This is a genomic window from Actinocorallia longicatena, from assembly GCF_039534125.1.
In the GTDB taxonomy this organism is placed as follows: Bacteria; Actinomycetota; Actinomycetes; order Streptosporangiales; family Streptosporangiaceae; genus Actinocorallia; species Actinocorallia longicatena.
In genome coordinates, this window is the sequence record NZ_BAAAUV010000013.1 from 54,701 (window position 1) to 160,322 (window position 105,622).

General features: G+C 70.2%; 140 protein-coding genes and 1 tRNA gene (1 of these 141 only partly in view). 91 read left to right on the forward strand and 50 right to left on the reverse strand.

Features of this window, described 5'->3' with window-relative positions:
* Window positions 1–52: 52 nt before the first annotated feature.
* Both ABD785_RS24360 and ABD785_RS24365 read right to left on the reverse strand, forming a co-directional pair.
* Window positions 53–724: a response regulator gene (locus tag ABD785_RS24360; protein WP_486303551.1), complete on the reverse strand. Its 672-nt coding sequence runs from the start codon at window positions 722–724 to the stop codon at window positions 53–55.
* A 5-nt stretch (window positions 725–729) separates the two neighbouring features.
* Window positions 730–1,902, reverse strand: coding sequence for a sensor histidine kinase (locus ABD785_RS24365; RefSeq protein ID WP_344832371.1), 1,173 nt, complete (start codon window positions 1,900–1,902; stop codon window positions 730–732).
* A 184-nt stretch (window positions 1,903–2,086) separates the two neighbouring features.
* Between ABD785_RS24365 and phoU the strand changes: the two genes are divergently transcribed.
* Complete coding sequence (gene phoU / locus ABD785_RS24370) at window positions 2,087–2,752, forward strand: phosphate signaling complex protein PhoU (protein ID WP_344832372.1); 666 nt, start codon at window positions 2,087–2,089, stop codon at window positions 2,750–2,752.
* A gap of 63 nt (window positions 2,753–2,815) precedes the next feature.
* Entirely contained in the window at window positions 2,816–3,316 is a 501-nt protein-coding gene (locus ABD785_RS24375; protein WP_344832375.1) for a DinB family protein, read from the forward strand.
* Window positions 3,317–3,458: 142 nt separating this feature from the next.
* On the opposite strand, the gene ABD785_RS24380 is transcribed toward ABD785_RS24375, so the two are convergent.
* The 4 genes from ABD785_RS24380 to mshA form a co-directional block, all read right to left on the reverse strand.
* A complete protein-coding gene (locus ABD785_RS24380) occupies window positions 3,459–3,944 on the reverse strand; it encodes a hypothetical protein (protein WP_344832378.1) in 486 nt (161 codons plus the stop codon).
* Window positions 3,945–4,131: 187 nt separating this feature from the next.
* Window positions 4,132–4,878 carry a phosphoglyceromutase gene (locus tag ABD785_RS24385; protein WP_344832381.1) on the reverse strand — a complete coding sequence of 249 codons (747 nt, stop codon included), beginning with the start codon at window positions 4,876–4,878 and terminating at the stop codon, window positions 4,132–4,134.
* A gap of 29 nt (window positions 4,879–4,907) precedes the next feature.
* Window positions 4,908–5,396, reverse strand: coding sequence for a type III secretion system chaperone family protein (locus ABD785_RS24390; protein ID WP_344832384.1), 489 nt, complete (start codon window positions 5,394–5,396; stop codon window positions 4,908–4,910).
* The gene (gene mshA / locus ABD785_RS24395; protein ID WP_344832387.1) at window positions 5,393–6,643 is read right to left on the reverse strand and encodes a D-inositol-3-phosphate glycosyltransferase; all 1,251 of its coding nucleotides are present in this window, start codon (window positions 6,641–6,643) and stop codon (window positions 5,393–5,395) included. Before mshA ends, ABD785_RS24390 begins: the two co-directional genes overlap by 4 nt.
* Before the next feature lie 99 nt (window positions 6,644–6,742).
* Between mshA and ABD785_RS24400 the strand changes: the two genes are divergently transcribed.
* Both ABD785_RS24400 and ABD785_RS24405 read left to right on the forward strand, forming a co-directional pair.
* On the forward strand, window positions 6,743–7,510 hold the full coding sequence (locus ABD785_RS24400) for an SDR family NAD(P)-dependent oxidoreductase (RefSeq protein ID WP_344832390.1): 768 nt from the start codon (window positions 6,743–6,745) through the stop codon (window positions 7,508–7,510).
* A 61-nt stretch (window positions 7,511–7,571) separates the two neighbouring features.
* Complete coding sequence (locus ABD785_RS24405) at window positions 7,572–8,645, forward strand: hypothetical protein (RefSeq protein WP_344832392.1); 1,074 nt, start codon at window positions 7,572–7,574, stop codon at window positions 8,643–8,645.
* Here ABD785_RS24405 and ABD785_RS24410 read toward each other — a convergent pair.
* The gene (locus ABD785_RS24410; protein WP_344832394.1) at window positions 8,642–9,445 is read right to left on the reverse strand and encodes a class I SAM-dependent methyltransferase; all 804 of its coding nucleotides are present in this window, start codon (window positions 9,443–9,445) and stop codon (window positions 8,642–8,644) included. The two genes, ABD785_RS24405 and ABD785_RS24410, sit on opposite strands and share 4 nt — an antisense overlap.
* A 44-nt stretch (window positions 9,446–9,489) precedes the next feature.
* Window positions 9,490–10,560, reverse strand: coding sequence for a hypothetical protein (locus ABD785_RS24415; protein WP_344832397.1), 1,071 nt, complete (start codon window positions 10,558–10,560; stop codon window positions 9,490–9,492).
* Window positions 10,561–10,663: 103 nt separating this feature from the next.
* Here ABD785_RS24415 and murJ point away from each other — a divergent pair, with 103 nt between their 5' ends.
* Window positions 10,664–12,019 (forward strand): murein biosynthesis integral membrane protein MurJ, encoded by a 1,356-nt coding sequence (gene murJ, locus ABD785_RS24420; RefSeq protein WP_344832399.1) that lies wholly within the window; start codon window positions 10,664–10,666, stop codon window positions 12,017–12,019.
* Here murJ and ABD785_RS24425 read toward each other — a convergent pair.
* Entirely contained in the window at window positions 12,016–13,695 is a 1,680-nt protein-coding gene (locus ABD785_RS24425) for a DUF2207 domain-containing protein (RefSeq protein ID WP_344832401.1), read from the reverse strand. The two genes, murJ and ABD785_RS24425, sit on opposite strands and share 4 nt — an antisense overlap.
* Window positions 13,696–13,854: 159 nt before the next feature.
* On the opposite strand from ABD785_RS24425, the gene ABD785_RS24430 reads away from it, so the two are divergent.
* The 3 genes from ABD785_RS24430 to ABD785_RS24440 all read left to right on the forward strand — a co-directional run bounded on the left by ABD785_RS24430 (window position 13,855) and on the right by ABD785_RS24440 (window position 15,204).
* Complete coding sequence (locus ABD785_RS24430; RefSeq protein WP_344832403.1) at window positions 13,855–14,253, forward strand: helix-turn-helix domain-containing protein; 399 nt, start codon at window positions 13,855–13,857, stop codon at window positions 14,251–14,253.
* Window positions 14,250–14,762 carry a hypothetical protein gene (locus ABD785_RS24435; RefSeq protein ID WP_344832406.1) on the forward strand — a complete coding sequence of 171 codons (513 nt, stop codon included), beginning with the start codon at window positions 14,250–14,252 and terminating at the stop codon, window positions 14,760–14,762. Before ABD785_RS24430 ends, ABD785_RS24435 begins: the two co-directional genes overlap by 4 nt.
* Window positions 14,763–14,868: 106 nt before the next feature.
* Window positions 14,869–15,204: a DUF2516 family protein gene (locus ABD785_RS24440; protein WP_344832409.1), complete on the forward strand. Its 336-nt coding sequence runs from the start codon at window positions 14,869–14,871 to the stop codon at window positions 15,202–15,204.
* A gap of 3 nt (window positions 15,205–15,207) precedes the next feature.
* Here ABD785_RS24440 and ABD785_RS24445 read toward each other — a convergent pair whose 3' ends face one another.
* The 3 genes from ABD785_RS24445 to ABD785_RS24455 all read right to left on the reverse strand — a co-directional run bounded on the left by ABD785_RS24445 (window position 15,208) and on the right by ABD785_RS24455 (window position 17,256).
* Entirely contained in the window at window positions 15,208–15,927 is a 720-nt protein-coding gene (locus ABD785_RS24445; protein ID WP_344832412.1) for an SGNH/GDSL hydrolase family protein, read from the reverse strand.
* Window positions 15,928–15,995: 68 nt separating this feature from the next.
* On the reverse strand, window positions 15,996–16,865 hold the full coding sequence (locus ABD785_RS24450) for a M56 family metallopeptidase (RefSeq protein WP_344832415.1): 870 nt from the start codon (window positions 16,863–16,865) through the stop codon (window positions 15,996–15,998).
* Window positions 16,866–16,905: 40 nt separating this feature from the next.
* Window positions 16,906–17,256: a BlaI/MecI/CopY family transcriptional regulator gene (locus ABD785_RS24455; protein WP_344832418.1), complete on the reverse strand. Its 351-nt coding sequence runs from the start codon at window positions 17,254–17,256 to the stop codon at window positions 16,906–16,908.
* A 69-nt stretch (window positions 17,257–17,325) separates the two neighbouring features.
* Between ABD785_RS24455 and ABD785_RS24460 the strand changes: the two genes are divergently transcribed.
* Together ABD785_RS24460 and ABD785_RS24465 are read left to right on the forward strand one after the other, a co-directional pair.
* Window positions 17,326–18,510, forward strand: coding sequence for a cytochrome ubiquinol oxidase subunit I (locus ABD785_RS24460; RefSeq protein ID WP_344832421.1), 1,185 nt, complete (start codon window positions 17,326–17,328; stop codon window positions 18,508–18,510).
* Between the two features lie 27 nt (window positions 18,511–18,537).
* Window positions 18,538–20,070 carry a recombinase family protein gene (locus ABD785_RS24465; protein WP_344832423.1) on the forward strand — a complete coding sequence of 511 codons (1,533 nt, stop codon included), beginning with the start codon at window positions 18,538–18,540 and terminating at the stop codon, window positions 20,068–20,070.
* Between the two features lie 53 nt (window positions 20,071–20,123).
* On the opposite strand, the gene ABD785_RS24470 is transcribed toward ABD785_RS24465, so the two are convergent.
* Window positions 20,124–20,840, reverse strand: coding sequence for a LapA family protein (locus ABD785_RS24470; protein WP_344832426.1), 717 nt, complete (start codon window positions 20,838–20,840; stop codon window positions 20,124–20,126).
* A 501-nt stretch (window positions 20,841–21,341) separates the two neighbouring features.
* On the reverse strand, window positions 21,342–21,761 hold the full coding sequence (locus ABD785_RS24475; protein ID WP_344832429.1) for a helix-turn-helix domain-containing protein: 420 nt from the start codon (window positions 21,759–21,761) through the stop codon (window positions 21,342–21,344).
* Window positions 21,762–21,912: 151 nt separating this feature from the next.
* Here ABD785_RS24475 and ABD785_RS24480 point away from each other — a divergent pair, with 151 nt between their 5' ends.
* The 70 genes from ABD785_RS24480 to ABD785_RS24825 all read left to right on the forward strand — a co-directional run bounded on the left by ABD785_RS24480 (window position 21,913) and on the right by ABD785_RS24825 (window position 61,943).
* On the forward strand, window positions 21,913–22,134 hold the full coding sequence (locus tag ABD785_RS24480) for a hypothetical protein (protein WP_344832431.1): 222 nt from the start codon (window positions 21,913–21,915) through the stop codon (window positions 22,132–22,134).
* The gene (locus ABD785_RS24485; RefSeq protein WP_344832434.1) at window positions 22,131–22,400 is read left to right on the forward strand and encodes a hypothetical protein; all 270 of its coding nucleotides are present in this window, start codon (window positions 22,131–22,133) and stop codon (window positions 22,398–22,400) included. The genes ABD785_RS24480 and ABD785_RS24485 overlap by 4 nt, the downstream gene beginning before the upstream one ends.
* A 26-nt stretch (window positions 22,401–22,426) precedes the next feature.
* Complete coding sequence (locus ABD785_RS24490) at window positions 22,427–22,888, forward strand: hypothetical protein (RefSeq protein ID WP_344832436.1); 462 nt, start codon at window positions 22,427–22,429, stop codon at window positions 22,886–22,888.
* On the forward strand, window positions 22,885–23,166 hold the full coding sequence (locus tag ABD785_RS24495; protein ID WP_344832438.1) for a hypothetical protein: 282 nt from the start codon (window positions 22,885–22,887) through the stop codon (window positions 23,164–23,166). The genes ABD785_RS24490 and ABD785_RS24495 overlap by 4 nt, the downstream gene beginning before the upstream one ends.
* Window positions 23,163–24,662 (forward strand): helix-turn-helix domain-containing protein, encoded by a 1,500-nt coding sequence (locus tag ABD785_RS24500; protein ID WP_344832440.1) that lies wholly within the window; start codon window positions 23,163–23,165, stop codon window positions 24,660–24,662. Before ABD785_RS24495 ends, ABD785_RS24500 begins: the two co-directional genes overlap by 4 nt.
* The gene (locus ABD785_RS24505) at window positions 24,659–24,979 is read left to right on the forward strand and encodes a hypothetical protein (protein WP_344832441.1); all 321 of its coding nucleotides are present in this window, start codon (window positions 24,659–24,661) and stop codon (window positions 24,977–24,979) included. Before ABD785_RS24500 ends, ABD785_RS24505 begins: the two co-directional genes overlap by 4 nt.
* Window positions 24,976–25,518, forward strand: a complete 543-nt coding sequence (locus tag ABD785_RS24510) for a hypothetical protein (RefSeq protein ID WP_344832443.1) — start codon at window positions 24,976–24,978, stop codon at window positions 25,516–25,518. Before ABD785_RS24505 ends, ABD785_RS24510 begins: the two co-directional genes overlap by 4 nt.
* Window positions 25,518–25,829, forward strand: coding sequence for a hypothetical protein (locus ABD785_RS24515; protein ID WP_344832445.1), 312 nt, complete (start codon window positions 25,518–25,520; stop codon window positions 25,827–25,829). Before ABD785_RS24510 ends, ABD785_RS24515 begins: the two co-directional genes overlap by 1 nt.
* Window positions 25,830–25,833: 4 nt before the next feature.
* Window positions 25,834–26,364 carry a hypothetical protein gene (locus ABD785_RS24520; RefSeq protein ID WP_344832447.1) on the forward strand — a complete coding sequence of 177 codons (531 nt, stop codon included), beginning with the start codon at window positions 25,834–25,836 and terminating at the stop codon, window positions 26,362–26,364.
* A complete protein-coding gene (locus ABD785_RS24525) occupies window positions 26,357–26,746 on the forward strand; it encodes a hypothetical protein (RefSeq protein ID WP_344832449.1) in 390 nt (129 codons plus the stop codon). The genes ABD785_RS24520 and ABD785_RS24525 overlap by 8 nt, the downstream gene beginning before the upstream one ends.
* A complete protein-coding gene (locus tag ABD785_RS24530; protein ID WP_344832451.1) occupies window positions 26,743–27,300 on the forward strand; it encodes a hypothetical protein in 558 nt (185 codons plus the stop codon). The genes ABD785_RS24525 and ABD785_RS24530 overlap by 4 nt, the downstream gene beginning before the upstream one ends.
* On the forward strand, window positions 27,300–27,527 hold the full coding sequence (locus tag ABD785_RS24535) for a hypothetical protein (protein WP_344832453.1): 228 nt from the start codon (window positions 27,300–27,302) through the stop codon (window positions 27,525–27,527). The genes ABD785_RS24530 and ABD785_RS24535 overlap by 1 nt, the downstream gene beginning before the upstream one ends.
* The gene (locus ABD785_RS24540) at window positions 27,524–27,745 is read left to right on the forward strand and encodes a hypothetical protein (protein ID WP_344832454.1); all 222 of its coding nucleotides are present in this window, start codon (window positions 27,524–27,526) and stop codon (window positions 27,743–27,745) included. Before ABD785_RS24535 ends, ABD785_RS24540 begins: the two co-directional genes overlap by 4 nt.
* Window positions 27,742–27,873 carry a hypothetical protein gene (locus ABD785_RS24545; RefSeq protein WP_344832456.1) on the forward strand — a complete coding sequence of 44 codons (132 nt, stop codon included), beginning with the start codon at window positions 27,742–27,744 and terminating at the stop codon, window positions 27,871–27,873. Before ABD785_RS24540 ends, ABD785_RS24545 begins: the two co-directional genes overlap by 4 nt.
* On the forward strand, window positions 27,870–28,211 hold the full coding sequence (locus ABD785_RS24550; protein WP_344832458.1) for a hypothetical protein: 342 nt from the start codon (window positions 27,870–27,872) through the stop codon (window positions 28,209–28,211). Before ABD785_RS24545 ends, ABD785_RS24550 begins: the two co-directional genes overlap by 4 nt.
* Window positions 28,204–28,644: a hypothetical protein gene (locus ABD785_RS24555; protein WP_344832461.1), complete on the forward strand. Its 441-nt coding sequence runs from the start codon at window positions 28,204–28,206 to the stop codon at window positions 28,642–28,644. Before ABD785_RS24550 ends, ABD785_RS24555 begins: the two co-directional genes overlap by 8 nt.
* Window positions 28,641–29,540: a hypothetical protein gene (locus ABD785_RS24560; RefSeq protein ID WP_344832464.1), complete on the forward strand. Its 900-nt coding sequence runs from the start codon at window positions 28,641–28,643 to the stop codon at window positions 29,538–29,540. Before ABD785_RS24555 ends, ABD785_RS24560 begins: the two co-directional genes overlap by 4 nt.
* A complete protein-coding gene (locus ABD785_RS24565; protein ID WP_344832467.1) occupies window positions 29,537–30,241 on the forward strand; it encodes a hypothetical protein in 705 nt (234 codons plus the stop codon). Before ABD785_RS24560 ends, ABD785_RS24565 begins: the two co-directional genes overlap by 4 nt.
* An 82-nt stretch (window positions 30,242–30,323) precedes the next feature.
* Window positions 30,324–31,025: a hypothetical protein gene (locus ABD785_RS24570; RefSeq protein ID WP_344832468.1), complete on the forward strand. Its 702-nt coding sequence runs from the start codon at window positions 30,324–30,326 to the stop codon at window positions 31,023–31,025.
* A gap of 23 nt (window positions 31,026–31,048) precedes the next feature.
* Entirely contained in the window at window positions 31,049–31,540 is a 492-nt protein-coding gene (locus tag ABD785_RS24575; protein ID WP_344832470.1) for a hypothetical protein, read from the forward strand.
* A complete protein-coding gene (locus tag ABD785_RS24580; RefSeq protein WP_344832473.1) occupies window positions 31,540–31,794 on the forward strand; it encodes a hypothetical protein in 255 nt (84 codons plus the stop codon). The genes ABD785_RS24575 and ABD785_RS24580 overlap by 1 nt, the downstream gene beginning before the upstream one ends.
* Window positions 31,791–32,054 (forward strand): hypothetical protein, encoded by a 264-nt coding sequence (locus ABD785_RS24585; protein ID WP_344832474.1) that lies wholly within the window; start codon window positions 31,791–31,793, stop codon window positions 32,052–32,054. Before ABD785_RS24580 ends, ABD785_RS24585 begins: the two co-directional genes overlap by 4 nt.
* Window positions 32,051–32,266: a hypothetical protein gene (locus tag ABD785_RS24590; RefSeq protein ID WP_344832475.1), complete on the forward strand. Its 216-nt coding sequence runs from the start codon at window positions 32,051–32,053 to the stop codon at window positions 32,264–32,266. The genes ABD785_RS24585 and ABD785_RS24590 overlap by 4 nt, the downstream gene beginning before the upstream one ends.
* Complete coding sequence (locus ABD785_RS24595; protein WP_344832476.1) at window positions 32,263–32,394, forward strand: hypothetical protein; 132 nt, start codon at window positions 32,263–32,265, stop codon at window positions 32,392–32,394. The genes ABD785_RS24590 and ABD785_RS24595 overlap by 4 nt, the downstream gene beginning before the upstream one ends.
* Window positions 32,391–32,723 carry a hypothetical protein gene (locus ABD785_RS24600; RefSeq protein WP_344832479.1) on the forward strand — a complete coding sequence of 111 codons (333 nt, stop codon included), beginning with the start codon at window positions 32,391–32,393 and terminating at the stop codon, window positions 32,721–32,723. The genes ABD785_RS24595 and ABD785_RS24600 overlap by 4 nt, the downstream gene beginning before the upstream one ends.
* 172 nt (window positions 32,724–32,895) lie before the next feature.
* Window positions 32,896–33,147, forward strand: coding sequence for a hypothetical protein (locus ABD785_RS24605; protein ID WP_344832481.1), 252 nt, complete (start codon window positions 32,896–32,898; stop codon window positions 33,145–33,147).
* Window positions 33,144–33,485 (forward strand): hypothetical protein, encoded by a 342-nt coding sequence (locus tag ABD785_RS24610; RefSeq protein WP_344832484.1) that lies wholly within the window; start codon window positions 33,144–33,146, stop codon window positions 33,483–33,485. The genes ABD785_RS24605 and ABD785_RS24610 overlap by 4 nt, the downstream gene beginning before the upstream one ends.
* Entirely contained in the window at window positions 33,485–33,799 is a 315-nt protein-coding gene (locus ABD785_RS24615) for a hypothetical protein (protein WP_344832485.1), read from the forward strand. Before ABD785_RS24610 ends, ABD785_RS24615 begins: the two co-directional genes overlap by 1 nt.
* A complete protein-coding gene (locus tag ABD785_RS24620; protein ID WP_344832487.1) occupies window positions 33,796–34,167 on the forward strand; it encodes a hypothetical protein in 372 nt (123 codons plus the stop codon). Before ABD785_RS24615 ends, ABD785_RS24620 begins: the two co-directional genes overlap by 4 nt.
* Window positions 34,164–34,757, forward strand: a complete 594-nt coding sequence (locus ABD785_RS24625) for a hypothetical protein (protein ID WP_344832489.1) — start codon at window positions 34,164–34,166, stop codon at window positions 34,755–34,757. Before ABD785_RS24620 ends, ABD785_RS24625 begins: the two co-directional genes overlap by 4 nt.
* The gene (locus ABD785_RS24630; RefSeq protein WP_344832491.1) at window positions 34,754–35,008 is read left to right on the forward strand and encodes a hypothetical protein; all 255 of its coding nucleotides are present in this window, start codon (window positions 34,754–34,756) and stop codon (window positions 35,006–35,008) included. The genes ABD785_RS24625 and ABD785_RS24630 overlap by 4 nt, the downstream gene beginning before the upstream one ends.
* Before the next feature lie 67 nt (window positions 35,009–35,075).
* Window positions 35,076–35,471: a hypothetical protein gene (locus ABD785_RS24635; RefSeq protein WP_344832494.1), complete on the forward strand. Its 396-nt coding sequence runs from the start codon at window positions 35,076–35,078 to the stop codon at window positions 35,469–35,471.
* Window positions 35,468–35,707 carry a hypothetical protein gene (locus tag ABD785_RS24640; protein ID WP_344832495.1) on the forward strand — a complete coding sequence of 80 codons (240 nt, stop codon included), beginning with the start codon at window positions 35,468–35,470 and terminating at the stop codon, window positions 35,705–35,707. The genes ABD785_RS24635 and ABD785_RS24640 overlap by 4 nt, the downstream gene beginning before the upstream one ends.
* Before the next feature lie 8 nt (window positions 35,708–35,715).
* Complete coding sequence (locus ABD785_RS24645; protein WP_344832498.1) at window positions 35,716–36,420, forward strand: hypothetical protein; 705 nt, start codon at window positions 35,716–35,718, stop codon at window positions 36,418–36,420.
* Window positions 36,417–36,818 carry a DUF6221 family protein gene (locus tag ABD785_RS24650; protein ID WP_344832499.1) on the forward strand — a complete coding sequence of 134 codons (402 nt, stop codon included), beginning with the start codon at window positions 36,417–36,419 and terminating at the stop codon, window positions 36,816–36,818. Before ABD785_RS24645 ends, ABD785_RS24650 begins: the two co-directional genes overlap by 4 nt.
* Before the next feature lie 147 nt (window positions 36,819–36,965).
* On the forward strand, window positions 36,966–37,397 hold the full coding sequence (locus ABD785_RS24655) for a hypothetical protein (RefSeq protein WP_344832501.1): 432 nt from the start codon (window positions 36,966–36,968) through the stop codon (window positions 37,395–37,397).
* 16 nt (window positions 37,398–37,413) lie between these two features.
* On the forward strand, window positions 37,414–39,405 hold the full coding sequence (locus tag ABD785_RS24660; protein WP_344832502.1) for a hypothetical protein: 1,992 nt from the start codon (window positions 37,414–37,416) through the stop codon (window positions 39,403–39,405).
* 9 nt (window positions 39,406–39,414) lie between these two features.
* On the forward strand, window positions 39,415–39,756 hold the full coding sequence (locus ABD785_RS24665) for a hypothetical protein (RefSeq protein WP_344832504.1): 342 nt from the start codon (window positions 39,415–39,417) through the stop codon (window positions 39,754–39,756).
* A gap of 170 nt (window positions 39,757–39,926) precedes the next feature.
* Complete coding sequence (locus tag ABD785_RS24670; RefSeq protein ID WP_344832507.1) at window positions 39,927–40,271, forward strand: hypothetical protein; 345 nt, start codon at window positions 39,927–39,929, stop codon at window positions 40,269–40,271.
* A gap of 3 nt (window positions 40,272–40,274) precedes the next feature.
* The gene (locus ABD785_RS24675; RefSeq protein WP_344832509.1) at window positions 40,275–40,730 is read left to right on the forward strand and encodes a hypothetical protein; all 456 of its coding nucleotides are present in this window, start codon (window positions 40,275–40,277) and stop codon (window positions 40,728–40,730) included.
* A gap of 438 nt (window positions 40,731–41,168) precedes the next feature.
* Window positions 41,169–41,618, forward strand: a complete 450-nt coding sequence (locus ABD785_RS24680) for a phage terminase small subunit (RefSeq protein ID WP_344832511.1) — start codon at window positions 41,169–41,171, stop codon at window positions 41,616–41,618.
* On the forward strand, window positions 41,608–43,272 hold the full coding sequence (locus ABD785_RS24685; RefSeq protein WP_344832514.1) for a hypothetical protein: 1,665 nt from the start codon (window positions 41,608–41,610) through the stop codon (window positions 43,270–43,272). Before ABD785_RS24680 ends, ABD785_RS24685 begins: the two co-directional genes overlap by 11 nt.
* Window positions 43,273–43,287: 15 nt before the next feature.
* A complete protein-coding gene (locus ABD785_RS24690; protein ID WP_344832516.1) occupies window positions 43,288–44,643 on the forward strand; it encodes a phage portal protein in 1,356 nt (451 codons plus the stop codon).
* Window positions 44,644–44,645: 2 nt separating this feature from the next.
* Window positions 44,646–45,365, forward strand: a complete 720-nt coding sequence (locus ABD785_RS24695) for a VG15 protein (RefSeq protein WP_344832518.1) — start codon at window positions 44,646–44,648, stop codon at window positions 45,363–45,365.
* A 64-nt stretch (window positions 45,366–45,429) separates the two neighbouring features.
* Window positions 45,430–45,969 (forward strand): capsid assembly scaffolding protein Gp46 family protein, encoded by a 540-nt coding sequence (locus tag ABD785_RS24700; RefSeq protein WP_344832521.1) that lies wholly within the window; start codon window positions 45,430–45,432, stop codon window positions 45,967–45,969.
* Between the two features lie 43 nt (window positions 45,970–46,012).
* Window positions 46,013–46,891, forward strand: a complete 879-nt coding sequence (locus tag ABD785_RS24705; RefSeq protein WP_344832523.1) for a phage capsid protein — start codon at window positions 46,013–46,015, stop codon at window positions 46,889–46,891.
* A gap of 3 nt (window positions 46,892–46,894) precedes the next feature.
* On the forward strand, window positions 46,895–47,311 hold the full coding sequence (locus tag ABD785_RS24710) for a hypothetical protein (RefSeq protein WP_344832525.1): 417 nt from the start codon (window positions 46,895–46,897) through the stop codon (window positions 47,309–47,311).
* 10 nt (window positions 47,312–47,321) lie between these two features.
* Complete coding sequence (locus ABD785_RS24715) at window positions 47,322–47,663, forward strand: hypothetical protein (protein ID WP_344832527.1); 342 nt, start codon at window positions 47,322–47,324, stop codon at window positions 47,661–47,663.
* Complete coding sequence (locus ABD785_RS24720) at window positions 47,660–47,986, forward strand: phage head closure protein (RefSeq protein ID WP_344832529.1); 327 nt, start codon at window positions 47,660–47,662, stop codon at window positions 47,984–47,986. The genes ABD785_RS24715 and ABD785_RS24720 overlap by 4 nt, the downstream gene beginning before the upstream one ends.
* Before the next feature lie 2 nt (window positions 47,987–47,988).
* Entirely contained in the window at window positions 47,989–48,327 is a 339-nt protein-coding gene (locus tag ABD785_RS24725; protein WP_344832530.1) for a hypothetical protein, read from the forward strand.
* Between the two features lie 3 nt (window positions 48,328–48,330).
* Complete coding sequence (locus tag ABD785_RS24730; protein WP_344832532.1) at window positions 48,331–48,564, forward strand: hypothetical protein; 234 nt, start codon at window positions 48,331–48,333, stop codon at window positions 48,562–48,564.
* A 13-nt stretch (window positions 48,565–48,577) separates the two neighbouring features.
* On the forward strand, window positions 48,578–48,742 hold the full coding sequence (locus ABD785_RS24735) for a hypothetical protein (protein WP_344832533.1): 165 nt from the start codon (window positions 48,578–48,580) through the stop codon (window positions 48,740–48,742).
* 1 nt (window position 48,743) lies between these two features.
* A complete protein-coding gene (locus ABD785_RS24740) occupies window positions 48,744–48,893 on the forward strand; it encodes a hypothetical protein (protein WP_344832534.1) in 150 nt (49 codons plus the stop codon).
* Window position 48,894: 1 nt separating this feature from the next.
* Window positions 48,895–49,257 (forward strand): HK97-gp10 family putative phage morphogenesis protein, encoded by a 363-nt coding sequence (locus tag ABD785_RS24745; protein WP_344832535.1) that lies wholly within the window; start codon window positions 48,895–48,897, stop codon window positions 49,255–49,257.
* The gene (locus ABD785_RS24750) at window positions 49,254–49,670 is read left to right on the forward strand and encodes a DUF3168 domain-containing protein (protein WP_344832536.1); all 417 of its coding nucleotides are present in this window, start codon (window positions 49,254–49,256) and stop codon (window positions 49,668–49,670) included. The genes ABD785_RS24745 and ABD785_RS24750 overlap by 4 nt, the downstream gene beginning before the upstream one ends.
* Complete coding sequence (locus ABD785_RS24755) at window positions 49,667–50,089, forward strand: phage tail tube protein (RefSeq protein WP_344832538.1); 423 nt, start codon at window positions 49,667–49,669, stop codon at window positions 50,087–50,089. Before ABD785_RS24750 ends, ABD785_RS24755 begins: the two co-directional genes overlap by 4 nt.
* A 1-nt stretch (window position 50,090) precedes the next feature.
* The gene (locus ABD785_RS24760; protein ID WP_344832539.1) at window positions 50,091–50,492 is read left to right on the forward strand and encodes a hypothetical protein; all 402 of its coding nucleotides are present in this window, start codon (window positions 50,091–50,093) and stop codon (window positions 50,490–50,492) included.
* Between the two features lie 17 nt (window positions 50,493–50,509).
* Window positions 50,510–50,806, forward strand: coding sequence for a phage tail assembly protein T (locus ABD785_RS24765; RefSeq protein WP_344832541.1), 297 nt, complete (start codon window positions 50,510–50,512; stop codon window positions 50,804–50,806).
* On the forward strand, window positions 50,790–53,213 hold the full coding sequence (locus tag ABD785_RS24770; protein WP_344832542.1) for a phage tail tape measure protein: 2,424 nt from the start codon (window positions 50,790–50,792) through the stop codon (window positions 53,211–53,213). The genes ABD785_RS24765 and ABD785_RS24770 overlap by 17 nt, the downstream gene beginning before the upstream one ends.
* Window positions 53,210–56,389, forward strand: coding sequence for a hypothetical protein (locus ABD785_RS24775; protein ID WP_344832544.1), 3,180 nt, complete (start codon window positions 53,210–53,212; stop codon window positions 56,387–56,389). The genes ABD785_RS24770 and ABD785_RS24775 overlap by 4 nt, the downstream gene beginning before the upstream one ends.
* An 11-nt stretch (window positions 56,390–56,400) precedes the next feature.
* Window positions 56,401–56,913, forward strand: a complete 513-nt coding sequence (locus tag ABD785_RS24780; protein ID WP_344832547.1) for a hypothetical protein — start codon at window positions 56,401–56,403, stop codon at window positions 56,911–56,913.
* Entirely contained in the window at window positions 56,910–57,209 is a 300-nt protein-coding gene (locus tag ABD785_RS24785) for a hypothetical protein (protein ID WP_344832549.1), read from the forward strand. Before ABD785_RS24780 ends, ABD785_RS24785 begins: the two co-directional genes overlap by 4 nt.
* Window positions 57,206–57,418 carry a DUF7620 family protein gene (locus tag ABD785_RS24790; protein WP_344832550.1) on the forward strand — a complete coding sequence of 71 codons (213 nt, stop codon included), beginning with the start codon at window positions 57,206–57,208 and terminating at the stop codon, window positions 57,416–57,418. The genes ABD785_RS24785 and ABD785_RS24790 overlap by 4 nt, the downstream gene beginning before the upstream one ends.
* The gene (locus tag ABD785_RS24795; RefSeq protein ID WP_344832553.1) at window positions 57,415–57,735 is read left to right on the forward strand and encodes a putative phage holin; all 321 of its coding nucleotides are present in this window, start codon (window positions 57,415–57,417) and stop codon (window positions 57,733–57,735) included. Before ABD785_RS24790 ends, ABD785_RS24795 begins: the two co-directional genes overlap by 4 nt.
* Window positions 57,736–57,775: 40 nt before the next feature.
* A complete protein-coding gene (locus tag ABD785_RS24800; protein WP_344832555.1) occupies window positions 57,776–58,534 on the forward strand; it encodes a peptidoglycan recognition protein family protein in 759 nt (252 codons plus the stop codon).
* On the forward strand, window positions 58,534–58,779 hold the full coding sequence (locus tag ABD785_RS24805; protein WP_344832557.1) for a hypothetical protein: 246 nt from the start codon (window positions 58,534–58,536) through the stop codon (window positions 58,777–58,779). Before ABD785_RS24800 ends, ABD785_RS24805 begins: the two co-directional genes overlap by 1 nt.
* A 128-nt stretch (window positions 58,780–58,907) precedes the next feature.
* Entirely contained in the window at window positions 58,908–59,168 is a 261-nt protein-coding gene (locus ABD785_RS24810; RefSeq protein WP_344832558.1) for a hypothetical protein, read from the forward strand.
* A gap of 144 nt (window positions 59,169–59,312) precedes the next feature.
* Window positions 59,313–60,191 carry a phage antirepressor N-terminal domain-containing protein gene (locus ABD785_RS24815; RefSeq protein ID WP_344832561.1) on the forward strand — a complete coding sequence of 293 codons (879 nt, stop codon included), beginning with the start codon at window positions 59,313–59,315 and terminating at the stop codon, window positions 60,189–60,191.
* Window positions 60,192–60,261: 70 nt separating this feature from the next.
* Window positions 60,262–60,516: a hypothetical protein gene (locus tag ABD785_RS24820; protein WP_344832562.1), complete on the forward strand. Its 255-nt coding sequence runs from the start codon at window positions 60,262–60,264 to the stop codon at window positions 60,514–60,516.
* Window positions 60,517–61,106: 590 nt separating this feature from the next.
* Window positions 61,107–61,943 carry an SDH family Clp fold serine proteinase gene (locus tag ABD785_RS24825; RefSeq protein ID WP_344832563.1) on the forward strand — a complete coding sequence of 279 codons (837 nt, stop codon included), beginning with the start codon at window positions 61,107–61,109 and terminating at the stop codon, window positions 61,941–61,943.
* Here the strand turns inward: ABD785_RS24825 and ABD785_RS24830 are convergent, their stop codons facing one another.
* The 4 genes from ABD785_RS24830 to ABD785_RS24845 all read right to left on the reverse strand — a co-directional run bounded on the left by ABD785_RS24830 (window position 61,944) and on the right by ABD785_RS24845 (window position 63,313).
* Window positions 61,944–62,186, reverse strand: a complete 243-nt coding sequence (locus ABD785_RS24830) for a hypothetical protein (protein ID WP_344832564.1) — start codon at window positions 62,184–62,186, stop codon at window positions 61,944–61,946.
* A complete protein-coding gene (locus tag ABD785_RS24835) occupies window positions 62,147–62,596 on the reverse strand; it encodes a hypothetical protein (protein ID WP_344832567.1) in 450 nt (149 codons plus the stop codon). The genes ABD785_RS24830 and ABD785_RS24835 overlap by 40 nt, the downstream gene beginning before the upstream one ends.
* The gene (locus ABD785_RS24840; protein ID WP_344832569.1) at window positions 62,589–62,819 is read right to left on the reverse strand and encodes a hypothetical protein; all 231 of its coding nucleotides are present in this window, start codon (window positions 62,817–62,819) and stop codon (window positions 62,589–62,591) included. Before ABD785_RS24840 ends, ABD785_RS24835 begins: the two co-directional genes overlap by 8 nt.
* A 245-nt stretch (window positions 62,820–63,064) precedes the next feature.
* Entirely contained in the window at window positions 63,065–63,313 is a 249-nt protein-coding gene (locus tag ABD785_RS24845; RefSeq protein ID WP_344832571.1) for a hypothetical protein, read from the reverse strand.
* A 185-nt stretch (window positions 63,314–63,498) separates the two neighbouring features.
* On the opposite strand from ABD785_RS24845, the gene ABD785_RS24850 reads away from it, so the two are divergent.
* Window positions 63,499–64,266, forward strand: coding sequence for a DUF6879 family protein (locus tag ABD785_RS24850; protein WP_344832573.1), 768 nt, complete (start codon window positions 63,499–63,501; stop codon window positions 64,264–64,266).
* Here ABD785_RS24850 and ABD785_RS24855 read toward each other — a convergent pair.
* A complete protein-coding gene (locus ABD785_RS24855; protein WP_344832575.1) occupies window positions 64,263–65,150 on the reverse strand; it encodes a helix-turn-helix domain-containing protein in 888 nt (295 codons plus the stop codon). The genes ABD785_RS24850 and ABD785_RS24855 overlap by 4 nt on opposite strands.
* A 79-nt stretch (window positions 65,151–65,229) precedes the next feature.
* Entirely contained in the window at window positions 65,230–66,036 is an 807-nt protein-coding gene (locus tag ABD785_RS24860; protein ID WP_344832577.1) for a hypothetical protein, read from the reverse strand.
* An 85-nt stretch (window positions 66,037–66,121) separates the two neighbouring features.
* Here ABD785_RS24860 and ABD785_RS24865 point away from each other — a divergent pair, with 85 nt between their 5' ends.
* The 3 genes from ABD785_RS24865 (at window position 66,122) to ABD785_RS24875 (ending at window position 68,938) form a co-directional block, all read left to right on the forward strand.
* Window positions 66,122–66,349 (forward strand): cytochrome ubiquinol oxidase subunit I, encoded by a 228-nt coding sequence (locus ABD785_RS24865; protein ID WP_344832579.1) that lies wholly within the window; start codon window positions 66,122–66,124, stop codon window positions 66,347–66,349.
* Entirely contained in the window at window positions 66,346–67,275 is a 930-nt protein-coding gene (locus tag ABD785_RS24870) for a cytochrome d ubiquinol oxidase subunit II (protein WP_344832581.1), read from the forward strand. The genes ABD785_RS24865 and ABD785_RS24870 overlap by 4 nt, the downstream gene beginning before the upstream one ends.
* 94 nt (window positions 67,276–67,369) lie before the next feature.
* Window positions 67,370–68,938 (forward strand): CocE/NonD family hydrolase, encoded by a 1,569-nt coding sequence (locus ABD785_RS24875; protein WP_344832583.1) that lies wholly within the window; start codon window positions 67,370–67,372, stop codon window positions 68,936–68,938.
* Window positions 68,939–69,030: 92 nt separating this feature from the next.
* On the opposite strand, the gene ABD785_RS24880 is transcribed toward ABD785_RS24875, so the two are convergent.
* A complete protein-coding gene (locus ABD785_RS24880) occupies window positions 69,031–69,981 on the reverse strand; it encodes an asparaginase (RefSeq protein WP_344832585.1) in 951 nt (316 codons plus the stop codon).
* Window positions 69,982–70,045: 64 nt separating this feature from the next.
* On the opposite strand from ABD785_RS24880, the gene dtd reads away from it, so the two are divergent.
* A complete protein-coding gene (dtd, locus tag ABD785_RS24885) occupies window positions 70,046–70,471 on the forward strand; it encodes a D-aminoacyl-tRNA deacylase (protein WP_344832587.1) in 426 nt (141 codons plus the stop codon).
* 36 nt (window positions 70,472–70,507) lie between these two features.
* Here dtd and ABD785_RS24890 read toward each other — a convergent pair whose 3' ends face one another.
* From ABD785_RS24890 to rpoB, 6 genes are all read right to left on the reverse strand, one after another.
* Window positions 70,508–71,020: a hypothetical protein gene (locus ABD785_RS24890; RefSeq protein ID WP_344832590.1), complete on the reverse strand. Its 513-nt coding sequence runs from the start codon at window positions 71,018–71,020 to the stop codon at window positions 70,508–70,510.
* 33 nt (window positions 71,021–71,053) lie between these two features.
* The gene (ygfZ, locus tag ABD785_RS24895; protein ID WP_486303550.1) at window positions 71,054–72,001 is read right to left on the reverse strand and encodes a CAF17-like 4Fe-4S cluster assembly/insertion protein YgfZ; all 948 of its coding nucleotides are present in this window, start codon (window positions 71,999–72,001) and stop codon (window positions 71,054–71,056) included.
* Window positions 71,998–72,423 (reverse strand): Fur family transcriptional regulator, encoded by a 426-nt coding sequence (locus ABD785_RS24900; RefSeq protein ID WP_344832593.1) that lies wholly within the window; start codon window positions 72,421–72,423, stop codon window positions 71,998–72,000. The genes ygfZ and ABD785_RS24900 overlap by 4 nt, the downstream gene beginning before the upstream one ends.
* Window positions 72,424–72,692: 269 nt before the next feature.
* Entirely contained in the window at window positions 72,693–73,241 is a 549-nt protein-coding gene (locus ABD785_RS24905) for a heme-binding beta-barrel domain-containing protein (RefSeq protein ID WP_344832596.1), read from the reverse strand.
* Between the two features lie 185 nt (window positions 73,242–73,426).
* On the reverse strand, window positions 73,427–77,311 hold the full coding sequence (locus ABD785_RS24910; protein ID WP_344832599.1) for a DNA-directed RNA polymerase subunit beta': 3,885 nt from the start codon (window positions 77,309–77,311) through the stop codon (window positions 73,427–73,429).
* Between the two features lie 11 nt (window positions 77,312–77,322).
* On the reverse strand, window positions 77,323–80,793 hold the full coding sequence (gene rpoB / locus ABD785_RS24915) for a DNA-directed RNA polymerase subunit beta (RefSeq protein ID WP_344832602.1): 3,471 nt from the start codon (window positions 80,791–80,793) through the stop codon (window positions 77,323–77,325).
* A 442-nt stretch (window positions 80,794–81,235) separates the two neighbouring features.
* Here rpoB and ABD785_RS24920 point away from each other — a divergent pair, with 442 nt between their 5' ends.
* Window positions 81,236–81,871 (forward strand): class I SAM-dependent methyltransferase, encoded by a 636-nt coding sequence (locus tag ABD785_RS24920; protein ID WP_344832604.1) that lies wholly within the window; start codon window positions 81,236–81,238, stop codon window positions 81,869–81,871.
* A gap of 9 nt (window positions 81,872–81,880) precedes the next feature.
* Here ABD785_RS24920 and ABD785_RS24925 read toward each other — a convergent pair whose 3' ends face one another.
* On the reverse strand, window positions 81,881–83,296 hold the full coding sequence (locus tag ABD785_RS24925; RefSeq protein WP_344832606.1) for an MFS transporter: 1,416 nt from the start codon (window positions 83,294–83,296) through the stop codon (window positions 81,881–81,883).
* A 92-nt stretch (window positions 83,297–83,388) separates the two neighbouring features.
* Between ABD785_RS24925 and ABD785_RS24930 the strand changes: the two genes are divergently transcribed.
* Both ABD785_RS24930 and ABD785_RS24935 read left to right on the forward strand, forming a co-directional pair.
* Window positions 83,389–83,997, forward strand: a complete 609-nt coding sequence (locus ABD785_RS24930; RefSeq protein WP_344832609.1) for a TetR/AcrR family transcriptional regulator — start codon at window positions 83,389–83,391, stop codon at window positions 83,995–83,997.
* A 38-nt stretch (window positions 83,998–84,035) separates the two neighbouring features.
* Complete coding sequence (locus tag ABD785_RS24935) at window positions 84,036–84,674, forward strand: class I SAM-dependent methyltransferase (protein ID WP_344832611.1); 639 nt, start codon at window positions 84,036–84,038, stop codon at window positions 84,672–84,674.
* Between the two features lies 1 nt (window position 84,675).
* Here the strand turns inward: ABD785_RS24935 and ABD785_RS24940 are convergent, their stop codons facing one another.
* Window positions 84,676–85,257: a TetR/AcrR family transcriptional regulator gene (locus ABD785_RS24940; RefSeq protein WP_344832615.1), complete on the reverse strand. Its 582-nt coding sequence runs from the start codon at window positions 85,255–85,257 to the stop codon at window positions 84,676–84,678.
* 84 nt (window positions 85,258–85,341) lie between these two features.
* On the opposite strand from ABD785_RS24940, the gene ABD785_RS24945 reads away from it, so the two are divergent.
* Entirely contained in the window at window positions 85,342–86,016 is a 675-nt protein-coding gene (locus ABD785_RS24945; protein ID WP_344832617.1) for an NADPH-dependent F420 reductase, read from the forward strand.
* 147 nt (window positions 86,017–86,163) lie between these two features.
* Window positions 86,164–86,730 carry a hypothetical protein gene (locus tag ABD785_RS24950; RefSeq protein ID WP_344832620.1) on the forward strand — a complete coding sequence of 189 codons (567 nt, stop codon included), beginning with the start codon at window positions 86,164–86,166 and terminating at the stop codon, window positions 86,728–86,730.
* Window positions 86,731–86,775: 45 nt separating this feature from the next.
* Here the strand turns inward: ABD785_RS24950 and ABD785_RS24955 are convergent, their stop codons facing one another.
* From ABD785_RS24955 to ABD785_RS25045, 19 genes are all read right to left on the reverse strand, one after another.
* The gene (locus tag ABD785_RS24955) at window positions 86,776–87,501 is read right to left on the reverse strand and encodes a hypothetical protein (protein WP_344832623.1); all 726 of its coding nucleotides are present in this window, start codon (window positions 87,499–87,501) and stop codon (window positions 86,776–86,778) included.
* Complete coding sequence (locus ABD785_RS24960; protein ID WP_344832626.1) at window positions 87,498–87,959, reverse strand: hypothetical protein; 462 nt, start codon at window positions 87,957–87,959, stop codon at window positions 87,498–87,500. Before ABD785_RS24960 ends, ABD785_RS24955 begins: the two co-directional genes overlap by 4 nt.
* A 29-nt stretch (window positions 87,960–87,988) precedes the next feature.
* A complete protein-coding gene (locus ABD785_RS24965; protein ID WP_344832629.1) occupies window positions 87,989–89,365 on the reverse strand; it encodes an MCE family protein in 1,377 nt (458 codons plus the stop codon).
* The gene (locus ABD785_RS24970) at window positions 89,362–90,555 is read right to left on the reverse strand and encodes an MCE family protein (protein ID WP_344832632.1); all 1,194 of its coding nucleotides are present in this window, start codon (window positions 90,553–90,555) and stop codon (window positions 89,362–89,364) included. Before ABD785_RS24970 ends, ABD785_RS24965 begins: the two co-directional genes overlap by 4 nt.
* On the reverse strand, window positions 90,552–91,799 hold the full coding sequence (locus ABD785_RS24975) for an MCE family protein (protein WP_344832635.1): 1,248 nt from the start codon (window positions 91,797–91,799) through the stop codon (window positions 90,552–90,554). Before ABD785_RS24975 ends, ABD785_RS24970 begins: the two co-directional genes overlap by 4 nt.
* A gap of 8 nt (window positions 91,800–91,807) precedes the next feature.
* Complete coding sequence (locus tag ABD785_RS24980) at window positions 91,808–92,836, reverse strand: MCE family protein (protein ID WP_344832637.1); 1,029 nt, start codon at window positions 92,834–92,836, stop codon at window positions 91,808–91,810.
* On the reverse strand, window positions 92,833–93,879 hold the full coding sequence (locus ABD785_RS24985; RefSeq protein ID WP_344832640.1) for an MCE family protein: 1,047 nt from the start codon (window positions 93,877–93,879) through the stop codon (window positions 92,833–92,835). Before ABD785_RS24985 ends, ABD785_RS24980 begins: the two co-directional genes overlap by 4 nt.
* A complete protein-coding gene (locus ABD785_RS24990) occupies window positions 93,876–95,147 on the reverse strand; it encodes an MCE family protein (RefSeq protein WP_344832643.1) in 1,272 nt (423 codons plus the stop codon). The genes ABD785_RS24985 and ABD785_RS24990 overlap by 4 nt, the downstream gene beginning before the upstream one ends.
* A 4-nt stretch (window positions 95,148–95,151) precedes the next feature.
* Window positions 95,152–95,970 carry an MlaE family ABC transporter permease gene (locus ABD785_RS24995; RefSeq protein ID WP_344832646.1) on the reverse strand — a complete coding sequence of 273 codons (819 nt, stop codon included), beginning with the start codon at window positions 95,968–95,970 and terminating at the stop codon, window positions 95,152–95,154.
* On the reverse strand, window positions 95,970–96,668 hold the full coding sequence (locus ABD785_RS25000; protein ID WP_344832649.1) for an MlaE family ABC transporter permease: 699 nt from the start codon (window positions 96,666–96,668) through the stop codon (window positions 95,970–95,972). Before ABD785_RS25000 ends, ABD785_RS24995 begins: the two co-directional genes overlap by 1 nt.
* 119 nt (window positions 96,669–96,787) lie before the next feature.
* Entirely contained in the window at window positions 96,788–97,801 is a 1,014-nt protein-coding gene (locus tag ABD785_RS25005; RefSeq protein WP_344832652.1) for an ABC transporter ATP-binding protein, read from the reverse strand.
* A gap of 423 nt (window positions 97,802–98,224) precedes the next feature.
* Entirely contained in the window at window positions 98,225–98,608 is a 384-nt protein-coding gene (rplL, locus tag ABD785_RS25010) for a 50S ribosomal protein L7/L12 (RefSeq protein ID WP_344832654.1), read from the reverse strand.
* Window positions 98,609–98,673: 65 nt separating this feature from the next.
* Entirely contained in the window at window positions 98,674–99,237 is a 564-nt protein-coding gene (gene rplJ / locus ABD785_RS25015; protein WP_344832657.1) for a 50S ribosomal protein L10, read from the reverse strand.
* A gap of 275 nt (window positions 99,238–99,512) precedes the next feature.
* A complete protein-coding gene (locus ABD785_RS25020) occupies window positions 99,513–100,319 on the reverse strand; it encodes an SCO4651 family lipoprotein (RefSeq protein WP_344832658.1) in 807 nt (268 codons plus the stop codon).
* Between the two features lie 185 nt (window positions 100,320–100,504).
* Window positions 100,505–101,221 (reverse strand): 50S ribosomal protein L1, encoded by a 717-nt coding sequence (gene rplA, locus ABD785_RS25025; protein WP_344832661.1) that lies wholly within the window; start codon window positions 101,219–101,221, stop codon window positions 100,505–100,507.
* 89 nt (window positions 101,222–101,310) lie between these two features.
* Complete coding sequence (gene rplK, locus ABD785_RS25030; RefSeq protein WP_344832664.1) at window positions 101,311–101,742, reverse strand: 50S ribosomal protein L11; 432 nt, start codon at window positions 101,740–101,742, stop codon at window positions 101,311–101,313.
* Window positions 101,743–101,901: 159 nt separating this feature from the next.
* Entirely contained in the window at window positions 101,902–102,735 is an 834-nt protein-coding gene (gene nusG, locus ABD785_RS25035) for a transcription termination/antitermination protein NusG (protein WP_425547817.1), read from the reverse strand.
* A 76-nt stretch (window positions 102,736–102,811) separates the two neighbouring features.
* Window positions 102,812–103,054 carry a preprotein translocase subunit SecE gene (secE, locus tag ABD785_RS25040; protein ID WP_344832666.1) on the reverse strand — a complete coding sequence of 81 codons (243 nt, stop codon included), beginning with the start codon at window positions 103,052–103,054 and terminating at the stop codon, window positions 102,812–102,814.
* Between the two features lie 102 nt (window positions 103,055–103,156).
* A tRNA-Trp gene (locus ABD785_RS25045) sits at window positions 103,157–103,229 on the reverse strand.
* A 275-nt stretch (window positions 103,230–103,504) separates the two neighbouring features.
* Here ABD785_RS25045 and ABD785_RS25050 point away from each other — a divergent pair.
* A complete protein-coding gene (locus tag ABD785_RS25050) occupies window positions 103,505–104,530 on the forward strand; it encodes an adenosine deaminase (RefSeq protein WP_344832668.1) in 1,026 nt (341 codons plus the stop codon).
* A gap of 28 nt (window positions 104,531–104,558) precedes the next feature.
* Here ABD785_RS25050 and ABD785_RS25055 read toward each other — a convergent pair whose 3' ends face one another.
* Both ABD785_RS25055 and ABD785_RS25060 read right to left on the reverse strand, forming a co-directional pair.
* Window positions 104,559–105,242 carry a GntR family transcriptional regulator gene (locus tag ABD785_RS25055; RefSeq protein ID WP_344832671.1) on the reverse strand — a complete coding sequence of 228 codons (684 nt, stop codon included), beginning with the start codon at window positions 105,240–105,242 and terminating at the stop codon, window positions 104,559–104,561.
* A gap of 105 nt (window positions 105,243–105,347) precedes the next feature.
* On the reverse strand, window positions 105,348–105,622 hold the 3' end of the coding sequence (locus tag ABD785_RS25060) for a UDP-N-acetylmuramate dehydrogenase (protein ID WP_344832672.1). Its footprint extends 763 nt past the window's final position; only the last 275 of its 1,038 coding nucleotides appear in the window; its start codon lies beyond the right edge, outside the window — the gene reads right to left on this strand; the stop codon is at window positions 105,348–105,350.

The following is a 105,622-nucleotide window of genomic DNA, read 5'->3' on the forward strand; positions in this document are numbered from 1 at the left end:
CTTTTCCCGTACTGATCGCTGGGGGCTTGGCACGTGCCAAGCCCCCAGCGGTCTAGGGCTCGAACTTGTAGCCGAGGCCTCTGACGGTGACGATGTAGCGCGGGGTGCTGGGGGCGGGCTCGATCTTGGCCCTGAGCCGCTTGACGTGGACGTCGAGGGTCTTGGTGTCGCCCACGTAGTCGGCGCCCCAGACGCGGTCGATGAGCTGCATGCGGGTCAGGACGCGGCCCGCGTTGCGGAGCAGGACCTCCAGGAGCTCGAACTCCTTGAGCGGAAGCTGGACGGTCGTCCCGCTCACGCTGACGATGTGGCGTTCGACGTCCATCCGGACGGGCCCGGCCTCGAGCGTCGGCGGGGCGATCTCCTCCAGGTCGCCCTGACGGCGCAGGACGGCCCGGATCCGCGCGACGAGCTCCCGCGAGGAGAACGGCTTGGTGACGTAGTCGTCGGCGCCGAGTTCGAGGCCCACGACCTTGTCGACCTCGCTGTCCTTGGCGGTCAGCATGATCACCGGGACGTTGGAGCGCGACCGGAGTTCCCTGCACACCTCGGTCCCCGGCAGTCCGGGGAGCATCAGGTCGAGCAGCACCAGGTCGGCGCCGTTTCGGTCGAAGGTCTCCAGCGCGTCGGGGCCGGTGGCCGCCACGGCGACCTCGAATCCCTCCTTGCGGAGCATGTATGACAGCGCGTCGCTGAACGATTCCTCGTCCTCGACCACGAGCACACGGGTCACTGAACGGCCTCCTGCACGGGGTTCTCTGTTACGCGGGGGTCCTCCGGCAGCAGCGGCAGCCGGAGGGTGAAGGTGGAGCCGGACCCTTCCCGGCTCCAGACGATCACTTCGCCACCGTGTTTGGTGGCGACGTGCTTGACGATGGCGAGCCCGAGACCGGTGCCCCCGGTCTGCCGGGACCGCGCCGGGTCGACCCGGTAGAAGCGCTCGAAGATACGTTCGAGCTCGCGTTCGGGGATGCCGATCCCCTGGTCGGTGACCGACAGCTCGACGAACTCGTCGTCGGACCGCCGGACGCTGATCGCGACCCGGGTGCCCTCCGGGCTGTAGGCGACGGCGTTGTCGACGAGGTTGCGCAGCGCGGTGACCAGCAGCTCCTCGTCGCCCCTGACCCTGATGCCCTCCGTCGGCCCGGCCGCCAGCTCGATGCTGCGCGACTCGGCCCGCATCCGGCAGCGGTCGACCGCGTCGGCCACCACCTCGTCGAGCGCCACGGGACGGTCCCTGGCCAGCGGCTCGTCGCCCTGGACGTGCGAGAGCGTGATCAGGTCCTGGACGAGGCTGGACAGCCGGGCGGCCTCCAGCTGCATCCGTCCGGAGAACCTCCTGACGGCCTCCTCGTCGTCGGCCGCCCCCTCGATCGTCTCGGCGAGCAGGAGCAGCGCGCCGACCGGGGTCTTCAGCTCGTGGGAGACGTTCGCGGCGAAGTCCCGGCGGATCGACTCGACCCGTCGCAGCTCCGTCAGGTCCTCGGCGAGCACGAGCACCAGCCCGTGCGTCCCGAGGGGCGCGACCCTGACCGCGAACCAGCGGCTGTCGTGCCGGTCCTGCCCGACCTGGATCTCCGTCTCGCGGATCTCCCCGTCCCTGCGGACCAGCCGGGCCAGCGCCAGCAGCTCCTCGACGATCAGCCTGTCGCCGCTGACCATGCCGAAGGCCCGCGCCGCGGACGACGCCCTGAGCACCCGGTCCTCACCGTCGACGACGACGGCCGAGGAGGGCAGCACGCTCAGGACCGACGCCACCCCGGGGGGCAGCGCGGCCTGCACCGGCTCCTGGAGGGGCTCCTGCCCCTGGGCCGCTTCACTGAACCGGATGGCGAGGCCCGTCGCGAGCCCGCCGACGAGCCCGACGAGCCCGGCCAGACCGGCGACCAACTCGACATTCACACCACGGATGGTAGGCGGCGCTCCGGGCCTCGTTGCACGACGAGCAGCCCAGATGTCGCCCCGTTCGCCGAATGTTCACCTCTTCCACGACCTCGGTTCATGGCCGTCGAGGATTCTGTGCACTGGACAAGCCCCGACATACACTCTGATACTTAGCGTGATCACCCGAGCACGAGGAAATATTTTGCGTGACGCTTACCATGAGGAACTCGACAGCATCGGATACAAGCTGGTCGAGATGACCCGGCTGGTCCGCTCCGCCATGGCGCGCGCCACCACCGCACTCCTGGACGCGGACGTCCGGCTCGCCGAGGAGGTCATCAGCGGCGACAAGCTGGTCAACAAGCTGGACCTCGAGATCGAGGAGACCGTCTTCGACCTCATGGCCCGGCAGCAGCCCGTCGCCGGGGATCTCCGCACCCTGATCACCAGCCTGCGGATGTCGGCCGACCTGGAGCGGATGGGCGATCTGGCGGCCCATCTGGCCAAGACGGCCCGGCGGCGGCACCCCGAGTCGTGCGTCCCTGCCGAGCTTCAGGCGATCGTCCTGGAGATGGGGCAGATCGCCGAGCGGCTGGTCGCGAAGGCGGGGAGCGTCATCGCCTCGCAGGACGTCGCGATGGGCCTGGAGCTCGAGGGCGACGACGACGCCATGGACCGGCTGCACCGCAAGCTCTTCGACCTCCTCCTGTCGCCCAAGTGGACGCACGGCGTCGAGAAGGCCGTCGACATCACCCTGGCCGGCCGCTACTTCGAGCGTTTCGCCGACCACGCCGTCCATGTCGCCGGAGACGTGGTCTACCTGGTCACGGGCCAGCGCCCCGAGGACATCATCGACGAGATCGCCTAGAACGATCCCGCACCACGGAAGGGACCGCGCGACCACGCGGTCCCTTCCGTGCATGATGAGATCATGGACAAGCGCATCGATCCCCCGCTGACCGGCGACGAACGGGCCGTTCTCACGGGCTTCCTCGACTGGCAGCGCGACACCCTCGCCCTGAAGTGCGCGGGCCTGACCGCCGAGCAGCTACGGGAGAAGGCGGTCCCGCCGTCGAACCTGTCGCTGCTGGGCCTGGTGCGGCATCTGGCCGAGGTCGAGCGGGGCTGGTTCCACAACGTGATCGGCGGCGAGAACGCTCCCCAGCGGTGGCACACCGACGTCTGGGACGACCAGTTCGAGGTCGAGACGGCCGACGTCGAGGCCGCCTTCGAAGCCTGGAACGCCGACTGCGCCCACTCCCGCGAGATCGTCACCGCCGCCCCCTCCCTCGACGTCACCGGCACCAAGGAACGCACCGGCGAGACCTTCTCCCTCCGCTGGATCCTCACCCACATGATCGAGGAATACGCCCGCCACAACGGCCACGCCGACCTCCTCCGCGAACTCCTCGACGGCACCACCGGCGAATAGCCCCACGGCTCGGCCCTCCGCTCCTGAGGTGAACCCACATCACGGCCTCGCCGGAACCCGGGAGCACCACCGAGACCTTCCGGTGGAGGAGATGAACGTGCCAGGCCAGGCGCGTGAGAAGGGCGTACATCGTCGCGGGCGCTCACTCCGCACCCTCACCCGGCCTGCCGATCTCCTCACCCGCCGTCTCGTCGAAGGGGTTCTGCAGGACGCGCGCCGTCTCCGGGTCGGACCAGGCGATCGCGGTGGACTCCCAGGAGCGGCGGGCGCGCGCATATGGGGTCAGGTCGCCGGTGGAGGCACCGGCGATCATGTGGAGGAGCAGCTCTCGGACGGCGGTCCTGCGCTCGTCGGCGGGCAGCCATTCCAGCCACGGAAGATCCTCGGCCAGCGCCTCCTCGGCCAGGGCCACGTTCGCGCGGGCCACGACCCGGAGAGAGCGTGCGGCAGTGAGGAGCTGGGCGAGGGCTTCGCGCAGCTGACCGCGCCCGGCTGTGTAGCGGGCCTCGCTGACCAGGAACACGTTGCTGGCGTCCCGGCGCTCCAGCAGCACGTCCGTGTCGTCCACCTCGTGGAGGACTGTGGTGCGGTCCTTGTCGAGTGCACTGAACGGGTACGCGGTTCTCATACGTGCAATGTACCCCGATAGTGCGGCACTATTGCAACACTCATGGGTGAACGGATCGGCCGTTAAGTTTCGGGGGTGTCGGGGGCGGAGCCCCTGACCTGGGGTCCGGGGGCTTGGCCCCCGATGAGGAAGGCCGGAGCGCAGCGGAGGGCCGCGCCTTTGCGGCGCGGCCCTTGTTTGGGCCTGGTTACTTCTTGCCCTGGTTCTTCACTGCTTCGATGGCGGCCTTGGCGGCGTTGGGGTCGAGGTATTCGCCGCCTCGTTTGCGGGGGACGTAGTCGGCGTCGAGTTCGTACTTGAGGGGGATGCCGGTGGGGATGTTGAGTTCGGAGATCTCGTCGTCGGGGATGCCGTCGAGGTGCTTGACGAGGGCGCGGAGGCTGTTGCCGTGGGCGGCGACCAGGACGGTCTTGCCGGAGGCCAGGTCGGGGACGATCGCGTCGTACCAGTAGGGCAGGAGACGGTCGACGACGTCGGCCAGGCACTCGGTGCGGGGGACCAGTTCGCTGGGCAGGGAGCTGTAGCGCAGGTCGTTGACCTGGGAGAGCGGGTCGTTGTCCGCGATGGGGGGCGGCGGGGTGTCGTAGGAGCGGCGCCAGATCTTGAACTGGGCCTCGCCGAACTCCTCGAGGGTCTGGGCCTTGTTCTTGCCCTGGAGGGCGCCGTAGTGGCGCTCGTTCAGGCGCCACGAGCGCTTCACCGGGAGCCACAGGAGCTCGGCGGCGTCGAGGGCGATGTTCGCGGTGCGGATCGCGCGCTTCATCAGGGACGTGTGGAGGATGTCGGGGGTGAGATCCGCGTCCAGCAGAAGCTCACCGGCCGCGGCGGCCTCGCCCTCTCCCTTGGCGGAAAGGTCCACGTCCACCCAGCCGGTGAAGAGGTTTTCCGCGTTCCAAACAGACTCGCCGTGCCGGAGCAGAACCAAGGTCGCCATGGTCCCGAATCCTACCGAGATCCCCGAGGTCAGCGGTTCTCGGGGGCGGCGAACCTCGCGAACGCCTCGAGGTTCTTCAGGGACTCGCCACGGCTGACCCGCCAGTCCCATTCCTTCTCGATGGACGTGCGGAAGCCCAGCTCAAGGGCACGGTCGAAGTTCTCGTCCGAGTAGGTCAGGACGCAACCGAGGATCCGGTCGACCTCCTCGGCCGTGACGGAGTGCAGCGGCATCTTCCCGACGAGATAGACATCACCCGTCTCGTCCAGAGTGAACGCCATCCCGTACATCCGGCCGTTCTTCTCCAGCAGCCAGCGGTAGAACTGCGCGTGGTTCTCGTCCGGCTGACGGCAGAAGAACGCCTCCACATGGACGCTGTAAGCCCCGACGATCAGCCACGTCATCGTCGCGAGCTTGTGCGTCCCGGGGATCTTCACGAAGAACGCGTCCGGCCGGGGCTCCTCGTAGGTGAGCTCCGACTCCGCCAGGACCGCCTTGATCGTCTCTACCGCGTTCATACGCACACCCTGTTGTAGACGGCGCAGTTGTAGACCTCGAGGAGGCGGTCGACCGTCGAGCTCCAGCCGAAGACGCCCGCGTGCCGTACCGCGCCGGCGCCGTACCGCTCCAGGAGGTGGGGTTCGTGGGCCAGCCGCCCGAGGACGGCGGCGTAGTCGCGGGGATCGTGGCCGTCGATGAGGACGCCGGAGACCCCGTGGCCGACGGCCGTGCGCAGCCCGCCCACCGCGGACGCCACCACCGGGGTGCCGCACGCCTGGGACTCGACGGCGACCAGGCCGAACGACTCGTTGTGCGAGGGGACGACCGTCACGTCGGCCGCGGTGTACCACCGGGCCAGCTCCTCCTGCGGGGCCGGCGGCTCGAAGCGGACGACGTCGGCGATGCCGAGACGGGCCGCCAGCTTCTGGAGCTCCTCGGGACGCTCACGGCCCGACCCCGAGGGGCCGCCGACGATCGCGACGACCAGCCGGGAGCGCAGCGCCGGATCGTGGTCCAGCATCCGCGCGGCCGCCCTGACCAGGATGTCGGGGGCCTTCAGCGGCTGGATGCGTCCGACGAACAGGAGCACGAACGCGCCCGCGGGAAGATCGAGCCGCCGCCGGGCCGCCTGCTTGTCGCCGGGCCGGAACAGCCGCAGGTTGACGCCCGGGACGACCGTCTCGACCCGGCCGGGATCGGCGCCGTACATGTCGACCAGCTCACGGGCCTCGTCGGCGGTGTTGGCGATCAGCTTGTGGGCGTCCGCGACGACCTGCTCCTCGCCCGCGACGCGCAGCACCGGCTCGGGCTTGTCGCCCACGGCCAGGTTGGCGTTCTTGACCTTGGCGAGCGTGTGCATCGAGTGGACGAGCGGCACGCCCCAGCGGTGCGCGGCGACCCAGCCGGGCTGGCCGGACAGCCAGTAATGCGAATGGACGACGTCGTAGTGGCCGGGCTCGTGCGAGGCCTCGACCCGCAGCAGCCCGGACGTGAACGAGCACAGCTCGGCCGGGAGCTCCGACTTGTCGAGCTCCTCGAACGGACCCGCCTGGATGTTGCGCACCATCACGCCCGGTGCCAGCTCGACCTTGGGCGGAAGCGCCCGGGAGGTGGCCCGCGTGAAGATGTCGACCTCGACGCCTCGCTCGGCCAAGCGCTTGGCCGTCTCGACGATGTAGACGTTCATCCCCCCGGCGTCACCCGTACCGGGCTGGTCGAGCGGCGACGTGTGGACGCTGAGCGTCGCGACCCGCTTGATCACCATCACCTCCGCGTTAACTAATGCAACTTACCCATGACGTCCGGATGTTCCCGCACCAGCCCTGCCCCAGGAGCACCCGGACTATCCGGAAAGATGTGAACCATGCGTAAGACAGCAGTGATCACGGGTGCCAGCAGCGGGATCGGGGCGGCGACGGCCCGCAGGCTCGCCCTCGAGGGTTTCAACGTCGTCGTGGCCGCCCGCCGCAGGGACCGACTGGACGAGCTCGTCAAGGAGATCGAGGCCGCCGACCCGGCCGGGCGGACGGGCTTCGTCGAGGCCGTCACCCTGGACGTGACCTCGGAGGAGTCGGTCGAGGCCATGGCCGCCCGGCTCCGCGACGTGCACGTCCTGATCAACAACGCGGGCGGCGCGCAGGGGCTGGAGCCGGTTTCGGGGGCCGTCACCGAGGACTGGCGGGTGATGTACGACACGAACGTGCTCGGGCTCATGCGGGTGACCCGCGCGCTGCTGCCGAAACTGATCGCGAGCGGCTGCGGGCATGTGGTGAACATCACATCACTGGCCGGTCATGTGCCCTACGAGGGCGGGGGCGGTTACGTGGCGGCGAAGCACGCGGCGGTGGCCGTCAACGAGGTGATGCGGCTGGAACTGGTCGCCGAGCCGGTGCGGATCACCGAGGTCGCCCCCGGCATGGTGAAGACCGACGAGTTCTCCCTGGTGCGCTTCCGGGGCGACGCCGAGGCCGCCGAGAAGCCGTACGCCGGGGTGCCGGAGCCGCTGGTCGCCGAGGACGTCGCGGACTGCGTCGCCTGGGCCGTGACCAGGCCGGATCATGTGAACATCGACCGGATCGACGTCCAGCCGCGGGTGCAGGCGGCACCGTTCAAGATCCACCGGGTTCGGTAACTTACGTCCCGGTAGGCACTCCTCTAGGGTGGTGTGCCCCGCCCCCCGAAGGAGCACCGCCATGCGCAAGACCGTCGCCGTCGCCCTCGTGGGCGTCCTGGTCGTCGCCGCCGCCCAGCCCGCGGCCGCCGCTCCGGGCTGGAAGAACGTGAAGAGCAAGGCGTTCAAGCGGGCGGGGGGACTCGTCTCGGTCGCCGCGGTGAACCGCAAGGCGATCTTCGCGATCGGCGAGAAGGGCACCCCGTTCCACTGGAACGGCAAGGCGTGGACGGCCAGGAAGGGCGCGGGCTCGTTCCTGGCGATGGGGATCGCGGCGTCCGGAGCGAAGAAGGCGTGGGCGGTCGGGTTCTCCGGCGCCACGCCCGTCGCGATCGCCTGGAACGGCAGGAAGTGGCGGAAGGTCCGTTACGAGGGCGCGCCGAAGCTGCCGATCCCGATTCCGATCCCCGTCGTGCCGATCGCGGTCGACGCCTCCCCCGACGGCGCCGCCTGGTCGATCGGCGGGCTCAACAACCGCAACGACGGCCCGTCGGTGGTGCGGCGCTGGAACGGCAAGGCGTTCGTGAACGCGACGGTCCCGCTTCCGCCGAGCGCCTCACTCACGGCCGTCTCGGTCCGCAACCGCAAGGACGTCTGGCTGGCCGGCACCTACACCGCCAACGGCACCCAGGTGAAGCCGCTGGTCATGCATCTGACGGGCGGAAGCTGGAAGAACGTCTCCCCGTCCGGCGACTGGGGCGTGATCGGCCAGCCGCACAACATCGTCCAGGACATCGTCGCGACCGGCCCGGCCTCGGCCTGGGCGATCCGCTCCCAGAACGGCGGCGGCCTGCTCCGCCACAAGGGCGGCCGCTGGGCCGAGGCCGGCACCCCCGCGATGATCGCCCCGTACGCGCTGGCCACCGACGGCGGCTCCGGCGCCTGGGCCATCCCGGTGCCGGGCTTCGGCGGTGCCAAGGCCCGCTACCTGCACTGGACCGGCCGGTGGACGGTCGTGAGCGGCCCCTCCCACGGCGCGAACAACGCCCTCATCCGCGACATCGACCATGTCCCCGGCACCAAGATGACCGTCGCCGTGGGCGGCGTCACCGGCAAGGCCGGAAAGCAGTACCCGCTCGTCGAGGTGCACCGCTAAGACGGGTCGAGGGCGCTCCAGGGCAGGGTGACGTCGCCCCGGCGCCAGCGGCGGGGGCCGCCGGCAGGCGGGGTGGTGCGGATCGGCCAGGTGGTCCGGAGGAGGTCCAGGGACGCCAGCCAGCGGTGGCGGGGGCCGAAGACCGACTGGGGGGCCGCCGTCTGCCAGGCGCGGTCCCAGTCCGACAGGAAGGCGTGGACGCGCTCGCCGGGGACGTTGCGGTGGATCAGGGTCTTCGGCAGGCGTTCGGCGAGGGCCGACGGCCGGGGCAGGTGGGCGAGCGACGCCGCGAACGTGATCGTGGCCTCGCGGGTGCGGGGCAGGGTCACCCAGACCTGGCGGCGGCCGATCTCGTCGCAGGTCCCCTCGACCAGGACGCCCCCGGGCGCGAGGCCGCCGGACAGCCGGTCCCACATCTTCCACGCCGTCGGCTCGTCGTACTGCCGCAGGACGTTCGCGGCCCGGACGAGATCCGGCGGCCGCACGGTGTCCAGCTCGAAGCCGCCGCGGGCGAACGACAGCCCCGGATACAGCGCGCGGCGCGGGCCGAGGAAGGCGTTGGCCGTGTCGACCCGCTCCTGGGCGATCTCGAGCCCGACCAGCCGGACGCCCGGATATCTGACGCGCAGCCGCGAGTACAGCTCGACGGCCGTCCCCGGTGAGGCTCCGTAGCCGAGATCGACCACGAGGGGGCCGGCGGGCAGCGGCTGGGTCTCGGTGATCCAGAGGTCCTGGCGGCGCAGCCGGTTGGGGGCGGTGGTCCCCCTGGTCTGCACCCCTTCCGGTCTCCGCGCACGCACCCGACAACGGTATCCGCCGCGCCGGTGCGGCGCGTCAGCGCCTCTCAGCGGTAGATCTCGACGAGCGGGACCTTCCGCTTGTTCAGCGCGAGCCCGCCGACCGAGACGAGGATCCTGGTGCCGGGGACCCGCTCGATGTCGCCAAGCCCCGGCACCCCGGTCCGCCGGGGACCCCACGCGGGCGCGGCCCAGCGGCCCTTGGTCCAGTGCAGGTAGGGCGCGGCCGTCGCCTTGGACGAGCTGTAGGGCAGCAGCCAGACACCGCCCGCCCCGTCGGTCGCGAGCGTCAGCGCGCCGCCCTTGTTCGGCAGCGGCGCCTCGCTGACGCGCTTGCCGTTCCAGCGGACCAGGGTGGTCTCGGTGGAGCCGCGCAGCGCCCACATGCGGCCCGGCGCGTCGATGACGATCTTGTTGATGCCGCGGGCCTTGTCGCTGGTCCCCGCGATCGGGATCTGCCGCCACGCCCTGCCGTTCCAGTGCAGCAGCAGCGAGCCGAACAGGCCGTTGCCGGCCGGCTGGGTGCCGCCGATCCAGACGTCCTTGCGGGAGCCCGCGGCGACGGTGCTGACCACGGCGCCGGGCGGCAGCGGGACGTTCGCCCGCGCCCACCGGCCGTTCTTCCACGTGTGCACGGCGAACCGCCCGTTGAACGGATCGCCCGCCACCGACACGGCCGTCCCGTCGGGGGCGGCCGCCAGGTCGACCGGCAGGCCGGGACCGGGGAACGCCGTCCGCTTCCAGCTCTTGCCGTTGTAGAACAGGGCGATCGAGCTCCGCAGGTCGACACCCGTGATCCAGGCCTTCTTCGGCCCGGCGGCGGCCATCGCGGCGGGCGCGAAGCTCCACGGGTTCTTCACCCGGGTCCACTTCCCGCCCTCGAACCGCCACAGGGCCAGCGCGTACCCGTTGCCCTCGCTGCCCGCGGCCCAGCCGAGCCTGGAGCTGACGAACTCGACCTGGTTGAGCGCCCCGGCCCGCACCGGACGGGCACCGCCGAAGTCCTTCCACCGCGGCTTCGCCTTGGGCTTCTCCACCGCACCCGAGGCACCCGTCACGCCCGCCACCAGCGCCAACACCACGGCGGCGGCACCCACCACCCGACCCCGCGCACGCATAGCAGAACCCCTCGTCGTCGCGCCAACACGCAAGAGGCTATCGACTGCACAAGCGACCAATGAGACGCTCCGCCAACAATCGGACCCGGCATACTGAGTTTCCGTGAGCATCACAGGCGCCTCGCGCGCGATCCGGCGCGGCGCCCCGATGGCCCTCGGCACCGCGATCGCACGCCTCACCGGTTTCGCCCGCACCCTCACGATCCTGTGGGCGCTCGGCATGACCCCGGTCGCCGACGCCTACACCAAGGCGAACGGCCTGCCGAACTCGGTCTACGAGCTCGTCCTGGGCGGAGCACTGGCGAGCGCGGTGGTCCCGCTGCTGGTGCGGACCCCTTCGGAGGAGTTCGCCGAGCGGCTGCTGTCGCTGGTCGTGTGGCTGCTCGCGCCGCTGACGGTCGTGGCCGTCCTGTGCGCGGGTCCGCTGGCTTCCCTGCTCGGCCAGCACGGGCCCGGCCAGGCACTCACCGCGGACCTCGCCCGGTTCCTGCTCCCCCAGATCCTGCTCTACGGCGTCGCCGCGGTGCTGGCGGCGGTCCTGAACGCCCACGGCCGGTTCGGGGTGCCCATGTGGGCGCCGGTCGCGAACAACCTCGTCGTCATCGGGACCGCCCTGCTCTACCGGGCGTCCGAGGACCTCCTCCTGCTCGCGCTCGGCACGACCGCTGGGGTGGCCGCCCAGCTCGCGGTCCTCGCCGTCGCAGCCCGCGCCGCAGGGTTCCGGCTCCGCCCGCGCCTGGATCCGCGCGGCGCCGGCGTCCGGGCGATCGTGCGGAGGGCGGGCTGGACACTGCTCGCCGTCGCCGCCGTGCAGGTCACGACGGTCGTCACCGCACGGCTCCTGCCGGAGGGCGCCTTCACCCCGTTCGGCACCGCCGCGCTGCTCTTCCAGCTTCCGTACTCGCTGGTGGCCGTCACCGCGATCACCGGGCTGCTCCCCCGCATGACCAGGGCCGCCGCGGCGGACGATCTTCCCGCGATCGTCGCCGACCTGTCGCGGGCCCTTCGGCTGACCGGGCTCGTGCTGGTTCCGGCGTCGGGAGTGCTGCTGCTGTTCGCCCCGGCGCTGTGCGGGCTGGTGTTCGGGCCCTTCTACGAAGGCGCCGCCCTCATCGGGACGGTCCTCGCCGCGTTCGCGCCCGCACTGGTGCCGTTCGCGGCGTTCCAGATCATGCAGCGGGTGTTCTTCGCGCTCGGGGACACGAAGACCCCGGCGCTGCTGGGCACCGGGGTCTCTCTGTTGATCGTCGGGCTGTCCCTGGCCGTACCGCACGGCGGAAACCTGCCGGTGCTGCTGGCGGGCGTCACCGGCGTCGGCTACACGGCCGGGGCGCTGGCCGCGGGCCTGCTGCTGCGCCGCCGCCTCGGCCGCGTGGACGGCCGCCGGGTGGTCCGGCTCCACGCGGGCCTGGCCCTGGCCACCTCCCTGGCGGCCGGGGCCTACGTCCTGGCCGTCTAGTGACGGAAGGGGCGGGACTGGGAGATGGCGCCGGAGAGGGTGTAGGTGAAGACGCGCATGGACTCGGCGAACTTGGAGAGGTCCCATTCGGCCGGGCCCTCGTACCAGTAAAGGTTGTCGCCGCCCTCGATGCCCGCGGTCTCGACGGTCTTGGCCCACGGGCCGACCAGGTCGAAGACGACCGCGTAGGGCAGGAAGCGGGAGAACAGGGCGATGCGCTGGCGGTCCGGGACGTCGTCGGCCTTGCCCTGCTGGAGGTAGGTGCGGAAGGCGAGGGTGTCGGCCAGGACGGCCGAGCCCTTCCCGGTCTTGGCGGGCATGTGCTTGCCGAGGAAGACCAGGGCGAGACCGAACGCGATCAGGGCGAGGCCGATGATCGCGAGGTTGGTCGTGACGGCCAGGACGACCGTCCCGACGACCGAGAGCGGGGTCAGGATGTAGCCGGCGAGCGTCCAGCGGGTGCGGACGGCGTCCGGGCGGCGCGCGAACCAGCCCTGCTTGACGACGTCCTCGTACAGGGCGCGGCGGACCTGCGAGAGCTTGGTGGAGAAGGTGCCGCCGAGCATCGACAGCTTGGTGGTGTCGCCCGCGACGAACAGGCCGTCGTAGAGGATCTGCTCGTAGGGCAGCAGGTCGCTGATCGGCCGCTTGAGCCTGCGGAGGGTCCAGTCGCCGCGCCCCTCGTCCTCCTCGACCAGGAGGTAGCCGCGGACGGCCAGGTCGATGATCGAGGCGGTGACGTCGATGACGTCGGCCTGCTCGTCGATCAGCGTGCCGACCTGACCGGGCCGGATCCCGTTCGGCGGCTGGAAGCCGTCCTCGCCGACCGGTGAGCGGTGCCGGGCGTCGGCCCGCTTGTCCCGGCCGCGCAGCAGGTAGAGGCCGAAGACCCCGCCGACCAGGAGCACGAACAGCGCGGCGAGCGCCCCGCCGGTCGCGGCGTTGACCGTGAACGCCGCCTTGAGCGTCTTGCGTTCGGCGTAGGTCGGCAGGCCCGTGGTGGTCCCGGCGGGCAGGCCCGCGACGACCGTCAGGTACTCGTCGGGCAGCATGTTCTGCTGCCCGAACCTGGCCCTGCGGTGCTTGTTCGCGGTCGAGAACTCCGCGCACCCGATGACGCTCTCCGCCGCGCCCGCGAAGCAGTTGACGTTGCGGATCGTCACCCCGGCCTCGGCGGTGACGGCCGCCTCGACGACCGGCACGTTCCAGCCGCCGACGGCCGTCCAGCGCAGTTCCTGGCCCTGCCGCAGCGGCAGGATCGCGCCTTGGACCTGGTAGGTCAGCCCGATCGTCTGCGGGCCCGAGGCCTTGGGCCCCTTCACCTTCACGACCGTCCGGTCCGAGCCGGTCCGCGCCGTCACCGTGTACGGCTCCGTCACCCGGATGTCGACGACCTTGAAGGTGCGGTCGCGTTCCTCGGTGTCGTGGATCCGGGTCACGAAGGCCCGCTCGAAGCCGGTGCCCCCGTCTGCGCCGAAGTCGTAGGTGATCGTCTCGGTGGCCTGGAGGACGCCGTCGGGGCGGGCCGTGAGCTCGACCCGGTCCAGGGTCACCTTCTCCCCGGCCGCGGCGACCCTGGCCGCGCGGTCGGAGGTGGAGGGCGCGGCCTGCGCGGGAGCCCCGAAGAGGGCCAGCAGAAGGAGGGGGGCGGCGAGAAGCCGTGAACGACCCAGCATGTGGCCAAAGCGTAGTGGCTCCCGATCACCTCCACTATGTCGTTTCACGGTCCGTAAGGATGACCACTGCTTGCTACAGCACGCACTTGTGACGCGCTTCACGGCCGAATGGGCCCATTTCCGCTTGCAATAGCAAGCAAGGGAGCGCAGTGTGGAGGCATGGCAAGTTCGAAGGTCGGCTCCATCGGGGAGTACATCCGCGACCAGCGGCAGCGGGCGAAGATCTCCCTGCGGCAGCTCGCCGAGCAGGCGGGGGTCTCCAACCCCTACCTCAGCCAGGTCGAGCGCGGGCTGCGCAAGCCGAGCGCCGAGATCCTCCAGCAGATCGCCAAGGGTCTGCGGATCTCCGCCGAGGTGCTGTACGTGCAGGCCGGGATCCTCACCGAACGCGATGTGGAAACCGACGTGCAGGAAGCGGTGCGCGCCGACCTCGCTCTGACCGAACGGCAGAAGCAGGTGTTGCTCGACATCTACGACTCCTTCCGGAAAGAGAACGCGCTCGAAGAAGAAGGACCCGCCTCGCCCGAGGCGGTCAACCCCAGAGAGGAAGCATCATGACCCTTGCCGCCAAGATCAGGGACAACAAGGCCGTCTACACCGGCGCCGGCGCCGTCGACCTCGCGGTCGAGAAGCTGCGCGAGCTTCCCGATCAGGTCGCCAAGGTGCGCGGCACGGTCACGGAGAACTACTCCAAGTACCGCGGCACGGTGACCGAGGACGTCACCAAGGTGCGCGGCACCGTGAACGAGAACGTCGAGAAGGCCCGCGCGACGGTCACCCTGAAGGTGACCGAGGTCCGCGAGAACGTCGCGAAGTACCAGGAGAAGGCCGACTCCGGCGCGATCCAGGCCTACGTCGCCACCGTGACGACCAAGGTCAACGAGGTCATCGACGACCTGGCCGAGCGAGGCAAGACGGTCATCAACAAGACCGCCGACGAGGTCATCTCCGAGGCCGCCGAGACCAAGTCCGTCCAGGCGCCCAAGCCGGCCCCGCGACCCGCTCCCAAGCCGAAGGCCGCCCCCGCGGCCAAGAAGACGGCCCCGGTCAAGAAGGCCGGCTCCTGACCACCCGAATCAGCGCCTCCCGCGCCGATCGCCCTCATGCGGATCATCCGCATGAGGGCGATTGTTTTGTAGGCTGAGCCCCAGGCTTCGACGAAAAGGTGATCTCTTGCTGACTGATGTGCACTTCGGGCTCAGCCTGGTGTTCTGGGCATTGGCGATCATCGGGTTCCTGATGGAGGCCTTCTCCCTCGTCGACGTCCTGCGCCGCCCGGCCGGGGCCTTCCCCGCCGCGAACAAGCAGACGAAGAAGCTGTGGACCATCATCCTGTCCTTCGCGACGCTCTTCGGCTTCGCCGCCGCCACCCTCTACCTGGACTCGCTCGGCATGTTCGCCATCGCGGCGTTCATCGCGGCGGTCATCTACCTCGCCGACGTCCGTCCGGCGATCAAGGAGTACGGCGGCAACGACGGCCGGCGCATGGGCCCCTACGGGCCCTGGTAGCGGCTACTTGTTGGGCTGGTTGAGGCCGAGCCGGCTCAGCGCGGCGACCAGCTTGTCGGCGAAGTAGGCGTTGCCGGCCTCGTTCGGGTGCGTCTCGTCCCTGCGGATGTAGAGGTCGGCGTTGCCGGTGCCCCGGCTGACGTCGCCCGAGATCCACTGCTCGGCGAGCGGGTCCACGAACGGCACCTGCATCTGGTCGGCGACGGACTTCATGACGTCGCGGACCAGGAAGGCGTTCTGCGGGGCGTCGCCGCCCCACATCGGCCCCACGAGCACGATCTTGGTGGTGGGCCAGCGGCCCTTGACCGTGTTCAGGAGCTGGTAGACCGCCTCGTTCAGCCCGTTCATCGGGTTCCGCCGGGTGGCGTCGTTGTGCCCCCCGACGATCATCACCATGTCGGGCGCGGGCCGCCAGGAGAGCTGGTCGGTGAACAGCCGGGCGAAGTTCTTGCCGATCATGCCGCGGGACAGGAAGCCCGTCCCCCGGTAACCGCCGATGATCACCTGCCAGCCGAGCTTCCTGGCGAGATCGCCCGCGTAGGTGGCCTCGGGCTCCACGCCCTTGATCCCGGCGGTGTAGCTGTCGCCGAGCATCATCACCACGGGAGCGCGCACGACGGCCTGCGCGGGCTCGACCTTCTTGGGCGTCTCGACGGCGGCCGTCGAGGCCGAGCAGCCGGCCAGGAGCAGGACGGCGAGCCCGTACGAGAGTTTGCGACGCACGGACTCCCCTGCACTGTTCTCGGACGACATGACGGATCCACACCGGGATCGATCAGAATGACGGCATTCTACAGAGTCCACAGCAGGAGTGGGGCTGCGGTCAGGATGACGGCACTGGTCAGGGCCATCGCCTTGATGGTCAGGGGCTGGGCTACCGGGTGGAGCAGGCGCTGGACCCTGGCCATGACCGGGCCGCCCTCGGGAAGCGCCGACAGGGCGCAGGCGGGGGCACCCGCGGAGGGCGCCGTGGCGAACCTCAGCAGGGCCGTGGCCAGCTCCTTGGCGGGCCGGTTCTGCAGGGCGCGGTCGTCGGCCGTCATCTCGATGAGGAGGGCGACGGAGTCGAGCATCCGGGCGACCAGGCCGGTGCGCGGGAGCGAGGTGAAGGGCAGCAGCACCAGGTCGTGACGCTCGCGCGCGTGCGCGAACTCGTGCGCGAGGACCGCGTCGAGCTCGGCCGAGTCGAGCAGTTCGAGGGTCCCCGCGGAGATCACGACGCGGGAGCGGACGCCCGGCAGGCAGTAGGCCGCCGCGGCCGGATGGTCGACCACGAGGGTGCCCTTGCCGCCGCGGTGGGCGATCAGCGTGAGCAGGGCGCGGTGGCGGGCCCGCGCGCGCACGACCCGGACGCCCGCCAGCAGCAGCATCCCGATCAGCGATCCCGCGAGGGCCATCCCGGCCAGGAGCGCGGCCTGGCGGGGCAGGCTGAGCGAGGCCCCGCCGGGCAGCGCGACCAGGCCGCCGATCACGCCGTCGCCGTAGGGCTGGAGGGCGAACCCGAGAAGCGCGCCGATGGTCGCGAGGCCCCAGGCCAGGCCGAGCGCCTGCCAGAGGATGATCGCGATCCGGGGGGTGCGCCAGGTCCAGCGGGCCCGCGAGAGCAGGTCGGCGGCGGGGATCGTCGCGACGGCGATCAGCGCCAGCGCGACCCAGGTCATGAGGCGGGTCCCGTCGAGGCGGCGCGGACGGCCCCGGCGGTCATGTCAGGCCCTCGAGGACCCTGCGCAGGGCTGCGGCCTCGTCGTCGGTCACGGAGCGCGCGAAGGCCGCGAGGGCCGCGTCGCGGTCCCCCGACATGGCGAGGGCGCCGAGCATCAGCTCGGCGACATAGGACTCCCGGGAGGCCGCGGGACGGTAGGCCCACGCCCGCCCGTCGCGCTCGCGCACGAGGAAGTCCTTCTTGGCGAGGCGGTCCAGGACGGTCATGACCGTCGTGTGGGCGAGGTCGCGGTCGGCGAGCGCGCGGCTGACGTCGCGGGCCGTGGCCGGCGCCTCCCGGGCCCACAGCAGTTCCATCACAGCGCGTTCAAGCTCTCCCAAACCCTTCACAAAGCGAATCCTACCCTGTGATCGAGGACACCTGGTAGTACTACAACTTGTAGTACTACCGTCTGTCGTATGACGGTTCTGGGCCTTACGGCGCAACGGCTCCTCGCCGAGGCGCCCACGACGGCGGACTTCGTCGCCGCGCGTCAGCAGATGGCGTTCACGCTGGGATTCCACATCGTCCTGGCCAGCATCGGGATCGGGCTGCCCGCGCTGACGGTCCTCGCGGAGTGGCGCGGGAGGCGGACCGGCGATCCGGCGTACCGGGAGCTGGCGCGGACCTGGATGAAGGCGGCGGGCGTGCTGTTCGCGGTCGGAGCGGTGTCCGGGACCGTGCTGTCCTTCGAGATGGGGACGCTCTGGCCGGGATTCATGGAGACCTACGGCGAGGTCTTCGGCGCGGCCTTCGCGATGGAGGGTATCGCGTTCTTCATCGAGGCGATCTTCATGGGGATCTACCTGTACGGCTGGGACCGGCTGCCGCCGCGCGTCCATCTGCTGACCGGGATCCCGGTGGTCGTCTCGGGGCTGCTGTCGGCGTTCTTCGTGGTCTGCGTGAACTCCTGGATGAACCAGCCGCAGGGGTTCAAGCTGGTCGACGGGCATGTGGAGGACGTCCAGCCGCTGCGGGCCATGTTCAATCCGGCGACCCCGCCGCAGGCCGCGCACCTGATCGTCGCCTCGCTGATGGTCTGCGGATTCCTGGTCGCCTCGGTCTACGCGGTGCCGCTGCTGAAGGGCTCGCGTGAGCGGTATCACCGGCTCGGGTTCGCGATCCCGTTCACGATGGCGGCCGTCCTGACCCCGGTGCAGCTCCTGATCGGCGACTGGGCGTCGCGGTTCGTGGCCGAGCGGCAGCCGCTGAAGTTCGCGGCGATGGAGGGGATCGACCGCACGCAGGCGGGCGTCCCGTTCAAGGCCGGCCCCTTCTCCATCCCCGACGGCCTCAGCCTCATGCTCAAGTTCGACAGGGACTCCGTCCTCCAGGGCCTCGACGCCTGGCCGGAGGCCGACCGGCCGCCGCACGAGGTCGTCCGCACGGCCTTCGAGACGATGATCGTCTGCGGCCTGTTCCTGCTGCTGCTCTCCCTGGTCTGGTTCTGGCTGAACCGCTCGGTCCTGCGGCGCGGGCACCGGCCCGAGGCCGAGCCGGGAGCGCTCCAGCGGTGGCTGTGGCGGGGCGCCCTGGTGAGCGGGATCGCGGCCGTGGTCGCGATGGAGGCCGGCTGGACGGTCACGGAAGTTGCCAGTACATAGCAACCCTTCTCTGTTTATGCTGGCCGCATGCCCCCGCAGCAGCGCTGGACCCGCGACAACCTGACCCTGGCCCGCCTCGCCATCTACCTTCGAGCGTCCGACGACGACGCCAAGACCGAGACGTCGATCACCGCGCAGGGCGGCGTCGGCCGCAGCTGGGCCGAGGGCGTCGGGATCACGAACGTCACCGTCTACTCCGACAACGACCTGTCGGCGAGCCTCTTCGCGACCAAGCCCCGCGAGGACTTCGAGCGGCTCGTCCGCGACATCGAGGCCGGCGCGGTCGATCTCATCTGGTTTTGGAAGCTCAACCGCAGCCAGCGCACCCTCGACACCTACGTGAAGCTCCGCGACCTGTGCCGCGCGAAGGGCGTCGGGTGGGTCATCAAGTCCAGGCTCTACGACCTCAACAGCCCTGAGGATCTCCGCACCCTCGGCATGGACGCCGTCAACTCCGAGATCTTCAGCCTCGAGCTGGCCGAGAACGTCCGCCTGGGCACCCACCTCGCCGCCGCGCAGGGAAAGCCCCACGGCCCCGGGACCTACGGCTACCGCCGGATCTACGACGCGCGCGGCCGGTATGTCGAGCAGGTCCCCGACGACGAGCTGCGCGAGGGCGACGGCTTCTGGTGGTCGCCCGCGGGGATCGTCATCGAGGTCGTCGAGCGGGTCGCGAAGGGCGACGGCATCTCGGCCATCACCAGGGACCTGACCGCCCGCGGCATCCCGACGCCGTCCGGGAAGAGCACCACGTGGGCGCGGTCGGTCGTCCGGGGGCTCGCGACGAACCTGGCCTATATCGGGACCCGGGTCCACGAGCCCGAGCACGGCGAGCGGACCGAGACCCCGGACGCCTGGCCGCCCATCGTCGGCAGCACGCCCGGCAGCGACACCCGCGAGCGGTGGGCCGAGACGTTCTGGAAGGCCCAGGCCATCCTCGGCGCCCCCGGCCGGTCGAGCACCAAGCCCGGCCGCGGCGTCCACCTCTGCTCCTATCTCGCGAAGTGCGACGACTGCGAGTCGACGGTCGCGGCGAAGCAGGACCGCAAGCGCCAGCGGAAGGGCCTCGGCGGCGAAGGCCGGCGGATGTACGCCTGCGCCCCGAACCGGTGCGTCGGCATCGGCGCCGACGAGCTCGACGACTTCGTGCGCAAGGTCGTCGACGGGTACCTGGCCCGCGCCGACGTCCAGGAGCATCTCGCCTCCTTGCGGTCCGACGACCTCGCCGCGGTGACGGCCCGGGCCGAGGTGGCCAAGCTCCGCGGCGAGATCGAGAAGTGGCGGAAGCTCGGCGAGGAGGGCGAGGACGCCGTCACCGTGCTCCGGAGCGTGAAGGCGTTGACCGCGAAGGCCGACGAGCTCGAGCGAGAGGCGGCCGCCGCGTCGTCCGGGCTGCTGCTGCGCGACGGCCGGATCGACTGGTCGGACCTGGGCGCCGCCCGCCAGGCCCTCGCGGACCTGGTCGAGATCCGGGTGAAGGCCGTCGGCAAGGGACGCCGGCACGTGCCGACCCAGGAGCGGGTCTCCCTGCGGTGGCTCATCGGCCCCGGGATCGGGTGAGGCCGCCGCCCCCCGGGCATCGGGGGCGGCGGCCAGAGGATGGGAGCAGCCCCTCAGCTGCCCTCTCCTCGGTGACCCCGGTCGAGACGGCGAACTCTCGGCGGGGCGGGCTTCTCCTCTGCTGCCATCACGGTCGCGATGCCGTCGATCCCCTCGAGGATCTGCTCCTCCTTCGAGTCGACGTAGCCGATCTGACGCTTCATCGACTGCTCGGCTCTGACGAACCTCTGGTCCAGGTCCCCGAGCCCGTTGCCGACCTCGACGATCTCCTTGCGGGCGTCCGCGATGTCCGCACGGAGCGCCGTGGTCTCACGCCGCAGCTCTGCCATCTCCTCGACGATCTCCTTGCGGGCGTCAGCGATCTCAGCCCGAAGCATCGCCGTCTCGCGCCGCAGTTCGCGAGTCTCCTGGCGGTGCGCCGCGGTCTCCTCCCTGAGGCGGCGAAGGTCCGTGGTCGCCTGGGTGAGGGCGCGGAGGGCGCCGTCGACGGGCTTGGCGGCGTTGCGAGCGGAGCTGATCGCGACGGCCCCGATCCAGACGATGACGGCCGCGAGGGCGCTGGTCAGGCCAGCCAGGTAGGCATGATCGGCCCCGACGCCCACCTGACCGACGTTCAGGCCGATGAGGCCGGCGGAGATGAGGGCGAAGATGAGGCCGACGGCGAGGGCGACGTCGCGCTGGAACCGTAGGAGAGGGGCGGCCTCGGGGATGCGGGCGATGCGGGGGGATCCAGTGGTCGTGGTGGTCGGGTTGTCGTGAGCAGCGGTCACTCGTCGTCCCCTTACGAATTCACGAAAGCGGTGGGGTGTCCTCGCTAGGTGCTTTCAGATCCCAGGGCAAGGGAAGACGATCCGTGCGTGTGCGAGGTGGTGCATATGCGGTTATCGGAGATGTGAGTATGCGCCTGGAACGGTGTTTCCGAAACCGGTCACGGGATAGGTGATCCTTCCAGCGGAACGGAAGTTTATTCACCTTCATCACATTGCCGCAGATCAGAGGCTTCTACCGGACGGTAGAAACCCGTTGCAGTGTCCAAAGATTTTCAAACCTGTCCATCTCTGGACGCCCGACAGCGCCCGCATTGCATGACCGAAACCGCAGGAAGCCGGGCAACAAATGGCCCTCTTGATCTGCAAAAAAATCACGGCAATGGGTTGCCGCGCAGGTCGGGATACCCGGAGTTCCGGGTAGACAGAACATCCACGCGTGTCAACTGGTGGGTGTATTTACACCCACCAATATTGCCTTGCGATAACAATCGACGCCGGAACTCAGCCCGCGTCGCGCTGCTCCTCGATCGCCCGCATCGCGGCCTCGAGCGCCCGGCGCTCCCTACGGTCGGCGGCGATCCGCTCGAACCGCGCCTTGAATTCCCGGTCCTTGCCGGCGAGTGCCTCCTCGTCCAGAACCGCGCCGATGATTTGCTCCGTCAGTGCGGGCAACTCTCCCGCCAGGCGGAGCTGTTCGGGCTCGCCGCCGGCCAGTACGGTCTCAACGCTCCCGCGCTGCCACTTCAGGGCATCGTCAAGGTCGCGCGCCGTGAGCTTGCTTGGCCGGTACTCACCCCGCCGGATCGCCCTGAGAGCTTGCGGGGAGATGTCGGCATCGCGGGCGAGCTGGGCCCACGAGAGGCGCAGGTCTAGCCGCCTGGCCTCCATCGCCTGATCGAGTCGCTCGTGCGGCTCTGACATCTGGGGTCCTCTCCCGGTCATCTTCCTACGAAGGATAACGCAAGAGAACGCAAGCAGTCCGGCGTGAGCTTGCGACATGTCATCCAGGTGAGCACACCCTTACCTCTTCTTGCCTCTTGAACTTTCGTCTTCTTGCGCATACATTCCCCCTATGACTCAACCAGCCGCAAGCAAGATCCATGTAGCGCGGATCAGGCTGGGCTTGACGCTCCTGCAGGTCGCGCAGCAGTGCGCCGAGCGCGGCGAGCCCGTGTCTGAGGCGCAGATGAGCCGAATCGACCGTGGTCTGGCCGTGCCTCAGCCCGGGCTCCGAAGCGTTCTCGCCGATCTACTCGGCCTCGACGCCTTCACCGACTTCCAGAGGTCGGCATGAAGCAGCCGACCCCGCCGAAGAAGCCCCTGAAGCCGTGCGGCAGCTGCGGCGCGCAGAACGAGGCGAGCAACACCCGATGCCGCAACTGCCAGCTGCCGCTGGCCAAGAAGCTCTCCCCCGCCCAGCGGGCCGAGGCCAAGCGCGTCGCGGACGCGGCGTACATCGCACGCCTGGTCGCGGAGGCACCGCTCCCCACGACCGAGCAGGGCCTGCGCCTCATCGGCCACCTCACCTGGGGCGACGCCCCCGCCCGCAAGTCCGCCTGACCCCTCCCAGAGAGGCACATCCCCGCATGACCACCGAACACCCCGCCGACGCGACCAAGGCCGAGTGGCCCACCGAGCTGCCCGCCTACGGTGTCGGCACCCAGCTCCACCACCCCGACGGCGGCACCTGGCTCGTCGTCGCGACCGACGACGGCAAGCAGCTCCTCGGCCTGCACGACCTCGTCATCCGTTCGGCGGCCGAGGTCATCGCGGCCACCGGCGAGCTCACCCCTAACGGCCTCCCCGCGGCCGCCGGGGTGATCGTCCTGCCGCGGCCCCTCGACCCGGTCTACGACGTCGCCAAGCTCGCCGCCACCGTGAAGCCCGGCACCGAGGGCACCGGGATCGGCCGCCTCAGCCCGGGCCTGTCCATCAAGCCCGACTTCGGCGCCGACTGGGCGATGGCCGCCTACAACCCCCGGGACCTCCGCGACCTGGCGACGTCCGCCGCCCTGGCCGCCAACGAGGCCGAGCGGAGGCAGGGATGAAGCCCAAGGCCCGCTTCACCTGGCTGTGGATCGTCTGGGTCGCCCTCACCCTCGGCATCGAGGGCGGCGCGCTCTACCGGTCCCGCACCGCCGGGACCAAGGACACCCTCACCGCCCACACCCGGCGCCTCCTCGGCATCGACCCCAAGCGCACCGACCACCACGTCGGACGCCTCACCTTCGGCGCCGTCCTGGCGTGGCTGCTGTGGCACATCGCCGTCGCCCCCGCCAAGCCCGCGCCCTCGAGCACCGACCTCACCACGCGGAGCACCTCATGACGACCGAAGACCTCGAGCTGCAGCTCGACGACGAGACCGGCCCCGACCTCGGCGACCTCGTCGACGGGATCCGCCACTCCCTCGACATCCCCGAAGGCCTCACCGCGGCCGCGCGCCGCAAGCTCATCGACGCCCGGCTGTCCGCGATCGACACCCTGGTCTCCTCGGCCGACGCCTACCGCGAGGACCCCGACGCCCTCCGCCGCGACGTCGGCCGCCTCTACAACGAGACGCTCAAGTCCTACATCCGCTACGCCGAGCCCGACCTGGCCAAGCAGGCCGCCAAGCGCGCCGCCGAGGCGATCGACCTCGACGGCCTCGTGACGCCCGACCAGGCCGCCGAGATCCTCGGCGTCGACCTCGCCCGCGTCTGGTCCCTGATCGAGGCGAAGACCCTCCGCCTCTCCTACGCCGGCGTGCTCATCTCCCGGGCAGAGGTCGAGGAGCGCGCCGCCGAGTTCGAGCGGGCCATCGAGGAGGCCGAGCTCTACGCGGCCGACCAGCCGATCCCGTTCATGCCCGTCGCGGACGTCGTGTACTGGTACGAGATCAAGCCGGTCGGTGCCGAGGGCTTCGAGTACGCCGGCATCGACCGGGCCCGCGTCGTCGACTGGGCCGCGTCCATCCTCACCGCGGGTTCCGAGGTCGCGCTCTGGGCGATGGAGATGCCCCCGGGCTGGAACAAGGCCCAGGAGCCCGACCGCGCCGGTATCTCCGACTACGACGAGGTCCAGGCCGTCCTCACCGACGCCCGCGAGCTCGCCGCGCTGAAGAAGCAGGTCGACGGGCTCCGCACGGAGACCGACCCGTTCGAGACCGTGCCCGACGAGCAGCTGGCCGCGCACGAGGAGGCCGAGGCCGGGATCACGGCGGACCTCCCCCCGGTCGACACCGCCCCGGCCGTCGTCCGCGAGGACTGCGCCGACTGCGGCCCCAACCGGTACTGCCCCGAGCACCTCGGCGACATCCTCGGCGAGGACTCCGTCCCGCTCAGCGAGGTCCTGCTCGGCAAGACCGGCCCGGCCGCCGCGGTGGCCGCGCGCCAGCTGCACGACACCAGCGCCATCGGCGACGACGACCTGGCCGAGCGCGCCATCCGGATCGCCGAGTTCCACGCGCAGAAGCCCGAGCCCGGCGACGTCTTCCTGCACGAGGGCGTCGCGCACCTCGTGGCCGGCGACGTCGGCGATCCGTTCCTCGCTTCCCCCGACGGAGGCGTCCGCCCGGCCGACGTGATCGCCTCCCGCGGCCCGCTGGCCCGCGCCCAGCTCGTCGCGTTCGACGCCGTCGTCCTGGCCGCCCCGGCCGCGGATGAGCTTGGCGGCCTCCTGACCGCCGCCCGGGCCGCCCTCGCGGTGCCCGGCAAGGCGCCCGGGCGCGGCCGGAACCTCACCCACGACCAGGTCCTCCGCCTGGTCGCCACCCTCGACCAGGCCGCCGCGCTCCTGGCCGCGGCCACCACCAACACCGACACCGAAGAGAGCTCCACCCAGTGATCAACGAATCCAAGCAGGCCCTCGGCCTCCTCGCGCTCCAGTGGCCGGTCGGCCTGGACGTCCGGCACGAGACCGGCTGGACCGGTCAGGTCGTGGTCGACCACGCCGAGCCGATCGGCTGGACCGACAACGGCGCCCACGCCCTGCTGACCCGGCCGGTCCGCGGCCAGTCCATCCCCGCCGTCCGCGTCCGCCGCCAGGTCCCCGGCTACGGCGAGGTCGTCGGCTGGTTCAGCCCGCGCGTCCTGTCCCGCTCCGGTCGACCGCCCGCCCTCCCGCAGGCCGCGCAGCACCGGCCCGGACGGGGGCAGAAGTGATCGCCCGCGCCGCCATCGCCGCGTCGCCGCTCGAGGAGGTCAGGGCCGCGATCCGCGCACTCGACGAGCCCCTCATCCCCGCCGACCTCTCCCGCCCGGTCCGCCAGATCCTCGAAACCGCCCGCGGGATCCTGGTCCACCCGACCTACCGGGTGCGCCCGGCCCTCTCGAAGGCGGCCGTCGCCGACGGGACGCTCGAGCTGGCCCGCGCCGTCAACGCCCGGGCCGTCCGGATCTCGCTGACGCGGAACCCCGTCCCCATCGCCGCCGACCCGATCGCCGTGGCGCAGGCCGTCCACGACGGTCCGGACGACCGGCCCGCGCTGGCCGCCCTCAGCGACCTCCACTGCCCGCAACGGGTGTGGGTCGGCGTGCCCGGTGCCGAGGCACCGGACGACGAGTACGACGTGTGCGCGCACTGCACGGAGCTGGCCGGCGGCGAGGTCGGCTACCCCTGCGCGACCGCCATCGCCGCCGGGCTGGCCCAGCCGCCCGCGCCGCCCCTCGAGATCGTCTACTCCGAGGAGGCCCCGTTCTGATGGCCACCACCATCCGCGAGCACATCGAGGCCGCCGAGAAGCTCCTCGCCGAGATGGTCGAGATGCAGGGCCCCGCCGACCGCACCCGTCTGGCCGAGCTGCACCTGCAGATCGCCGAGGCCCGGATGGCCGAGCAGCGCCTGTCCTGGCTCGGCGTCCTCGAGACCGAGCTCACCGACGCCGCGCTGGCCGACACCCAGACCTGCGCCATGACCATCCGCGGCGAGTCCCACGGCCGCAACTGCCCCGACAACGACAAAGGCCCGGCCGTGTCCGCGACCGAGCCCGTCGAGCCCCCCGAAGGGAACTGATTCCGTGTCCATCGTAACTCCCCCCGCCCTCGAGCCCGATCGCGTCCAGCAGCTCCGGCTCGCCCACCAGCAGGACCGCGAACGGTACGACGCCTTCTGCGAGGCCGAGAGGTCAGCTCACAGCGACGTCGCCACGCTCGCCGAGGCGGCCCGTAAGGCGGCCGAGGCCCTCGAGGAGGCCCGCCGGATGGCGGCCACCCGCACCCGCGAGCGCGAGGCCCTCGCCCGGGACATCCAGTTCGGCCAGATCATGCTCGCCGCCGCCGACGAGGCCCTCACCCCGCAACAGCCGCAGCCCGCCCCGGTGAAGACCGTCGCCGAGCCCGGCCGCGTCCAGGGCGACACCGTCGACTGCCGCCACTGCCGGGTCGAGATCCTCCGCGAGAACGGGACCTGGCTGCACGTCACCACCGCGCAGGCCGAGTGCGGCCCCGACCCGTCCGAGACCCGGCCCGAGCCGGTCGCCCCCGACGACGCCGGCGGGCGGCACCCGGCCGCGGTCGTCGAAGGCCAGCAGGGCGGCGGCCGTGGCTGACTTCCAGGTCGGCGAGGTCGTCGACATCACCATCAAGGGCGTCCGCTTCCTCGCCCCCGCCGAAGACGAAGGCGGCTCCGTCGTCATCCGGGCCGCTGACGGCACCGAAGGCTGGATCATGCCGCCCCAGGCCGAGATCGCCCGCGTCGCCCCGGCGGAGTGGCCGCCCCAGCCCGGCGACCTCTGGCGCGACCGCGACGGCGACACCTGGCACGGCGTACTCGTCGACGACAACGACACGGTTGACGAGCCCTACACCGTGCTGGGCGCGGGCCGGTCGAGCAAGAACAACGCGGTCGAGGAGCCCGGCCAGATCTTGGAGTGGCACGGCCCGCTGGCACTCGTCCACCGCGAGCAGCAGGACGGCGGCGAGGCCCGATGAACGTCACCGAGGCCAACGACACGAACACCGTCGTCAAGGCGCTGCTCGGCATGCGCGAGCCCGATGAGAAGGTCCGTGAGGCCGTTGTCCGCCTCTCCGGGCGCGTCCGCCAGCGGCTGCATGTCGGCGTCCACGAGCGCGAGATCCCGGCCGTCCTGCCCGACCTGCGCGCGGCGCTCCTGTCGCCCAGCGGCGAGCTGTTCGCCGTGGCCGCGAAGGCCTGGCGCGACGACGCCCGGCAGCGCGGAACGGTCGCCCACGACGCCGCCCTCACGCCCGACGACGCCCTGGTCGGGCTGCTCGCGAAGGTCTTCCGGATCGTCGGCCCCGCGATCGTCGCCCACGTCGACGGCGGCGGCAAGGCCGTCTCGGCGGCCCCCGACGAGGTCAAGGAGCTGCGCTCCATGGTCGCCCAGCTCCGCCGGGACGCCCGCGGCGTGCCCGGCCCGGTCGCCCAGGAGATCCGGGCCATCGTCACCGCCGTCCAGAACGACGGCCTCGGCACCGCCGCGGCCTGCACCCGTCTTCTGCAGGTCGCGGCGGGTGAGTTCTGATGGCCCGGCAGTTCGGCGTCCGCTGGCCCAACGGGCAGGTCACCATCCTGCGCGGCCGCCCCCGCGTCCACGCCCAGGTGCGCATCTGGCGGCGCGGCGGCATCGCCGCCGAGGCCGTCACCCGCCTCACCAATAAGGACTGGACCGACCCGTGGCACCTCGACGCCGAGGGCCCCCGCAACCGTCGGCGTCCCGCCCGGGCCATGGTCGGAGGTGGGGCCACGTGATCGGCCTCGCCCTCGCCGCTCTCCTCGGCGGCCTCGCGGTCCACCTCTGGCAGCGCCGCGCCCCCGTCACCAGGCCGATCCGCCGCGCCCTCCGCATCGTCCAGGGCGCCGTCGGGGTGCTGGTGCCCTTCGTGCGCCCGCACACCGGACACCACACCCCGCATCGCGGGACCGCCATCATCACCGACCAGCAGGTCAGAAAGGCACGACCCGCGTGATCTACCTCATCGTGGGCGGTGGCGTTATGTGCGCCGCCGCCCTCGGCCTCGGCCGAGCCGTCCTCGGCCCGTGGCCCTTCAAGTCCTCTGACCAGCCGGAGCAGCACGACCACTGGGGCCAGCTGTGAGCGAAGGTCTGTTTCCCGCGCCCCCGTCCATCACTCCAGCGCCAGCCGAGCCCAAGCTGTCCGTCGACCGGCGCCGCACCGCGAAGCAGCAGGCGGCGCTCGCTCGAGGCGCGCACCCGACCTCGCTGTACTTCCAGCGGACCGTGAGGCTCCACCCGGACGCAGCCCCGGCCGACAGCCGCACTGCGGACGGCCTGCGGTGCCGAACCTGTGCCCGCCTGTCGAACAACGGGTGGGGCTACCTGAAGTGCAGCAACGTCGGCGACAGCCACAGCGCGGCCACCGACATGCGCGCCTGGTGGCCCGCCTGCGTCAACTACGAGGCCGCCCGTGCCTGATCACCAGCGTCCCCAGGAGACCACCCCCACCATCGGGGGTGGGGTGGTCTCCCCGCGCACCTTCACCCTGCTCGTGCCCGACGTGCTGATGCTCAGCGCGAACGTCCGGCTGCACTGGCGCCGCAAGGCCGCCATCACCCGCGGCATCAGGTTCGCGACGAAGGTCCAGGCCCTCAATCAGAAGATCCCCCGCCTCGAGCGGGTCCACATCCTCGGCGAGTACCTGCCCGTCGACCGCCGCCGCCGCGACCCCGCCAACTGGGCACCGTCCGCCAAGGCGGCCGTCGACGGCCTCGTCGACGCCGGCGTCCTCGAGGACGACGACCACACCCGCGTCACCGGCCCGGACATGCGCCTCGGCGACCTCGCCCAGGACGTCACCGGCCTGCGCCGCCCCCGGCTGCGCCTCATCATCACGGAGATCCTCCTTTGACCATCCCCGCCACCGCACAAGACGTCAAAGCCCTCCTCGAGCAGGGCGCCACCGTCCAGGCCACCTCTGAGCGCACCGGGTTCCCGCGCGGCAGCATCCTCGCCGTCATCAACGGATGGCCCGGCTACCTGCACGACCACGCCACCGACACCGCCGTCCGCCCCGGCAAGGCTCCCCGCGGGCCAAGGCCCACGCCGAAGTCGAAGCCCGCGGCGAAGGCCTCGCCCGTTCGTCCCACGCCGACCGTCGAGGCCTCCGACGGCATCAAGGGCGCCGACGCCGCGGCGATCCTCGGCGTCAACTCCGCGGCCTTCGACGAGCTCGTCGCCGATGGACGTCTCGCGGCCCTGCCACGCAAGCCGAAGGAGTGGCGGAAGTACAAGCGCGAGGAGGTCGAGGCGCTCGCCCTCGAGCTGGCCGCCGAGCGGAACGAGGCGAAGCCCGGGCCTGAACCGGAGGTCACGCCCGCGCCAGAGCTCGAGGACGAGCGCATCGAGGACGAGCCGCCCGCGCTGCAGCCCGACGCCGAGCCGGAGCCCGTCCCGGAAGAGGAGGAGCCTCCCGCCCCGGAGCCCGTCGACGAGCCGCCGGTCGAGAAGCTCGTCCCGGCGCCGGACGCCGAGCCGGAGCTCGTCGCGGGCAACCCGCTCGGCATCGTCAAGGCGCTCGACCAGCTCCTGGACATCGCCGCCACCATCGACGACCCCGAGATCCGCCAGGAGATCGACCTGCTCCGCAAGGGCGTCGCCCAGCTGCGCGCCGTCCTGGAGACCGCCGACGAACGCCGCGCCGCCCGCGCCGAGGTCGCGGCCGCCGAGGAGGCTCTCCGGGCGGCCCGCGGGCGGCTGCTCGCCCTCGAGGACCGCATCATCGCCGCCCGCGAGGAGAGGGCATGACCCGCTTCGACATCACCGCGCGAGGCCTCCACCGCCTCGTCGCACCCGTCCTCCCGCACGCCTCCACCGACCCGGAGATGCCGGCGTACAACGCGGTCCGGATCGAGAGCCCCGGCGGCGAGGTCGTCAACGCCATCGCGACCGACAGGGTCACCCTCGCCGCGACCCGGCTGCAGGTCGACCACATCGCACCGTTCGGCATCACCGTCGACCGCGAGGACCTGGCGGCCGGGCTGAAGGTCTTCAAGTTCACCAAGGACGACAACCCCGACCTGAAGGTGGTCGTCGACGAGCAGCCCGTGCCCGTCAAGCACGAAGGCCTACACGCCCTGGCGCTGCGCATCGACGCCCCCGACGGGACCCGGCTGATGCTCTACGACAAGACCCTGCCGTGGGTCCAGCCGTTCAAGTCCTGGCGGAAGGTCGTCGGCAACCTCATCCACCGCGGTGTCGCCCCGGCGTCGCCCGCGCAGATCCTGTCGCCGTCGCACATGACGCGGTGGGCGAAGGCCGCCGCTCGTGGTGAGCGCCTGTCGGTCTTCATCGGCCCGCAGCCGGGCGACTCCATCCTCGTCCTGGTCGAGGACTGGTTCGTCGGCGTATGGGCCCCCGGAACCCCTCAGCTCGACGCGGACGCCTCGATGCTCCTCACCGCCAGCCCCTGGCACTCCGAACTCCCCAGCCCCCTCGACCACTCCTGACATGCCTCCAGCCGGGTCCGTGGACCGCTCCCGGGCCCGGCTGGTCCACCGCCTACGCACACACGATCTGGAGCCGCACAAGATGGCACGCGACCATGGCCGAATCCACTGGGCCATGTGGAACGACCAGGACTTCCGCGACCTTGATGGAGACGCTCAGCGGCTCTTCATGCTGGCCCTCACCCAGCCCGGACTGTCCTATGCGGGTGTCGTCCCCTACACCCTGCGGCGCTGGTCACAGCTCGCCCGTGACTCGACCGTGCCCAAGCTCCGCAAGGCCGTCACGGCCCTGGAGAAGGCCCGGTACGTCGTCGTCGACGAGGACGCCGAGGAGCTCCTCATCCGCTCCTTCATCCGTAACGACGGCCTCCTGGACTCCCCGAACATCTGCCGGGCGATGGTCAAGGACTTCGCCGCGGTCGGCTCATCGCTCCTGCGCTCGGTCATCGTCTGCGAGATCTACCGGCTCGCCACAGAGAACCCTCGCCAGGGCAACGCCAAGTCCTGGAGCGAAGCCATCGACCCATGGTTTCCCGGAACCCTCCAGCAAACCTTCCGCGAAGGGTTCCAGGGAACCCTCAGCCCAACCCATCTACGGGCCCTCGAATCTGTGGAAAACCAAACCCTCCCCCAAGCCATCTCTTCCGCGCGCGCGGCTCCTGCTCCTGCTCCTAAATACGGCTCTTCTCCCCAGCGCCCCGCGGGCGGCCTGTGCGAGATCCACCGCATCACCGAGCCCTGCGGCGGCTGTGCCGCGGACCGCAAGGCCATCGGCGGCTCCTGACCGCCCCCTCGAGAGGAACATCCATGCCCGAGTTCAACGGCCCCTACGGGATCGCCCGCAGCGTCCCCGCCGAGAGGCTCGTCGACCACCCGGCCGTCGCCTCCTGGATCATCACCGCGCCGCGCTACCACCCGCTGTGGTCGCAGTACGTCCTGTCCGCGGTCACCCTGGACGAGCGCCCCGGCTTCCCGCCGCCGGTGCTCCAGCGCGCCGGCGTCACCCACGAGATCAACGTCGTCACGCTCAACCCCGAATACGGCCCCTACGAGGCCGACACGATCGGTGAGCCGGGCCGCAACCTGCGCTTCCTGACCCCCGTCAACGTGGCCGAGCAGGTCACCGTCACCGACGAGCAGGCCGTCCAGCTCGCCGAGCTCGCCGCCCGGGCCATCGTCGACGGCCGCCTCGAGCCCGAGGCCAGCAACGGCCCTGGCCGCATCCGCGCGGCCTGGCGGGCCGCGATCCAGGAGACCGTCGACCACTTCCGCGACCCGCACCACGGCCGGGCGAACTGATGGCCGCCGAAACCAAGCCCGAGCCGCGGCCCGCCCTGCAGAAGCTCCTCGACTTCGTCGTCGACGCCCGCCCCGACCTGCTCCCCGAGCGCCGCCGCCTCGAGGGCATGATCTGCGGCCACCGCGACGCCGGAGCCAGCTGGAAGAAGATCATTCTCCAGACCGCGGTGATGGTCGCCCACGGCGACGGCCTCAAGGAGCTCGACCTCGCCCTGACCGACCCGACCAAGCTCTTCCGGCGAGGCGGACGATGACCGCCCGCGGCCCCGGCGGCCGGTTCGTCCACACCTGCGACCTGTGCGGCCTGCCCGACCCCTACGACGGCCAGGGCGACGACATCGGCTCATGCGGATGCCCGCGCTGCGACTGCGGCGCGGGCCCGGCCGGCTCCTCGATCGCCTGTCTCTGCGACTTCCCGGGCGAGGACTACTACGACGACGAGGACGAGGAGTACGTCCGCCCCATCACCGACCTGTCCCTCCCGCCCTTCGAGCCGACTGCGAGCAGCCGATGACCGCCAACCCCTCCACCCCGCCCCCGTGCAGCTCCTGCGGCAAGCCCAAGCCCGTCGGCGCCTACCTGTGCCGCGAGTGCTGGTGGACGCTCCCCGCCCGGACCCGCAGCCGCCTCAATCGGCGCGACGACCTGGCGATGCGACGCCTGGCCGACCTGCACGCCGCCCTCCAGAAAGGCACCGCCCTGCACAAGATCCAGGTCACCCAGTGAGCGCCTCCCCCTGGAGCAGGCAGGGCGAGCCGACCGCCCGCCGCGCCGCGGTGCTCCTCGAGGAGATCGACCACACCCTCGCCGCCATCACAGCCCTCGCCCGGACACTCCCCAGGAGCAGCCGATGACCAAGCTCGAAGCGTCGATCGTCCTGGCCGTCGCCAGGATCCACGCCATCCCCCACGCCGAGGCCGCCGCCTGGGTCTCCGACGTCCTCGACAAGGGCACCAGCAGCCCCCACTTCGAGGCCGTCCAGCCCGCTTTCTTCGAAGTCGTCATGCCGGTCTGGACCCAGCTCAAGGGCCTCTTCGCCGCCGTCGCCCCGTTCCTGTCCGAGGCCGATGCGCCGCCCAGCTCGCTCGACCTGAAGTCCTGCCCCGACGGCGAGCCGCACGCCCAGCACGAATGGGACGACTTTCACGGCGCGGCCTGGCTGTGCGGAGCGGTGGGCCGATGAGCCGCCGCAGCCAGGTCGGCAGCCGCCCCTCCCGCCCCACGGCTGCGCCGAACGGCGGGCGCGGCAAGGAACTCCCGCGCGACGAAGCCGGCTTCCCAATGCCCGAGGTCCCGCGCAACCGCAGAGAGCGCCGGGCCCTCGCCGCCTGGCGCCGGAAGAACGGAGGAGCGCGATGATCGCCCGCACCCTCGCCGCGTACCGGGCCGTGTTCGGTCACCAGATCACCCCACAGGCCCCAGCAGCCCCACCCGAGACCCGAGAGTCCACCGCGACGATCAAGACCCCTACGGATGATCACAGGGTCGCGCGGACGATCACCCGTCCCAGGGTCCAGCTCGTCACCCGACGGGCCGCCGGGAGCACCACCCTCACCGCCGTCCTGCCCGGCCCCCTGGGTGAGGTCTGGACCCGGGGTGACCGATGAGCCGCTTCACCGACGCCATCGTCGCCGCCTACGCGCAGTCCACCGCCGCCTACCTACGCGCCCTCGGCCAGCAGGGCGCTCCCACCGCCGCGCCCACCACCCCGGGCCCGACGCCCCCCGCCGTGCCGACCGACGCCGAGCTCGCCGCCGCAGCCGCCGCCACCCGGGCACGCACCGCGGACTACCGGCGGGCCGCCACCCGCTACGAGGACGCCTTCGGCAGCGCGGCCTCCCCCGTGCCCCGCCCGATGCCGAGCCCCGCCGAAGAGGCCGGCCTGACCCCGTGGGAGCGCGCGTGGAACCGCCTCACGCCCGCCGAGCAGAAGTGGAGCAGCTGATGCCCAGGATTGGCCCCCCGGCCAAGCAGGCCTGGACCTGCGCCCACATGCCCGACCTCCAGCCTCCGGAGTGCGGTGAGCCCGCCAACTGGCACGGCATCCACTGGGGCCAGTTCGTCAGCCTGTACTCCTGCGACGAGCACGTCTGGAAGGTCCGCGAGCTCGCCGACGTCGTACATCCGCTCGGCTCCGCCTGCGGCCTGCCCGGCTCGGTCTACGACGACGAGCTGGAGACCTGCCTCCTGCCCGACACGGACCCCAGCCTCGACGCCCTGCTCGCCGCCGAGCCGGAACTCGCAGGGGCCAGCCGATGAACGACCGTCACACCCCGCGCTCAGCAGCCCTGCTCTTCGCCGACGCGCTTGAGTGCCTCGACCTGCTCGAGCCCGCACTAGCCCGTGAACCGATCCGGCACATGCTCCGAGCCGGGATCGAGCAGTGTGCAAGCTCTCACAGCCTGCTCGGCAAACCGGTCAACTACCTTCTCCAGCTCGCGGAGGTGCTCGTCGATGAAGGGCGGCACCGCGCCCCAACGACACGCTCGGACGATCGTGTCGAGTCCGCCGAGGCAACTCTCGCCCGAGTCCGCGAGGTAGTCGCCGACATGAGGGCCGTGCTCGGAATGCAGGGCTGGGTGGTCACTCTGACCGCAGCCCTTAACGAGCCGGGACGGCCCGCATGAAGAGCCTCGACCTGCCGGAGGTCCGGCGCGTCCACACCGAGCACGGCTTCCACTTCGAACCGCCCTGCCCTGACAGCGAGCCTGAGTCCGTCCGGCTGGCGTGGCACGCCGCAGTCGTCGCGCACGAGACCGGGCTCTCGATCAGGCTGTACGACGAGGCGATGCGGCCCGAGCAGCCGAGCCCGGGCTACTACTCGATGGCCGTGGGCTCGAGCGGCATGTCGCCGATGACCTTCTCCCGCGCCTGGAACTTCCTCAGCGGCGTCGAGGTCGGAGCGCAGCACGCGACGGCCGTCGTCGACGTCCTCGCCCAGTTCCGGGACTACCTCGACCGGGACTTCCGGCAGTGGTGCAGCCCGTACGCCATCGCGGCCCAGTACGCGACGAGCCTGATCAAGCAGCTCGACCAGATCATCGCCCGAACGCCACCTCTCGACCAGCAGATGCGCGACGCGGCGACCCTCGATCTCGTCCGAAAGGTCCTCCGGCGCCGGGCGTTCGTCACCGGGCGGGGTGCGATCAGAGCAGTCGCGGTGGCGGACATCGAAGCTGCCCTCGACCAGTTCCAGCGGGACGGAGGCCGCGGGTGATCGGCCGCATCGTCAACGCCGGCCTCCAGCCCGTCATCACCGACAGCGACATCAACCACAGCCTGAGCATCGCGATCATCACAGCCGGGATCCTCGCCTGCCTCGGCTTCATCTGGGGCGCCCTGTTCATCGCCCGCGCGATCATCGGCCGCTGCCCCGACTGCGGCGACCTCCGCCACCAGATCGAGGACCTGCGCCGTGAGCGCGACCAGGCCCTCGCCGACAACTCCCGCACGAGGTGGCACCGATGAAGAACCTCACCACCAGCGCCCTCGCCGTCCTCGCGGTGCTCACCGCGCCGATCGGAGCGCTGATCCAGTGGCTCACCTGACCGACACCGCCGTGGCCGAGCTGCAGCCGCGCCTCGAGCAGACCGGCCTCACCCGCCGGGCCGCCGCCCGGGTCGCCGCGAGCATCGCCGCCCTCGGCGTCGACAGCCCGGACCTCCACTACCTCGAGCCCGTCGCCCGCCGGATGAGCCCGACCGTCCGCCGCGTCCTCGACACCTTCCACGCCACCACCTGGCCCGCGCTGGCCGTCACCGCCCTGCCCGCCCTCGACCACCGCCTCACCCACGCCGCCAAGCAGCGCGCCGCCTGCCCCTGCACCGACCCGCGGCGCTGCCAGCGCTGCCACCCGGCCGGGAACCCGCCCGCAGCGCCGGCCTGGGCCGCCGAGCACCGCCGCCGCACCCGACGAAGGAGAGCCCGATGAGCGACCCTCTGCAGGTCCTGGTCGTGCCCGCCGAGCTCCTCGGCATCCTGCAGGGCCACCCGACCACCTGCTCCACCCTCGGCGGCGATCCCGTCGTCGTCCGGCTCGCCACCGCCGCGGAGTACCGACACCTGCACGAGCTCGGCCGCGCCTACGTCGGTCTCCTCGGCGCACCCGTCCCCCCGGCGATGACCGACGACCAGATCGCCGACATCGTCCGGCCGCTCAACCTCTAAGGACCCGCGTGAACATCGTCGAACGCGCACGCGCCGACCTCAAGCTGGTCGGCGAGTGCTGGCCTGCGCTGCAGGAGCTCCTTGACCCCCAGGCCTGGGCGCCCCGCCAGCCCAGTTTCCTCACCGCGGAGCAGCGCGCCGAGCTCGACTACCAGGCCCGCATCGAGCAGTGGGAGCGCATCGACGTCGCCCCCGGCGCGCACCGCGACGCCGCGAGGGCGGAGTTCATCGACCTGACCGCCGCGATCCGCGCCGAGGCCTACGAGGTCGCCGACACCATCGCCTGGGCCCTCATCCGCCCCCCGTGGCTCCCCCACACCCGCCCCCGCCAGTCCATCGACCACCACCTGGAGTTCGCGCACCGCCACTTCGGACAGGTCACCGACCTGCTCGTCTCCGAGTGGGTCGTCGCACGGGCCCGCGACATGGCCGCCCAGTGCGGGAGGGCCCTCGCCCTCGCCTACGACGGCCAGACCCTCAAAACCGTCTGCCCCTGGTGCAAAGGCGGCCTGGCCGGCACACCGAGCCTCCGCGTCCGGATCCTCCCCCACGGCGACATCGCCGTCATCTGCGAGTCCGACATTCCGTGCGAACCGCCCTCGAGGAAGACCGGCACCTGGTGGAAGGGCCGCCCCGCCTGGGCCTTCCAAGACTGGACCTGGCTCGCCAAGGAGCTGCACCGCGACGACGACCGAAAGAGGAAGACCGGATGAAGGACCTGATCGAGTTCCTCAATGCCCGCCTGGACGAGGACGAGGCCGCCGCCCGCGCCTGCCCGCTGACCGACTGGTCCGTGGACGGTCCGCCTCCCGAGCACTACGCCCACACCAGCACATCGAGCCTGCTCCTCGGCCGCGCGGCCGAGCGGACCTTCCACCACCTCGCGCTGCCGACGATGCACACGGGCGCGAGCCTGCACCACGCAGCCCGCCACGACCCGGCGCGCGTCCTGCGCGACGTCGCGGCCGTCCGGCAGCTCATCGCCGAGTACGAGGAAGCCGACCGGACCACGCGCTACCCCGACTACGACGGCGGCCAGGCTGACGGCCTCGCCCGCGCGCTCCACTTCCTCGCCGCTGCCTACTTCGAGCACCCCGACTACCCCGGATGAAAGACACCAGGGTCAAAGATCCGGTTCGCTTTGACGCAGGTGAGAGGCCTGTGGAAAACTAAGCCCCCTAACCAGACGTATGCCCGAAAGGGCACAGCCCGGAGCGCCTCGCGCCCGGGCTTTTTTCATGCCCGAAGGAGGATCCCCGTGCCCCTGCGTATCAGCACCGCCGTGCGCAACGCGATGGTCGCCGCGGCCGTCGCCCTGATCGACGGCGGCTCTGGCCCCGGCGTCATCCGCATCTACAGCGGCGCCCAGCCCGCCACCCCCGCCACCGCGCCGTCCGGCACGCTCCTGGCGGAATTCACCCTCAGCGACCCGGCCTTCGGCTCGCCGTCCGCGGGCGTCGTCACCCTCGACGTCACCCCGGCCCTCACCGACACCGGCATCACCGACGGCACCGCCGGATGGGTCCGCTTCCTGGACTCCACCGAGGCCGCCGGCACCGGGCTCGGCTGCATGGACGGCACCGTCACGGCCACGGGCGGCGGCGGCCTCGTCGAACTCAACTCGACCACGATCTCCACCGGCGTGGCGGTCGAGATCACCGGCGGGACTTTCACCCAGCCCGCTTCCTAAAGCGAGGGGGTGACCCGTGACGACGCTGACCAACAGCTTCGAGGGCGGGACCGACGGCGTCGCGATCTCCACCGGCAACTCCGGCGGCGCGAGCGGGAACGCTTGGAACAGCGTCACCATCGACCCGACCTGCGCGTGCGAGTACGACAACGCCGGGCCGCTGCTCGGCTCGATGGCGATGCTCACCTCCTCGGGAGGCACAGCCGGCCAGTCCTACGTCGCATGGACGACCGGCCTGACCGGCAACACCGTCTACTCCCGGACGTACCACCGGTTCCCCAGCGGCAACCCGGTCGGCAGCGCGGTCAACTTCCTGCGGATCCTGACCAGCAGCAACGGGATCATGGGGACCGTCCGCGTCAACACGAACGGGACGATCAGCGCCCTGTACAACACGGGGACGTTCCTGACCTCGACCAGCGCCACCATCACCGCAGGCCGGTACTTCCGGTGCGAGGTCCTGATCACCGGCGGCGCGACCGGCGAGATGACCGTCCGGCTCTACATGGACGCCGATCCCCACTCGACCACTCCCACCGACACCCTGTCCGCGACGAACGTGAACGTCGGCACGGGCAGCCCCGCGAGGCTGCGCGTCGGCGTCACCACGCCCGTCGCGAACGTCGCTGGCTTCTGGACCGACGCGGTCGCCTTCAGCGACTCCGGCTGGATCGGCCCCGCGGCGACCCCCAGCAACACGGGCACCCTCGCCGGGACCTTCCAGCCACTCAGCGGCGACTTCGACGGCACCGTCAAGGTCAACGGCGCCCTCACGGGCACCTTCCCCGCCCTCACCGGAACGTTCGCCGGGAGCCGCGCCGTAGCCGGGACCTTCGCCGGGACGCTCCCCAAGCTGACCGGGACGGCCTCCGGGCTCGTCGTCGTCTCCGGCGACGTCGACGGCATCCTGCCCACCCTCACCGGCTCCGTCGTCGGCGAGGTCGAGGTCCGCGGCGCACTGGCCGGCGTGCTCCCCGCCCTGACCGGCGCCGCCGCCGGGGCCCTCACCATCTCCGGCGACGTCGACGGCACGCTGCCCGCGCTGACCGGCCAGGTCACCGGCCAGCAGGCCCGCACCGGCACCTTCGCCGGTACCCTCCCCGCCCTGACCGGCGCTGCGGCCGGACGCGTCACCGTCTCCGGCGACCTCGACGGCACCCTCCCGGCCCTCACCGGCGCGGCCAGCGGGACCGTCACCGTCGAAGGCGACGTCGACGGCACGCTGCCCGCGCTCACCGGCTCGGCGACCGGCACCGTCCGCGTCTCCGGCGACGTCGACGGCCTGCTGCCCGCCCTCACCGGCCAGTTCACCGGCCAGGGCGAAGGCCACACCGGAACGATCAACGGCACCCTCCCCGCGCTCACCGGGACCGCCAGCGGGACCGTCACGGTCGAAGGCGACGTCGACGGGATCCTTCCCGCGCTGACCGGCTCGGCGTCCGCGACCGTCCGCGTCCAGGGCGCGCTCGCCGGCGCGCTCCCCGCTCTGGAAGGCCGGTTCTCCGGCGGTGCCCCGGGCTCGGTCGTCGGGACGATCACCGGCGTCCTCCCCGCCCTCACCGGCACCCTTCAAGCCACCCTGCGGAACAGCGGCACCTTCGCCGGTGCCCTCCCCGCCCTGACCGGCATTGCGGCCGGACGCGTCACCGTCACCGGCGCTGCAGCCGGAACCCTCCCGGCCCTGACCGGCTCCATCCCCGGGAAGGTCACCAGCCGCGGCACCGTCGCAGGACTGCTGCCCGCGCTGACCGGCGACCTCGAGGCCCGCATCACCGTCCGGGCGCTCCTCGCGGGCGTCCTCCCTGCGCTCACCGGCGCGTTCGAAGGGGAGGTCGCGAGATCCGGACGGGTCAACGGCACCCTGCCAGCCCTCGCCGGATCCTTCACCGCGACCTCGGACTACGCGCCCGACCCGCCGACCCTGACCGGCACCCTCACCATCACCGGCCGGGCCCGCGGCACAGCCGTCCAGGCGACCGGCCGAGCCACCGCCACCATCACCACCTGAGGAGGAGCCGTGCCCGAACTGGTCAACTTGAGGCTCTTCCAGGCGAACGACGAGACGCTGCACGTCACCGTCAAGACCGACGAGCAGCCGTCAACACCATGGGACCTCTCCGAGGTCGACAACATCACCATGGTCATCAAACCGACCGCGGCCAGCCCCGACGGCGACGGCATCACCCTCATCATCGGCAACGGCATCACCGTCACCGACGCCGAGGCCGGCGAGCTCGAGATCGACATCACCCGCCTCATGCTCGCCAGCACCGACACCCGCTGGTACCGGCTCGACCTCACCCAGGCCAGCCGCCTCCGCACCATCCTGTACGGCCGCCTCACCGTGACCGACACCTGATCGTCCCGACCCCGCAGCCCTACCCCCGAGGGGCAGCGCGCGCCTGCAGGGTCGGGGCCACAACGTCCGGCCTGGCCCGCGGGGTCATGGGGATGGGCCGAGGCCAGGCCGGACCAGACCAGCACCGCGACCATCCCCGCGCGGCGAACCCATCCCACCGAGAGGCACCCATGTCCGAGACCGCACAGATCGTCCGCACCTGGACCGCCGCCGACGTCCACGCGGCCCCCGAGCTACACGGCGCGCTCAGCACGCTCATGGCCGTCCACGGCATCGACACCGCCGAAGTCATGGCCGTCAGCCTCTGCCTCGACGGCCTCGACATGAAGCTCCGCGTCCACAGGGCTGACCTGCTCAACGGTCGCAAGCAGCCCGACCCCGCCCGCCCGGGTGAGGTGCTCATGCAGCCCGACACGGACCTGCCCGCCGGGTCGATCCTCGACATCGTCACCGAGGCCCGCCTGCCCGACGACTCCATGATGGCCCAGCTCCTCGAGCAGATGGACGAGGACTGAGCCATGGCCATGGCCAAGCCCACCCTCCCCATCCGCCTCGCCCTCGGCCCCGGCGAGCCCGTCGAGGTCGGCACCCTCACCCTCGACCCGCACGGCGACGGCGAGCTCACCCTCACCGAGACCAGCCTCGCCGCGGCCCTGCGCGCGGCCGCCAACGCCCTCGCCCCAGCGCAGCAGCGCACGCTCCTCGTCCAGCCCGGCGACGTCCTCGTGATCAGCAACCTCGCGGGTGGGAGCAGCATGACCGACCAGGAGCTGCACAGCATCCGCGAGAAGATACGTGAGCGCACCGGCGCCGCGCACGTCGTGATCTTCGAGGACGACGTCCAGCTCACCACGCTCAGACGAGACGAGCTGGACACCAAGGTCATGCCGACGGATGGCGAGACCTTCGAGGAGTACCAGGCGCGCACCGGCACCCCCTCCCCTCCTCCCACCCCCCACGCCCCGGACGCCTGACCCATGGCCGAGGCATGGCGCACCACCCCGCTTCCCCCCAACTGGCCAGCGATCCGGCGCGCCGTCCTCGCTCGCGATCAGCACGCGTGCCAGATCCGCGGGCCGCGCTGCACCGGCAAGGCGACCGACGTCGACCACATGGGCGCGGCCGATGACCATCGGCCCGAGGTCCTGCAGTCCGCGTGCGGGACCTGCCACGCCAGCAAGACCGGACGAGAGGCACAGGCCGCCCGCGCCCCGCAGGAGACCCGCGCCCGGCCGAGGCCTCAGGGACATCCGGGCCTGCTCGCTGCCCCCTCACCCTCCGTGACCCCGAGGGGTGGGGAGGGACCCCCCTAGGGGGCGCTCAGAACGGCAGGGGTTAGCGCCTCGCTCCGTGTACGGGTCTGGGGATCCTGGGCCGCCACGGACCGTCACAGAGGGAAGGGGGTGCCGCGCATGGCCGGAGCAGGGCCGCCCCCGGCAGAGGCCGGGGGCAAGCGCCGCCGAAACGCCGACGTCTTCGAGGACCAGGCCGTCGAGGTCCCGCGCAACTCCGCGGTGGCCAAGCCGCCGCCGTTGCCCTACGCCCGCAAGTACCTGCAGGCGACCCGGGCCTGGTACGCCACGTGGGCGGCCGCGCCGCAGGCCGCCGCCTGGGTCGACACCGACTGGCAGCGGCTGCACATGCTGGCCCCGCTGGTCGACGCCTACTGGCGGCACCCGACCAAGGAGCTCATGGCGGAGATCCGGATCAACGAGAGCTTGCTCGGCGCGACGCACGTCGACCGGCTCCGCGGCCGCATCAAGTTCACCGCCGGGCAGGGCCCCGCCCCCGGCGGCGCCGCGCCGAGGAAGGTGGACGACCTGACGGCGCAGCGCCGGCGGCGGATGACGGATGCCTCGTGAGCTCGTCTACGCGCCGGACCACTCGCGGGACCTGTCCCTCGGACTGCTGGCCTGGGCCTGGGTGGAGCACTTCTGTGTCCACGGGCCCGGCGACGTCCAGGGCATGGCCGTCGAGCTGGACGGGGAGTTCGGCGGGTTCCTCGTTGACGCCTACGCGCTGCGTCCGGAAGGCCGGAAGATCTACGACACCGCGGTCATCAGCCGCGGCAAGGGCCGAGCGAAGTCCGAGCTGGCCGCGTTCTTCGCACTCTTCGAGGCCTTCGGGCCGTGCAGGTTCGCCGGGTGGGCCGAGGGCGGCGAGGTCTACCAGTGGCGGGACTTCGTCTACCAGTACGAGCCCGGCGAGGCCATGGGCCGGCCGATCCTCTACCCGTTCATCCGGTGCCTGGCGACCGAAGAGACGCAGGTCGGCAACACCTACGACAACATCTTCTACAACCTCACCGAGGGCCCGCTCGGCGAGGACCTGCCGTCCGGCGCGGCTGGCCTCACCCGGACGTTCCTGCCCGGCGGCGGGGAGATCCGCCCGTCGACCGCGAGCAGCTCGGCGAAGGACGGCGGCAAGGAGACCTTCACCGTCGCGGACGAGACGCACCTGTACACCACGCCCGAGCTGCACCGGATGTACAAGACCGTCGACCGGAACTGCCGCAAGCGTCGCGACGCGCAGCCGTGGATGTTCCAGACCACGACGATGTACCAGCCGGGCGACGACAGCGTCGCGGAGAAGACCCACGACCGCGCCAAGCTGATCGCCCAGGGCCTGACCCGCGAGTCCCGCCTGTTCTTCGACCACCGCGAGGCCCCGGCGAAGGTTGACCTGACCAGCCGCGAGGAGCTCACCGCGGCGCTGCGCGAGGTGTATGGGCCCTTCGCGGACGCCCTCGATCTCGACGGCATCATCGAGAACGAGTTCTGGAACGTCCAGAAGGACCCCGAGGAGTCCCGCCGGTACTTCTTCAACCAGCCGACGGCCGCCCGGGACGCCTGGGTGACGGCGCCGCAGTGGAAGGCCTGCGCCGACGACTCCCTGAAGCTCGCCGACGGCGACATGATCACCATGTTCTTCGACGGCAGCACGAGCGACGACGCGACCGGCCTCGTCGGGTGCCGGATGGGCGACGGCGCGCTGTTCGTCATCGGCTGCTGGGAGCGGCCGCCGGGCAAGGCCGGCGAGGGCTGGCGCGTCGACCGGGCCGACGTCGACCGCGTCGTCCGCGAGGCCTTCGCCAGGTACGACGTCCTCGCATTCTTCGCCGACGTGAAGGACTTCGAGAACCACGTCGACACGTGGGCCAACGAGCTCGGCAAGGGCCTGCTCGTCGAGGCCACCGGCGGCCGCGCCCGCCATGCCGTCGCCTGGGACATGCGCGGCAGGAACGCGGAGTTCACCGAGGCGACCGGGCGGAGCCTCATCGACATCCGCGAGCGCGACCTCACCCACAACGGCGACGCCCGCCTGCAGCGGCACGTCCTCAACGCGCGACGCCGGCCGAACAAGTACGGCGTGGCCATTGCGAAGGAGGGGCGTGAGTCCCCGAAGAAGATCGACCTGGCGGTATGCGCGATCGGCGCGCGGATGGCCCGCCGCCTCGTGCTCGCCCATCCGAAGTGGGCCAAGCGGAAGAAGAGAACCGGACGTGCGGCGTTCTGAGAGGGGGAGGACCAGGTGCTGAATGCTGAGGGCGTGGCCGCGGCGGCGAAGATGCTGCTGGAGTTCCGGCAGGCCGAGCGCGGACGTCTCAACCGCATCCGCTCATACCTGAAGTCCGACCCGAGCCGACGGCCGGAATGGGTGCCCGCAGGCGCGCCGGTCGAGGTGCAGCGCATCGCCGCGATCTCGCGCGTGAACATGATGAAGTTCGTCGTCAACAGCAGGGTCCAGGCGATGTACGTCGACGGCTACCGGACACCGCGCAGCGCACAGGACGTCCCGGTCTGGGACACCTGGCAGCGCAACAAATGGGACCTGCGGCAGATCGGCGTCCACCGCGCCGCGCTCGGCTACGGCGTGTCCTATGCGACCGTCCTGCCCGGCCGCCCGGTACCCGTGATGCGCGGCGTCAGCCCGCGGGCGATGACCGCGGTGTACAGCGACGACAACGACGACTGGCCCGTGCTCGCCCTCGAGCAGCGCCGCACCAGCTGGCGCCTCTACGACGAGACGCACATCTACCCCCTGCAGGGCACCGACGAGCTGCTCGTGCCGGCTGGCGCGCCGATGGAGCACAAAGCGGTCATGGACGGTGAGCCGGTCTGTCCGGTCGTCCGGTACCGCGACACCGACGACCTGGACGACCCGATCGTCGGAGTGGTCGAGCCGCTCCTGGACCTGCAGGACCAGATCAACGTGACCAGCTTCGGGCTGCTCGTCGCCCAGCACTACGGCGCATTCCGCCAGCGGTACATCCTCGGCTGGCTCGCCGAGACCGAGCAGGAGAAGCTCAAGGCCGGCGCGTCGAAGATGTGGACGTTCGAGGACCCAGAGGTCAAGGTCGGCGAGTTCGGGCAGACCGACCTCAAGGGCTACATCGAATCGCGCGAGGCGACGCTCCGCCACATCGCGACGGTCTCTCAGACGCCGGCGCACGAGCTCCTCGGCCAGCTCGTCAACCTGAGCGCGGAGGCGCTCGCGGCGGCCGAGGCCGGGCACCGGCGGGCCGTCGTGGAGAACCAAACGGCGGTCGGCGAGGCCCACGAGCAGACCCTGACGCTCGCGGGCACCTACCAGGGCCTGGAACCCGAGCCGTCCGCCTCGGTGCGGTGGCGCGACACCGAGGCCCGCTCGCTCGGCATGGTCGCCGACGCGCTCGGGAAGATGGCGACGATGCTCGGGATCCCCGTGAAAGCCCTGTGGGAGCGGATCCCGGGCGTCACCGACGACGACCTCGAGCGGTGGACCACCCTCGCCGTCGAGGGCGACGCGCTCACCCAGCTCACCGCGACCCTGGACCGGCAGGCCGCGGCCGCCCAGCCCGCACCGGCACCGGCCCCGGCGCCTGAGCCGGTCCCGGCGGGTGCCTGACCGTGGCCGGTACCGCCGTCCTCACCCAGCAGCACCGCACCCAGCAGCTGGCCGTCCGCGCGGCGATGCTCCGCGACCTCGCGCTGCTGTGGCCGACGTGGGAGACCGGCAACATCAGCGAGTTCGGCCAGTTCATCAGCCTCGCCGAGACCCTGCTGGGCGCCCGCCAGCAGGAGTCGGCCGGGCTGGCCGCCACCTACTACCGCGCGTTCCGGCGGGCCGCGGGCGTGACGGGTGCGGCCGAGCCGAAGCTCGCCGAGCGCCTCCTGTCGGTGGACGTCTCGGCCGCGCTCCGGGCGACCGGACTGGCCGGGACGCTCCGGGCCCTGCGCGCCGGCCAGCCGCCGCAGGCCGCGGCGCGCACCGGGTTCTCGCTGCTCGCCGGGTCCGCTATCCGGCTCACCCTGTCCGGCGGCCGGGCCACCATCGAGGCCAGCGTCCAGGCCGACCCGAAGGCGCGCGGCTGGGCGCGCGTCACCTCCGGCTCGCCCTGCGACTTCTGCGCGATGCTCGCCTCCCGCGGCGCCGTCTTCAAGTCCGAGCGGACCGCCGGGTTCGAGGCGCACGACAACTGCGCCTGCACCGCTCAGCCGATCTTCGCCGGGACGCCGCTACCGCCCGGGAACGAGCGGTACGCGCGCCTGTGGGAGGAGAGCACTGCGGGCCTGTCCGGTGCCGACGCCCGCAGCGCCTTCCGCAAAGCCCTGTCCGAGGGCTCATAGACCAGCGCCACGGCCGCGCTTCGTACGGCCGGAGATCCACCCACTCGAATCGAGGAGATCCACCATGTCCGAAGAGGGCAAGCCCACCCCGTCCACCGGGGGAGACGACAAGACGTTCACGCAGGCCGACGTCGACCGCATCGTGGCCGACCGGCTCAAGCGCGAGCGGGCGACCGTCGCTGAGAAGTACAGCGACTACGAGGAGCTGAAGGCCAAGGCGAAGACCGCGGACGCCAGCAAGTCGGAGCTCGAGAAGCTCAACGAGCGTATGGAGGCCGCGGAGAAGCGCGCCGACGACGCCGACCGCAAGGCGCTCCGCATGGAGGTCGCCCAGTCCAAGGGTCTGAGCCCGGCGCAGGCCAAGCGCCTCAGCGGGGCGACCCGCGAGGAGCTGGAGACCGACGCCGACGAGCTGCTGGAGACCTTCGGGACGGCCGCCAAGAAGGACGAGCCGAAGGACGAGAAGAAGGACGGCAAGGCCAAGCCCGAGGAGGGCAGCCCGTTCGGGCGGCCCCGCGAGCGGCTGGTCCCCGGAGCGGCGCCGGACGCCGAGAAAGAGCCGTCCGCCAAGGACATCGCCGATCAGGTCCTTGGATCCATCTGACCGCCACGGCGCAGGCCGTGGCCACGCAACCTGAGGAGAGAACATGGCGCTGGTCACTGCCAAGCGCATTTCCGCGATCTCGGTGGAACTGCTGTCGCGCGCCCTCGTGCTGCCGATGACCGTCGCCCGCGTGCCGGGCGAGGAGTTCACCGGCGACGCGGGCGACACCATCACCGTGCGGGTCCGCAACATCCGCACCGCCCGCAAGCAGGCGACGCCCGGCGCGGGGATCACCTACGACGCGCTGAACGAGACGCCGGTCGACGTCACCCTCGAGCACTGGTACGACGCCGCCCGCATCACCGACGAGCAGCAGTCCCTGCAGCTCGTCGACTTCGCGACGCAGGTGACCGCTCCGCAGGTCGCGTCCGTCGCGGTCGCGGCCGAGAACATCCTCGCCGCGAAGATGAACGGCCTCGCCGCGGAGGGCTCGTTCGCCACGACCGCCACGGAGGCCGACACCCGGGCGAAGCTGCTGCTGGCCCGCCAGGCCCTGTCGGCGGCGAACGTGCCGCCCGGCGATCGTTTCCTGGCGGCCGCGCCGGACATCGTCAACCGGATCCTGAGCGTCCCCGACTTCACCCGGGCCGACGCGATGGGCGACGGCCGGTCCAGTGCGCTCCGCGACGCCATCGTCGGCAAGGTGCTCGGGTTCACCGTGGTCGAGGCGAACGGCCTGACCGCGGGCACCGCCCTGGGCTACCACCGCAGCGGGTTCGTGTTCGCGAACAAGGCGCCGGTCGCCCCCCGCGGCCTGCCCTCCGAGCAGTCCGCCACGACCATCGCGCAGGGCATCGCGATGCGGCAGGTGTTCCAGTACCAGCCGGACATCCTGTCCGACACCTCGGTCATGTCGTCGTTCGCCGGCGCGGCCACGGTCGACGGCAACCGGGTCTTCAAGCTCGACACCACCGCCCCCTGACCGATGGCCGCGCTCATCACGGTCGCGGACCTGCTAGCACGGCCGGGGTTCGGCAACGTCGACGAGAGCCAGGCCGAGGCGGTCATCGACGACGCCTCAGCCCTTGTCGCCGACGTCGCCGCCCCGGTCGTGCTGACCGCGCAGACGCTGCCCAAGTCGATCGTGCCGGTCCTGGTCTCGATGGTAGGGCGCGGCCTGCACAACCCGCGCGGCCTGCAGAGCGAGCAGCTCGGCGACTACGGCTGGCAGGGCGGCGGCACCGCGGCCGGCCTGTACCTCACCCGCGAGGAGACCCGGATCGTCCGGCGCGCGGTCGGCAAGCTCGGCGTCGGCACGGTCACCCTCGAGGGCGACCTGCCGCTCCCGCCCGGCGTCCCCGGTCCTCTCGGCTACGAAGACCGATTCCTCGAATCCCTGTGAAGGGGGAAACATGATCACCTACCGGAACACCCTGACCGGCCGGACCGTCGACCGGCCCGGCCCGGACGACGTGATGGACAAGTCGGACCGCTGGGAGCGCGTCGGCGCCGACGGCGACGTCGACCAGCGCGAGATCGTCCGGCACGACCAGCAGGCTCGCGAGACGGTCATCCCGCCGCGTTATGACCCGTCCCAGCACACGGTCGCCGAGGTCAACGAGCACCTCGCCACCCTCGACCCCGAGGAGCGCGCCCGGGTGCTGGCCGCCGAGCGCGACGGCAAGGCCCGCCGCGGCATCCTCGCGGCCGCCGACCCGACCGACAACCCGACCGTCGACCCGGACGCCGAGTGATCGACCACCTGCTGAACGGGACCCGTCAGGTGTGGAGGCCGACCACCACGCCTGACGGGAAGGGCGGCCAGACCGTCACCCACCAGCACGTCGGCGACGTCCCCGTGAAGGTCGACCAGCCGTCCGCCGCCGAGAAGATGACGGCCGACCAGTGGGGAGCCGAGCACACCCACTCGGTCTACCTGCAGGCGGACGCCGACGTCGACCGCAACGACCAGCTCCGCGGCGACGGCCAGGTCCTCGAGGTCCTGGCGATCGTCGACCCGTCCCGGAACACCTACTCCAAGGCGATCTGCACGCTCGTCCAACACGAAGGAGTCTGACCATGGCCTCTCTCGGCCTCACCAAGGTCCCCATCGACGGCGGCCTGGCCGACCTGGCCGCCGCCGCGGCCCCCGCGACCGTGAGCGGCGACACCGCGCCCTGCGGGCCCGGCCGGGTCCTCTACGTCAACAACGGCGGAGGCTCACCGCTCACGGTGACCGCCGTCAGCCCCGGCAGGGTGAAGGGCCTCGACATCGAGAACCCGGCCCTGGTCCTGGCCGCAGGCAAGGCCGGGCTCCTCCCGCTGCCGCAGCTGCTCGCCGGCGTCGACGGCCGGGCCGCGATCACCTACAGCGGAGTGACGTCCGTGACCGTCCTGGCCCTCGAGCTGGGCAGCTGAGACGTGTCCGAACCGGACCGGCCCGCAGGAGTGCCGGACGCCGAGACGATCACCAGCCAGGAGGAGCTCGAGCAGGCGGTCGGCGAGAAGCTGCGCGGCCCCGTCGCCTACTGCCGCCCGTCCGTCGTCACCGGGATCACGCCGGACGGGTGGAAGCACCTCCGCGCGGGCGACGTGATGATCGAGACCTACGAGTCCGACGACGGGCGGCGCTTCTTTCTGGCCAGGCCCGCGTGATCGAGCCGACCTGGTGAGGGTCGCGGTGAGCATCCTCGGCACCGAGGTCCTGGCCTTCGAGGTCTCCCTCGGCGGCACCCAGGCCGAGCCCGCTGAGGTCGAGTACGGGGTGCCGTTCGGGTTCTCCGGATCCGGCGGCGGCCACATCGAGCGCTCCGACCAGGACGAGGAGGACTGAGATGGATGAGCCCACGGGCCCGCAGCAGTGCAGGGCGAACGCCGAGGACGCGATCGGCAGGGACGACCTGCCGACGGCCGGGGTCTGGGCGCTCCTGGCGGTCGCCGGGGAGCTGCACGAGATCCGGGCACTGCTCCGGAAGGGGCGCTGAGATGGCGCGCAGGCGAGGGATCGAGGGCATGGCGCAGCTGCGCCGCCAGCTGGACGAGCTCGGCGAGGAGATCCGCGGCGCGGCCCTCGAGGCCGTGGAAGAGGCCGCCGAGGCAGTCCGGGACGACACCCGGGCGAACGTGCGGGTCGACACCGGGGCCGGCCGGGACGGCGTCGTCGTGCAGATGGACGCCGCGACGATCTCCGCCGAGGTCGGCTGGGTCGACCCGGACCTGTACTACATGGCCTTCCAGGAGCACGGCACGTCCTCGATCCCGGCGAACCCGGCCCTCACCGCGGCCGCCGAACAGGAGCGCCGCCGCCTCCCCGGCCGCATCGAGCGGGCGATCGGCGGCGGCCGATGATCGCCGAGGACGCCCTCGACCCGGTACAGCAGGCCGTCTACGACGTGCTCGCCGCTGACGCGGTCCTGGAGGGCCTGGGCTGCACCATCTGGGACGAGGTCCCCGAGGGGACGCCGCGCCCCTACATCGTGCTCGGAGAGTCGATGGAGACCCCCGACCGGGACCTGGCCACGCACGGCAGGCAGACGGTCGAGACGCTCCACATCTGGTCGAAGAAGCGCGGCATGACCGAGACCAAATTGATCATGGCGCGCGTCCAGGCGCTCCTCGACCACCAGCCCCTCACGATCGCCGGTCACCGGCACATCGTCACGCGCTGGGAGTTCGGCCAGACCCTGCGGGACCCCGAGCCCGGCATCCGCCACGGCGTCACGAGGTTCCGCATCATCACAGAACAGGAGATCAGCCCATGAGCGGCTTGAACGCCTTCGGGACCCTGCTCAAGCGGGGGAACGGAGCCCCGAGCGAGGTCTTCACGGCCATCGCCAACGTCACCAGCATCAACCCCCCGGGCATGAGCCGGGAGACGCTCGACATGACCGCCCACGACAGCGAAGACGGCTGGATGGAGTTCCTGGGCGGCCTCAAGGACGGCGGCGAGGTGAGCACGGACATCAACTACATGCCGGCCGTCCACGACACCCTGATCGCCGACTTCGACGACGACGAGCCGCGCAACTACCAGATCGTCTTTCCCGACCCGGACCAGACCACCTGGACGGTAGCGGTGATCCTGACCGGCTTCGAGCCGGAGGCCCCCTACGACGACAAGCTGTCCGCCTCGCTGACCTGGAAGGTCAGCGGCAAGCCCGACCTCACGACGGAGTCCTGACGTGCTGCTCAGCAAAGACGCCATCCTCGCCGCCGACGACCGGCCGTACCAGGACGTCGAGGTCCCCGAGTGGGGCGGGACGGTCCGCGTGATCGGCCTGTCCGGCACCGACCGCGACGCCTTCGAGGCCGCGTTCGTCGACGCCCGGGCCAAGGGCGGCCCCAGCGCGGGCGCCCGCCTGCAGAACTTCAGGGCCAAGCTCTTGGTGAAGTGCATCATCGGCGAGGACGGGGAGCGCATCTTCGCCGACGCTGACGCCAAGAACCTCGGCGCGAAGTCCGGCAAGGTCGTCGACCGGCTCTTCGACATCGCCCGCAGCCTGTCCGGCATGGACGATGACGCGGTCGAAGAGGGAAAAGGCGGCTCCGAGAGCGACCCGACCGACAGCTCTACTTCCGGCTAGCGGGCCACCTCGGCGGAATGACCGTCGCCGAGCTCCTCGCCCGGATCAGCTCGGCCGAGATCACCGAGTGGGCCGCGTACGAGGAGATCGCCGGGCCTCTCGGACCGGCCCGCGGTGACATCCAGACGGCGCTCGTCGCCTCCACGATCGCCAACGCCAACCGCGGCAAGGGCCCCAAAGCCAAGATCAAGGACTTCCTCCTCACCTGGGACCGAAGGCCGCAGACCTGGCAGGAACAGCTCGCGATCGTCAAGCAGCTCCACGCGCGGATGACCCGCAAGAAGGGAGGCGACGACGATGGCGAGACTCGCTGACCTGCTGGTGCGCATCGGCGTCGACGCCGAGCAGGTCGACCAGGACCTCGGCAAGGTCGACGGGTTCTTCGAGAAGCACGGCGCGAAGTTCGAGGCGGCCGGGGCCGCCCTGGGCGCGACCGCCGGCGCCGCCATCGCTACCGGTCTGACCGCCGGGATGGAGAAGGAGGTGGCGGTCGACAAGCTCGCCGCCAACCTCGGCGCGACCGGCGCGGAGGCCTCGAAGCTCGGGAAGATCGCCGGGAACCTATACGCGCAGGGCCTCGGCGAGGGGATGGGGGACGTCACCGAGGCCGTCGACGCCGTGATGTCCTCGATCAAGGGCATGCGCAACGCCGGAGCCCCAGCGATCGAGGATCTGACCGCGAAGATGCTCAACCTCGCCAAGGGGACGGGCGTCGACGTGGCCGAAGCCGCATTGTCCGCCGGGACGATGATCCAGTCGGGGCTGGCCAAGGACGGTGTGCAGGCGGTCGACATGCTGACCGCCTCGATGAAGGGGATGGCACCCGTCCTCCGCGAGGAGCTTCTCGGCCACATGGACGAGTACTCGCGCCACCTGGCCCGCTTCGGGATCACCGGCGACCGCGCGGTCTCCTTCATCCGCAAGGCGGCCGAAAAGGGGAAGTTCTCCTTCGACAAATGGATGGACGCAATCGGTGAAGTCGAGAAGAGAATTCTCGGCGCCGATACCAACACCGCCGACGCCTTCAAGGCTCTGGGCCTGAACTTCGACCAGATCCGCAACAAGGTGGGCAAGGGCGGCGCGGCCGGGCAGGAGGCGATCTCCCAGCTCGCAGCCGCCTTGTCCAAGGTCAAGAACCCGGCCGAACGGTCCGGTCTCGCGTTCAAGATCTTCGGAACGCAGGCCGAGGACATCGCCAAAATGGGCCTACCCGCCTTCCTGAGCGAGCTTCAGAAGACCGACGGCCAGCTCGATAAGTCGGCAGGGGCGGCCGAGAACTACGGCAAGACCCTGAACGACAACGCCGCGACGGGCATCGAGTCATGGCGGCGGAAGACCGAGCAGGCTCTCGCCTCGATGGTGAACGCCGAGGGCGTGATGGGCGACACCGCGCAGGCCGTCGCCGGGATCAGCCAGGTCGTCTCGCCGATCGGCGCGGACCTGGGCGGCATGGCGCTGGCCGCGGTCGTCGGCGCGAAGGCCGTCGGCGGCATGGCCAAGGGCGTCGCGAAGGGCGCCGTCGCCATCGCCTCCGGCGCGAAGACCTCGGTCCTGTGGCTCGGCCGGCAGGGCAAGGCCGCCGCGCTGGCGTCCGCGCGCGGCGTCCGGGCGGGCGCGGTGATGGTGGCCAGCGCCGCCAAGTCGGCGGCGGCGACCACTGTCTCGGCCGCGCGCGTGGTCGCCGGGTGGGTCCTCATGGGGATCCAGTCGCTGCTCGCCGCGGCGAAGGTCGCGGCGGCGTGGCTGATCTCGATGGGCCCGATCGCCATCGTGATCGCCGCGGTCGTCGGCCTGGTCGTCTTGATCGTTAAGAACTGGGACAAGATCAAGGCCATCGTCGCGACCGGTTGGAACTGGGTGCGGCAGAAGACGTCCGAGCTCTGGACCTGGGCGGTCAACTTCATCAAGCAGCACTGGCTGCTCATCCTCGCCGTGGTCACTGGACCGATCGGCCTGCTCGTCGGCCTGATCGTCAAGAACTGGGAGAAGATCAAGTCGTTCACGTCGTCCGCTCTGTCCGCCGTCGTCCGATTTTTCGTCAACGGGTTCGTCCGCGCGAACGCGGCCGTCGCTCGCGGCGTCCAGACCGTGGTCGGCTGGGTGAAGGGCCTTCCCGGCCGGATCCTGCGCGCCATCGGCAACCTCAACATGCTCCTCGCCAGCGCCGGCCGGAACGTGATCCAGGGCCTGATCGACGGCATGGGCGCCATGCTCGGCAAGGTCCGCGACAAGATCGCCAGCATCACGCAGACGATCCGCGACCACCTGCCGTTCTCCCCGGCGAAGATGGGGCCGCTGTCCGGGCCCGGCAGCCCAGACCTGGCCGGCCGGAAGATCTCCCGGATGATCGCCGCCGGGATGAAGGCCGAGAGCGGCCGCGTCACCAAGGCCGCCAGCTCCGTCGCCGGAGCCTCGAAGAAGGGCTTCGCCAAGGCCTCGGGATCGCCCATCGGAAACCTCGTCCCCGGCATCGGCAAGAAGAAGGGGTTCGGTGACGGGCTGATCAGCGCCACCATGGACAAGCCGATCACCACGCCGCGCGGCGCCGGCCGGGTCGAGGCGCAGCGGTTCGTCCTCGAGCTGCGCACCTCCGGCACCAAGCTGGACGAGCTGCTGCTGCAGATCCTGCGGCACGCCATCAAGGTCCGCGGCGGCAACCCGCAGATCGTCCTCGGCGGCAAGAAGCAGAGCCGGTCGGTCTTCGCGCGGGCGGTCGGATGAGCCCCATCGACCCGCGCACCGAGATCAACCTCGGCACCGGCTGGCAGCCCCTCGCCGGGCGCGTCCAGGAGGCCGCCGAGGTCGTCATCACCCGCGGCTACAGCGACGAGCAGGCCAGCGTGGAGGCCTCGCACGCCGACCTCGGCCTCCTGAACCGGGACGGGCTCCTGTCGCCGAGGAACCCGCGCAGCCCCTACTTCGGCCGGTTCGGTCGGAACACGCCGATCAGGGTGTCCGTCCCCTACGGCGAGTCCTACCTGGCCCTGCCGGGCACGTCGGGCTCCTGCATCAAGACGCCCGACGCCGCCGTCCTGGACATCACCGGCGACATCGACATCCGCGTCGAGGTGACCCTGGAGTCCTGGCGGCTCCAGCAGGGCCTGGCGGCCAAGTGGAACACGGGCGGCAACAACCGGTCGTGGGCGCTGCAGGTCGATGACGACGGCTACCTGCTGATGCACTCCTCGCCCGACGGGACCATCGGCGCGCGCCTTCTGCAGGCCTCGACCATCCCCGTCCCGATCACCCGCGGCCGGCTCGCCGTCCGGGCGACGATCGACGTGACCAACGGGACGAGCTCGGTGACCACCTTCTATACCGCGGCGTCCCTGGCGGGGCCGTGGACGCAGCTCGGCGTCGCCTGGTACGCGGCGCCGACCAGCATCATGTCGGGCAACGCCGACGTCGAGGTCGGCTCGGCGATCCTGGTCGGCGGCACGCCGGCGATCGGCTACCTGCACGCCTTCGAACTGCGGAGCGGGATCGGCGGGACGGTCGTCGCCAACCCGGCGCTCGCCGCCAAGACCCCGGGCGTCACCAGCTGGGCCGACACCGCGCCGTCCCCGCGGACCTGGACCGTCCAGGGCGCCGCCGTCGTGGACGATCGCGATTACCGGTTCACCGGCGAGATCGCCGCCCTGCCGCCGACGTCGGGGAAGTCCGGCGTCGACGTGACCGTGCCCGTCCAGGCCGCCGGGATCCTGCGGCGCCTGGGCGCGGGCGCGAGCAGCCTGTTCAGCACGCTCCGGCGCGGGATCATGGCGTCCAGCTCGACCAACCCGCCCGTCGCCTACTGGCCGTGCGAGGACCAGTCCGGCAGCACCCAGATCGCCTCGCCGATCCCCGGCGTGAAGCCCATGCTCGTCACGATCGAGCCGCCCGACTTCGAGGCCTTCGACGGGTTCCTCTGCTCGGACGGCCTGCCGACCTTCACGAACTCGGCGTGGTTCGGGACCGTCCCCAGCTACGCGACGACCACCAAGCACCAGGTCCGGTTCCTGCTCTTCCTCGAGGGCGGCGTCAACGGTCAGCGGATCTTCACCGTCTACACCACCGGCAGCATCCGGGCCCTGCGCCTCTTCTACGGGACGGGCGGCACCCTCGAGCTGCGCGTCTTCGACGAGACCGACACCCAGATCTCGACCTCCGGCGTCCAGGGCTTCGCCATCGACGGCAAGCTCTGCCGCCTGTCGATCGAGCTCACCCAGGTCGGCGCGAACGTGAGCTACTCGATCGTCCGGCTCGAGGCCGGCGCGGCCTCGGGGAACTTCGCAACGACCGTCGTCAACAACCAGACCATCGGCCGGGTGTCCCGCGTCGGCACGAACCCGGGCGGCGGCCTCACCGCCGACACCGCGGCGATCGGCCACATCAGCGTCCACCGGGACATCACCTCGATCTTCGACCTCGCCTCTCAGCTCAACGCCTTCATCGGCGAGACCGCGGGCGCCCGGATCGCCCGCCTGTGCGCCGAGGAGGGCGTCCCCTACCTCGCCCTCGGCCTGGCGGCCAACACCGTCGCCATGGGCCCCCAGAGCCCCGCGACGCTCGTCGAACTCCTGTCGGAGTGCGCCGCGGCCGACATGGGCCTGCTGTCCGAGCGGCGCGACCGGCTCGGCCTGGCCTACCGGCCGCGGACGACCCTCTACAACCAGCAGCCCGCCCTCACCCTCACCTACGGCCAGCGAGGCCTCGAGGCGTTCACCCCCGTCGACGACGACGACGGCACCCGCAACTCAATCGAGGTCACCCGCTCCGGCGGCTCCTCGGCGACGGCCGTCCTCGAGGAAGGGCCGCTGTCGATCCAGGCGCCCCCCGCGGGCGTCGGCCGCTACGAGGACTCGGTCACGGTGAACGTCGCCTACGACCACCTCCTGGACGACCAGGCCTGGTGGCGCCTGCACCTCGGGACCGTCGACGAGGCCCGCTACCCCCAGCTCGGCATCAACATCCGCGCCGTGTCCAGGACGCCGGGCCTGCGGCGGGCCGCCCTCGGCATGGACATCGGCGACCGGCTCGCGGTCACGAACCTGCCCGACTGGCTCCCGCCCGACGTCGTCAGCCAGATCGTCCTCGGCTACACCGAGACCCTCACCAGCCAGATCCACGACCTCGTCCCGAACTGCACCCCCGAGAGCCCGTACCGGGTCGCGATCCTCGACGACGACGTCCTGGGCCGCTGCGACGGCGAGGGCACGCCGCTGGTCGCCGACGTCGACGCCGACGACACGACCCTCCTCGTCGACACGACCAACGTGCCGGCCTGGACGACCAGCATCGACGAGTTCCCGTTCGACGTCCGCGTCGGAGGCCTCGGCAACGAGATCATGTCCGTGACCGAGGTGTCCGGGCCCGACGGGAACATGATCACCGGCGTCGGCGACTGGACGCCCACCGGCGGCACGATCGCCCAGGACCTCGCCTACGCCTGGTCGGGCTCCTACGCTGCCCTCCTCACCACGACCGGCAGCCCTACCCAGACCTACGCCCGGCCGCTCGCAGCGGACCGCGCCTACGTCACCGTCGGGAACCCGTACACCGTGGAGCTGTGGGCCCGGTCTTCGGCCGGGACGGTCACCGTCAACGCCGCGATCGACTGGTTCCGCGCGGACGGCACGTACATCACGACCTCGTCGGCCGGGCAGGCCCTGACGGCCGGTGTGTGGACTCGCCTGCGGGTGAGCGGCAACGCGCCAGCGAACGCGGCCCGCGCCAGCTTCGGCCCGACCGTCGCCGGGAACCCGCCGAACGGGACGGCTGTCAGGGTCGCCGCGATCAAGTTCGGACCGATCGAGAAGCAGCAGCTGACCGTCGTTCGCGGCGTCAACGGCATCGCGCTCCCGCACGCCGCCGGGTCCGACGTCCGTCTCGCCGACTCGATGGTCCTGTCCCTGTGAGGAGGAACTAAGTGCCCTACCCGGAGTTCCGGGCCGGTCAGCGGGTCACCGCTCTCCTGCTCAACAAGGGACGCCCCGAGTACATCTACAACGCGGCGCCGCAGACGAACGCGACCACGACCCCGGCCGACATCACCGACCTCGGCTTCTGGGGCGAGGCCGGCGGGGTCTACGACGTCAAGGCCCGCGTCGCCTACGACGCCCCGACCGCCACCGACGCCGTCTTCCGCTGGTTCGTCCCGGGCGACGGCGTCATGCAGCGCAACATCATCGCGCAGACGGCCGGGACGACCACGAACATCGACAGCAACATGATCGCCATCCGGCGCGGCGGGACGACCGCGCAGATCGTCGGCGCCCCGAACGGCGTCGCCTCGGCGTTCAGCGTCTACCTCGAGGACTCCATCCTGCGCATGGGCGGCACCGCCGGATGGGTCCCGCTGCAGGTCAACGCGAACGCGGCCGGAACGGTCACGGTGCAGGGCGACAGCTACCTCATCGTCACGCAGGTCGGCGGCCTGTGAAGGATCCGACGCTGGTGTGGGCCCTGTGGGGCGCCGTCGCGTTCCTGGGAACCCTGGTCGGTGCGTTCATCCGGGCCATCCTCGTTGGCGCTCTGGTGCCGCGGACGGTGCTCGACCGGGCCCATGCGGAGGGCGACAAGTGGGAGCAGGCATGGCATACCTCGCAGGAGGCGCTCGCGGTGACCGTCCAGCAGGGATTCGGCGAGGTCGGCGCGCAGCTGACCGCCAACACCGAGGGTGTCCGGATGATGGAGCGCATCGTCGACGCGCTCGTGGCCAGAGGACCGGCGCGGTGAGGTGGCCGTGGTCCCGCCCACCGACGGGCCCGACGCCGGCCGACGAGGCGCTGCAGAAGAGCGCCGAGCAGCTGGAGGAAGCCCTCGAGCGGAGCCACCCGACCGACCGCCGCCAGTACCTCGAGGAGTTCGCGCAGCGCATGCGTGAGATGAGAGAGCGCAACCACCTTGCCGAGGCGGTCGAGCGCGCGCTGAGGGAGGGCCGGTGAACCTGCTCCGCCTGATCGGCGACGTCGCGGCCTTCGTCTCCGCCGGGTCCGGCATCGTCTTCTGCGCCGCCTACGCCGTTACCGCGCCCTGGTGGAAGAGCGATGAGGGCAGGCACCTCATGACCTTCACCGCGCTCCTGAGCATCGCCTTCTCCTGGATCTCCTACCGCGTCATCGTCGCCACAGCGACCCTCTCACCCGGCGAAGCCCTCTCCCGAGCGGCCGTCTACAGCGCGCTTGCCGCCGGCATGGTCTGGCGGCTCGCCCTGCTCTGGCGCCGCCAGATCGGCCCCGGCCTCCGCCGCCGCAGGCCGTGATCCTCACCCCCATGCCGTCAAGCAGATCTAGGAGGTCTCGATGACGTACCCCTACATCCCCGCCCGCCTCCACGGCGGCGCTCAGTCGACGATCACCCGCATCGTCATCCACGCCACCGTCAGCCCCTGCGTGAAGGGCGGTGCCCGGAACGTCGCCGCCTACTTCCAGAGCAAGAACGCCGGCGGCAGCGCCCACTACATCGTCGACCCCGGCGAGATCGTCCAGGCCGTCAAGGACAACGTCGTCGCCTACCACGCACCGCCCAACACCGGCACCCTCGGCGTCGAGCTGTGCGACCCCCAGAAGGGCACCGCGGCGCGCTGGTCCGACGCCAACCACACCGCGATGCTTCGCCGCGCCGCGGTCCTTGTGCGCGCCCTGGCGGCCGCCCACGACGTGCCGCTCGTCCGTCTCTCCGCCCTCGACCTCACCAAGGGCAAGCGAGGGATCTGTGGCCACGTCGAGGTCTCCCGGGCGTTCGGCAAGACCGACCACGGCGACCCCGACATCGGCGGCAAGTTCCCCTGGCCCGCGTTCATGGCCATGCTCACCGACGAGGAGGACATCGTGTCCCAGCTCCCCCTGCTCAAGCGCGGCGCGACCGGCGAGGACGTCCAGACCCTGCGCGCTCTGCTCCTCGCCCGATCCCACCCCGAGGTCAAGACCGTCGAAGGCACCTTCGACGCCGTCGTCGAGGCGGCCGTCCGCGCGATCCAGGAGTGGGCCGGCATCGACGTCGACGGAATCGTCGGCGACGACACCTGGCGGGCGCTCATCCTCCGCGCCCGCAAATCCTGATGGCCGACACCGCCACCGCGGCGCGGACCCTCGCCGCGGCCCGGCTCGTCCACGCGGTCGATGCTCTGCTCGCCGCTGCCGACCCGTCCCTGCCGGACCGCTGGTGGTGGCGCCGCGTCGGCCGTCCCGCCCTCGCCCGGCTCGGCGCGCGGATGCACCGCACCGGGTGGGAGTTCGAGGTGCAGCTCGTCCCGACCGCGGAGCACCGCCGCCGCCCCCTCGCCGGTCTCGGTGAGCCGACCTGACCAGGACCACCGATCGACCTGCCCGACGCCAGCGACCGCCTCCTCCTCGAGGCCCTCGCCGTTCTCGATTCCACCCTCGCCCCGCCCCGGCCTCCCTGGTCCGAGGCGCTCGTTCCTCCGGAGGCTCCATGTCCACCGTGCCCAAGCCCACCCTCGGCCGGATCGTCCGGTACGTCGGCAAGTACGGCATCCACGCTCCGCGCGCCGCGATCGTCTCGTGCTCCCTCGCCGACCTGATGCCGGAGGGCGACGCCCCGGCGCTCGACTCCGACATGCATGTCCACCTGACGGTCTTCACGCCGTCCGAGGCCGGGATGTTCCCCGAGTGCAACATCCCGTACTCCGAGGGCGGCGAGCCCGGTACCTGGTCCTGGCCGCCCCGCGTCTGACCGCTGACCCCCTCGAGGCCCTGCCGATTCGGCAGGGCCTCCGTCGTCCCTGGCCTACGGGCCCGGCGACGGCAAACGAAGGGCCCCGACCTGGAGGAACAGGACCGGGGCCAGCCAACCATCAACCACAGATTGAAGGTTCGCGTGTCTCAGCCTAAGGCCCCCACCCTCCGCGCCGACGTCGTCGCCGTGCCCTTCCTGCGCGGCCACATCCCCGCCGTCCTCATCGACGGCGAACCCCACGTCATCCTCAAGCCCATCGCCGATCTCCTCGGCATCAACTGGGCGAGCCAGTACACGAAGCTTTCCGCAGCTCAGTGGGCCTGCATTGTGCTCATCACAACGCAGCTCCCCGGCGAAGCCCAGCCCCGCCAGGTCATCGCGGTCAGCATGGAGACCTTCACAGTCTGGCTCGCCGGACTCCAGGAGAGCCGCGTCAGCCCCGACGCCCGCGAGACCGTCGCCGCCTACAAGCGCGAGGCGGGCCGCGCCCTGCGCATCCACTTCTTCGGCACCCCCGCCCGCATCGACGACGGCGACGAGCTCGCCGAGCTGGAGCTGGCGAACTCCCGGCTGGCCAAGGCCATCACGATCGCCAAGCACGAGCGGGCCGCCCGCGAGGCGGCCGAGGCCGAGCTGGTCGAGGCGGCGCCGAAGGTCGAGGCCTACGACCAGATGATCGACCACCGCGGCCTGATCCCGATGGCGGTGTTCGCCCAGCAGTCCGGCATCCGCCGGCCGAACGGCAGGCTCCTTGGCGAGCGGTCCGCGATCGAGGCCCTGCGCGAGGCCGGCGTCCTGAAGGACGCGCCCGGCACCGAGCAGCACAACACCCCCTACCAGGAGCACGCCCACCGGGTCGTGACGAAGAGCGAGCAGCGCGGCCCGGTCCGCGTCAACGTCCCTTACGTCGTGCCGGGACAGGCGCACTACCTCGCCCGGCGGATCGCCGAGCAGCTCAGCGCGGGCCAGGAGCCCCTGCCGCGCGCCACGGTCGTTGAGCTCCGAGCCCTCGGGGCCTGACTCGATCAACGACCCGTCAACGAAGCAGCCCCGGCCATCTGCCGGGGCTTCGTCATCTCCAGGAGGTCTCATGCTCCCCAGCGTCATCCGCACGGTCGTCCCCGTGATCGTCGGCGTCCTGCTCGGGTGGGGTGTCCGCGTCGGCCTGAACTTCGACTCCGACGCCCTCACCTCGATCGTCACCGTCGTCATCACCGGCCTGTACTTCTGGGCTGGCCGCATCATCGAGCAGTACCGCCCCGGCCTCGGCCGCCTGATGCTCGCCGCCGGCCTGACCCGCAAGCAGCCGGAGTACAAGGTCATCCCCGGCCGCGTCATCCGCTAGGCGAGGCCCCCGCCCCGGCACCCACGCGAACGGCCCGCACTCCGCTGGGAGTGCGGGCCGTTCTTCTCATGTCATCCGCGAGGGGCACAAAACTCCTAAAAAGTGCAGTCAGTAATCGGTAGAACAACGTTCAGTTGCGATGACGACCATCAGGAGTACAGTCGGAATTCCCGGCCAAGCACATCGAGCTCCTCCGCAACCCGGACCCCTGCTCGCGCTGGCACCGCACGATTCTCTTGCGCTCGCTCCCGAACCTCTAGCCGGTCGAGCGCGTCAACTACCGCTAGTAACTATACGGCCACAGGACGTCTATGTTCTGGGGCCAATGAGGCCAACCTGTCTGGAATGGCCATGGTCGAACGTCAGTGGGGAGGGGTATTTTCGTGGTGACCGCGGCAATCAATGGGGGTAGCAATGAGCGATCAGAAGGATCAGCGGGTGCTCCGCCAGCCGGAGGACACTCGGGAGGACTGGCAGTCCCGGGTTCGGAAGGCGCTGGAGGCACGGCAGCTGGGCTTGGTTCACCGAGCACCCAGTCCTACGCCCACCTCCACAACGGCGCGCAGCCCGCGTGCCAAGAAGCGCTGAGCTTGCCCAGCCAGTCACCCCTCTTCCACGCGCAGAACGCGGACCGCTACGCGCGCCAGGAGCTGATCAGGCACTATCAGACCGAGTTCAACTGTCGGCTGATCGTCATGGTCGACGCGATCCTGGCGAATAACGTCACCTACTTCGAAGAACTGATCTTCGACGCCGACCCCGGTCAAGACCTCCACCTCGTCCTGCAGACACCCGGTGGAGATCCCGAGACCGCGATCCGGCTCGTCCGGGCCGCGCAGTCCCGGTGCAAGGAGCTCACCGTCGTCGTCCCCGACATGGCCAAGAGCGCGGGCACCCTCCTCGCCATGGGCGCCCACCACATCCTCATGGGACCGACCAGCGACCTCGGACCGGTCGACCCCCAGCTCCAGGCTCCTAACGGACGCCTGATCAGCTGCAACGACCTCATCAACGCAGTCGACCGGGCCATGAGCGACGTCCAGGCGTCGCCCGAGACCTACACCCTCCACTCCGCCCTCCTCGCCAACGTCGACGCGATCACCGTGCAGTTCGCCCGGAGCGCGATAGCCCGGACAGACGAACTCGTGGCCGAGGCCCTCAGCAGCCGGCCCGATCGCCCGACGGAGGAACTCGCGGAGCTTTCGGCGTCGCTCAAAGACGCCCTCGTCGACAAGACCAACAGCCACAACGCGGTCGTCGGGGCCGACGCCGCGAAGAAGGCCGGGCTGCCGGTCACCAAGGCCGACCCCCAGTGCCACCAGTGGCAGCTGATCTGGCGCCTCTGGACGAAGTACTACGCCCTCGGCCAGGCCTGCGCCGTCTACGAGGGTGAACGGGCGTCCTACGTGATCCCCTACGACAACTAGTCAGAAGTCCGGTTCCTCGCGCCGCTCCATACGACCGTCGATCCGTCGCCGCGCCTCGGCCCGGGACATTCGCCCCGGGTCACGCGGGTCGGTTTCGTCCCGCAGCTCACCGGCGGCCGGCGGCAGCCGCGGGACGGCCCGGTAGTTCTGCCCGGCGATCGCAGCGACGTCGCCGGCGTCGACCCAGGCGCGGCGCATGGTCGTCAGCTCGCCGCGCTGGTCGAGCTCGATCCAGAGGAGCATCGCCCACCAGCGGCCGCCGCGGCGCTGCCACGCGAGCAGGTAGCAGGCACCCCGGACATCGAGGTAGCGGACGACGGGCGGGACGGGCATCCGCTGATGTTCGCACACGGGTTCGATGCCTCGCGGTCGGCCTCTTCGCGGCCGCGCCATGCCCGGTGCATCGCGACGGTCCAGATCTGCCCGGCGATCAGGTCGAGGAGCTCCTCGCGGCCTGCGGCCGTCGACACCCCCAGGACTCCCCCGGCCTCGAGCTCGTCGAGGGTCAGACGGTTGACCGGCGTGCGCCGCCCGTGCCAGACCCCGAGGGACTGCTCGATCACCCAGCCGTCCGGGACGTCCCGCGGGCTCCCGGCCGCCCGGGCCTGCTCGAGGAGGCCGGGCACCGCGTCGCGGAGGCCTCCGTCATCCATCGGCCTGGTCCTCGGCGTCCGTCGGGAGAGGCGCGGCCGAGACGGCGTCCATGAGGGCGCTGATCTGGTCGGCCTGCGCGGTCTTCTCCTCCAGCTCGTCGACGGGCAGGACCCACGCGTCGGTCGCGGTCGGCGCCGTCGCCAGGAACTGCGCCAGCCCGTGCGCCAGGAAGGAGCTCCGGCGGACCGTGCTCCAGGTCTCGGGGTGCAGGTTGTCGCTCACGGCCGCCTCCGGGCGCCGCGCCGGTCCGGCCGGGTGGGAGCGAACACCGCGATCCCGAGCGAGAGGGCGATCATGAACACCCCCGCAATGATCATCTGCATCTCTGCCTCCAAGCAGGAGCGCGGCGGCGCGGTCGGATCCCGGGGGAGATCCAGGGGGGCCGCGCCACCGCAGCAGGTGAGCGCGCCAGCCCTGACTTCCCGTTGCCCTGGGAGGACTGACGCGCCCACGATCGTGGGGCCGAGCTACCAGCCGTGGGGCGGCAGGAGCACGGCGTTGCGCGCGTCGAGCTCGACCTGGTGGTGCAGCTCGGCGAGCAGCTTCGACGCCGTGTCCTCGATGAGGGTGCAGCCCGGACGGGTGCCCTTCGCGGACCTGGTCGCCTTCCAGAGCTGCGACGGGCCGGACTGCCGGATGTGCCAGGCGGGCCAGTTCTCGCGCAGCTGCTCGAGCGTCACGGGCTCCGCGTCCTCGAGCGGTGCTGTGGTCGCCATGACGGGACCTTCCTCGGTGAGGGCGTCGCTTACGTCTTCGACAGTGGCGTGTCAGGCCCACTTTGCGCCATAAAGTTCACAGGAATTCACACCTTCGATTCGTGCGCGGGCTTGACCCAGCGCGCGCGAGCGGGCGATCGTCGGACCGTGTGACCCGCCATCCCCTATCCCCCGGAGGCATCTCCATGGATCAGCACGACGGCTCGCCCACCTTCGCTCTCGTCGGCATCGACCCCAACTCTGAAGACGTCCGCTGCCCGGGGGTCTGGGTCGAGGAGGAGACCGAAGACCTCTACATGCGCGGCAAGGTCGTCACGGACCCGCTGATCCTGGCCCGGCTGGAGCAGGACGCGCCCTCGAGCGCGGACGAGGCCGTCGTCCGGATGCCCGCCCGGATGCGCGAGATGATCGCCGACGCCGCGACGGGCAACTACGAGCCGACCCGGGTGGGCCATGGCGACATCGAGCTGATCGAGCTGCTCAAGCGCGCCCAGCACTCCGCGATCCACCTCGAGACCCGCGACACCTACGACCCCGACAACCCGGCCTTCAAGGACTGGCTGGCCGGAGGCACCGGCCGAGCACCCCGGACCGCTTGGAGGACCGCCGGGACGTCGATGACGGAGCGCGGCGTCAAGATCCGGCGGGCCCGCGTGATCAGCTCACCGCCGACGGACTACATCCGGTGGGAGCACATGGTCACGGACGTGAACCTCGAGATCGGAGAAGAGGTCCGCTGGCTGACCAGGGACAGCGCGCCCGACCTCCTGGTACCGACGGCCGACTTCTGGCTCATCGACAACCGGCTGATCGTCTTCAACACCTGCACCGGCGCCGGCGCGCACCACCGCGACCACTACAGCAACGATCCCGAGGTGATCGGCCGCTGCCTCCTGGCGTTCGAGCGGATCTGGGAGCGCGCCGTCCCTCACGCCGAGTTCAAGCTCGACTAGCGATCGAGGACGGCGAGGGCCGCCCGGATCTGCCCGGCGGCCTGCTCGCCGTGAACGGCCAGGCCCATCAGCCGCTCCCAGGCCGCCACGTACATCGCGACCTCGTCCGGCCGGGAGATCGACAGATAGCCCGAGATGAGTTCGATGTTGACCCGGTCGTCGAAGATCGTGAACGACTCCTCCGGCCAGATCCCGTGAACGCCGTCCCGGGTGCGGTCGGCCTCGAGCGGGATGATCCCCAAGCTGACCGACGGCCACCTGCCGGGATCAGTCGTCATCTCCAGCAGATACTCGAGCTGCTCCCTGTGGACGTCGACGGGGTAGAGGCGATGCTGGAGGGCCTGGCCCTCGATCAGGAACACCCACCGCGCGCCTACCCGCTGGAAGACCGCCTTGCGCCGGATCCGCTCGGCCACCGCCTCGGAGACGTCATCAACCTCGAGGCCCTGGTCGAGCCGGACGGCCTCGAGGGCAACGCGCATGTAGCCCTCGCTCTGCACCAGGCCGCCGATGCCGTTCGAGGTGTAGGACCGGAAGTGCCGGACCTTCTCGTACCGGCCGTGGCCCGCGCGCTGGGTGGCCGACAGGCCGGCGCGGTTGATCTGCTTCCACGTCCGCCACATCCCGGCGACGTTGTCCTGCTCGGCCAGCAGCTCCGCGCGGCGCCGCTCCGGGACCCCGCAGATGTCGCACCAGAGGTTGATGTGGTCCGGCGAGATCGTCCGCTGCCCGCGCTCGATCATCGTCACCGGCGACGCCGACGCCCACCCGGCTCGCCGTGCGAACTCGCGCCCGGTGATCCGGGCGGCCTGCCGCATGGCGCGCAGCTGCTCGCCGAGGCGCTGCCGGGCGGTCTGGGCCGACGAGGACGGAGATGCTGGCATGGTGACGCCATGATGCCCCGCACTACACGGATCAAGAGGGTGGATTCACCAGGATTCACACCGCGGTCGGCAAAACTGGTCAGCCGCGGTTCAGCTGCTTCCAGTGCGCCTGAAGGGGCTTGCTCGAGCAGATCCATTTGCGGATCGCCTTGTAGATCTTCAGCGCCTTCGGGGACCCGGCCGGTACGGACGCGCGCCGGCCATGGTGGACGGTCCCGTCGTAGATCGCGGCCGTCGCCTTCAGGACCTCGGCGGCGCTCGCGCCACCGTAGAGGGAGTAGCAGCGCGACGCGGCCCGGCTCCACGCCTTCTCCGGGTTCGCCGCGAGAACCGGGTCTACGGCCTTCAGGGAGGAGAGGAAGGCCTTCCGGCGGGGGGCTGAGATGTACTTCTCCGACACGGTCCGCGGATCGTTCTTCGCGCCGTTGGGGCACTTGGCGCCCGCGACGGGCTCGAACTCCGCCTCGCCAGCCTTCAGGCCCGTGTTGGCGGCGCCGAGCTGGCCGACGGCGTACCGTCCGGTCGCGAGCCGGTTGTCGGCGGCCGCGGTCCCTCCGGTCGAGCAGTTGATCCACACGTGCCAGTCGCCGTCGCGGTCGTCGTGGGCGCGGCGGATCTCGTCGAAGATCCGCCGCAGGCCATCGCCTTCCGGGAGCCGGTCGACCTCGGCGACGAACAGGCCTTTCTCTGTCCTGACGATCTTGTAGGGGGCCGTGGGGGTCTTCGCCTCGTCGTCCTTCGGCCACACCGCGGCGACGGCCGCGACGATGGCGAGAACGATGAGCAGGAGGCAGCCGCAGCCGATGGCGAGCTCCCCCTTCTTCGGCTCCGGCTTCTTGGCGGGCGCCGCTCCGGCATGATGGGTGGGCTGCTGGTGGGGGGTCACGAGGTCTCCGAGGTTCGGGGGCCGGTCGGAGACTCGACGTAGACGATCACGGTCCGGTTCACGCCGATACTCAAACTGTTACCTCATGTTGGGTTGCTATGTACGGGCAACCGAGGTCGGCCGGCAGCCCTGGATCGTCTACGGCTACATGCGGACGTCCGAGGCGGTGAATCCGGCGGGCGGGCTGCGGTTCGGGCTCTATGTGGTGATGGCCGTGTACGCGGTGCTGGCGGTGCTGACCGTCGTGGTCCTGCGGCGGTTCCGGTACGTGCCGGCCGCGCCCGCCGAGACCAGGGAAGAGGTGACGGTGTGAGCGACGTCGCGCTGGCGTTGATCCTGCTGGGGCTGTCGGCCTACCTGCTGTTCGGCGGCGCCGACTTCGGAGCGGGGGTGTGGCACCTGACCGCGCGGGGGGCGGAGGACCGGAAGGTCATCGAGCACGCGATGGCGCCCGTCTGGGAGGCCAACCACGTATGGCTGATCTTCGTGATGGTGATGACCTGGTCGGCCTTCCCGCCGGTCTTCGCCGACGTCATGGGCTCGCACTGGGTGCCGCTGTCGCTGGCCGTCCTCGGGATCGTGATCCGGGGCAGCGCGTTCGTGTTCCACAAGGCCGTCCCGGACGGGGCCTACGGCTGGGCGTTCGGGGTGTCGTCGCTGCTCACCCCGTTCTGCTTCGGCGCGGTCGCCGGGGCCGTCGCGACCGGCGAGCGGTGGCTGGGCCCGGTCGGAATCTACGCGGGGGTCCTGACCTGCGCGCTCTGTGCCTACCTGGCCGCGGTCTACCTGACCTGGGACGCCCGCAGGATCGCCCCGTCGGCGACGGCCGATCTGTTCCGGCGGCGGGCGCTGGCGACCGGCGCGGTGGTCGGGGCGCTGGCGCTGCCCGGCGCGGTGGGGCTCGGCGTCCGGTCGCCGCTGCTGTTCCTGTCGGCCGCGGCGGGGCTCGTCTCGCTGGCTCTGCTGGTGGCGCGCCGGTACGTGGCGGTGCGGGCGAGCGCGGCGCTGGCCGTGGGCTCGGTGCTGTGGGGGGCGGCGTCGCTGGCCGATCTCGACCTCGACGGGGCCGCGGCCTCCGACGCGAGCCTGACGGTCGTCTACGGGGCCCTCGGGGTCGGCGCGCTGTTCCTCGTCCCGAGCCTCGTCTGGCTGTACGTCCTGTTCCAGCGCGCCGAGCCCCCGGCCAGTGAGCCGGTGACGGAATCCGGGGAAAATCTCCGTCTCCGACCACACAATTAGACGGTCCGTTCTATAGCGCGCCGCATAGAACCGGGCCCTCGGTACCTCTTTACTTACGTGGCTGGTTACCCGCAAGTAAGAAGGAGGCACCCCCATGCGCCCAAGTCCCGGCGCGAAGACCGCCGCGGTGGCGTTGCTCTCTTCGGCGTCCCTGCTCGGAACGCTCACGACGGCCGTCCCCGCCGTCGCGGCCTCCGGGTTCACCAGCACCTACGAGACCATCTCCGGATACGGCGGGACGCCCATCAAGGCGCTCGTCTTCCAGCCGGAGGGGAAGGGACCGTTCCCCCTACTGGTCATGCCGTCGAGCTGGTCGCTGTTCCACGCCGAGTACGCGGGGGCGGCGGCCAGGCTCGCCAGGGACTCCGGCTATGTCGTGGTCTCCTACACCAGCCGCGGATTCTGGGACTCCGAGGGCAGGATCGAGATCGCCGGCAAGCCCGACGTGAACGACATGAGCAAGGTCATCGACTGGGCCGTCACCCACACCCGGTCCGACGCCAAGCGCATCGGCGCCGCCGGGATCTCCTACGGCGCGGGCATCTCCCTGCTCGGCGCCGCCTTCGACCCCCGGATCCGCGCGGTCGCCGCGATGAGCGCCTGGGCCGACCTGCCCGACTCGCTGTTCGTGAACGAGACCGTCTCGGAGCAGACCGCCGCCGCGCTGCTGCTGCTCGGCCATGTCACCGGGCGGCCCGGGCCCGACTACCTGACCGTCCAGGACGGCTACATCAAGGACGACTTCGGCACCGCCGTGAAGCTCGCCGAGGCCCGCGGAGCGTCCCGGTACGTCGACCGGCTCAACGCCAGCGGCCCCGCCGTGCTGATCGCCAACGGCTGGCAGGACGGCATGTTCCCGCCCGGCCAGATCACCGACTTCTTCAACCGGCTCAGGACGCCGAAGCGGCTGATGTTCCAGCCCGGCGACCACGGCACCGCCGACGGGGCGGGCGCCGTCGGCCTGCCCAACGACGTGTGGGCCGCGGCCACCCGGTGGTTCGACCACCACCTGCGCGGCAAGCCCTCCGACGGCAAGGGCGACGTGGTCCTCAAGGCCAACAGCGGCGGCCCGTGGCGCTCCTTCCCCGCCTGGACCGCCCAGTCCGGCCGCACCCTCAAGTACACGCTGAGCGGCGGCGGCACCCTGACGCGCAAGAAGACCGGCTGGAAGAGGACCATCGCGACCGGCGTCCCGACCGTCGCCGACAGCGGCGTGATCGAGGGCACCGGGGCCGCCGCCCAGGCGGGGATCCACTGGACGATCCGGCCGTCCCAGGTGAGCCGGAAGGACGGCCTCGTCTTCCGCGGTCCGAAGCTCGGGCGGACCACGACCATCGGGGGCTTCCCCCGGCTGCGCACCACGGTCACGCCGAGCGCGCGGAACACGTCCTTCTTCGTCTACCTCTACGACGAGGCACCCGGCGGAAAGGCCCGGCTCGTCACCCACATCCCCTACACACTGCGCGACGTCAGGCCGGGCGTCGCCAAGCGGCTCGACCTGCGGCTCCAGCCGATCCGCTGGACCCTCGCCCGCGGCCACCGCCTCACCCTGGTCGTCGACACCATGGACGTGCGTTACCGCAGCACCAGCAGGAAGGGCGGCACCCTGACGTTCTCGGCCACCGCGGCCGAACCCTCCTCCGTCACGCTGCCCACCTCGTAGGACCCACCTCGCAGGACCCACCTCGCAGAACCGCCTCATGAACCCACCCCGGGAGGACGGGCGCGGCGCCACGGCGCCGCGCCCTCTTCCGTTCAGGAGCCGGTCAGGTCCAGGCCCGCGGCGAGGCGGATGGCGCCGACGACGGCCGCGCCGCCGGTCAGCGGGGTGGTCGCCAGCTCGTCCAGGGCGGGATCGGTGACTCCCACGGCCCGCAGCAGAGCGACGGTCACCGGTGTGCGGGCCCGCATCGCCCCATCGTCGATCTTGACCACTCCGGTCCGCCCGTCGGGGAGGCAGAAGGCGTCGACGCCCTCCGCACCGCACTTGAGCAGCAGCCCCGGCACCAGCCGGGAGACCCGGTACTCGTCACGGCGGGTCCCCGAGGTCCACTCGGGATGGGCGCGCATGGCCTCCACCACCGGGCTGCCGGTCAGCCCGTGGAAGGCACGGGCCAGCCCGCGCGGAGTGATCGCGAACAGGGGGGCGCCGCAGCCGTCGGTGCCGGCGACCGTGATCGTCTCACCGGTGTGCTCCTCGATGACCGCCCGCACCGCGCGCTGGAGCGGATGCCCCGGCTCGAGGTAGCTCTCGGTCGGCCAGCCGTTGCGGACGCAGGTCAGCAGCATCGCCGCGTGCTTGCCCGAGCAGTTCATGTGGAGCCTCGACCGGGTGCCGCCCGCGCGGACCAGCTCGCGCTCGGCCTCGACGTCCAGCGGCCAGTCCGCCGGGCACCGGAGCGCCTCGGCCGTCAGCCCGGCCGAGCTCAGGATCCGCTCCGCCCCCGCCACGTGGAAGGGCTCCCCCGAGTGGCTGGCGGCGGCCAGGGCGAGCAGCTCGCCGCGCAGGTCGAGCCCGTTGCGCAGCATGGCGATCGCCTGGAACGGCTTGACCGTCGAGCGCGGGAAGATCAGCTCGTCGACCGGACCCGCCGAGGCGACCACCGACCCGTCGGCGCCGAGCGCGATCGCGGTGCCGCGGTGCCGCGACTCCACGAATCCGGACCGCTCGACCTCCACGAGTACCGGACGCCCGATTTCTGCCATGTCTTCAACCCTATCCAGGCGGACCGAAATCAACCGGGTCCCCTCCGGTGGGAGACTGGCGGTCATGCGAGCAGTGGTGCAGCGGGTCAGCGAGGCGGCGGTCCGGGTCGACGGCGAGATCGTCGGGGAGATCGGGGGACCCGGCCTGATGGTCCTGGTCGGGGTGACCCACGACGACACCCCGGAGAAGGCCGAGCGGCTCGCGAACAAGCTGTGGGGGCTGCGGATCCTCGCGGGCGAGCGGTCCTGCTCCGACGTCGGCGGGCCGCTCCTGGTGATCAGCCAGTTCACCCTCTACGGCGACACCCGCAAGGGCCGCAGGCCGTCCTGGCTCGACGCCGCCAAGGGTGAGACCGCCGAACCCCTCGTGGACGCCGTCGTGGCCGCCCTGCGCGCCCTCGGAGCGAAGGTCGAGACCGGACGCTTCGGCGCCGACATGAAGGTCTCCCTGCTCAACGACGGCCCGTTCACGGTCATCCTCGACGTCTGACGGGCCGGGCTCGCATCCTGCCGGGCCCGCCCCGGCTCAGGGGAACAGGCCCCAGAGCATGCCGCCCAGCGCCACGATCGTGCCGATCCCCGCGAGGGTCAGCAGCGCGCGGTCCTTCACCACCAGCTCGGTCCTGCGCCGGGTGCCCGCCACATGGGTGCCGGTGTCGCGGGGGCTGCCGTCGCCCTGGGCCTTGTGGAAGGGGTTGTTCATCCCGATCAGCGCCCAGAGCCCGTCGTTCTTGACCTTCTGGTGCCGCGGATCGTGGCCGAACGCCCGCCCGCGGACCGGCTCGGCGCAGAACTGCCCGCTGCGGGTCGAGATCCCGCAGACGGTCGGCACCAGCGCGATCTCGTAGAAGCTCCACACCAGCAGCGCGACGAGCAGCAGCCGCCAGTTCTGGGTGTAGACGCCGATCCCGACCAGAACGGCGAACAGGGTCCACCAGGCCAGCGGCTCGACGTCACGGCGTCTGCGGGGGCTACCGCTCGCACCGGTCACTTCGGGGACCGCGTGCATGCCGCGGCGTCCGCGCTGGGGGGCTGCCATGGATCGTGTATATCCCACAATCCAGGCGACCAATCACAACTTTCTGCCACGCAGCGCCGGGTCGATGGTCACATTCTGACCGGTATCAGGCGAAACGATGATCTCCTGGCTCGCCGCGACGCCGTCGGCGGTCAGCGTCGCGTCCACGGGAACGTTCCGCTTCACCAGGGCCAGCCCGATCGGGCCGAGCTCGAAGTGCCGGGCCGAGCTCCCCATCAGGCCGATCTGGCGTCCGTCCAGCTCAACGGGGGCACCGCGGGCGGGCAGCCGGTCGGCGCCGCCGTCGAGGTGCAGGAAGACCAGCCGGCGCGGCGGGCGGCCGAGGTTGTGCACCCGGGCGACCGTCTCCTGGCCGCGGTAGCAGCCCTTGTTCAGGTGGACGGCCGTGTCGATCAGGCCGACCTCGTGCGGGATGGTCTTGTGGTCGGTGTCCAGACCCGGCCGCACCTTGTGGGCCGCTATCCGCAGCGCCTCGTACGCCCAGATCCCGGCCCGCGCGGGCACCTCCAGCGACCGCGGGACGATCCACGAAGGTCCGGCGACGTCGGGCAGCTCGACGCCCGCCTTGAGATCGCGGACCGGCTCCCCCGTCACGACCTTGAACTCACCGGACACGTCGGCGACCTCGACCCGGAGCATGAACCTCATCCGGTCCAGGAAGGCGGCCAGCGCGGGCGCGGTGCCGGGCTCGACGTGGATCCAGGTGGTCGTGCCGTCGTCGGTGAGGCTCAGATGGTGCTCGAGATGGCCGTTGGGGCTCAGCAGCAGCGCCTCGGCTGCCTCCCCCGGCCTCAGCCCGCTCAGATGCTGGCTGAGGAGGCTGTGCAGCCACGAGAGCCGGTCCGGGCCGGTGACCGTCACGATGCCCCGGTTGCTCCGGTCGACGGCCGCGGTGCCCGCCAGGAGGGCCTTCTGCTCGCCGTAGGGGTCGCCGAAGTGGGCGGCGACCGCCTCGTCGGGGGCGTCGGCGTAGATGATCAAGTTCTCTCCCCGTTCCTGCAGTCACGGCAGCGGCCGAAGACCGTGAGATGGTGCACGTCGGTCTCGAATCCGTAGCCCTCGTCGAGGGCCCGGACGAGGCCGTCCGCCACGGTCGGGGAGACGTCCTCCACCTTCCCGCATCCACGACAACGCAGATGGACGTGATCTGCTTCCGTCGCCAGGTGGTAGTTCGGCGGACCGTGCCCGATGTGGGCGTGCTTGACCATGCCGAGCTCCTCCAGGAGCTCCAGGGTCCGGTAGATCGTCGAGATGTTGACGCCCTGCGCCGTCCGCTGCACCTGCGTGCAGATCTCCTCGGGCGTGCCGTGCTCCAGGGCCGACACAGCCTCCAGGACGAGCTGACGCTGCGGCGTCACGCGATAGCCCTTCGCCCGAAGCTCTTCCTGCCAGGTCTGCGCCATGCCCTGAATCCTAGTCGCGGAAAATACGCTTGCCCGTTTCGCGGGAGTTCGCATAACGTCGGTCTCACGCTCGAAAGGAGGTGGTCCACGACATGGTTTGTACTAGGACTAGCGAGGTGGCTGCTCGCTAGGAGCAAGCCTTTGTAAGGGACTTGTCTCCTGGCAATACCCAGCAGACGCCCGATCCCCGGACCCGCCGACCAGTCCTGTCGGCTCTCACCAGAGACCAAGGTCCGGGGATCGCCCATTTCACGTGGTTCTTGTGAGGCTCAGGGCCGGTACTCCGAGCCCGTGACGCCCGGAACGCGCTTGAGCTGGGCCGACAGGTGCACCTGGAGCTCCTGGCCCTCGGCGGCCATCTCATGGACCCAGCCGAGGTCGCGCTCGGCGCCGTCCTCGGTCGCGGGGAACAGCCCGTACAGCCGCTTCCCGCCGGTGACCTCCTTGGCCGTGGCGGTCCGCACGACGGCGTCCGTGGCGAGCTGGACCTGGTTGAAGGTCACCTCGCCCAGGTAGATCTCCTGGATGCCCGTCGGATGCGACAGCAGCAGCTCGACCTCGCGCCCGCCGCCGGGAACCCGCCAGAAGCCGGTCTCCACGGCCAGCACCCGTCCCCGCTTGAACTCCTCGTCCAGCAGCCAGGTGCGGCTCTCGTGGATCAGGTACGGCTTCCCCACGTGGCGGAGGGTCAGCTGCTGCGCGAACCGGAACTTCTCGATGGTCGGGTAGTCACCGATCCCGTCGCCCTCCCAGGTCCCCAGCAGCCATTCCAGCTCCTTCAGGTCCGGGTGCAGCTCGTACTCGAACTCGATCTCCATACTCACCAAGCGTAGCCCTACAGCAGACGCCCCATGGCCCGCACGAGCCCCAGGCACCCCACCACCACGGCCACGAGGCACACCACCAGAACGATCACATTCAGCAGTCCCATGAAGGCAGGCTAAAGGGAAACGCCCCCGTCCGCTGTGCAGCGGACGGGGGCGTTTCCGGTGGAGCGGGGTGACTAGCGGCCGTACTGGCCGAAGTCGTACTCCTCCAGCGGGACGGCTTCGCCGGAGCCCGTGCCGAAGGTGTACTCGCTGGTGTCGTCGTAGGAGCCGACGCTGTAGACGGCGGCCTTCGCCTCCTCGGTCGGCTCGACCCGGACGTTGCGGTACTGGGGCATGCCCGTACCGGCCGGGATGAGCTTACCGATGATGACGTTCTCCTTGAGGCCCAGCAGGGAGTCGCTCTTGGAGTGCATGGCCGCCTCGGTGAGGACGCGGGTGGTCTCCTGGAAGGAGGCCGCCGACAGCCAGGACTCGGTCGCGAGCGACGCCTTGGTGATGCCCATCAGGACGGGACGGCCGGCGGCGGGGGTGCCGCCCTCGGCCACGACGGCCCGGTTGGTGCGCTCGAAGATCGGACGCTCGACCAGGTCACCCGGCAGCAGCGAGGTGTCGCCCGCCTCGAGCACGTTCACGCGCTTGAGCATCTGGCGGACGATGATCTCGATGTGCTTGTCGTGGATCGACACACCCTGCGACCGGTAGACCTCCTGGACCTCGTGGACCAGGTGGAGCTGCACGGCGCGCGGGCCGAGGATGCGGAGCACCTCGTGCGGGTTGATCGCACCCTTGATCAGCTGCTGGCCGACCACGACGTGGGCGCCCTCGCTGATGCCGTCCTCGAAGCGCGAACGCATCGAGACCGGGTAGGCGATCTCGTCGCTGCCGTCGTCCGGCACGATCACGATCTTGCGGGTGCGGTCGGTCTCGTCGATCTTGACGCGGCCGGCGACCTCGGTGATCGGGGCGACACCCTTGGGGATGCGCGCCTCGAACAGCTCCTGGACACGCGGCAGACCGTGCGTGATGTCGCCGCCCGCCACACCACCGGTGTGGAAGGTACGCATGGTCAGCTGGGTGCCGGGCTCACCGATGGACTGCGCGGCGATGATGCCGACGGCCTCGCCGACGTCGACGCGCTTGCCGGTGGCCAGGGAGCGGCCGTAGCAGGCGGCGCAGACGCCGATCTTGGCCTCGCAGACCAGGGCGGAACGCGTGCGGACCTCTTCGACGCCCGCCTCGACGAGACGGGTGATGACCGCGTCCGACAGGTCGGTGTCGGCCGGGAAGATGACGGTCCCGTCGACCTCGACGTCGATCGCGATGGTGCGGCCGATGAGGCTGGACTCCGACGTCCCGAGCTTGACCAGGGAGCCGTCGGCGGCCCGGTCGTTCTCGGCCACCCGGAAGGGGATGGTGCGGTCGGTGCCGCAGTCCTCTTCGCGGACGATGACGTCCTGCGCGACGTCCACCAGACGACGGGTCAGGTAACCCGAGTCGGCGGTGCGCAGCGCGGTGTCGGCCAGACCCTTACGGGCACCGTGCGTCGAGATGAAGTACTCCAGGACCGACAGGCCCTCGCGGAACGAGGACTTGATCGGCCGCGGGATGGTCTCGCCCTTGGGGTTGGAGACCAGACCACGCATACCGGAGATCTGGCGGACCTGGAGCGGGTTACCACGCGCTCCGGAGTTCACCATCATCCAGATGGGGTTGTGCTTCGGGAACGACTTCATCATGTCGGCCGCGACCTCGTTGGTCGCGTGCGTCCAGATCTCGATGAGCTCCTGACGGCGCTCGTCGTCGGTGATCAGGCCGCGCTCGTACTCGCGCTGGACCTTCTCGGCCCGGCGCTCGTAGCCGCCCAGGATCTCCGCCTTGTTGGGCGGGGAGATGACGTCGTCGATGGCGATGGTCACACCGGACCGGGTGGCCCAGTGGAAACCGGTGCTCTTCAGGGCGTCCAGCGCGGCCGCGACCTTGACCTTGGGGTAGGTCTCGGCGAGCTCGTTCACGATCGCCGACAGCTGCTTCTTACCGACTTCGACGTTCACGAAGGGGTAGTCGTCAGGCAGGGTCTCGTTGAACAGCGCACGGCCCAGCGTGGTCTCGAGCCGGATCGGGTCACCCGGCTCGTAGCCCTCGGGCGCCACCCAGCCGCGCGGCGGGACGACGTCCTTGAACCGGATCTGCACGGTCGCCTGGAGCGACAGCTCGTTCCGGTCGTAGGCCATGATCGCCTCGGACACGGTGGAGAACACCCGGCCCTCGCCGGCGAGGTCCGGGTCGGTGCCGGTCAGCCAGTACAGGCCGATGACCATGTCCTGGGTGGGCATCGTCACGGGCTTGCCGTCGGACGGCTTGAGGATGTTGTTCGTGGACAGCATCAGGATCCGCGCCTCGGCCTGGGCCTCAGCGGACAGCGGCAGGTGCACCGCCATCTGGTCGCCGTCGAAGTCCGCGTTGAACGCGGTGCAGACGAGCGGGTGGATCTGGATGGCCTTGCCCTCGACCAGCTGCGGCTCGAACGCCTGGATGCCCAGGCGGTGCAGGGTCGGCGCGCGGTTCAGCAGGACCGGGTGCTCGGTGATGACCTCTTCGAGGACGTCCCACACGACCGGACGGGCCCGCTCCACCATGCGCTTCGCCGACTTGATGTTCTGCGCGTGGTTCAGGTCGACCAGGCGCTTCATCACGAACGGCTTGAACAGCTCCAGCGCCATCTGCTTGGGCAGACCGCACTGGTGCAGCTTGAGCTGCGGGCCGACGACGATGACCGAACGGCCGGAGTAGTCGACGCGCTTGCCGAGCAGGTTCTGACGGAAACGACCCTGCTTGCCCTTGAGCATGTCGCTCAGGGACTTCAGCGGCCGGTTGCCCGGGCCGGTGACGGGGCGTCCACGACGACCGTTGTCGAACAGGGCGTCGACGGCCTCCTGAAGCATGCGCTTCTCGTTGTTCACGATGATCTCGGGCGCGCCGAGGTCGAGGAGGCGCTTGAGCCGGTTGTTCCGGTTGATCACGCGGCGGTACAGGTCGTTCAGGTCGGAGGTCGCGAAGCGGCCACCGTCCAGCTGCACCATCGGACGCAGGTCCGGCGGGATCACCGGGATGCAGTCCAGCACCATGCCCAGCGGGCTGTTGGTGGTGTTCAGGAAGGCGCTGACGACCTTCAGCCGCTTGAGCGAGCGGGCCTTCTTCTGGCCCTTGCCCGTGCGGATGATCTCGCGCAGCTTCTCGGCCTCGAGGACGAGGTCGAAGTTCTGGAGCCGGGCCTGGATGGCCGCGGCGCCCATGCCGCCCTGGAAGTACTTGCCGAACCGGTCGCGCATCTCGCGGTAGAGCATCTCGTCGCCCTCGAGGTCCTGGACCTTGAGGTTCTTGAAACGCGTCCACACCTCGTCGAGGCGGTCGATCTCGCGCTGCGTACGGTCGCGCAGCTGCTTCATCTCCCGCTCGGCGCCTTCGCGGACCTTGCGGCGCTGGTCGGCCTTGGCACCGGCGGCCTCGAGCTCGGCCAGGTCGGACTCGAGCTTCTGCTGGCGGGCCTCGACGTCGGCGTCACGGCGCTGCTCGAGCTGCTGGCGCTCGACGGAGACGTGCGCCTCCAGCGTCGGCAGGTCGCGGTCGCGCTTGTCGGTGTCGACGGACGTGATCATGTACGCCGCGAAGTAGATGATCTTCTCGAGGTCCTTGGGAGCAAGGTCGAGAAGGTATCCCAGCCGCGACGGGACGCCCTTGAAGTACCAGATGTGCGTGACCGGGGCGGCCAGCTCGATGTGGCCCATCCGCTCACGGCGCACCTTGGCGCGGGTCACCTCGACGCCGCAGCGCTCACAGATGATGCCCTTGAACCGGACGCGCTTGTACTTACCGCAGTAGCACTCCCAGTCCCGGGTCGGACCGAAGATCTTCTCGCAGAAGAGTCCGTCCTTCTCGGGCTTGAGGGTCCGGTAGTTGATGGTCTCGGGCTTCTTCACCTCACCGTGCGACCACTGACGGATGTCGTCAGCCGTCGCAAGGCCGATGCGGAGCTCGTCGAAGAAGTTGACGTCTAGCACTGGCTCCCCTCTCAGACTTCCTCGACCGAGCTCGGCTCACGCCGAGAAAGGTCGATGCCCAGCTCTTCTGCGGCCCGGAACACGTCCTCGTCGGTGTCCCTCATCTCGATGGACATGCCGTCGCTGCTCAGAACCTCCACGTTCAGGCAGAGCGACTGCATTTCCTTGATGAGGACCTTGAAGGACTCCGGAATACCGGGCTCCGGGATGTTCTCGCCCTTGACGATGGCCTCGTAGACCTTCACGCGGCCGAGCACGTCGTCGGACTTGATCGTCAGCAGCTCCTGGAGCGCGTAGGCCGCGCCGTAGGCCTCGAGGGCCCACACTTCCATTTCACCGAACCGCTGGCCACCGAACTGCGCCTTACCACCCAGCGGCTGCTGCGTGATCATGGAGTAGGGGCCGGTGGAACGGGCGTGGATCTTGTCGTCCACGAGGTGGAGCAGCTTCAGGATGTAGATGTAGCCGACCGAGATGGCGTCCTTGAACGGCTCGCCGGAGCGGCCGTCGAACAGGCGCGCCTTGCCGCCGCCGGACACCATGCGGTTGCCGTCCCGGTTGGGGATGGTGCTCGCGAGGAGGCCGGTGACGTCCTCCTGGTGCGCGCCGTCGAAGACGGGCGTGGCGGTGTTGGTCCACGGCGGGGCCTCTTCCAGGCCGATGCCCTTGAGGTTCCGCTTCCAGTCCTCGTCGTCGCCCTCGATCTTCCAACCGCGGGAGGCGACCCAGCCCAGGTGCGTCTCGAGGACCTGGCCGACGTTCATTCGTCCCGGAACACCCAGCGGGTTCAGGACGATGTCGACCGGCGTGCCGTCCTCGAGGAACGGCATGTCCTCGACGGGCAGGACCTTGGAGATGACGCCCTTGTTGCCGTGACGGCCGGCGAGCTTGTCACCATCGGTGATCTTGCGCTTCTGGGCCACGTAGACGCGGACCAGCTCGTTGACGCCCGGCGGGAGCTCGTCGCCCTCGTCGCGCGAGAACACGCGGACGCCGATGACCTTGCCGGACTCACCGTGCGGCACCTTCAGCGAGGTGTCGCGCACTTCGCGCGCCTTCTCACCGAAGATCGCGCGCAGCAGGCGCTCTTCCGGGGTCAGCTCGGTCTCGCCCTTGGGCGTGACCTTGCCGACGAGGATGTCGCCGGTGACGACGTCGGCGCCGATGCGGATGATGCCGCGCTCGTCGAGGTCGGCGAGGACCTCTTCGGAGACGTTCGGGATGTCCCGGGTGATCTCCTCGGGGCCGAGCTTGGTGTCACGGGCGTCGACCTCGTGCTCCTCGATGTGGATCGAGGAGAGGACGTCGTCCTGGACCAGCCGCTGGCTGAGGATGATCGCGTCTTCGTAGTTGTGGCCCTCCCACGGCATGAACGCCACGAGGAGGTTCTTGCCCAGGGCCATCTCGCCCTGGTCGGTGCAGGGGCCGTCGGCGAGGACCTGGCCGAACTCGACCCGGTCTCCCTCGTTGACGATCGGCTTCTGGTTGAAGCAGGTGCCCTGGTTGGAGCGCTTGAACTTCGCGACCCGGTAGGTCTGGCGGGTGCCGTCGTCGTTCATGACGGTCACGTAGTCCGCGGAGACCTCCTCGACCACACCGGCCTTCTCGGCGGTGATGACGTCGCCGGCGTCGGTCGCGGCCCGGTACTCCATGCCGGTGCCCACGAGCGGGGCCTCCGAGCGGAGCAGCGGGACGGACTGGCGCTGCATGTTCGAGCCCATGAGGGCGCGGTTGGCGTCGTCGTGCTCGAGGAACGGGATCATCGCGGTCGCGACCGAGGTCATCTGACGCGCGGAGACGTCCATGTAGTCGACCTCTGCGGCGCGCGAGAGCTCGGTCTCACCGCCCTTGGTGCGGACCAGGACCCGGGCCTCGGCGAAGGTGCCGTCCGTGTTCAGCGCGGAGTTGGCCTGCGCCTTGACGAAGCGGTCCTCCTCGTCGGCGGTGAGGTAGTCGATCTGGTCGGTGACCTTGCCGTCGATGACCTTGCGGTACGGGGTCTCGATGAACCCGAAGGGGTTCACCCGCCCGAACGCCGCGAGGGAGCCGATCAGACCGATGTTCGGTCCTTCCGGCGTCTCGATCGGGCACATGCGGCCGTAGTGCGACGGGTGGACGTCACGGACCTCCATGCCGGCGCGCTCACGGGACAGACCGCCCGGGCCCAGCGCGGACAGGCGACGCTTGTGCGTCAGGCCGGCGAGCGGGTTGGTCTGGTCCATGAACTGCGACAGCTGGGAGGTTCCGAAGAACTCCTTGATCGACGCCACGACCGGGCGGATGTTGATCAGAGTCTGGGGCGTGATCGCCTCGACGTCCTGGGTCGTCATCCGCTCGCGGACGACGCGCTCCATCCGGGCCAGGCCGAGCCGGACCTGGTTCTGGATGAGCTCGCCGACGCTGCGCAGGCGGCGGTTGCCGAAGTGGTCGATGTCGTCGACCTCGACGGGCAGGTTACGGCCGTCGGGAGCGTCGAACTCCTCCTCGCCGGCGTGCAGGCGCACCAGGTACTCGATGGTCGAGACGATGTCGTCCTCGGTCATCGTGCCCTGGGTCATGTCGATGTCCAGGCCGAGCTTCTTGTTGACCTTGTACCGGCCCACCTTCGCCATGTCGTAGCGCTTGGGGTTGAAGTACAGGTTGTTCAGAAGGGTCTGGGCCGACTCCTTCGTCGGGGGCTCGCCCGGACGAAGCTTGCGGTAGATGTCGAGCAGCGCCTCGTCCTGGCCGGCGGTGTGGTCCTTCTCGAGGGTGATCCGCATCGACTCGTAGTCGCCGAAGCGCTCGAGGATGCGGGCCTCGTCCCAGCCGAGCGCCTTCAGGAGGACGGTGACGCCCTGCTTGCGCTTGCGGTCGATGCGGACACCGACGTTGTCACGCTTGTCGATCTCGAACTCGAGCCAGGCGCCCCGGGACGGGATGACCTTGCAGCCGTAGATGTCCTTGTCCGAGGTCTTGTCGAGCTGGCGCTCGAAGTAGACGCCCGGAGAGCGGACGAGCTGAGACACAACGACACGCTCGGTGCCGTTGATGATAAAAGTGCCCTTCGGCGTCATGAGCGGGAAGTCACCCATGAACACCGTCTGGCTCTTGATCTCACCAGTGGTGTTGTTGATGAACTCCGCCGTGACGAACATCGGGGCGGAGTAGGTCATGTCCTTGTCCTTGCACTCCTCGACGGAGTACTTGGGCGGCTCGAACCGGTGATCCCGGAACGAGAGGGACATGGTCCCGGAGAAGTCCTCGATGGGACTGATTTCTTCGAAGATCTCTTCCAGACCCGACTGAGTCGGGACGTCCTTGCGACCGGCATCCTGGGCAGCCTGGACCCGTGCCTTCCAGCGCTCATTGCCGAGCAGAGTGTCAAAGGACTCTGTCTGCAGAGCGAGGAGGTCCGGTACTTCAAGCGGTTCGTTGATGCGGGCGAATGAGACGCGGTTCGGACCGGTCAGGGTCTTCGAGGCGTTGCGCGAGGCTGCCAAGAGGTGGTCCTTCCGAGGGCTCGCGGCGGTGACGGGCGTGCACGCCAAACCATCCCCGAGAAAACAGTGATCATAAGTCAAGATCACGACAAGGTTGCCACGGCGGATAGTTAAAGGGCAGCGCAAAGGGGCAGTGTAGCCGACCGGCACACTGCGCGCAACCTTACTACTGCTATCCACATCATCGTTGCCTCGCAGCATCGTCCTTCAGGCCCCACAAGTCAAGGCCGCACACGGACTTTTCGGGCTCTGAGCAGCCGTGATGAGGTTCATAGTTTAGAGACGGGGGTCACAAGGAATAACCACAAATCCGCCCCTTCCCACCCGAGGTCACAGGAGCCCCAGTGAGGGTCGCGCCAGGGAGCGTTCAAAAGATCTTGACTCTCCCGTCCCGTGCCCGATGTCGGGGGTTGAGTCGGTTCCTGGGGGTTACGGTCACGCCATGGGTGAGGCCGATTATCTGCGAGAGACCCGGGTGGCCTATGACGCGGCCGCCGCACGGTATCTGGAACTCTACGGGGCCGAGTTCGAGCCCCGGGCTCTGGACCGCGGGATGTACGGGGCGTTCGCGGCACGGATTCCCGACGGGGGCGCCGTGCTCGACGTCGGGTGCGGGCCCGGGCACGTCACGGCCTATCTGCGCGGGCTCGGGCTGGCCGCCGACGGGGTCGATCTGTCGCCCGTCATGGTGAAGCTGGCGCGTGAGGCCAGGCCGGAGCCCGGATTCGAGGTGGCGCCGATGGACGCCCTGCCCGTCTCCGACGCCGCCCTCGCGGGGATCGTCGCCCTGTACTCGATCATCCACACGCCGCCGGAGCACGTGCCCGGGGCGCTGGAGGAGTTCCGGCGGGCGCTGGCCCCGGGCGGGCATCTGCTGATGGCGTTCCAGGTGACCGAGGAGGGGACGCAGGCCGAGGAGATCGAGCACAAGATAGCGCCCGCCCACCGCTGGCCGGTCGGGCTCATGGAGACCCTGCTGCGCAAGGCGGGCTTCACCGAGGTCGCCCGGCTGCTGCGCGACCCCGGTGAAGGCGAACGGTTCCCGCGGGCGTTCCTGCTGTCCCAGCGGACGCGGTGAGGCGGGCGGTCAGCGGCGCGCGGGGCGCAGGGCCGCGGCGGCCAGGAGGGAGCCCGCCAGGGCCAGGAGCGCGTTGATCCCGACCGCGAAGCCGACGCCGTCCAGGACCGTGCCGGGGGTCGCCGGGGACGCCATCCGCGCCGTGGCCAGGGCGCTCATGATCGGGATTCCCATCGTGATGCCGACCTGCTGGGTCATGGTGGCGAGCCCGGTGGCCAGGCCCTGCTCGGTGTCCGGCAGTCCCGAGGTGGCGGTGACCATGAAGCCGACGATCACCAGCATGTTGCCGACGCCGCCGGCGAACGTGGCCGCCAGCAGGAGCCAGATCCAGGCGCCCGAGGTGCCCAGGGCGACCAGCGAGAGCGTGGCCGCGGCCTGGACGATCCCGCCCGCCGCGATGGCCGTCCGGGCTCCGAAGCGGCTCACGGCCCGGCCGCCGAGGGTGCCGCCCGCGACCGTCCCGAGGCCGAGGACGCCGAAGGCGAGGCCGGTGGCCAGCGGGGAGTATCCGAGGACCTCCTGGAGGTAGAGGGTCAGCAGGAAGACCAGCGAGGTCTCGGTGACGAAGGCGACCAGGCCCGCGGCGTTGCCCCACACGACCGTCCGGCGCCGGAGGACGGTGATCGGGACGAGCGGGGCGGACGAGCTCTTCTCGGCGAACCAGAAGACCACGAGCAGCGCGGTTCCGGCGGCGAGCGCGGCGAGGGTGCCGGGCGAGGTCCAGCCGGACTCGCCGGCCCGGGTGAGCCCGAAGACCAGGGCGAGGAGGCCGGCGGTGACCGTCAGGGCGCCGGGCACGTCGAGCCGGGGACGGACGGCGGGACGCTCGTCGGTGATCGCCCGGGGCGCGAGGAGGAGGACCACGGCGGCGACGGGCACGTTGACGAAGAAGGCCCAGCGCCAGGAGAGCAGATCGGTCAGGAGCCCGCCGAGGATCGCCCCCGCGGTGAATCCGGCCGACATCAGGGCGCCGTTGAGGCCGAGGGCACGGTCCCGCAGCGGGCCCTCCCTGAACGCGGTGGTGAGCAGCGCGAGCCCGGCCGGGGTGACGGCGGCCGTCGCCAGGCCCTGGAGCACCCGGGCGGCGAGCAGCATCTCCGGGGTCACCGCGAGCCCGCCGAGCAGGGACGACGCCCCCAGGACCGCCATGCCTCCGATGAAGATCCGCTTACGGCCGACCAGGTCGCCGATCCGGCCGAACAGCAGGGTGAATCCGGCCGCCGCCAGGGCGAAGGAGGTGGCGATCCACTGGAGCCTGGTGAGGGGGAAGCCGAGGCCCTCGCCCACGACGGGCAGGGCGACGTTCAGGATCGAGAAGTCGACCGCGATCATGAACTGTGCGCCGAGCAGGAGGGGGAGCACCAGCTTCTGCCGGCCGGTCATGCGGTCCGGCGAGGTGATCGGGGGGTCGAGTGCAACGGACATGGTTGTCCCTCCAATAAACTATTAACGGTACTATGGTTCCGTTAAGAGGGAACGTAGCACGCCGGAACGCTTAAGGGAACTGGAGTACCGTTATGACGGCTGCCGAGCCACCTCCCACGACCCGCCCGGGCGGCCGGACGGCGCGCGTCCGGGAGGCCGTCCTGCGCGCCGCCGGCGACGCCCTGGCCGAGCGCGGCTTCGACGGGCTGGACCTGGCCGACGTGGCCCGCCGCGCCGAGGTCGGCAAGACGACCGTGTACCGCCGCTGGTCGACCACCACCGGGCTGATCGCCGACCTGCTCACGGCCATGGCCGAGGACTCCCTGCCGCGCAGCGACACCGGCTCGCTCGAGGGCGATCTGCGGGCGAACGCCCGGCTGGTCCTGCGCACGCTGAGCGATCCGCGCCAGGCTCCGCTGTTCAGGGCCGTCATCGCGGCGGCCACCTGCGATCCGCGGACCGCGGAGGCCCTGCACGCCTTCTACGCCACCCGCATCGCCGAGTGGGCGCCCTGCGTCGCACTGGCCGAGAAGCGGGGCGAGGTCCCGCCGGGCACCGACGCCGCCGAGGTCGTCAGGGCCGTGTCCGCCCCGCTCTACTACCGGCTCCTGGCCAGCGGCGACCCCCTCGACGCCGCGGCGGCCGACCGTGCCGCCCTGGCGGCCGCGACGGCCGCCAGAGCAGGCGTTTACACCGTCTGAGGCCGATTCCGTCGGAGATGGGCTTTAGGGTGCCGTCTGTGGGAGAAGAAAGCGCGCGGATCGACGTCGGCGGGGCCTACGACGCGGTGGCCGAGCTCTACACCGAGCTCTACGGCGGGGAGTTCGCGCCGCTCGCGCTGGAGCGGGGCATGTTCGGCGCCTTCGCCGAGCTGGTGGGGAGCCGGGGGACCGTGCTGGACGCCGGATGCGGGCCCGGCCATGTGACGGCCTACCTGCACGCCCAGGGCCTGGAGGCGTTCGGCGTCGACCTGTCCCCCGCCATGGTCGGCATCGCCCGTGCCTCCTGGCCGGGCGTGCGCTTCGAGACCGGGTCGATCGAGGAGCCGGACGTCGAGGACGGCACGCTCGACGGGATCATCGCCCGGTACTCGCTCATCCATCTGCCGCCGGAGCGGATTCCGGCCGTCCTGGCCGCCTTCCACCGGGCCCTCGTCCCGCGCGGCCATCTCCTGCTCGCCTTTCCCACCGCGATCGGCGCCGACGCCGGCGTCCGGGCCTACGACCACAAGGTCGTCCGCGCCTACCAGTGGCCCGCCGACCGGATGGCCGGGCTCCTGCGCGAGGCCGGTTTCACCGAGGTGGCGCGGCTGCTGCGCGCTGCCGCCGACGGCGAGCGCTTCCCCGAGGCCTGCCTGCTGGCCCGCCGCGAGCACTGATTCACCGGCGGAGCGCGCCGCCGAGGAGCAGATCCACGACCCGGACGGCCCAGGCGTTCCGGTCGCCGGTGGTCCGCCCCGCGTAGTAGTCGGCGAAGTAGGAGCCGATCAGCGCCGAGACGACGTCCTCGGGGTCGGCGGCCAGGCCCGGCTGCTGCTCCAGCGCCTCGCGGAACAGGGCCCGCCGGGGTCCGACGGTGCGTTCGCGCATCAGCGCCAGGAGCTCGGGGTGGTGCTCCTCCTCGGCCAGGCAGGTGCCGATCAGCCGCATGCCCCTGACGTCGTCCAGGAAGGTCGCGAAGGCCGCCAGCCGGGTGACGAGATCGGCCCGGGCGTCCCCGGTCAGCGGAGCGACGTGGTCGCCGACGCGCTGGGCCGCCAGGGCCGCGCTCACCAGGTCGGCCTTGGTCTTCCAGCGCAGATGGACCGTCGACTTGCTGACCCCGGCGCGCGCGGCGACCTGGTCGAGGGTCGTGCGCACGTAGCCCTGGGCGGTGAGCAGGGCGAGCGTCGCCGCCAGGATCGCCTCCCGCTTCTCGGCCGAGCGCGGCCGGCCCGCCTGCCGTCCTGGATTCGGGGTCATGGGACCAGTCTAGGAATACCGAACGACTCGGTTTCGTTATCACCCCCGACATCACGCTCCACCCCCTGGTGAAGGACGAAGAACATGCGCATCGCCGTACTGGGCACGGGAATGGTCGGACGGGCCCTCGCCGACCGGCTGGACGAACTGGGACACGAGGTCGCCGTCGGCACCCGGGACGTCGCGGGGACGCTCGCGAGGACCGTCCCCGACGGGGAGGTCTCCTACGCCGCCTGGCAGCGGGAGCACCCCTCCGTGCGGACCGAGACGTTCGCCGCGGCCGCGGCGGCGGCCGAGCTCGTCGTCAACGCCACCGGCGGCACGATCACCCTCGACGCCCTCGCGGCGGCGGGGGCGGCCAACCTCGCCGGGAAGGTCCTGCTCGACATCTCCGTGCCGCTCGACTTCTCGAAGGGCTTCCCGCCGACCCTCTTCGTCTCAGGCGACGACTCCCTCGGCGAACGCGTCCAGGCGGCCTTCCCCGAGGCGAGGGTCGTCAAGGCGCTCAACACCATGAACGCGGAGGTGATGGTCCGTCCCGCGCTCCTCGGCGACGACGGCCACACGGTGTTCGTCTCCGGCGACGACGCCGAGGCCAAGGCGGTCGTCACCGGGCTGCTCACCTCGTTCGGCCACACCGACGTCCTCGACCTCGGCGACATCACCACCGCCCGCGGCACCGAGATGCTCCTGCCCCTGTGGCTGCGCCTCATGGGGGCGCTCGGCACCCACGTGTTCAACTTCAAGGTCGTCCGCTGACGTCGGGCCTTACCCTCTGACCTGGTGTTCTCCCACCGGGGTAGCGCCTGGGGACTGCTTCGGCCGTCCCGGTACTACCCCGGTAGGAGGAGCAGGATCGGTCGGCGGCAGGAGGCGTGGCGGGGTGGCGGGCGACAGGGTGGGGGGATGATCGTTGAAGAGCGGAGCGTCGAGGAGATCTTCCGGTCGGGGCTCATCGGCGACCTGCCCCGCTGGGCCCGGTGGGCGGCCCTCGCAACGGCGCTGCTCGCGCTGCCGTCGGGGATCTGGCGGATCGGCGTGGCCCTGGGCCTGACCCTCGGCCACACCGACGACGGCCGTCGCGAGCTGGTGGGCGACGGCGCCGCGGGCCCCGCCTCGATGATCATGATCAGCCTGCTGACCGAGTGCGCCGCCCTGCTCGCCCTCGGGCTGGTGCAGCGGTGGGGCCGGTCCGTCCCCGGCTGGGTCCCGCTGGCCGGAGGACGCCCGGTGCCGCGCCGCGGGGTCCTCGCCGCCGCCTGGACGGGAGTGGCGGTCACGGCCGCCGCCGGGACGCCCTTCGCCGCCTGGTGGGCCCTCCCCCACGACGGCATGACCGCCACCGGCGCCCTCGTGGTCGGCTTCGCCCACCTGCCGCTCGTGTTCTGGGCGCCGCTGCTCGCCGCCCTGACCCTGGACTTCCAGCGCAGGACCCGCCCGGACGCCCGGAAAGGCGAAAGGCCCCCGGGGTAGGGGTGTGTCCCCGCCCAGAGGCCTCGCGGTGAAGCCGGTGCCGCGTCAGAGCACCTCGAGCTTGGAGACCAGCCAGTCGCCGTCCTTCTTGACCATGGTCAGGCGGAGGCGGTGCAGGTCGGTCGAGGGCTCGGCGCCCTTGCGGGTGGTCGACTGGTTGAGGAACACCAGGACCTTGATGCCGTCCTTGCCGACCGACTCCACACCGGCCTTGCTGGCGGTGCCGAGGGTCACGGCCTCCTGGGCGGGGGCGTTGGCGAGGAGCTTCGCGGCGCTCTGCTGGTAGGCCGTGCGGAACTCGCCGGTCGTCTCCGACAGCACGTGCTTGGTGTCGCCCTCGATGGTCCGGTAGTCCCAGGTCGAGATGTCCTGGGCGGAGTTGAAGGCCGTCCGGGTGGCGTCGTCCAGGTCCTGCTCGGAGTACTTGCCGTCGCTGTCGGCGCGCAGCACGAACGAGCCGCCGACCAGGGCCGCGGCGACCAGGCCGAGCACGACCATCACCCAGACGGGCGGGCCCTGCCGGCCGGTCCCGGCCTTCTTCTCCTTGGCGGGCTTCGCCTTCTCGGCGGGCTTCTCGGCGGTCTTGGCCTTCTTCGCGGGCTCGGCCTTCTTCACGGGCTCGGCCTCGACCGGCTCCGCTTCGACCGCCTCGGCCTCGACGGGTTCGGCCTCGACGGCTTCGGCATCGTCCAGGCTGAGCTGCCCGTCGATGATCGCGGCTTCTTCCTCGACGTCGATCTCGTCGACCGAGGACTTCTTGAAGAGGTTCATCGCACCATCGCAAAGTCGGACACGAGCCACTTGCCGTGTTCCTTGACGAGGCTCATGCGGAACCGCAGGTTCCGGGCCGCCCCGCTGGGCACTTCCGGGTTGGTGACCACCGAGGTGACCGCGACGATCACCTCGGCGGAGTCGTCGTCGATCGACACGACTCCGGCGCTCAGCACCGAGCCCTGCGACTTCGACTGGTTCTTGGTCAGTTCCTCGCCGAGCGTCTTGGTCTGGCCGGCCCACTGGTCCTTGAACGAACCGGTGGCACCGGACAGGACCCGCTGGACGTCGGCGTTCACGGTGTCGTAGTTCATCGTCACCATGTTGAGGGCGACCTGGCGCGCGGCCCCGAGGGCCTCGTCGCGGCGGTCCTGGTCGGACGACGACCAGATCTTCGAGGCGGGCGCGATGAGGAGCGCGGCCCCGACGAGGACCGCGACGACCAGGACGGACGTCACGATCCATCGCCAGAGGCCGGAGGCTCCCCTCACGACAGCGGGCCCAGCAGCAGCCACTTCCACGATTCATCCCCCAAGAGGCTCTTCTGACCGCCGGTGGAACCGACGACGTACGTCTTTCCGTCCGGTCCGACGTACTTTCCGGTCGTCGGATCGTAGCTGGTCACATACACCGAATCGGACGTTTGCGTCTGATAGGCGTCTTCGTCCTTGTTGTTCTTCACTTCACGTGCGAGCGACGCGGCGGGGGGCTCACCTGCGCCGTCGAGCGCGCCCACGGGCAGCACGGGCGCCGGATGCGCCTTCGGGGCGTTCCGGGAACCGCGCACCGCGATGTTCTTGTCGGGGTCCTTGCAGCCGATGTCGAGGCGTGCCGGGGTCTCCTGGGTGAACTGCGGCCAGCGCTTCTTGGTCTTCTCGTACCCCTTGGTGCAGGGAGCCGGAGAGTCGCCGTTGAGAACGAGGCCCATGTGCTGGTAGCCGTCGCCGGGCAGGATCGTCGGACCGCCGCCGAGGGCCGCGGGGAACAGCAGCAGGAGGGTCCGCAGACCGTCCTCCTGCATCGACAGGACCTGGCCGGTGGTCGTGAGGTTGGCCAGGAGCACCGGCAGGTCGGGCGACAGCTTGTACATCAGCGAGTCGGCCTGGTCCGTGGCGGGCACGGTGGCGTCGATGTCCTTGCGGATCGAGCCGTCGTCCTGGCGGATCTGGTCGCTCAGCGACGCGAGCTGACGGGCGAAGTTCTGGATCGCCGAGCCCTTGTCCCGCTGGGTGTTCAGGACCGTCTTGCCGTGGTCCAGCAGGTCGGCCGTCGTGTCGTAGTTGTCGTCCATCTCCTTGATGAGATCGCTGCCGTTGTCGAGGATCGACTGGAGGTCGGCGCCGGTGCCCTTGAAGGCCTTGTCGAGCTCGTCGACGATGGTCTTCAGGTTCTTCGGGTCGACCGAGGCGACGGTCTTGTCGAGGTTGACCAGCAGCTCGGAGGTCTTGACCGGGATCCGGGTGTCGGTCGCGGGGATCGTGTAGGTCCCCCCGTCCGACAGGAACGGGCCGCTGGTCGAGCGCGGCTGAAGGTCGATGTACTGCTCGCCGACCGCGGACCGGTTGGCGACGACGGCGACGGTGTCACGCGGGATCTTGTGCTTGCGCTTGAGCTCCAGCTTGATCCGCACACCGTCGCTGGTCAGGGCGATGGGTCCGACCCGGCCGACCGTGACGCCGCGGTAGGTCACCTCGGAATTGGTGAACGCGCCGCCCGAGTCGGGCAGCTCCACGTAGGCGACGTAGGTCGTGTTGAGGACGGTCTGGCCGACGCCGATGTAGCGGTAGGCCGTGTAGGTGACGCCCAGCACGGTGATGATGAGGAACACCAGGAGCTGGATCTTGACGCCGCGTTTGAGGATCACGACGTGCCTCCCAGCAGAGCGTCGAGCGAGGTGTCGGGCATTCCGATGGTCGGCAGGACCGAGCCGCCGGGCCCCGGGGTGTCACCGAGGTCGATCACGCCGGGCGGCTGCTGCGTGAGCGAGGTGCCGGGCGGGGTGATCAGGTTCCGCAGCGCGTCGGCCTGCTTCTGGAGCGACCTGGCGAGCGACTTGTCCTGGGACGTACCGGTGAGCAGGTTGTGCATGATCTCGTTCATGTCGAGCGAGACCGTCATGTTCATGTTCGCGAAGTCACCGCGGACGGTGTTGGCGAAGGTGTCGGGGAAGGGGAAGGTCAGCAGGTTGCCGATGTTCTTCGGCACCAGGTCGCCCGACTTGTTGATGTTCTTCAGGATCGGCTGGAGATCCTTGAGGTTCGCCAGGAAGTCCTTCTTCGACCGCTTGATCGTGGAGGACGTCACGTCGCTGAACTTCGAGAGGCCCACCAGCATCTTGGTCAGGTCGGCGCGGTTGTCGCGCAGGATCCTGACGGCCGGCTCGGTCTTCTCGATGGTGTCGGCGATCGTGCCCTTCTCCTCCTCGAGCTTGACCATCAGCCGGTCGATCTTGTCGAGGGCGTCGGTGATGACGATCTTCTGCCGGTCCAGGACGGTCACGAACGTGTCGACCCGGTTCAGCACCGACTTGATGGTCTCCTCGCGGCCGGACATCGCCGCGTTGAGCTCCTTCGTGATCGTCGAGATCTGCTCGATGCCGCCACCGTTCAGCAGCATCGACAGGGCCGACAGGACCTCTTCGACCTCGGTGTTCTGGGTCGTCGAGGTGATCGGGATGAGGTCGCCGTCGGAGAGCTGACCGGAACCGCCGGTCGCCGGGCCCTTCAGCGCGACGAACTTCTCACCGAGCAGCGAGGTCTGGGCGATGGTCGCGGTCGCGTTGTCGGGGAGCCTGACGTTCCCGTTCAGCTTGATCCGGACATCGGCCTTCCAGCCGTTCAGCTTGATGTCCTCGATCCGCCCGACGGAGACGTCGTCGACCTTGACGGTCGCCTGCGGCACGAGGTCCAGCACGTTCACGAACTCGATGTGCACCTCGTAGGGGTGCGAGCCGAGGTCGGGCCCGCCGGGCAGCGGGATCGACGACACTCCGTCGAACCCGCAGCCGGAGGCGGCCAGCACCCCGGCGACGGCGAGGGCGAGGGTTCTTCTCACTGTCCTCCTCCGTCCGGAAGCAGACCACCGAGGGTCTTGTCGGGCTTGTCCTCGCCGGCGACCTTCTTGTTCTTGCCGCCGCCCTTGCAGGCGGCCGGCTTGCGCTTGTCGCCGGGGCCGTAGGCGTCGCACGGCACGGGGTGCGGGTTGTACGTGGTCGTCAGCGCGGTGATCCACGACAGGTCGAACTTCAGGTCGAAGCCGAGACCGCCGGAGAGCGGAGCGAGGCTCTTCAGGCACTCCTTCGGCGGGGTGCCGAGGGAGTAGGCCAGCGAGCAGATCCAGTCGGCCGGGTTCTTGAACTGCAGGAAGTCGGTGCGGGTGTGCAGCGTGCCCGAGATCGGGTCGTAGGCGCGCGCCATGTTGGCGATGCCCAGCGGCGCGGTGTTGAGGAACTCACCGAACGCCTTCTTCTGCTTCACCAGCACCGCCGTCGCGGACGCCAGGTCGCTGACGCTCTTGGAGATGCTGCCCTTGTTGTCCTTGACGAACCGGGTGACGTTCTGGAGCGTCGGGCCGAGGATCTTCAGCGCGGCGCTGAGCTCGTCCTTCTCGCCGTTGAGCTGGGTGGTGACGGCCGAGAGGCTGTCGGTGAAGCGGCGGACGTCGTCGTCGTTGGCGGCCAGGACCTCGGTGAGCTGCTCGAGGTTCTTCAGCGAGGCCGTGATGTCCTCGCGGTTGTCCGACAGGGTCGCCAGGACGTCGGCGGAGTCGCCGATGGTCTTGCGCAGGTCGTCGCCGGTGCCGTCGAGGTTGGCGGCGCCGACCTCGAGGAACCGCGACAGGGCGCCGTCCTTGTTGGCTCCGTCCGGGCCGAGGGCCTTGTTGAGGTCGTTGAGGCTCTGGGAGACCTCGTCGACCTCGACCGGCACCGCGGTGCGCTTGACGTCGATGGTGGCCCGGTCCTGGAGGACCGCCCCCCCGGTGTAGACCGGGGTGAGCTGGACGAACCGGTCCGACACCAGCGACTGGGCGACGATGACGGCCTGGGCGTCGGCGGGGACCTTGCGCCGCGACTCGTAGTGCATCTCGACCCGGACGGCCGTTCCCGCCGGGTGGATGCTGTCGACCTTGCCGACGGGGATCCCGAGGATCCGGACGTCGGCGCCGGGGTAGAGGCCGACGGTGTTGGTGAAATAGGCGGTGAGCCGGTGCTGGGGGGCGCTCGGCCACAGCAGCACGACGGCTGCCACGGCCATCACGACCACCAGGAGCGGCACCGCGAGGCGGAGGAGAGTTCGCATGGCGGGCCTCACGGGAGCAACGGGAGCGGGTCGTCGGCGGACTTCTTGGTCTTCTTGTCCTTGGAGGGCGATCCGATGCTCGCGGGGATCGGGATGAAGTTCTGGATGTAGCTGTCGAACCAGCGGCCGCTGCCGGTCGCGTCGGTGAACTGCCTGCCGTAGACCGCCATGAGCTGGAGGTCGCGGTCGAGGTTGTCCTTGTTCTTCAGCAGGACCGCCGCGACCTTCTGCAGGTTCTTCAGCAGCGGCTTGAGCTCGTCCTCGTTCTCGTCGATGACGGCGTTGATCTGCTGGGAGACCGCGTAGGTGTTCAGCAGGAGCTGGTGGATGACCGCCCGCCGGTTCTGGACGGCCTGGAGGATCTGGTCACCGCGCTCGACGACCTTCACGAAGTCGTCCTTGCGCTCGGCCAGCACCCCCGTGACGTCCTTGGCCCGGGTGATGAGCTGGGCGAGCTCGTCGTCACGGGAGGAGATGGTCTTCGACAGCCGCTGGAGGCCCTTCAGCGAGGCCTTGATCTCGTCCGGGGAGTTCTTGAACGTCTCCGACATCGTGTCGAAGGCGGTCGCGAGCGCCTTGTCGTCGATCTTCGAGATGTTCTTCGACAGATCGGCGATGGCCGGGACGACCTCGTAGGGCGTGGTGGTCCGCGAGCGCGGGATCGCCACGGACGGCCGCTGCTTCTCCGGGCCGCGCGGGTCGAGCGCCAGGTAGTGCGAGCCCAGCAGGGTCTTGATCTTGATCTCGACCCGGGTCGCGTTGCCGACCGGCACACCGTCGTCGACCTTGAAGTCGACCCGCACGTGGTCGCCTTCGAGGTCGAGCTTGGTGACCCGGCCGACCTTGACGCCCGCGATCCGGACCTCCTCACCGTCGCGCAGGCCCGCCGCCTCGGCGAACTCCGCGTGGTAGGTGGTGCCGCCCGTGACCAGCGGGATGTTGTCGATGTTCAGGGCCACCGTGATGCCGAGGGCGATCGAGGCGAGCGAGACCAGGCCCAGAACCGTGGGGTTCTTCTCTCTGAACGGGACCCTCACTGCTTGCACCTCGCGTTGTCGTTCACGATCTTCGGCGTGAAGTAGGCCGGCGCTCCGGGGAGGACGATGCGGGCGTCCATGCTGCAGAGGTAGTAGTTGAACCAGGACCCGTAGGAGGTCGTCCGGTTCAGCTTCTCCAGCCGGTCCCGCATGTTCTTGAAGGTCTTGTCCAGGGTGTCGTCGTTGTCGGCGAGGGTGCGGGTCAGCGCGTTCAGGCCCTCGATGTCGGTCTGGATCGACGGACGGGCCTTGGCGAGCAGATCGGCGGTGACGCCGGTCAGGGAGTTCAGCGACGACAGCGAGTCGAAGATCGCCTTGCGGTCGTCCGCGACGCCCGACACGAAGCCCTGGAGCTCCTTGAGCAGGGCGTTCGTCTGGTCGGTCCGGTCGGAGATCGTGCCGAGGACCTCACTGAGGTTGGTGATGACCCGGCCGATCACCGCGTCCCGGTCCGCCAGCGTGTTCGTCAGCGACGCCACATGGGTGAGCAGCGAGTTGATCGTGCCGCCCTCGCCCTGGAGCACCTTGACGATCTCGAAGGACAGCTTGTTGACGTCCTCGGGGTTCAGCGCCTGGAACAGCGGCCGGAAGCCGTTGAACAGGGCGGTGAGGTCGAGGGCGGGCTCGGTCTGCTCGACCGGGATCGTGCCGTTGCGCGGCAGCTTCACCCCGGAGGTGCCGGGACCCTCGGTCAGCGACAGGTACCGCTGTCCGATGAGGTTGCGGTAGCGGACCTGGGCCAGTGTCGAGGACGGCACCCCGCCGACGAACGGCCCGGTCTTCTCGATGGAGAAGTGGACCTCGGCGAGGGTGCCCTTGTACAGCTTGATGTCGTTGATCTGGCCGATCCGGACGCCCGCGACCCGCACCTCGTCGCCCTTGAGCAGACCCGACGAGTCGCTGAACAGCGCCTTGTAGTCGGTGCTCGGGCCGAAGCGGTGGTTGGCGATCGTCACGGCGAGGATGCCGGTGATCACGGAGGTGAAGGCGACGAACGCCGTCAGCTTGATCCCGTCGACGAAGGTGCGGCGGTTCTCGCTCACTGGACGTTCACCACCGTTCCGTTCGCCAGCGGACCGAACAGCAGGGTCACGAAGTCGGGCACGTCAGCGGCTTCCATGTTCAGGGTGGGGGCGACGACGGCCTTGACCACGTCGTTCTCCGTCTGACCGGCGCCGGGCGTCACGAAGAGGCTGGACATCGAGCGGTTCTTCTTCCACCAGATGTCGTCCTCGGTGCCGTCCAGGGCGAGCCAGTCGTCGAACGGGACCTTCGGGTTGGGCAGTCCGTAGCAGCGGGGGTTGCGGAAGTCCTTCGCCTCGGGCACGTCGAGCGGGTACTTGTAGCCCGGCCGCGGCTTGACGATCTCGATCCACAGGTTGCTGCTGGGCCGCTTGCCGCCGCCGACGGCCTCGTTGTTGTTCTTGCTCAGCTTGTCCAGGCCCGTCATGACGCACGGGAAGGACGGCGAGTACCTGGCCAGCACCGACATCGGGGACCTGAGCGAGATGTTCAGGCCGACGATCTTCGGGGAGTTCTGGTTCATGAACCGGGTGCCGTGGTCGGCGACGCGGGTCACGGCCGGGATGAGCTCCTCGATCGCGGCCTGCTTGTCCACGATGGTCGTGCTCGTGACGTTGATGTTCCGCAGGGCCCGCATGAGGTCGGGGGTCGCTGCGGAGTAGACGTCGGAGACGTCGCCCGCGGCCTTCAGGTCGTACAGGAAGGTCTTCAGCTTCGGGTTGACCTTGGCGAGCAGCGAGTCGAGCTGCTCCGCCGTCCGGCCGAGCTTCTCGCCACGGCCGTCGAGGGCGGTGGCGACCGCGTTCAGCGTCTGGTTCAGCTTCGCCGGCTCGACCGCCTTCAGCAGCGGCATGATGTCGTTGAGCACCTGGTCGATCTCGACCGAGACCGCCGTCTTGTCCTGCGTCAGCACCGACCCGTTCTTGATCGGGGCGGCGGGCTGCGCGGGCGCGGACAGATCGATGTACTTCTCACCGAACAGCGTCTTGGGCAGCAGCCTGCCGGTCGCGTTCGACGGGATGAACTTCGCCTTGTCCTTCTGGATCGCCAGCTCCATCACGGCGCCCTCGGGGGCCTGCTCGATCGAGCGGACCTCCCCGACGATCAGGCCGCGGATCTTCACGTCACTGTGCTCGAGGAGCTGCAGACCGGCCCTGTCGGCGGTGTACTTGATCTTCACCGTGTCGCTGAAGGCGCGGTTGTAGAACGCGATGCACAGCACGACGAGCAGCACGCACGCCAGGAGGAACGACACTCCCAGCACGCGGTTACGGATCTTCTCTGGCATCTCGCTATCCCGCCACTCTGACACTGGTGGTCGCGCCCCAGATGGCGATGCCGAGCATCAGGTCCAGGACGTTGACGGCCACGATGGAGGTCCGCACCGCCCGCCCCACGGCCACGCCGACGCCGGCGGGACCACCGGAGGCGTGGAAGCCGTAGTAGCAGTGGATCAGCATGACGATCACCGCGAAGACGATCACCTTGCCGAACGACCAGAGGATGTCGTAGGGCGACAGGAACAGATTGAAGTAGTGGTCGTAGGTGCCGCCGGACTGGCCGAAGAAGAACGTCACCATGAACCGGGTCGCGACGTAGGAGGCCAGCAGGCCGATCACGTACAGCGGGATGACCGCGATCATGCCCGCCACCAGGCGGGTCGAGACGAGGAACGGCAGCGACGGGACGGCCATGACCTCGAGGGCGTCGATCTCGTCCGAGATCCGCATCGCGCCGAGCTGGGCGGTGAAGCCGCAGCCGACCGTCGCGGACAGCGCCAGCGCGCTCACCAGGGGTGCGAGCTCACGGGTGTTGAAGTAGGAGGAGATGAAGCCGGTGAAGGCCTCCGAACCGATCTGGTTCAGGGCCTGGTAGCCCTGGATCCCGACCTCGGTACCGGTGAAGAACGTCATGAAGCCGACGATCGCGGCGGAACCGCCGACGACCGCGAGCCCGCCCGAACCGAGGGACACCTCGGCCAGCAGCCGCAGCACCTCGGTCCGGTAGCGGGTCATCGCCCGGAAGAACCAGGCGAACGCTCGGACGTAGAACGAGAGCTGGCGGCCCAGGTCGTCGAGGCTGTCGACGGGCTTCTTGTAGATGGGCGCCATCACATGCCCTTCGCGGGGAAGAACTGGGAGTACAGGACCGTGACCAGGAAGTTCTCAAGGAACAGCAGCATGAAGGTGATGACGACGGTCTGGTTCACCGCGTCGCCCACGCCCTTCGGGCCGCCCTTGGCGTTCAGGCCCTTGTAGGCGGCGACCAGCCCGGCCGTCAGGCCGAACAGGAACGCCTTGAACTCCGCCTGGTAGAGGTCGGGGAGCTGCGCCATCCCGCTGAAGCTCGACAGGTAGGCGCCGGGGGTGCCGCCCTGCAGCATGACGTTGAAGACGTAACCGCCGACGATGCCGACCACCGACACCAGGCCGTTCAGGAACAGCCCGATGAAGGCGCACGCCAGCATCCGGGGGACGACCAGGCGGTGCAGGGGGTTGATCCCCAGCACCTCCATGGCGTCGATCTCCTCGCGGATCTTCCGCGCGCCGATGTCGGCGCACATCGCGCTGCCCGCCGCACCGGCGATGAGCAGCGCGCTGACGATCGGAGACGCTTCCCGGACGATCGCGACGACACTCGTCGCGCCGATGTAGGACTGCGCTCCGAGCTGCCGGATGAGGCCGCCCATCTGGAGGGAGAGGACGGCCCCGAACGGAATGGCCACCAGCGTGGTCGGGACCACCGTCACACCGACGATGAACCAGGCCTGCTGAATGAACTCACGCCACTGGAATGGCCACTTGAACATGGCCCTGAACACATCGAGACACAGACCGAAGAAGCGGCCGGGTTCCTTGACCAGGATGTTGACCGCACCATCGGCGACGGGGCGCAAGCGGCTCGAACTCGCGCCGGGTCGTGCCGTTGTCATTTCCGGACGCCTCCGGCGGCCGCGTTGACCGAAGCGACATAGCGGGGCCACTCGTCGACCCAGTTGCGACCCAGGTCGTCCACGAAGGAGCCGGGGGGCGGGGCGACGCCGTGCGCGCGCAGCCAGGAACCGGGCGCGTGCTGGGTGGGCCTGATGAGCCCGCTCGACGGCATGAGCTGCGGCGGGATGGGGGGAAGCTTGCCGGGGTCGTTACCGGCGGCGGCCTCGGCCTCGAGCTCGCTGACGTCCTTCTCCTCGGACATGCCGATGGGGCCGACGCGGCGGGCGTTGAGGAACTGGCGGACCACGGGCTCCTCGGACGACAGCAGCATCTCGCGCTGGCCGAACATGATCAGCTCGCGGCGGAACAGCAGGCCGATGTTGTCCGGGACGGTGCGCGCGGTGTTGATGTCGTGCGTGACGATGAGGAACGTCGCGCCGATCTGGGCGTTGAGGTCGACGATGAGCTGGTTCAGGTACGCGGTGCGGACCGGGTCCAGGCCGGAGTCCGGCTCGTCGAACAGGATGATCTCGGGGTCGAGCACCAGGGCACGGGCGAGGCCGGCGCGCTTGCGCATACCGCCGGAGATCTCGCCGGGGAGCTTGCCCTCCGCCCCGAGCAGGCCGACCATGTCCATCTTCTCCATGACGATCCGCTTGACCTCGGACTCGTTCTTCTTCGTGTGCTCACGAAGCGGGAAGGCGATGTTGTCGAACAGGCTCATCGATCCGAAGAGGGCGCCGTCCTGGAACAGGACGCCGAACAGCTTGCGGGTCTCGTAGAGGAGGCTCTCCGGCAGCTGGGGAAGGTTGCGGTCACCGATCCACACATTGCCGCGGTCGGGCTTGAGCAGGCCGACGAGCGTCTTCAGGAAGACGGACTTACCCGTTCCCGAAGGGCCGAGGAGAACGCTGATCTCTCCTGACGGGATGGTCAGGGAGACGTCCTCCCAAATGGTCTGACGGCCGAAGCGTTTGGTTAGTCCTTCGACCCTGATTTCGACGCCCACTCGTCACCTCTCGTCCAGCCGGGGGGGAATTCCGGATCTCATGAGCGAGTAGAAGCTCTACGTCACTCAGCGCGTCGGCTTCGTGACTACCGGCCAGTAACCACCGGCCGGGTCTCACTAACTTAGTGGCCTTTTCGCAAAAAGGAAGAGCCTGAGACCAAGTAGTGGGCACAAAAGCGACGCCGTAAGGCAATCGTTACTTACGTCACGGGAGAGCCTACTGGGACGAGGATCCGCAGCTCAAGGCGGGGACCAGGGCGAACCTGACCCACCACAAAGATCGAAAGTTGACTTGTCAGTGAGATGACAAAAACCCCCTCTCGTTATGTGACGGAGGGGGAAATGCGAACGGCCGGTCACCCCGGGTGGGGTGACCGGCCGTTCAGCAGACCAGCTCCGGTTCGTTACCGAACCGAGAGGTGACTACTTGACCGAGACGGTGGCGCCGGCGGCCTCGAGAGCGGCCTTGGCCTTCTCGGCGGCTTCCTTGTTGACCTTCTCCAGGAGCGGCTTGGGAGCGCCGTCGACCAGGTCCTTGGCCTCCTTGAGGCCCAGGGAGGTCAGGGTACGGACTTCCTTGATGACCTGGATCTTCTTGTCGCCGGCGGCCTCGAGGATGACGTCGAACTCGTCCTTCTCCTCGGGGGCCTCAGCGACGGCGCCGGGGCCCGCAGGGCCCGCGATGGCGACCGGAGCGGCGGCCTTGACGTCGAAGGTCTCCTCGAAGAGCTTCACGAACTCGGAGAGCTCGAGAAGGGTCATCTCCTTGAAGGTGTCCAGCAGCTCTTCGGTGCTGAGCTTCGCCATGATGTGTTCCTCCAGAACAGGCTTGCTTACTTAAAGTCTTACGACCACGGGGTGGGGCGTACGGCCTATTCGGCCGCAGCCTCCTCGGTGACGACCTCGGCGGCAGCGTCCCCGCCCTCGGCGCGCTTGGCGCGGAGAGCCTCGGAGAGCTGGGCCATCTGCGTCGGCAGAGCGTTGAACAGCGCCGCGGCGTTGCCCATCGACGCCTTCATCGCACCCGCGAGCTTCGCGAGAAGGATCTCGCGCGACTCCAGGTCGGCCAGCTTGGTGATCTCGTCCGCGTTCATCGGCTTGCCGTCGATGAACCCGCCCTTGATCACGAGCTTCGGGTTCGCCTTCGCGAAATCACGCAGGCCCTTGGCGGCCTCGACCACATCGCCCTTGACGAACGCGATGGCGGAGGGACCGGCGAGAAGCTCGTCCAGTCCCGAAACGCCCGCGTCCTTCGCGGCGATCTTGGTCAGCGTGTTCTTCACGACGGCGAACTTCGCCGTGTCACCGAGGCCGCGACGCAGTTCCTTGAGCTGCGCCACGGTGAGCCCGCGGTACTCGGTCAGGACAGCGCCGTTGGAGCTCTCGAATTCACTCTTGAGCTCGGCGACTGTCGCGCCCTTGTCCGCCCTCGCCATGGGACTCCTTCCAGTTTTCACGCCGATCACGAAGCCCCTGGAACACACAAAACGCCCCGGCGCAGGGCGCACGGGACGTCACAAGGTTCTCACTTGATCTTCCAGTATCACCATGCGCGGGCCGTCCTGAGAGTCTCAGGACCTTCGGCTGCCCATGCGGGCAACGACCGGCGGTCTTCGGCACTGGCCAGACTACGTGAGGAAGGGAGTGCGTGCCAACTCGGGACGGCCGGCACGCACTCCGGAGATCCGTTCTTCCTCGGAACCCGCGGGTCCTACGGGAACTTGAGGTCCCCGACCTGGTCGGCGGGCGGGGCCGTGACCGAGACCTTCTTGCCGTAGTCGCGGAACAGGACCGTCACGTCGTAGACCTTGCCCTCGCTGCTGGTGGCCTTCGCGGCGACCTTGCGCGGGAGCTGGTCCTTGTCGGCCCAGAAGTCGAAGGTCAGGGCCTCGGCGCCCTTGGCCATCCCCTCGACCTTGCCCTGGAGCTCGGGGTCCCAGTTCTTGAGCGCCGTCTTCAGGTCGACGGTGCCCGCGTAGTGCGTGGTCTGGACGCCGTCGATCTTCTCGGTGCCGACCTTCTTGACGTCGGTGGACTCCGCGACGATCTTCGCCAGGTCGGCGGGGTTGGCCTGGGTGACCTGCTTGAGCATGTCGCCCGGGTTGAAGCCGACCTTGTCGCCGACGGTGCCGAGGTTGACCTTGACCCACGGCTTGGAGCCGCCGGTCAGGCTGTTGAGGTTCTTGTTGGACACGTAGACGTCCTGGCCGAGCAGGATCAGCCGGGTGCCGCCGGTGCCGACGTTGAAGCCGGCGAGCGAGATCTGGTCGAGCTCCACCGAGAACGCGGGGGCGGGCTTGATCTGGAACGAGCCCGTGCCGTGCACGGTGGCGCCGCCGCCGACCGTCAGCTCGGCCGAGAAGGACTCGACGTTCGCGGTCTTGCCCGCGGAGGCGTTCAGGGCCTCGTGCGCGCTCAGGTTGACCGTCTTGGGGGATTCGGTGGGCGACCCGCACGCGGTGAGGGCCAGGGCGAGGGCGGAACCGGCCACTACGCCGGTGGCGAGCTTCTTCATCATGGGTAAGAGTCTGCTCTCTCTCTTATGGTGCTCACATCCCCCGCCGGAACCAACCGGGGGATTCCCTGTCAGACCTCAGACGTAGGGGCTGCGCCCTCTGACGGCTCCGCCCCGGACGAGACGAGAGCCCCGCACGAAGCTCGTGCGGGGCTCTCGCTCGCTGGTACTGACGCGATCGGCGCGGTTTACGCCTCGTCGATCTCGGCGGTCAGCGCGCGGGTGACGGCCGGGTCGACCGGGATGGCCGGGGCCATGGTCGAGGTGATCGTCACCTTCTTGATGTACCGGCCCTTCGCCGCGGACGGCTTGAGACGGAGGATCTCCTCCAGCGCGGCGGCGTAGTTCTCGACCAGCTGACGCTCGTCGAAGGACGCCTTGCCGATGATGAAGTGAAGGTTCGCGTGACGGTCCACGCGGAACTCGATCTTGCCGCCCTTGATGTCGGACACGGCCTTGGCCACGTCCATCGTCACGGTGCCGGTCTTCGGGTTCGGCATGAGACCACGCGGGCCGAGGACGCGGCCGAGACGACCGACCTTGCCCATCATGTCCGGGGTCGCCACGACCGAGTCGAAGTCCAGCATGCCGCCGGCGATCTGCTCGATGAGGTCGTCGGAGCCGACGATGTCGGCGCCGGCCTCACGGGCCTCGTCGGCCTTGGCGCCACCGGCGATGACGGCCACGCGGGCGGTCTTGCCGGTGCCGTGGGGCAGGTTCACGGTGCCACGGACCATCTGGTCGGCCTTACGCGGGTCGACACCCAGGCGGGTGTTGACCTCGACGGTCGGGTCGAACTTGGTGACCGTGGTCTCCTTCGCGAGACGAACGGCGGCGAGCGGCGTGTACAGCTCGTCCTTGTTGATCTTCTCGGAGGCGTTCCGGTAACCCTTGCTGCGCTTCATGCTGCTCCCCTTTCACGGGAGTTCGTGGCTTAGCGGACCGCGCGGGCCCTACCACTGGGTGGAACGCGGGAGCGGAGCTCCCGCGGGTGCTACTTGACCTCGATGCCCATGGAACGGGCGGTACCGGCGATGATCTTCGCGGCGGCCTCGATGTCGTTGGCGTTCAGGTCCTTCATCTTGAACTCGGCGATCTCGCGGACCTGGGCGCCGGTGATGGAGCCGACCTTGGTCTTGAGCGGGTTCGAGGAGCCCTTGTCGATCCCGGCGGCCTTGAGGATCATCTTCGGCGCCGGCGGGGTCTTCGTGGCGAAGGTGAAGGAGCGGTCTTCGTAGATCGTGATCTCGACCGGGATCACGTTGCCACGCTGGGACTCGGTAGCAGCGTTGTACTGCTTGCAGAAGTCCATGATGTTGACACCGTGCGGACCGAGAGCGGTACCGACCGGAGGAGCGGGGGTCGCGGCACCGGCGTTGAGCTGGACCTTGACGACCGCGGAGATCTTCTTCTTCTTCGGAGGCATGACGCCGTCCCTTCGTTCCGTGAACTGTGGCTCCGACTCCTGAAGAGACAGGCAACATCGATGGCCGGAACGTGAGCCTGGATGTTGGAGCCCGGTATAAAGCCCCCGCCGTCAAAGACGGCAGGGGCCGAGATGTGAGAAGTCTACCCGAGGGCGGACTCAGATCTTGCTGACCTGGTTGAACGAGAGCTCGACCGGGGTCTCGCGGCCGAAGATCGAAACCAGCACCTTGAGCTTCTGGGTGTCGAGGTTGATCTCGTTGACCGTGGCGGGAAGCGTGGCGAACGGGCCGTCCATGACGGTGACGGACTCGCCGACCTCGAAGTCGACCGTGGCGGCGACCTTCGCGGCGGTGGCGGCCTTGGCGGCCGGGGTCTGCTCGGCGGGCTCGGGGGCCAGCAGCTTGGCGACCTCGTCCAGGCTCAGCGGGGACGGCTTGTTCGACAGGCCGACGAAGCCGGTGACGCCCGGGGTGTTCCGGACGGCGCCCCAGGACTCGTCGGTCAGCTCCATGCGGACGAGGATGTAGCCCGGGAGGACCTTCTCGTTGACCTTCTGGCGCTTGCCGTTCTTGATCTCGGTGACCTCCTGCTGGGGCACCTCGATCTGGAAGATGAAGTCCTCCATGTTGAGGGTCGTGGTCCGGGTCTCGATGTTCGACTTGACCCGGTTCTCGTAGCCCGCGTAGGAGTGGATCACGTACCAGTCGCCGGGCTGCATACGCAGCTCGCGCTTGAACTCCTCGAAGGGGTCGCCGACCGGCTCGGCCTCGACGGCGTCCTCGTCGTCGGCGTCCTCGGCGTCTCCGGCTTCGGCGGCCTCGTCGCCGGACTCAGCGGCCTCGACGGCGTCGGAGTCCTCGGAGACGGTCTCGGCGGCCTCGTCGTCGATGCGCTCGAGGTCCTCGATCTGCTCGTCGACCGGCGCGTCCGCCACCTCTTCCGACAGCGGCTCCTGCGGGAGCTCGTCGTGGAACTGCGATGACTCGGACACGGCAGTGACTCTCTCTCTGTCTGGAGGACCATCAGCCAACCGGCTGTGGTGGAACGGTAACGCGCTCAGCCTCAGGCTAACCGAAGAGCGCGAGAATACCCTTCGTGAGGCCCCAGTCGAACAGAGACACAATACCGATCATGACCAGGACGAAGACCATGGAAATGACGGTGTAGTTGATCAGTTCCTTGCGCGTCGGCCAGATGACCTTGCGCAGTTCGCCGACGACCTGCCGGATGAAGAGGATCGGGCTGGTGCGCTTGCGCTTGGCAGGCTTGCCCTTGTCCTCGGTCGCGGCGTCGCGAGTCTCAGTCGCCATCTTCACCCTCGCTCGGATATCGGTTTCGATCTTCCGACACGGCGATGCGCCGCGCCCGCGTCCACTGTATGCGTGGTCCCGTGGAAACGAGACGCTGCTCCGCAGGGCAAGAGGGACTCGAACCCCCAACCGCCGGTTTTGGAGACCGGTGCTCTACCAATTGAGCCATTGCCCTTCATCAGCAAGGCGCACCACCGAGGCGGTGCACTCCGCTGGACCGAAAGCATACGTGCCCGACGCCCGTACGTCGAACCGGATCGCATCCGCGCTTCCGGTACAGAACGGCCGGACCGCGGCCGGAGCCGCCCGTCCGCACTTCGCCGTCCTCGCCTTCGCACGAGGATCCCAACGGCCGGACCCCGCTGGCGGTTCCCGGCGGCTCTAGTTCTTCTGGGTGGTTGTTCGCGCTGGTCGGCGTGTTCGACGACGATGATCGGGCAGGATTGGGCGATGGAGCTACGTCCGGTTTCGCGCCTGCCGAAAGCCCATCTGCACCTGCACTTCACGGGGTCGATGCGGCACAGCACACTGGTTGATCTCGCCCAGAAGTACCGCATGCACCTGCCCGGTGCGCTCGTGGACGAATGGCCGCCCACGCTGAAGGCGACGGACGAGCGCGGGTGGTTCCGTTTCCAGCGGCTTTACGACATCGCCCGCTCGGTGCTGCGTGAACCCGACGATCTGCGGCGGCTGGTCAGGGAGACCGCGGAGGACGAGGCGTCCGAGGGGTCGGGCTGGCTGGAGATCCAGGTGGATCCGTCCGGGTACGCCTCCCGGTTCGGCGGGCTGACGCCGACCGTCGAGCTGGTGCTGGACGCCGTCCACGACGCCTCCCGCAAGACGGGCGTCGGCATCGGTGTGATCATCGCGGCGAACCGGACCCGGCACCCCCTGGACGCCAAGATCCTCGCCAGGCTGGCCGTGCAGTACCGGGACCGGGGCGTGGTGGGGTTCGGGCTGTCCAACGACGAGCGTCGCGGCCGTCCCTACGAGTTCGAGGGGGCGTTCCGGATCGCCAAGCGCGGCGGCCTGCTGTCGACGCCGCACGGCGGGGAGCTGCAGGGCCCCGAGTCGGTGCGGCCCTGCCTCGACCTGCTGCGGGCCGACCGGATCGGGCACGGCGTGCGGTCGGTCGAGGATCCACGGCTTGTGGACAGGATCGCGGCGAGCGGCGTCACGCTGGAGGTGTGCCCGGCCTCGAACGTCTCGCTGGGCGTGGTCGACGACGCCGCGGACGTCCCGGTGCGGCGGCTGTTCGAGGCGGGGGTGCGGATGGCGCTCGGCGCGGACGACCCGCTGCTGTTCGGCTCGCGGCTGGGCCGCCAGTACGAGATCGCCCGCACCGAGCACGGATTCACCGACGCCGAGCTGGCGGAGCTGGCCCGCGGCTCGGTCACCGGCTCGGCCGCCCCCTCCGACGTGCAGAAGAAGCTCCTCGAGGGCATCGACGCCTGGCTCGCGGCGCCCGTGCCGTAGTCCGTCCTCAGGCCGTCCCTGGGCCGTCCTAGTTCCAGAGGCCCTGGCGTTCGAGGTGGGCGAGGAGCAGGTCGCCCGCCTGGAGGACGTGCGTGCGGGTCGCGGTGGCGGCCTCCTGGGGGTCGCCCTCGCGGAAGGCGTGGATGATCTCGGTGTGGCCCCGGACCGAGGCCTCGGCCCAGCCGGGGATGCGGGCGTAGAAGCCGCTGGGGAAGTAGCGGGTGACGGCGCCGAGCACCCAGGCGAGCTTCCGGGACGCGCTCGTGGCGTGGACGACGTGGTGGAACCGGTCGTTGTGGTCCTCGACGAGGTCGAAGTCGCCCGCCGCGACCGCGCCGACCATCAGGGCGTGGATCTCCTCGAGCTCGGCCAGGAGGCTGGGCGTCAGCTGCCGGCAGGCGCGCGAGGCCAGCTCCTGGCTGATCACCGCCTGCACCCAGAACAGGTCGTTGATGTCCTGCCGGGACAGCTCGGCCACCACGAAGCCGCGGCGCGGCTCGAGTTCGACGAAGCCCTCACTGCGCAGCGACTGGAGCGCCTCGCGCACCGGAGTGACGCTGATACCGAATTCCGCGGCCAGCCGTTCGAGGCGTAGGAATTGTCCGGGCCGGACCTGCCCGTACATGATTCGTTCACGAATTCGGGCCGCTACCTCGTCGCTGAGCTGGGGTCGGAGCCCCAGCTGGCGTGACCGTGGAATCATCAGACCCATAACCGCCCCATCGCGCCGCGTCCATCCATATTGCGCGCTCGCCGCCCTTTCCGGAATACGGATCGGACAGAGTTCTGGGCCTGTCCTGTTCTCGGGGCCGGGTCGTCAGCCGAGGGTGACCCCGACGAAGACGGGTTCGTTGACGAGGGTGATGCCGAAGGCGGCGCGGACGCCGTCGCGGACCTCGCGGGCCAGGGCGAGGAGCTCCTCGGTGGTCGCCTCTTCCGTGGGGTTGGTGAGCGCGAGGGTGTGCTTGGTGGAGATGCGGACCGGGCCGTTGGCGTGGCCCTTGGGGAAGCCCGCGTGGTCGATCAGCCAGGCGGCGGAGGTCTTGGTGCGGCCGTCGGGCTCGGGGAAGGCCGGGAATCCCTCGGCGCGGT

What these genes read in the sequence shown, in the direction of transcription:
- secE (WP_344832666.1), bottom strand. Translation starts at nt 103,054, where the DNA reads ATGGCGACTGAGACTCGCGACGCCGCGACCGAGGACAAGGGCAAGCCT.
- ABD785_RS24800 (WP_344832555.1), top strand. Translation starts at nt 57,776, where the DNA reads ATGACGTACCCCTACATCCCCGCCCGCCTCCACGGCGGCGCTCAGTCG.
- ABD785_RS24745 (WP_344832535.1), top strand. Translation starts at nt 48,895, where the DNA reads ATGGCGCGCAGGCGAGGGATCGAGGGCATGGCGCAGCTGCGCCGCCAG.
- ABD785_RS24570 (WP_344832468.1), top strand. Translation starts at nt 30,324, where the DNA reads ATGGCACGCGACCATGGCCGAATCCACTGGGCCATGTGGAACGACCAG.
- ABD785_RS24715 (WP_344832527.1), top strand. Translation starts at nt 47,322, where the DNA reads ATGATCACCTACCGGAACACCCTGACCGGCCGGACCGTCGACCGGCCC.
- dtd (WP_344832587.1), top strand. Translation starts at nt 70,046, where the DNA reads ATGCGAGCAGTGGTGCAGCGGGTCAGCGAGGCGGCGGTCCGGGTCGAC.
- ABD785_RS24680 (WP_344832511.1), top strand. Translation starts at nt 41,169, where the DNA reads ATGGCCGGAGCAGGGCCGCCCCCGGCAGAGGCCGGGGGCAAGCGCCGC.
- ABD785_RS24480 (WP_344832431.1), top strand. Translation starts at nt 21,913, where the DNA reads ATGACTCAACCAGCCGCAAGCAAGATCCATGTAGCGCGGATCAGGCTG.
- ABD785_RS24450 (WP_344832415.1), bottom strand. Translation starts at nt 16,865, where the DNA reads ATGACCTGGGTCGCGCTGGCGCTGATCGCCGTCGCGACGATCCCCGCC.
- ABD785_RS24430 (WP_344832403.1), top strand. Translation starts at nt 13,855, where the DNA reads ATGGCAAGTTCGAAGGTCGGCTCCATCGGGGAGTACATCCGCGACCAG.
- ABD785_RS24765 (WP_344832541.1), top strand. Translation starts at nt 50,510, where the DNA reads ATGACCGTCGCCGAGCTCCTCGCCCGGATCAGCTCGGCCGAGATCACC.
- ABD785_RS24625 (WP_344832489.1), top strand. Translation starts at nt 34,164, where the DNA reads ATGAAGAGCCTCGACCTGCCGGAGGTCCGGCGCGTCCACACCGAGCAC.
- ABD785_RS24500 (WP_344832440.1), top strand. Translation starts at nt 23,163, where the DNA reads ATGACGACCGAAGACCTCGAGCTGCAGCTCGACGACGAGACCGGCCCC.
- ABD785_RS24615 (WP_344832485.1), top strand. Translation starts at nt 33,485, where the DNA reads ATGCCCAGGATTGGCCCCCCGGCCAAGCAGGCCTGGACCTGCGCCCAC.
- ABD785_RS24950 (WP_344832620.1), top strand. Translation starts at nt 86,164, where the DNA reads ATGATCGTTGAAGAGCGGAGCGTCGAGGAGATCTTCCGGTCGGGGCTC.
- ABD785_RS24805 (WP_344832557.1), top strand. Translation starts at nt 58,534, where the DNA reads ATGGCCGACACCGCCACCGCGGCGCGGACCCTCGCCGCGGCCCGGCTC.
- ABD785_RS24945 (WP_344832617.1), top strand. Translation starts at nt 85,342, where the DNA reads ATGCGCATCGCCGTACTGGGCACGGGAATGGTCGGACGGGCCCTCGCC.
- ABD785_RS24535 (WP_344832453.1), top strand. Translation starts at nt 27,300, where the DNA reads ATGGCCCGGCAGTTCGGCGTCCGCTGGCCCAACGGGCAGGTCACCATC.
- ABD785_RS24515 (WP_344832445.1), top strand. Translation starts at nt 25,518, where the DNA reads ATGGCCACCACCATCCGCGAGCACATCGAGGCCGCCGAGAAGCTCCTC.
- ABD785_RS24975 (WP_344832635.1), bottom strand. Translation starts at nt 91,799, where the DNA reads ATGCGAACTCTCCTCCGCCTCGCGGTGCCGCTCCTGGTGGTCGTGATG.
- ABD785_RS24890 (WP_344832590.1), bottom strand. Translation starts at nt 71,020, where the DNA reads ATGGCAGCCCCCCAGCGCGGACGCCGCGGCATGCACGCGGTCCCCGAA.
- ABD785_RS24675 (WP_344832509.1), top strand. Translation starts at nt 40,275, where the DNA reads ATGGCCATGGCCAAGCCCACCCTCCCCATCCGCCTCGCCCTCGGCCCC.
- ABD785_RS24850 (WP_344832573.1), top strand. Translation starts at nt 63,499, where the DNA reads ATGGATCAGCACGACGGCTCGCCCACCTTCGCTCTCGTCGGCATCGAC.
- ABD785_RS24865 (WP_344832579.1), top strand. Translation starts at nt 66,122, where the DNA reads ATGTTGGGTTGCTATGTACGGGCAACCGAGGTCGGCCGGCAGCCCTGG.
- ABD785_RS24710 (WP_344832525.1), top strand. Translation starts at nt 46,895, where the DNA reads ATGGCCGCGCTCATCACGGTCGCGGACCTGCTAGCACGGCCGGGGTTC.
- ABD785_RS25050 (WP_344832668.1), top strand. Translation starts at nt 103,505, where the DNA reads ATGGAGCTACGTCCGGTTTCGCGCCTGCCGAAAGCCCATCTGCACCTG.
- ABD785_RS24610 (WP_344832484.1), top strand. Translation starts at nt 33,144, where the DNA reads ATGAGCCGCTTCACCGACGCCATCGTCGCCGCCTACGCGCAGTCCACC.
- ABD785_RS24465 (WP_344832423.1), top strand. Translation starts at nt 18,538, where the DNA reads ATGCCCCCGCAGCAGCGCTGGACCCGCGACAACCTGACCCTGGCCCGC.
- ABD785_RS24380 (WP_344832378.1), bottom strand. Translation starts at nt 3,944, where the DNA reads ATGAGAACCGCGTACCCGTTCAGTGCACTCGACAAGGACCGCACCACA.
- ABD785_RS24565 (WP_344832467.1), top strand. Translation starts at nt 29,537, where the DNA reads ATGACCCGCTTCGACATCACCGCGCGAGGCCTCCACCGCCTCGTCGCA.
- ABD785_RS25000 (WP_344832649.1), bottom strand. Translation starts at nt 96,668, where the DNA reads ATGTTCAAGTGGCCATTCCAGTGGCGTGAGTTCATTCAGCAGGCCTGG.
- ABD785_RS24575 (WP_344832470.1), top strand. Translation starts at nt 31,049, where the DNA reads ATGCCCGAGTTCAACGGCCCCTACGGGATCGCCCGCAGCGTCCCCGCC.
- ABD785_RS24750 (WP_344832536.1), top strand. Translation starts at nt 49,254, where the DNA reads ATGATCGCCGAGGACGCCCTCGACCCGGTACAGCAGGCCGTCTACGAC.
- ABD785_RS24770 (WP_344832542.1), top strand. Translation starts at nt 50,790, where the DNA reads ATGGCGAGACTCGCTGACCTGCTGGTGCGCATCGGCGTCGACGCCGAG.
- ABD785_RS24585 (WP_344832474.1), top strand. Translation starts at nt 31,791, where the DNA reads ATGACCGCCCGCGGCCCCGGCGGCCGGTTCGTCCACACCTGCGACCTG.
- ABD785_RS24875 (WP_344832583.1), top strand. Translation starts at nt 67,370, where the DNA reads ATGCGCCCAAGTCCCGGCGCGAAGACCGCCGCGGTGGCGTTGCTCTCT.
- rplJ (WP_344832657.1), bottom strand. Translation starts at nt 99,237, where the DNA reads ATGGCGAGGGCGGACAAGGGCGCGACAGTCGCCGAGCTCAAGAGTGAA.
- ABD785_RS24855 (WP_344832575.1), bottom strand. Translation starts at nt 65,150, where the DNA reads ATGCCAGCATCTCCGTCCTCGTCGGCCCAGACCGCCCGGCAGCGCCTC.
- ABD785_RS24580 (WP_344832473.1), top strand. Translation starts at nt 31,540, where the DNA reads ATGGCCGCCGAAACCAAGCCCGAGCCGCGGCCCGCCCTGCAGAAGCTC.
- ABD785_RS24390 (WP_344832384.1), bottom strand. Translation starts at nt 5,396, where the DNA reads ATGAACGCGGTAGAGACGATCAAGGCGGTCCTGGCGGAGTCGGAGCTC.
- ABD785_RS24940 (WP_344832615.1), bottom strand. Translation starts at nt 85,257, where the DNA reads ATGACCCCGAATCCAGGACGGCAGGCGGGCCGGCCGCGCTCGGCCGAG.
- ABD785_RS24820 (WP_344832562.1), top strand. Translation starts at nt 60,262, where the DNA reads ATGCTCCCCAGCGTCATCCGCACGGTCGTCCCCGTGATCGTCGGCGTC.
- ABD785_RS24835 (WP_344832567.1), bottom strand. Translation starts at nt 62,596, where the DNA reads ATGGATGACGGAGGCCTCCGCGACGCGGTGCCCGGCCTCCTCGAGCAG.
- ABD785_RS24900 (WP_344832593.1), bottom strand. Translation starts at nt 72,423, where the DNA reads ATGGCGCAGACCTGGCAGGAAGAGCTTCGGGCGAAGGGCTATCGCGTG.
- ABD785_RS24830 (WP_344832564.1), bottom strand. Translation starts at nt 62,186, where the DNA reads ATGCTCCTCTGGATCGAGCTCGACCAGCGCGGCGAGCTGACGACCATG.
- ABD785_RS24485 (WP_344832434.1), top strand. Translation starts at nt 22,131, where the DNA reads ATGAAGCAGCCGACCCCGCCGAAGAAGCCCCTGAAGCCGTGCGGCAGC.
- ABD785_RS24405 (WP_344832392.1), top strand. Translation starts at nt 7,572, where the DNA reads ATGCGCAAGACCGTCGCCGTCGCCCTCGTGGGCGTCCTGGTCGTCGCC.
- ABD785_RS24400 (WP_344832390.1), top strand. Translation starts at nt 6,743, where the DNA reads ATGCGTAAGACAGCAGTGATCACGGGTGCCAGCAGCGGGATCGGGGCG.
- ABD785_RS24590 (WP_344832475.1), top strand. Translation starts at nt 32,051, where the DNA reads ATGACCGCCAACCCCTCCACCCCGCCCCCGTGCAGCTCCTGCGGCAAG.
- rplA (WP_344832661.1), bottom strand. Translation starts at nt 101,221, where the DNA reads ATGAAGCGCAGCAAGGGTTACCGGAACGCCTCCGAGAAGATCAACAAG.
- ABD785_RS24460 (WP_344832421.1), top strand. Translation starts at nt 17,326, where the DNA reads ATGACGGTTCTGGGCCTTACGGCGCAACGGCTCCTCGCCGAGGCGCCC.
- ABD785_RS24495 (WP_344832438.1), top strand. Translation starts at nt 22,885, where the DNA reads ATGAAGCCCAAGGCCCGCTTCACCTGGCTGTGGATCGTCTGGGTCGCC.
- ABD785_RS24425 (WP_344832401.1), bottom strand. Translation starts at nt 13,695, where the DNA reads ATGCTGGGTCGTTCACGGCTTCTCGCCGCCCCCCTCCTTCTGCTGGCC.
- ABD785_RS24925 (WP_344832606.1), bottom strand. Translation starts at nt 83,296, where the DNA reads ATGTCCGTTGCACTCGACCCCCCGATCACCTCGCCGGACCGCATGACC.
- ABD785_RS24930 (WP_344832609.1), top strand. Translation starts at nt 83,389, where the DNA reads ATGACGGCTGCCGAGCCACCTCCCACGACCCGCCCGGGCGGCCGGACG.
- ABD785_RS24385 (WP_344832381.1), bottom strand. Translation starts at nt 4,878, where the DNA reads ATGGCGACCTTGGTTCTGCTCCGGCACGGCGAGTCTGTTTGGAACGCG.
- ABD785_RS24490 (WP_344832436.1), top strand. Translation starts at nt 22,427, where the DNA reads ATGACCACCGAACACCCCGCCGACGCGACCAAGGCCGAGTGGCCCACC.
- ABD785_RS24640 (WP_344832495.1), top strand. Translation starts at nt 35,468, where the DNA reads ATGAGCGACCCTCTGCAGGTCCTGGTCGTGCCCGCCGAGCTCCTCGGC.
- ABD785_RS24605 (WP_344832481.1), top strand. Translation starts at nt 32,896, where the DNA reads ATGATCGCCCGCACCCTCGCCGCGTACCGGGCCGTGTTCGGTCACCAG.
- ABD785_RS24375 (WP_344832375.1), top strand. Translation starts at nt 2,816, where the DNA reads ATGGACAAGCGCATCGATCCCCCGCTGACCGGCGACGAACGGGCCGTT.
- ABD785_RS24475 (WP_344832429.1), bottom strand. Translation starts at nt 21,761, where the DNA reads ATGTCAGAGCCGCACGAGCGACTCGATCAGGCGATGGAGGCCAGGCGG.
- ABD785_RS24920 (WP_344832604.1), top strand. Translation starts at nt 81,236, where the DNA reads ATGGGTGAGGCCGATTATCTGCGAGAGACCCGGGTGGCCTATGACGCG.
- ABD785_RS24755 (WP_344832538.1), top strand. Translation starts at nt 49,667, where the DNA reads ATGAGCGGCTTGAACGCCTTCGGGACCCTGCTCAAGCGGGGGAACGGA.
- ABD785_RS24600 (WP_344832479.1), top strand. Translation starts at nt 32,391, where the DNA reads ATGACCAAGCTCGAAGCGTCGATCGTCCTGGCCGTCGCCAGGATCCAC.
- ABD785_RS24725 (WP_344832530.1), top strand. Translation starts at nt 47,989, where the DNA reads ATGGCCTCTCTCGGCCTCACCAAGGTCCCCATCGACGGCGGCCTGGCC.
- ABD785_RS24415 (WP_344832397.1), bottom strand. Translation starts at nt 10,560, where the DNA reads ATGCGTGCGCGGGGTCGGGTGGTGGGTGCCGCCGCCGTGGTGTTGGCG.
- mshA (WP_344832387.1), bottom strand. Translation starts at nt 6,643, where the DNA reads ATGGTGATCAAGCGGGTCGCGACGCTCAGCGTCCACACGTCGCCGCTC.
- ABD785_RS24620 (WP_344832487.1), top strand. Translation starts at nt 33,796, where the DNA reads ATGAACGACCGTCACACCCCGCGCTCAGCAGCCCTGCTCTTCGCCGAC.
- ABD785_RS24845 (WP_344832571.1), bottom strand. Translation starts at nt 63,313, where the DNA reads ATGGCGACCACAGCACCGCTCGAGGACGCGGAGCCCGTGACGCTCGAG.
- ABD785_RS25020 (WP_344832658.1), bottom strand. Translation starts at nt 100,319, where the DNA reads ATGATGAAGAAGCTCGCCACCGGCGTAGTGGCCGGTTCCGCCCTCGCC.
- ABD785_RS24990 (WP_344832643.1), bottom strand. Translation starts at nt 95,147, where the DNA reads ATGCCAGAGAAGATCCGTAACCGCGTGCTGGGAGTGTCGTTCCTCCTG.
- ABD785_RS24810 (WP_344832558.1), top strand. Translation starts at nt 58,908, where the DNA reads ATGTCCACCGTGCCCAAGCCCACCCTCGGCCGGATCGTCCGGTACGTC.
- ABD785_RS24775 (WP_344832544.1), top strand. Translation starts at nt 53,210, where the DNA reads ATGAGCCCCATCGACCCGCGCACCGAGATCAACCTCGGCACCGGCTGG.
- ABD785_RS24685 (WP_344832514.1), top strand. Translation starts at nt 41,608, where the DNA reads ATGCCTCGTGAGCTCGTCTACGCGCCGGACCACTCGCGGGACCTGTCC.
- ABD785_RS24530 (WP_344832451.1), top strand. Translation starts at nt 26,743, where the DNA reads ATGAACGTCACCGAGGCCAACGACACGAACACCGTCGTCAAGGCGCTG.
- rplK (WP_344832664.1), bottom strand. Translation starts at nt 101,742, where the DNA reads ATGCCTCCGAAGAAGAAGAAGATCTCCGCGGTCGTCAAGGTCCAGCTC.
- ABD785_RS24880 (WP_344832585.1), bottom strand. Translation starts at nt 69,981, where the DNA reads ATGGCAGAAATCGGGCGTCCGGTACTCGTGGAGGTCGAGCGGTCCGGA.
- ABD785_RS24740 (WP_344832534.1), top strand. Translation starts at nt 48,744, where the DNA reads ATGGATGAGCCCACGGGCCCGCAGCAGTGCAGGGCGAACGCCGAGGAC.
- ABD785_RS24670 (WP_344832507.1), top strand. Translation starts at nt 39,927, where the DNA reads ATGTCCGAGACCGCACAGATCGTCCGCACCTGGACCGCCGCCGACGTC.
- rplL (WP_344832654.1), bottom strand. Translation starts at nt 98,608, where the DNA reads ATGGCGAAGCTCAGCACCGAAGAGCTGCTGGACACCTTCAAGGAGATG.
- ABD785_RS24435 (WP_344832406.1), top strand. Translation starts at nt 14,250, where the DNA reads ATGACCCTTGCCGCCAAGATCAGGGACAACAAGGCCGTCTACACCGGC.
- ABD785_RS24650 (WP_344832499.1), top strand. Translation starts at nt 36,417, where the DNA reads ATGAAGGACCTGATCGAGTTCCTCAATGCCCGCCTGGACGAGGACGAG.
- ABD785_RS24705 (WP_344832523.1), top strand. Translation starts at nt 46,013, where the DNA reads ATGGCGCTGGTCACTGCCAAGCGCATTTCCGCGATCTCGGTGGAACTG.
- ABD785_RS24955 (WP_344832623.1), bottom strand. Translation starts at nt 87,501, where the DNA reads ATGAACCTCTTCAAGAAGTCCTCGGTCGACGAGATCGACGTCGAGGAA.
- ABD785_RS24905 (WP_344832596.1), bottom strand. Translation starts at nt 73,241, where the DNA reads ATGGAGATCGAGTTCGAGTACGAGCTGCACCCGGACCTGAAGGAGCTG.
- ABD785_RS24700 (WP_344832521.1), top strand. Translation starts at nt 45,430, where the DNA reads ATGTCCGAAGAGGGCAAGCCCACCCCGTCCACCGGGGGAGACGACAAG.
- ABD785_RS25055 (WP_344832671.1), bottom strand. Translation starts at nt 105,242, where the DNA reads ATGGGTCTGATGATTCCACGGTCACGCCAGCTGGGGCTCCGACCCCAG.
- ABD785_RS24995 (WP_344832646.1), bottom strand. Translation starts at nt 95,970, where the DNA reads ATGGCGCCCATCTACAAGAAGCCCGTCGACAGCCTCGACGACCTGGGC.